This window comes from Pseudomonas sp. MIS38, from assembly GCF_019891575.1.
Lineage (GTDB): Bacteria > Pseudomonadota > Gammaproteobacteria > Pseudomonadales > Pseudomonadaceae > Aquipseudomonas > Aquipseudomonas putida_A.
The window spans coordinates 57,672-172,170 of record NZ_JAFLXF010000011.1 but is presented as its reverse complement, the minus strand read 5'-3'; the positions used below and the strand labels follow the sequence as shown (position 1 = coordinate 172,170).

General features: G+C 61.0%; 101 protein-coding genes and 1 pseudogene (2 of these 102 only partly in view). 46 read left to right on the top strand and 56 right to left on the bottom strand.

The annotated features are described in order from the left end of the window. Together J1G18_RS14885 and J1G18_RS14880 are read left to right on the top strand one after the other, a co-directional pair. A protein-coding gene (locus J1G18_RS14885) for a putative DNA modification/repair radical SAM protein (RefSeq protein WP_047601560.1) crosses the window boundary here: on the top strand, positions 1-1,218 show its 3' portion. 3 nt of this gene lie to the left of the window's left edge; the window shows 1,218 of its 1,221 coding nt (coding positions 4-1,221); its start codon lies off the left edge, out of view; the stop codon is at positions 1,216-1,218. Next, positions 1,215-2,033, top strand: a pseudogene (locus tag J1G18_RS14880) (TIGR03915 family putative DNA repair protein); the annotation flags it as partial. The gene J1G18_RS14885 and the pseudogene J1G18_RS14880, both read left to right, overlap by 4 nt. 23 nt (positions 2,034-2,056) lie before the next feature. Here the strand turns inward: J1G18_RS14880 and J1G18_RS14875 are convergent. Continuing rightward, a complete protein-coding gene (locus J1G18_RS14875) occupies positions 2,057-2,665 on the bottom strand; it encodes a LysE family translocator (protein ID WP_134786058.1) in 609 nt (202 codons plus the stop codon). 105 nt (positions 2,666-2,770) lie between these two features. On the opposite strand from J1G18_RS14875, the gene J1G18_RS14870 reads away from it, so the two are divergent. After that, positions 2,771-3,649 (top strand): LysR substrate-binding domain-containing protein, encoded by an 879-nt coding sequence (locus tag J1G18_RS14870; protein ID WP_223007982.1) that lies wholly within the window; start codon positions 2,771-2,773, stop codon positions 3,647-3,649. A 54-nt stretch (positions 3,650-3,703) separates the two neighbouring features. On the opposite strand, the gene J1G18_RS14865 is transcribed toward J1G18_RS14870, so the two are convergent. From J1G18_RS14865 to J1G18_RS14845, 5 genes are all read right to left on the bottom strand, one after another. Beyond that, on the bottom strand, positions 3,704-4,723 hold the full coding sequence (locus J1G18_RS14865) for a branched-chain amino acid aminotransferase (protein ID WP_027613221.1): 1,020 nt from the start codon (positions 4,721-4,723) through the stop codon (positions 3,704-3,706). Positions 4,724-4,958: 235 nt separating this feature from the next. Then, positions 4,959-6,332: a dihydrolipoyl dehydrogenase gene (gene lpdA, locus J1G18_RS14860; protein WP_223007981.1), complete on the bottom strand. Its 1,374-nt coding sequence runs from the start codon at positions 6,330-6,332 to the stop codon at positions 4,959-4,961. Between the two features lie 4 nt (positions 6,333-6,336). Further along, the gene (locus J1G18_RS14855) at positions 6,337-7,620 is read right to left on the bottom strand and encodes a dihydrolipoamide acetyltransferase family protein (RefSeq protein ID WP_223007980.1); all 1,284 of its coding nucleotides are present in this window, start codon (positions 7,618-7,620) and stop codon (positions 6,337-6,339) included. Then, positions 7,621-8,679 (bottom strand): alpha-ketoacid dehydrogenase subunit beta, encoded by a 1,059-nt coding sequence (locus tag J1G18_RS14850; protein ID WP_123462612.1) that lies wholly within the window; start codon positions 8,677-8,679, stop codon positions 7,621-7,623. A 1-nt stretch (position 8,680) separates the two neighbouring features. Continuing rightward, on the bottom strand, positions 8,681-9,916 hold the full coding sequence (locus tag J1G18_RS14845; protein WP_003224001.1) for a 3-methyl-2-oxobutanoate dehydrogenase (2-methylpropanoyl-transferring) subunit alpha: 1,236 nt from the start codon (positions 9,914-9,916) through the stop codon (positions 8,681-8,683). A 185-nt stretch (positions 9,917-10,101) separates the two neighbouring features. Here J1G18_RS14845 and bkdR point away from each other — a divergent pair, with 185 nt between their 5' ends. Beyond that, the gene (gene bkdR / locus J1G18_RS14840; RefSeq protein ID WP_027613216.1) at positions 10,102-10,590 is read left to right on the top strand and encodes a Bkd operon transcriptional regulator BkdR; all 489 of its coding nucleotides are present in this window, start codon (positions 10,102-10,104) and stop codon (positions 10,588-10,590) included. Positions 10,591-10,682: 92 nt separating this feature from the next. Here bkdR and J1G18_RS14835 read toward each other — a convergent pair whose 3' ends face one another. Next, positions 10,683-11,546 (bottom strand): MBL fold metallo-hydrolase, encoded by an 864-nt coding sequence (locus J1G18_RS14835; protein WP_223007979.1) that lies wholly within the window; start codon positions 11,544-11,546, stop codon positions 10,683-10,685. Between the two features lie 91 nt (positions 11,547-11,637). On the opposite strand from J1G18_RS14835, the gene J1G18_RS14830 reads away from it, so the two are divergent. The 3 genes from J1G18_RS14830 (at position 11,638) to J1G18_RS14820 (ending at position 14,200) form a co-directional block, all read left to right on the top strand. Continuing rightward, complete coding sequence (locus J1G18_RS14830; protein ID WP_007965280.1) at positions 11,638-11,979, top strand: ArsR/SmtB family transcription factor; 342 nt, start codon at positions 11,638-11,640, stop codon at positions 11,977-11,979. A 166-nt stretch (positions 11,980-12,145) separates the two neighbouring features. Next, positions 12,146-13,390, top strand: a complete 1,245-nt coding sequence (locus J1G18_RS14825) for an FAD/NAD(P)-binding oxidoreductase (RefSeq protein ID WP_223007978.1) — start codon at positions 12,146-12,148, stop codon at positions 13,388-13,390. A gap of 9 nt (positions 13,391-13,399) precedes the next feature. After that, positions 13,400-14,200, top strand: coding sequence for a sulfite exporter TauE/SafE family protein (locus tag J1G18_RS14820; RefSeq protein WP_098968223.1), 801 nt, complete (start codon positions 13,400-13,402; stop codon positions 14,198-14,200). A gap of 102 nt (positions 14,201-14,302) precedes the next feature. On the opposite strand, the gene J1G18_RS14815 is transcribed toward J1G18_RS14820, so the two are convergent. The 7 genes from J1G18_RS14815 to J1G18_RS14785 all read right to left on the bottom strand — a co-directional run bounded on the left by J1G18_RS14815 (position 14,303) and on the right by J1G18_RS14785 (position 21,665). Continuing rightward, positions 14,303-15,583: a TRAP transporter large permease gene (locus tag J1G18_RS14815; protein ID WP_202370769.1), complete on the bottom strand. Its 1,281-nt coding sequence runs from the start codon at positions 15,581-15,583 to the stop codon at positions 14,303-14,305. Then, the gene (locus J1G18_RS14810; RefSeq protein ID WP_098968224.1) at positions 15,583-16,110 is read right to left on the bottom strand and encodes a TRAP transporter small permease; all 528 of its coding nucleotides are present in this window, start codon (positions 16,108-16,110) and stop codon (positions 15,583-15,585) included. Before J1G18_RS14810 ends, J1G18_RS14815 begins: the two co-directional genes overlap by 1 nt. Positions 16,111-16,186: 76 nt before the next feature. Beyond that, positions 16,187-17,158 (bottom strand): TRAP transporter substrate-binding protein, encoded by a 972-nt coding sequence (locus J1G18_RS14805; RefSeq protein ID WP_098968225.1) that lies wholly within the window; start codon positions 17,156-17,158, stop codon positions 16,187-16,189. A gap of 64 nt (positions 17,159-17,222) precedes the next feature. Beyond that, positions 17,223-18,116, bottom strand: coding sequence for an SMP-30/gluconolactonase/LRE family protein (locus J1G18_RS14800; RefSeq protein ID WP_223007977.1), 894 nt, complete (start codon positions 18,114-18,116; stop codon positions 17,223-17,225). A 30-nt stretch (positions 18,117-18,146) separates the two neighbouring features. Next, on the bottom strand, positions 18,147-18,971 hold the full coding sequence (locus J1G18_RS14795) for an NAD-dependent epimerase/dehydratase family protein (RefSeq protein ID WP_223007976.1): 825 nt from the start codon (positions 18,969-18,971) through the stop codon (positions 18,147-18,149). A gap of 282 nt (positions 18,972-19,253) precedes the next feature. Continuing rightward, positions 19,254-20,549: an OprD family porin gene (locus J1G18_RS14790; protein WP_223007975.1), complete on the bottom strand. Its 1,296-nt coding sequence runs from the start codon at positions 20,547-20,549 to the stop codon at positions 19,254-19,256. 165 nt (positions 20,550-20,714) lie between these two features. Then, on the bottom strand, positions 20,715-21,665 hold the full coding sequence (locus J1G18_RS14785) for a polysaccharide deacetylase family protein (protein ID WP_223007974.1): 951 nt from the start codon (positions 21,663-21,665) through the stop codon (positions 20,715-20,717). Between the two features lie 266 nt (positions 21,666-21,931). Here J1G18_RS14785 and J1G18_RS14780 point away from each other — a divergent pair, with 266 nt between their 5' ends. Then, positions 21,932-23,587, top strand: a complete 1,656-nt coding sequence (locus J1G18_RS14780) for an MFS transporter (protein WP_223007973.1) — start codon at positions 21,932-21,934, stop codon at positions 23,585-23,587. After that, positions 23,584-24,726, top strand: a complete 1,143-nt coding sequence (locus J1G18_RS14775; RefSeq protein ID WP_027613204.1) for an HlyD family secretion protein — start codon at positions 23,584-23,586, stop codon at positions 24,724-24,726. Before J1G18_RS14780 ends, J1G18_RS14775 begins: the two co-directional genes overlap by 4 nt. Before the next feature lie 118 nt (positions 24,727-24,844). Here the strand turns inward: J1G18_RS14775 and copD are convergent, their stop codons facing one another. Both copD and copC read right to left on the bottom strand, forming a co-directional pair. After that, positions 24,845-25,702, bottom strand: a complete 858-nt coding sequence (gene copD, locus J1G18_RS14770; protein ID WP_223007972.1) for a copper homeostasis membrane protein CopD — start codon at positions 25,700-25,702, stop codon at positions 24,845-24,847. Between the two features lie 3 nt (positions 25,703-25,705). Further along, positions 25,706-26,068 (bottom strand): copper homeostasis periplasmic binding protein CopC, encoded by a 363-nt coding sequence (gene copC, locus J1G18_RS14765; protein WP_223007971.1) that lies wholly within the window; start codon positions 26,066-26,068, stop codon positions 25,706-25,708. A 138-nt stretch (positions 26,069-26,206) separates the two neighbouring features. On the opposite strand from copC, the gene J1G18_RS14760 reads away from it, so the two are divergent. Continuing rightward, complete coding sequence (locus J1G18_RS14760) at positions 26,207-26,827, top strand: TetR/AcrR family transcriptional regulator (RefSeq protein WP_096795914.1); 621 nt, start codon at positions 26,207-26,209, stop codon at positions 26,825-26,827. A gap of 290 nt (positions 26,828-27,117) precedes the next feature. Here the strand turns inward: J1G18_RS14760 and preA are convergent, their stop codons facing one another. The 3 genes from preA to hydA form a co-directional block, all read right to left on the bottom strand. Continuing rightward, the gene (gene preA / locus J1G18_RS14755) at positions 27,118-28,392 is read right to left on the bottom strand and encodes an NAD-dependent dihydropyrimidine dehydrogenase subunit PreA (RefSeq protein ID WP_007965265.1); all 1,275 of its coding nucleotides are present in this window, start codon (positions 28,390-28,392) and stop codon (positions 27,118-27,120) included. Then, positions 28,393-29,760: an NAD(P)-dependent oxidoreductase gene (locus J1G18_RS14750; RefSeq protein ID WP_223007970.1), complete on the bottom strand. Its 1,368-nt coding sequence runs from the start codon at positions 29,758-29,760 to the stop codon at positions 28,393-28,395. A gap of 159 nt (positions 29,761-29,919) precedes the next feature. Further along, the gene (gene hydA / locus J1G18_RS14745) at positions 29,920-31,359 is read right to left on the bottom strand and encodes a dihydropyrimidinase (RefSeq protein WP_223007969.1); all 1,440 of its coding nucleotides are present in this window, start codon (positions 31,357-31,359) and stop codon (positions 29,920-29,922) included. A 623-nt stretch (positions 31,360-31,982) separates the two neighbouring features. Here hydA and J1G18_RS14740 point away from each other — a divergent pair. Both J1G18_RS14740 and J1G18_RS14735 read left to right on the top strand, forming a co-directional pair. Then, complete coding sequence (locus J1G18_RS14740) at positions 31,983-33,467, top strand: NCS1 family nucleobase:cation symporter-1 (RefSeq protein ID WP_134786072.1); 1,485 nt, start codon at positions 31,983-31,985, stop codon at positions 33,465-33,467. A gap of 144 nt (positions 33,468-33,611) precedes the next feature. Continuing rightward, positions 33,612-34,895 (top strand): Zn-dependent hydrolase, encoded by a 1,284-nt coding sequence (locus J1G18_RS14735; RefSeq protein ID WP_223007968.1) that lies wholly within the window; start codon positions 33,612-33,614, stop codon positions 34,893-34,895. A gap of 130 nt (positions 34,896-35,025) precedes the next feature. Here J1G18_RS14735 and J1G18_RS14730 read toward each other — a convergent pair whose 3' ends face one another. The 9 genes from J1G18_RS14730 to J1G18_RS14690 all read right to left on the bottom strand — a co-directional run bounded on the left by J1G18_RS14730 (position 35,026) and on the right by J1G18_RS14690 (position 44,963). After that, on the bottom strand, positions 35,026-35,235 hold the full coding sequence (locus J1G18_RS14730) for a hypothetical protein (RefSeq protein ID WP_003224027.1): 210 nt from the start codon (positions 35,233-35,235) through the stop codon (positions 35,026-35,028). Positions 35,236-35,457: 222 nt separating this feature from the next. Continuing rightward, positions 35,458-36,846, bottom strand: coding sequence for an amidohydrolase family protein (locus tag J1G18_RS14725; RefSeq protein ID WP_223007967.1), 1,389 nt, complete (start codon positions 36,844-36,846; stop codon positions 35,458-35,460). Between the two features lie 13 nt (positions 36,847-36,859). Continuing rightward, positions 36,860-38,215, bottom strand: coding sequence for a nucleobase:cation symporter-2 family protein (locus tag J1G18_RS14720; RefSeq protein WP_223007966.1), 1,356 nt, complete (start codon positions 38,213-38,215; stop codon positions 36,860-36,862). Between the two features lie 244 nt (positions 38,216-38,459). After that, positions 38,460-39,500, bottom strand: coding sequence for a CobW family GTP-binding protein (locus tag J1G18_RS14715; RefSeq protein ID WP_223007965.1), 1,041 nt, complete (start codon positions 39,498-39,500; stop codon positions 38,460-38,462). Positions 39,501-39,566: 66 nt separating this feature from the next. Next, on the bottom strand, positions 39,567-40,196 hold the full coding sequence (locus J1G18_RS14710; protein WP_134786077.1) for a UbiX family flavin prenyltransferase: 630 nt from the start codon (positions 40,194-40,196) through the stop codon (positions 39,567-39,569). Beyond that, positions 40,193-41,578: a UbiD family decarboxylase gene (locus J1G18_RS14705; protein ID WP_223007964.1), complete on the bottom strand. Its 1,386-nt coding sequence runs from the start codon at positions 41,576-41,578 to the stop codon at positions 40,193-40,195. Before J1G18_RS14705 ends, J1G18_RS14710 begins: the two co-directional genes overlap by 4 nt. Before the next feature lie 242 nt (positions 41,579-41,820). Further along, on the bottom strand, positions 41,821-42,726 hold the full coding sequence (locus J1G18_RS14700) for an amidohydrolase family protein (RefSeq protein WP_003224037.1): 906 nt from the start codon (positions 42,724-42,726) through the stop codon (positions 41,821-41,823). A gap of 4 nt (positions 42,727-42,730) precedes the next feature. Further along, positions 42,731-43,660 carry an amidohydrolase family protein gene (locus tag J1G18_RS14695; protein WP_223007963.1) on the bottom strand — a complete coding sequence of 310 codons (930 nt, stop codon included), beginning with the start codon at positions 43,658-43,660 and terminating at the stop codon, positions 42,731-42,733. A gap of 379 nt (positions 43,661-44,039) precedes the next feature. Next, the gene (locus tag J1G18_RS14690) at positions 44,040-44,963 is read right to left on the bottom strand and encodes a LysR substrate-binding domain-containing protein (RefSeq protein WP_223007962.1); all 924 of its coding nucleotides are present in this window, start codon (positions 44,961-44,963) and stop codon (positions 44,040-44,042) included. Between the two features lie 118 nt (positions 44,964-45,081). Here J1G18_RS14690 and J1G18_RS14685 point away from each other — a divergent pair, with 118 nt between their 5' ends. From J1G18_RS14685 to J1G18_RS14660, 6 genes are all read left to right on the top strand, one after another. Beyond that, the gene (locus tag J1G18_RS14685) at positions 45,082-45,546 is read left to right on the top strand and encodes a (2Fe-2S)-binding protein (RefSeq protein WP_096795926.1); all 465 of its coding nucleotides are present in this window, start codon (positions 45,082-45,084) and stop codon (positions 45,544-45,546) included. After that, positions 45,546-47,759, top strand: a complete 2,214-nt coding sequence (locus J1G18_RS14680) for a xanthine dehydrogenase family protein molybdopterin-binding subunit (RefSeq protein ID WP_223007961.1) — start codon at positions 45,546-45,548, stop codon at positions 47,757-47,759. Before J1G18_RS14685 ends, J1G18_RS14680 begins: the two co-directional genes overlap by 1 nt. 5 nt (positions 47,760-47,764) lie before the next feature. Continuing rightward, positions 47,765-48,658 carry a LysR substrate-binding domain-containing protein gene (locus tag J1G18_RS14675; protein ID WP_223007960.1) on the top strand — a complete coding sequence of 298 codons (894 nt, stop codon included), beginning with the start codon at positions 47,765-47,767 and terminating at the stop codon, positions 48,656-48,658. A 181-nt stretch (positions 48,659-48,839) separates the two neighbouring features. Continuing rightward, on the top strand, positions 48,840-50,336 hold the full coding sequence (locus J1G18_RS14670; protein ID WP_223007959.1) for a helix-turn-helix transcriptional regulator: 1,497 nt from the start codon (positions 48,840-48,842) through the stop codon (positions 50,334-50,336). A gap of 135 nt (positions 50,337-50,471) precedes the next feature. After that, positions 50,472-50,729 (top strand): DUF1652 domain-containing protein, encoded by a 258-nt coding sequence (locus J1G18_RS14665; RefSeq protein WP_027613184.1) that lies wholly within the window; start codon positions 50,472-50,474, stop codon positions 50,727-50,729. 752 nt (positions 50,730-51,481) lie between these two features. Further along, a complete protein-coding gene (locus tag J1G18_RS14660; protein ID WP_045122399.1) occupies positions 51,482-51,703 on the top strand; it encodes a hypothetical protein in 222 nt (73 codons plus the stop codon). 174 nt (positions 51,704-51,877) lie between these two features. Here the strand turns inward: J1G18_RS14660 and J1G18_RS14655 are convergent, their stop codons facing one another. The 5 genes from J1G18_RS14655 to J1G18_RS14635 form a co-directional block, all read right to left on the bottom strand. Next, a complete protein-coding gene (locus J1G18_RS14655; protein ID WP_007965755.1) occupies positions 51,878-52,645 on the bottom strand; it encodes an SDR family oxidoreductase in 768 nt (255 codons plus the stop codon). 22 nt (positions 52,646-52,667) lie between these two features. Next, positions 52,668-53,735, bottom strand: coding sequence for a phosphotransferase family protein (locus tag J1G18_RS14650; protein WP_223007958.1), 1,068 nt, complete (start codon positions 53,733-53,735; stop codon positions 52,668-52,670). 156 nt (positions 53,736-53,891) lie between these two features. Continuing rightward, positions 53,892-54,860: a 2-hydroxyacid dehydrogenase gene (locus J1G18_RS14645; RefSeq protein ID WP_223007957.1), complete on the bottom strand. Its 969-nt coding sequence runs from the start codon at positions 54,858-54,860 to the stop codon at positions 53,892-53,894. A 139-nt stretch (positions 54,861-54,999) separates the two neighbouring features. Next, a complete protein-coding gene (locus J1G18_RS14640) occupies positions 55,000-55,524 on the bottom strand; it encodes a cysteine hydrolase family protein (protein WP_135295508.1) in 525 nt (174 codons plus the stop codon). Positions 55,525-55,731: 207 nt separating this feature from the next. Beyond that, on the bottom strand, positions 55,732-56,115 hold the full coding sequence (locus tag J1G18_RS14635; protein WP_103367856.1) for a tautomerase family protein: 384 nt from the start codon (positions 56,113-56,115) through the stop codon (positions 55,732-55,734). Between the two features lie 474 nt (positions 56,116-56,589). Here J1G18_RS14635 and J1G18_RS14630 point away from each other — a divergent pair, with 474 nt between their 5' ends. The 3 genes from J1G18_RS14630 (at position 56,590) to J1G18_RS14620 (ending at position 60,021) form a co-directional block, all read left to right on the top strand. Further along, positions 56,590-56,760 (top strand): hypothetical protein, encoded by a 171-nt coding sequence (locus tag J1G18_RS14630; protein ID WP_167734122.1) that lies wholly within the window; start codon positions 56,590-56,592, stop codon positions 56,758-56,760. A gap of 253 nt (positions 56,761-57,013) precedes the next feature. Then, on the top strand, positions 57,014-58,294 hold the full coding sequence (locus J1G18_RS14625) for an HAAAP family serine/threonine permease (RefSeq protein WP_027613177.1): 1,281 nt from the start codon (positions 57,014-57,016) through the stop codon (positions 58,292-58,294). Positions 58,295-58,374: 80 nt separating this feature from the next. Then, positions 58,375-60,021: a SulP family inorganic anion transporter gene (locus J1G18_RS14620; RefSeq protein ID WP_223007956.1), complete on the top strand. Its 1,647-nt coding sequence runs from the start codon at positions 58,375-58,377 to the stop codon at positions 60,019-60,021. A 169-nt stretch (positions 60,022-60,190) separates the two neighbouring features. Here J1G18_RS14620 and acnB read toward each other — a convergent pair whose 3' ends face one another. Further along, the gene (gene acnB, locus J1G18_RS14615) at positions 60,191-62,800 is read right to left on the bottom strand and encodes a bifunctional aconitate hydratase 2/2-methylisocitrate dehydratase (RefSeq protein WP_027613175.1); all 2,610 of its coding nucleotides are present in this window, start codon (positions 62,798-62,800) and stop codon (positions 60,191-60,193) included. 467 nt (positions 62,801-63,267) lie between these two features. On the opposite strand from acnB, the gene J1G18_RS14610 reads away from it, so the two are divergent. Further along, the gene (locus J1G18_RS14610) at positions 63,268-63,738 is read left to right on the top strand and encodes a DUF1289 domain-containing protein (RefSeq protein WP_223007955.1); all 471 of its coding nucleotides are present in this window, start codon (positions 63,268-63,270) and stop codon (positions 63,736-63,738) included. Positions 63,739-63,839: 101 nt separating this feature from the next. Here the strand turns inward: J1G18_RS14610 and J1G18_RS14605 are convergent, their stop codons facing one another. Continuing rightward, positions 63,840-64,703 (bottom strand): universal stress protein, encoded by an 864-nt coding sequence (locus tag J1G18_RS14605; RefSeq protein WP_098968255.1) that lies wholly within the window; start codon positions 64,701-64,703, stop codon positions 63,840-63,842. Between the two features lie 159 nt (positions 64,704-64,862). Between J1G18_RS14605 and J1G18_RS14600 the strand changes: the two genes are divergently transcribed. The 3 genes from J1G18_RS14600 (at position 64,863) to J1G18_RS14590 (ending at position 67,613) form a co-directional block, all read left to right on the top strand. Further along, entirely contained in the window at positions 64,863-65,471 is a 609-nt protein-coding gene (locus J1G18_RS14600; RefSeq protein WP_007965776.1) for a tRNA-(ms[2]io[6]A)-hydroxylase, read from the top strand. A gap of 147 nt (positions 65,472-65,618) precedes the next feature. After that, entirely contained in the window at positions 65,619-66,326 is a 708-nt protein-coding gene (locus tag J1G18_RS14595; RefSeq protein WP_027613172.1) for a response regulator, read from the top strand. Beyond that, a complete protein-coding gene (locus tag J1G18_RS14590) occupies positions 66,327-67,613 on the top strand; it encodes an ATP-binding protein (protein ID WP_223007954.1) in 1,287 nt (428 codons plus the stop codon). It abuts the gene before it with no gap. A gap of 118 nt (positions 67,614-67,731) precedes the next feature. Here the strand turns inward: J1G18_RS14590 and J1G18_RS14585 are convergent, their stop codons facing one another. Next, positions 67,732-68,220, bottom strand: a complete 489-nt coding sequence (locus J1G18_RS14585) for a GFA family protein (RefSeq protein ID WP_223007953.1) — start codon at positions 68,218-68,220, stop codon at positions 67,732-67,734. Between the two features lie 209 nt (positions 68,221-68,429). On the opposite strand from J1G18_RS14585, the gene J1G18_RS14580 reads away from it, so the two are divergent. From J1G18_RS14580 to J1G18_RS14570, 3 genes are all read left to right on the top strand, one after another. Next, positions 68,430-69,314: a LysR substrate-binding domain-containing protein gene (locus tag J1G18_RS14580; RefSeq protein ID WP_135295512.1), complete on the top strand. Its 885-nt coding sequence runs from the start codon at positions 68,430-68,432 to the stop codon at positions 69,312-69,314. A 99-nt stretch (positions 69,315-69,413) separates the two neighbouring features. Next, positions 69,414-70,535, top strand: coding sequence for an agmatine deiminase (aguA, locus tag J1G18_RS14575; protein ID WP_223007952.1), 1,122 nt, complete (start codon positions 69,414-69,416; stop codon positions 70,533-70,535). A gap of 2 nt (positions 70,536-70,537) precedes the next feature. After that, positions 70,538-71,635, top strand: a complete 1,098-nt coding sequence (locus tag J1G18_RS14570) for an extracellular solute-binding protein (protein ID WP_134786089.1) — start codon at positions 70,538-70,540, stop codon at positions 71,633-71,635. A gap of 268 nt (positions 71,636-71,903) precedes the next feature. On the opposite strand, the gene J1G18_RS14565 is transcribed toward J1G18_RS14570, so the two are convergent. The 3 genes from J1G18_RS14565 to J1G18_RS14555 are packed head-to-tail and all read right to left on the bottom strand — an operon-like array spanning position 71,904 to position 74,446. Beyond that, on the bottom strand, positions 71,904-72,533 hold the full coding sequence (locus tag J1G18_RS14565; protein ID WP_223007951.1) for a DNA-3-methyladenine glycosylase family protein: 630 nt from the start codon (positions 72,531-72,533) through the stop codon (positions 71,904-71,906). Position 72,534: 1 nt separating this feature from the next. Then, a complete protein-coding gene (locus tag J1G18_RS14560; RefSeq protein ID WP_098968263.1) occupies positions 72,535-73,332 on the bottom strand; it encodes an isocitrate lyase/phosphoenolpyruvate mutase family protein in 798 nt (265 codons plus the stop codon). Between the two features lie 31 nt (positions 73,333-73,363). Beyond that, positions 73,364-74,446: a bifunctional transcriptional activator/DNA repair enzyme AdaA gene (locus J1G18_RS14555; RefSeq protein ID WP_223007950.1), complete on the bottom strand. Its 1,083-nt coding sequence runs from the start codon at positions 74,444-74,446 to the stop codon at positions 73,364-73,366. Positions 74,447-74,553: 107 nt separating this feature from the next. Here J1G18_RS14555 and J1G18_RS14550 point away from each other — a divergent pair, with 107 nt between their 5' ends. After that, positions 74,554-74,967: a VOC family protein gene (locus J1G18_RS14550; RefSeq protein ID WP_223007949.1), complete on the top strand. Its 414-nt coding sequence runs from the start codon at positions 74,554-74,556 to the stop codon at positions 74,965-74,967. On the opposite strand, the gene J1G18_RS14545 is transcribed toward J1G18_RS14550, so the two are convergent. Next, entirely contained in the window at positions 74,964-75,584 is a 621-nt protein-coding gene (locus J1G18_RS14545; protein WP_223007948.1) for a LysE family translocator, read from the bottom strand. The genes J1G18_RS14550 and J1G18_RS14545 overlap by 4 nt on opposite strands. A gap of 273 nt (positions 75,585-75,857) precedes the next feature. On the opposite strand from J1G18_RS14545, the gene J1G18_RS14540 reads away from it, so the two are divergent. Then, positions 75,858-76,472: a biliverdin-producing heme oxygenase gene (locus J1G18_RS14540; protein ID WP_223007947.1), complete on the top strand. Its 615-nt coding sequence runs from the start codon at positions 75,858-75,860 to the stop codon at positions 76,470-76,472. Beyond that, positions 76,469-78,715 (top strand): ATP-binding protein, encoded by a 2,247-nt coding sequence (locus J1G18_RS14535; RefSeq protein ID WP_223007946.1) that lies wholly within the window; start codon positions 76,469-76,471, stop codon positions 78,713-78,715. The genes J1G18_RS14540 and J1G18_RS14535 overlap by 4 nt, the downstream gene beginning before the upstream one ends. Before the next feature lie 42 nt (positions 78,716-78,757). Here J1G18_RS14535 and J1G18_RS14530 read toward each other — a convergent pair whose 3' ends face one another. After that, positions 78,758-81,511 carry a hypothetical protein gene (locus J1G18_RS14530; protein ID WP_223007945.1) on the bottom strand — a complete coding sequence of 918 codons (2,754 nt, stop codon included), beginning with the start codon at positions 81,509-81,511 and terminating at the stop codon, positions 78,758-78,760. Positions 81,512-82,669: 1,158 nt separating this feature from the next. Here J1G18_RS14530 and J1G18_RS14525 point away from each other — a divergent pair. Beyond that, positions 82,670-83,257 (top strand): LysE family translocator, encoded by a 588-nt coding sequence (locus tag J1G18_RS14525; RefSeq protein WP_095139638.1) that lies wholly within the window; start codon positions 82,670-82,672, stop codon positions 83,255-83,257. Positions 83,258-83,271: 14 nt separating this feature from the next. Here J1G18_RS14525 and J1G18_RS14520 read toward each other — a convergent pair whose 3' ends face one another. From J1G18_RS14520 to J1G18_RS14510, 3 genes are all read right to left on the bottom strand, one after another. Then, the gene (locus J1G18_RS14520) at positions 83,272-84,105 is read right to left on the bottom strand and encodes an AraC family transcriptional regulator (protein ID WP_098968269.1); all 834 of its coding nucleotides are present in this window, start codon (positions 84,103-84,105) and stop codon (positions 83,272-83,274) included. 36 nt (positions 84,106-84,141) lie between these two features. Further along, positions 84,142-84,645: a VOC family protein gene (locus J1G18_RS14515; protein ID WP_096795948.1), complete on the bottom strand. Its 504-nt coding sequence runs from the start codon at positions 84,643-84,645 to the stop codon at positions 84,142-84,144. A gap of 216 nt (positions 84,646-84,861) precedes the next feature. After that, the gene (locus J1G18_RS14510; protein ID WP_223007944.1) at positions 84,862-85,530 is read right to left on the bottom strand and encodes a class I SAM-dependent methyltransferase; all 669 of its coding nucleotides are present in this window, start codon (positions 85,528-85,530) and stop codon (positions 84,862-84,864) included. A 92-nt stretch (positions 85,531-85,622) separates the two neighbouring features. Here J1G18_RS14510 and J1G18_RS14505 point away from each other — a divergent pair, with 92 nt between their 5' ends. Beyond that, positions 85,623-86,015, top strand: a complete 393-nt coding sequence (locus J1G18_RS14505; RefSeq protein WP_134786099.1) for a GFA family protein — start codon at positions 85,623-85,625, stop codon at positions 86,013-86,015. Between the two features lie 274 nt (positions 86,016-86,289). Here the strand turns inward: J1G18_RS14505 and J1G18_RS14500 are convergent, their stop codons facing one another. Further along, positions 86,290-87,120, bottom strand: a complete 831-nt coding sequence (locus J1G18_RS14500) for an alpha/beta fold hydrolase (protein WP_134786101.1) — start codon at positions 87,118-87,120, stop codon at positions 86,290-86,292. A 251-nt stretch (positions 87,121-87,371) separates the two neighbouring features. On the opposite strand from J1G18_RS14500, the gene J1G18_RS14495 reads away from it, so the two are divergent. The 4 genes from J1G18_RS14495 (at position 87,372) to J1G18_RS14480 (ending at position 91,611) form a co-directional block, all read left to right on the top strand. Continuing rightward, a complete protein-coding gene (locus J1G18_RS14495) occupies positions 87,372-87,827 on the top strand; it encodes a (2Fe-2S)-binding protein (RefSeq protein ID WP_223007943.1) in 456 nt (151 codons plus the stop codon). Positions 87,828-87,841: 14 nt separating this feature from the next. Continuing rightward, the gene (locus J1G18_RS14490) at positions 87,842-90,004 is read left to right on the top strand and encodes a xanthine dehydrogenase family protein molybdopterin-binding subunit (RefSeq protein WP_223007942.1); all 2,163 of its coding nucleotides are present in this window, start codon (positions 87,842-87,844) and stop codon (positions 90,002-90,004) included. A gap of 1 nt (position 90,005) precedes the next feature. After that, positions 90,006-90,584, top strand: coding sequence for a hypothetical protein (locus tag J1G18_RS14485; protein ID WP_134786104.1), 579 nt, complete (start codon positions 90,006-90,008; stop codon positions 90,582-90,584). 61 nt (positions 90,585-90,645) lie between these two features. After that, a complete protein-coding gene (locus tag J1G18_RS14480; RefSeq protein ID WP_098968276.1) occupies positions 90,646-91,611 on the top strand; it encodes a sensor domain-containing diguanylate cyclase in 966 nt (321 codons plus the stop codon). 946 nt (positions 91,612-92,557) lie between these two features. Here the strand turns inward: J1G18_RS14480 and fabI are convergent. The 8 genes from fabI to gloB all read right to left on the bottom strand — a co-directional run bounded on the left by fabI (position 92,558) and on the right by gloB (position 103,434). After that, entirely contained in the window at positions 92,558-93,352 is a 795-nt protein-coding gene (gene fabI / locus J1G18_RS14475; RefSeq protein ID WP_003202751.1) for an enoyl-ACP reductase FabI, read from the bottom strand. 19 nt (positions 93,353-93,371) lie between these two features. Beyond that, positions 93,372-94,982 (bottom strand): ABC transporter ATP-binding protein, encoded by a 1,611-nt coding sequence (locus J1G18_RS14470; protein ID WP_150369592.1) that lies wholly within the window; start codon positions 94,980-94,982, stop codon positions 93,372-93,374. A 1-nt stretch (position 94,983) separates the two neighbouring features. After that, positions 94,984-96,003 carry an ABC transporter permease gene (locus J1G18_RS14465; protein WP_003224146.1) on the bottom strand — a complete coding sequence of 340 codons (1,020 nt, stop codon included), beginning with the start codon at positions 96,001-96,003 and terminating at the stop codon, positions 94,984-94,986. A gap of 1 nt (position 96,004) precedes the next feature. Beyond that, positions 96,005-97,078: a microcin C ABC transporter permease YejB gene (locus J1G18_RS14460; RefSeq protein WP_003224148.1), complete on the bottom strand. Its 1,074-nt coding sequence runs from the start codon at positions 97,076-97,078 to the stop codon at positions 96,005-96,007. A gap of 4 nt (positions 97,079-97,082) precedes the next feature. Next, positions 97,083-98,924 (bottom strand): extracellular solute-binding protein, encoded by a 1,842-nt coding sequence (locus tag J1G18_RS14455; protein ID WP_098968278.1) that lies wholly within the window; start codon positions 98,922-98,924, stop codon positions 97,083-97,085. After that, the gene (locus tag J1G18_RS14450) at positions 98,921-100,753 is read right to left on the bottom strand and encodes an extracellular solute-binding protein (protein WP_223007941.1); all 1,833 of its coding nucleotides are present in this window, start codon (positions 100,751-100,753) and stop codon (positions 98,921-98,923) included. Before J1G18_RS14450 ends, J1G18_RS14455 begins: the two co-directional genes overlap by 4 nt. Positions 100,754-101,100: 347 nt before the next feature. Further along, positions 101,101-102,567, bottom strand: a complete 1,467-nt coding sequence (locus J1G18_RS14445) for a LysM peptidoglycan-binding domain-containing protein (protein WP_223007940.1) — start codon at positions 102,565-102,567, stop codon at positions 101,101-101,103. A gap of 99 nt (positions 102,568-102,666) precedes the next feature. Next, positions 102,667-103,434: a hydroxyacylglutathione hydrolase gene (gene gloB / locus J1G18_RS14440; RefSeq protein ID WP_098968281.1), complete on the bottom strand. Its 768-nt coding sequence runs from the start codon at positions 103,432-103,434 to the stop codon at positions 102,667-102,669. A gap of 66 nt (positions 103,435-103,500) precedes the next feature. On the opposite strand from gloB, the gene J1G18_RS14435 reads away from it, so the two are divergent. From J1G18_RS14435 to J1G18_RS14415, 5 genes are all read left to right on the top strand, one after another. Next, a complete protein-coding gene (locus J1G18_RS14435) occupies positions 103,501-104,259 on the top strand; it encodes a methyltransferase domain-containing protein (RefSeq protein WP_223007939.1) in 759 nt (252 codons plus the stop codon). 91 nt (positions 104,260-104,350) lie between these two features. Continuing rightward, positions 104,351-104,812, top strand: coding sequence for a ribonuclease HI (gene rnhA, locus J1G18_RS14430; RefSeq protein ID WP_003224162.1), 462 nt, complete (start codon positions 104,351-104,353; stop codon positions 104,810-104,812). A 210-nt stretch (positions 104,813-105,022) separates the two neighbouring features. Beyond that, positions 105,023-105,781 (top strand): DNA polymerase III subunit epsilon, encoded by a 759-nt coding sequence (dnaQ, locus tag J1G18_RS14425; RefSeq protein ID WP_027613146.1) that lies wholly within the window; start codon positions 105,023-105,025, stop codon positions 105,779-105,781. 244 nt (positions 105,782-106,025) lie between these two features. Beyond that, positions 106,026-108,281, top strand: a complete 2,256-nt coding sequence (locus J1G18_RS14420; RefSeq protein ID WP_223007938.1) for an Orn/Lys/Arg decarboxylase N-terminal domain-containing protein — start codon at positions 106,026-106,028, stop codon at positions 108,279-108,281. Positions 108,282-108,295: 14 nt separating this feature from the next. Further along, on the top strand, positions 108,296-108,910 hold the full coding sequence (locus J1G18_RS14415) for a GNAT family N-acetyltransferase (protein WP_041067268.1): 615 nt from the start codon (positions 108,296-108,298) through the stop codon (positions 108,908-108,910). On the opposite strand, the gene J1G18_RS14410 is transcribed toward J1G18_RS14415, so the two are convergent. Together J1G18_RS14410 and J1G18_RS14405 are read right to left on the bottom strand one after the other, a co-directional pair. Beyond that, the gene (locus J1G18_RS14410; protein ID WP_098968285.1) at positions 108,876-109,769 is read right to left on the bottom strand and encodes a LysR substrate-binding domain-containing protein; all 894 of its coding nucleotides are present in this window, start codon (positions 109,767-109,769) and stop codon (positions 108,876-108,878) included. The genes J1G18_RS14415 and J1G18_RS14410 overlap by 35 nt on opposite strands. Before the next feature lie 85 nt (positions 109,770-109,854). After that, the gene (locus J1G18_RS14405) at positions 109,855-110,085 is read right to left on the bottom strand and encodes a hypothetical protein (RefSeq protein WP_007965845.1); all 231 of its coding nucleotides are present in this window, start codon (positions 110,083-110,085) and stop codon (positions 109,855-109,857) included. 183 nt (positions 110,086-110,268) lie between these two features. Between J1G18_RS14405 and J1G18_RS14400 the strand changes: the two genes are divergently transcribed. Then, entirely contained in the window at positions 110,269-110,826 is a 558-nt protein-coding gene (locus tag J1G18_RS14400; RefSeq protein ID WP_135295534.1) for an NADPH-dependent FMN reductase, read from the top strand. Between the two features lie 160 nt (positions 110,827-110,986). Next, positions 110,987-112,270 carry an arsenic transporter gene (locus tag J1G18_RS14395; protein ID WP_223007937.1) on the top strand — a complete coding sequence of 428 codons (1,284 nt, stop codon included), beginning with the start codon at positions 110,987-110,989 and terminating at the stop codon, positions 112,268-112,270. Between the two features lie 132 nt (positions 112,271-112,402). On the opposite strand, the gene J1G18_RS14390 is transcribed toward J1G18_RS14395, so the two are convergent. Next, the gene (locus J1G18_RS14390) at positions 112,403-113,353 is read right to left on the bottom strand and encodes a DUF1853 family protein (protein ID WP_134786115.1); all 951 of its coding nucleotides are present in this window, start codon (positions 113,351-113,353) and stop codon (positions 112,403-112,405) included. 115 nt (positions 113,354-113,468) lie between these two features. On the opposite strand from J1G18_RS14390, the gene J1G18_RS14385 reads away from it, so the two are divergent. Together J1G18_RS14385 and J1G18_RS14380 are read left to right on the top strand one after the other, a co-directional pair. Beyond that, positions 113,469-114,359 carry an NAD(+) kinase gene (locus J1G18_RS14385; protein ID WP_003224174.1) on the top strand — a complete coding sequence of 297 codons (891 nt, stop codon included), beginning with the start codon at positions 113,469-113,471 and terminating at the stop codon, positions 114,357-114,359. Next, a protein-coding gene (locus J1G18_RS14380; RefSeq protein ID WP_372241222.1) for a metallophosphoesterase crosses the window boundary here: on the top strand, positions 114,356-114,499 show its start. It continues 831 nt past the right edge of the window; the window shows 144 of its 975 coding nt (coding positions 1-144); it begins with the start codon at positions 114,356-114,358; its stop codon lies beyond the right edge, outside the window. The genes J1G18_RS14385 and J1G18_RS14380 overlap by 4 nt, the downstream gene beginning before the upstream one ends.

The following is a 114,499-nucleotide window of genomic DNA, read 5'->3' as shown; positions in this document are numbered from 1 at the left end:
CAAATCATCGACAAGCTCAGCATTCTCGCCGACGCCGCCAAGTACGACGCCTCCTGCGCCAGCAGCGGTGCGCCCAAGCGCAGCTCCGAAGGCAAGAGCGGGTTGGGCTCGACCGATGGCATGGGCATCTGCCACAGCTACACGCCGGACGGCCGTTGCGTGTCGCTGCTGAAAATCCTCCTGACCAATTTCTGTCTCTACGACTGCCAGTATTGCGTCAACCGTCGCTCCAGCGATGTGCCGCGCGCACGCTTCACCCCCGAGGAAGTGGTCACGCTGACCCTGGATTTCTACCGGCGCAACTGCGTCAGCGGGCTGTTTCTCAGTTCGGGGATCATCCGTTCGGCGGACTACACCATGGAACAACTGGTGCGCGTGGCGAAGCTGTTGCGCGAGCAGCACGAGTTTCGCGGCTACATTCACCTCAAGACCATTCCCGAGGCCGATCCGGCATTGATCGAGGAGGCCGGGCGCTACGCCGATCGCCTCAGCGTCAATATCGAACTGCCCACCGACGCCAGCCTGCAAACCCTGGCGCCGGAGAAGCAGATCGGTTCGATCAAGCAGGCAATGAACACCATTTACACCGGCGTACAAACGGTGCTCAACGAACCGCGTTCGGCAAAATTCGCTCCCGCCGGGCAGAGCACGCAAATGATTGTCGGCGCCGATGACACCGACGACAGCACGATCCTGCACAGCGCCCAGTCGCTGTATGGCAACTACCGCTTGCGGCGCGTCTACTATTCGGCCTTCAGCCCGATTCCCGACAGCCCGAAAAGCGTGCCACTGGCCGCGCCACCGCTGATGCGCGAACACCGGTTGTATCAGGCCGATTTCCTCTTGCGCAGTTACGGCTACAGCGCCGATGAGCTGCTCAAGGGCCCGGGTAATCTAGCGCTGGACATCGATCCGAAACTGGCTTGGGCGCTGCAGAATCGCGAGGTGTTTCCGCTGGACCTGAACCGCGCCGAGCCGTCGCTGATCGCACGCATCCCGGGCATCGGTCTGCGCACCACCGAGCGTCTGGTGCAATTGCGCCAGCAACGGCGCATTCGCTACGAAGATGTGGCGCGCATGCGTTGTGTGCTGGCCAAAGCCAAGCCGTTCATCATCACCAGCGACTACCATCCGCAACAGGCCGAAGTCACCAGCCACATGCTTTACCAGCAATTGCGCGATCGGCCGCAGCCGCAGCAGATGGGGTTGTGGGGATGATCAATCTCGATTGCGACGACCTGTTCGACACCTGGCGCCAGCAGGCGCGCTGGCTGCTCAGTCATGAAGTCGACCCGAGTCTGGTGAGTTGGGCGTCGGAAGGGGTGAGCGATCTGTTTGCCAGTGACGTCTCGGTACCCGAAGGGCAGGGGCCGTTTCAGGCACGCATCCCCCGCGCACTGCTCGACACCCTGGAGCAAGCCGCACGCTACCGGGGCGACCAGCGCTGGAGTCTGTTGTATGAAGTGCTGTGGCGAGTCAGCCATGGCGATCGCACGGCGATGATGGCCGGCGACAAGCTTGGCAGCGAGTTGCAGCGGCGGATCAAGCAGGTGCAGCGCGAAGCCCACCATTTGCATGCGTTCGTGCGTTTCATCGAACGCCCGCAGGATCAGCCAGGCCCGCAATACTTCGCGTGGCACGAACCGGCCCACGACATCCTGCACAGTGCCAGCGAACATTTCATCGGACGCATGGGCCGGCATCGCTGGTTGATCGCCACGCCGCGTGACGGGGTTTATTACGATGGCGAACAGTTGATTCATCAGCGCCAGTGCCCGGTGGAATGGCAGCAGCTGGCGCAGAACGTCGATGACCCGCACGGCGAGTTATGGCTGACGTACTACAGCCACATCTTCAACCCGGCGCGATTGAACGAGAAGGTCATGCAAGGGCATTTGCCGATGCGGTTCTGGAAGAATCTGCCGGAAGGGGAGTTGATTCCCGGGCTGATTACCCAGGCGCGGATGGGCAAACAGCAAAATGGTCAGGCCAGCGGAATAGCCGCGCGAGCCGGCAAGCGGATTGCCTTGAAACAGAATGAGCCTGAGCAGGTCGATCAGCGGGTTGCCGACGCCATCAGCAGACCAAAACCGGCAAAGGTCACCCCCGAGACTTTTGCCGCCAGCCAGGATCCTTTCGGGCTCGACAGCCAGCCTTTGGCCGCATTGGCGAGCAGGGCGTAGCTGCCGTGCACCAGAATTACCAGCACCGCGTAAGAGGCCACCAGTTTGAAGAACTGCGGGTAAAAAACCTGTTCAGTGTCGATGAACTGCGGGAATACGGCCAGAAAGAAGAAGATCGCTTTCGGATTGAGAAACTGCAGGGACGCGGCTTCGAGAAAACGGTAGCCCGGACGAGAAGGGCGAACCTGCTGCAGGCTACGGAAACGATCTGAACGCCAGCTCTTGAAGCCCAAGTACAACAGGTATGCAGCTCCGGCGTATTTCAGCACGGTAAACGCCTCGGCCGAGGCGCTGAGGATCAAGCCGACGCTGGTGGCGCTGAGGGCAGCCACCACGAAAGCGCCCGAGGCGATGCCCAGAATGCCGGGTACTGCGCCGGTCCAGCCCAGGCGCACGGCGTTGGACAGGGTCAGCACCACGCCCGGGCCGGGGCTCAAAATGGTCAGGGCGGCGAACAATACAAAGAGTCCGTAGCTGTGCATGATGTTACTCCGTCGAATCGCGTATCTGCGTGCGGGCAGATTGGCGTGGCGGCAACGCGCTGACAAACGCTTTAAATGCAGTGCATATGTAACTAAATTAGACCCATGAAAAATTCACTTCCCCCGCTCAATGCGGTTCGCGCCTTCGCGGTGGCTGCTCGTCATCAGAGTTTCAGCCTGGCGGCCGACGAGCTGCATGTCAGCCATAGTGCGGTCAGCCGCCACGTCAAATTGCTTGAAGAACATCTGGGCGTTTTGTTGTTTGAACGGCGCATCAGGCAGTCGCTGCTGACGTCGGCGGGTGAGCTTTTTTATCAGCAAGTCAGCGCCGGTCTGGCGCAGATTGCCGACGCCGCTGCCGAGTTGAGGCGACAGGCAGCGCGGCCGACGATCACGATCAATGTCCGGCCGTCCTTCGCCCTGTTATGGCTGACGCCTCGTTTGGCGGACTTTTCGGTGCAGCATCCGCACATCGACACCCAGGTCGTCACGCAGACCCAGTCGCCGGATCCGGCCCGCGACGATTTCGACATTGTCATCCGCCGGGGCCGCGACGATTGGGCGCCGACGCTGGAGGCGCACGCGTTGTTCGAGGATGAATTGGTCATGGTCGCGGCGCCGGCATTGATTGAGCGACTGCCGCTGACAAATCTCGCCGGCCTCAGTGCGCATACCTTGCTGACCGTCAGGGCGCGGCGTGAAGACTGGCACCACTGGGCCATGCATTTTGGCCAGAGCCAGAGCAGTAGCCAGGTGATCCGCCAGTTTGATTACATGCACCGGGTGCTGGAAGCGGCCGTGGCGGGCGAGGGCATCGCGCTGTGTCCGACTACTTTGCTCGGCACACATTTGTCGAGTGGTCGCCTGATCTGTCCGTTGCCGGATCTGCGCATGCCGCTGCCACGCTATTACTACGGCGTTGCCCCGCAAGCGTCGGCGCACACCAAAGTGTTGATTGAGTGGCTACAGCAACAGCGCCCATGAAAAAGCCCCCATCGATCACTCGATGGGGGCTTTTGTGCATCAGCAGCCGTCAGATCAAACCTTGACGATCCAGCCCGCTGGCGCTTCGATGTCGCCGGTCTGCACGCCAGTCAGCTCTTTGTAGAGCTTCTGGGTGACCGGGCCGACTTCGGTTTCGCTGTGGAACACGTGCAGGTGGTCGTTGTAACTGATCCCGCCGATCGGGGTGATCACCGCCGCGGTACCGCAGGCGCCGGCTTCCTTGAAGTCCGACAGTTTGTCGATCAGCACGTCGCCTTCAATCACTTCCAGACCCAGACGGGTTTTCGCCAGTTCGATCAGCGACAGACGGGTGATGCCTGGCAGCACGGATGGCGAGTTCGGGGTGATGAACTTGTTGTCGTGGGTGATCCCGAAGAAGTTGGCCGAACCGACTTCCTCGATCTTCTTGTGGGTCAGCGGATCCAGGTAGATGGCGTCAGCGAAGTGCGCTTTCTTGGCCTGAGAGCCCGGCATCAGGCTGGCGGCGTAGTTGCCACCGACCTTGGCCGCACCGGTGCCTTGTGGGGCGGCGCGGTCGAAGCTGGAAATCTGGAAGTTGTGCGGCGTCAGGCCGCCCTTGAAGTAGGCGCCGACCGGGATCGCGAACACCGAGAAGATGAACTCCGGCGCGGTACGCACGCCGATGTTGTCACCCACACCGATCACGAACGGACGCAGGTACAGCGCGCCGCCGGTGCCGTATGGCGGGATGAAGCGCTCGTTGGCGCGAACCACTTCCTTGCACGCTTCGATGAACTGCTCGGTCGACACGTGCGGCATCAGCAGGCGAGCGCAGCTGCGTTGCATGCGAGCGGCGTTCTGGTCTGGACGGAACAGGTTGATCGAGCCGTCCTTGCAACGATAAGCCTTCAGACCTTCGAAGCACTGCTGGCCATAGTGAAGGGCAGTCGAGCCTTCGCTGATGTGCAGCACGTTGTCTTCGGTCAGGGTGCCTTTGTCCCATTCGCCATTGCGAAAGTACGACAGATAGCGTTTGTCGGTCTTGATGTAGTCAAAACCCAGCTTGTCCCAATTGATGCTTTCGTTACCCATGACACCCTCTATCACTGAACAACCGTCGAAACGGTTCAAGGCTTCTGACGTTTTTTTGGATGGGCACAACAATACTTCATTCTTGCGCGGTTTCGCAGCCCGGACTATCGGATGACAGGCAGATAAATCGTGTCGGCCTCAAGAATTCGCGAGCAAGCCCGCTCCCACATTTTGAAATGCATTCCCATTGTGGGAGCGGGCTTGCTCGCGAAGGGGCCATTACAGCCACCCACCATCACAGATGCAACGCATGCCCCAAAGCACGCAACGCCGCTTCCTGCACCGCTTCACCCAGGGTCGGATGCGCATGAATAGTGCCGCCAATGTCTTCGAGGCGCGCACCCATTTCCAGGCTTTGCGCGAACGCGGTCGACAACTCGGAAACGCCTGCCCCGACCGCTTGCCAGCCGACAATCACATGATTGTCGCGACGCGCGACCACCCGCACGAAGCCGCTTTTTGATTCCAGGGTCATCGCCCGGCCATTGGCAGCGAACGGGAAGCTGGAAACGATGCAGTCCAGCCCCGCAGCCTTGGCCTCGTCCGGGGTCTGGCCGACCACCACTAGTTCCGGGTCGGTAAAGCACACGGCGGCGATGGCGGTCGGGTTGAATTCGCGGGATTTGCCGCTGATCAGTTCGGCAACCATTTCGCCCTGAGCCATGGCGCGATGGGCGAGCATCGGCTCGCCGCTGAGGTCGCCGATGGCGTAGACGTTGCGCATGCTGGTCTGGCAGCGGCTGTCGATCTTGACCGCCGAGCCGTTCATGTCCAGGTTCAGCGCTTCGAGGTTCCAGCCTTGAGTACTTGGCTTGCGCCCGACTGCCACCAGCACCTGATCGGTTTCCAGATTGAGGGTGTCGCCGTTCGGGTCACGCACCTGCAAGGTGCCGTCGAAACCCAGCACGCTGTGCTTGAGATAGAGCTTCACGCCCAGTTGCTTCAGTGCTTCGTGGACCGGTTGGGTCAGCTCGGCATCGTAGGCCGGCAGGATACGATCCTGCGCCTCGACCACACTGACCTCGGCGCCGAGCTTGCGGTAAGCAATGCCCAGCTCCAGACCGATATAACCGCCGCCCACCACCACCAGACGTTTGGGTACGGACTTCGGTGCCAGCGCTTCGGTGGAGGAGATGATCGGCCCGCCGATTGGCAGGATCGGCAGGTTGACGCTGGTCGAACCGGTGGCCAGCACCAGATGTTCGCACTGGATCCGCGTATCGCCGACTTCCACGGTTTTGCCGTCGATGACTTTGGCCCAGCCATTGATGACCTGGACCTTGTTCTTTTTCAGCAGTGCGGCGACGCCGGTGGTCAGGCGATCGACGATGCCGTCCTTCCACTCGACGCTCTTGCTGATGTCGAGGGTTGGTGCCGAGACGCTGATGCCCAGCGCCGAATGCTCGCTGTGATGGCGGGTCTGGTGGAACTGCTCGGCCACGTGAATCAACGCTTTCGATGGAATGCAGCCGATGTTCAGGCAAGTGCCGCCCAGCGATTGGCCTTCGACCAGAATCGTCGAAATGCCCAGTTGCCCGGCGCGGATCGCCGTGACGTAACCGCCGGGGCCGCCGCCGATAATCAGCAGCGTGGTGTTCAAGGTTTGCATTGCATCACTCCACAAACAGGGTTGCGGGTTGTTCGATCAAGCCACGAATGGCCTGGATGAAGAGCGCCGCGTCCATGCCGTCGACCACGCGGTGATCGAAGGAGCTGGAGAGGTTCATCATCTTGCGGATCACCACTTGGCCTTTGACGACCATTGGCCGTTCGACGATTTTGTTCACGCCGACGATCGCCACTTCCGGCAGGTTCAGCACCGGGGTGCTGACGATGCCGCCCAACGCACCGAGGCTGGTGAGGGTGATGGTCGAGCCGGACAATTCGTCGCGGCTGGCCTTGCCATTGCGTGCGTCATTGGCCAGACGCGAGATTTCCGCGGCGCTGTCCCACAGGCTGCGCGCTTCGGCGTGACGCACCACCGGCACCATCAGGCCGACATCACTTTGCGTGGCGACACCGACATGCACTGCGCCGAGGCGGGTGATGACCTGGGCTTCGTCGTCGTAACGGGCGTTCATCTGCGGGAAGTCACGCAGGGCGATGACCAGTGCGCGGACCAGGAACGGCAGCAAGGTCAACTTGCCCCGGCTGGCACCGTGTTTTTCATTCAGATGCGCGCGCAGTTCTTCGATGGCGGTAACGTCGATTTCCTCGACGTAGCTGAAGTGTGCGGCACGCTGAGTGGCGTCCTGCATGCGCTGGGCGATCTTGCGGCGCATGCCGATAACCTGAATCTGTTCTTCATCGTGACGCTGGGCGTACGCGGCAGCTGCCGGCGCCGAAGCGTTCGACTGACCTTGCGCCAGATAGGCTTCGAGGTCTTCGTGCAGCACACGACCGGCCGGGCCGGTGCCGCGTACCAGACGCAGCTGAATGCCCAGATCCAGCGCATGTTTGCGCACGGCCGGCGAGGCCAGCGGACGTTCATCAGCCTCGCGGGCAACCATCGGGCCTTGGCAAACCGGTGCGGAACGCGGTGCAGCAGCAGCGGCGGCAGGTTTGCTCTCGACTGCGGCTTCAACTTTCGGCGCAGCAGGTGCCTCTTTCGTAGCAACCGGTGCTGGTGCGGCGGATTCCTTCAGGTTTCCGGCGCCTTCAACTTCGATGCTGATCAGCACACTGCCGACCGCCATCACTTCACCCGGCTGACCGCCGAGCGCAATCACCTTGCCGTGCACCGGCGATGGAATATCAACCATTGCCTTGTCGGTCATCACGTCCGCCAACACCTGGTCTTCAACCACCAGGTCGCCGACCTTGACGTGCCACTGCGACAGTTCTACTTCTGCGATGCCTTCGCCGATGTCCGGCATCTTGATAACGTGCGTGCCCATTCAGACCTCCATGACCCGTTTCAACGCCGCGCCCACTCGGGACGGCCCTGGGAAATACGCCCACTCTTGCGCGTGCGGGTAGGGGGTGTCCCAACCGGTGACGCGTTCGATCGGCGCTTCCAGGTGATGGAAGCAATGCTCTTGCACCAGCGCCACCAGTTCGGCGCCGAAACCGCAGGTACGGGTGGCTTCGTGCACCACCACGCAGCGGCCGGTTTTCTTCACCGACTTGACGATGGTTTCCAGGTCCAGCGGCCACAGGCTGCGCAGGTCGATGACTTCGGCGTCAACGCCGGATTCTTCGGCGGCCACTTGCGACACGTACACGGTGGTGCCGTAGGTCAGCACGGTCACGTCCTTGCCCGGACGGGTGATGGCGGCGACGTCCAGCGGCACGGTGTAGTAACCGTCCGGCACTTGGGCCTGCGGATGTTTCGACCACGGGGTTACGGGGCGGTCGTGGTGGCCGTCGAACGGGCCGTTGTACAGGCGTTTCGGCTCGAGGAAGATCACCGGGTCATCGTTTTCGATGGAGGCGATCAGCAGGCCCTTGGCGTCGTACGGGTTGGATGGCATCACGGTGCGCAGGCCGCAGACTTGAGTGAACATCGCCTCAATGCTCTGGCTGTGGGTCTGGCCGCCGTAGATCCCGCCGCCGCACGGCATGCGCAGGGTCATCGGCGCGGTGAACTCGCCGGCCGAGCGATAACGCAGGCGCGCCGCTTCGGAAATGATCTGGTCGGAAGCGGGGTAGACGTAGTCGGCGAACTGAATCTCGGCCACCGGGCGCAGGCCGTAAGCGCCCATGCCCACCGCAACACCGACAATGCCGCTTTCGGAGATCGGCGCGTCGAATACCCGCGAGGTGCCGTACTTGGTCTGCAGGCCTTCGGTGCAACGGAACACGCCGCCGAAGTAGCCGACGTCCTGCCCGAACACCACCACATTGTCGTCACGCTCAAGCATCACATCCATGGCCGAGCGCAGGGCCTGGATCATGGTCATGGTGGTCGTGGTCATGGCGGTTTCCAACTGAATATTGTTGTTGTGATCGTTCATGTCAGATCCCCAACTGCTGACGCTGGCGCTTCAAGTGCTCCGGCATCTCTTTGTAGACGTCTTCGAACATGGTCGCGGCGCTTGGAATCTGCCCGCCGGCGAGGGTGCCGTACTGTTCGGCCTGTTTCTGCGCGGCAATCACTTCGGCTTCGAGCTCGGCGCTGACGGCGGCGTGCTCTTCTTCCGACCAGTGGCCGACCTTGATCAGGTGCTGCTTCAGGCGGGCAATCGGGTCGCCCAGCGGGAAGTGGCTCCAGTCATCGGCAGGACGGTATTTCGACGGATCGTCGGAGGTCGAGTGCGGGCCGGCGCGGTAGGTGACCCATTCGATCATGGTCGGGCCGAGGTTGCGCCGGGCGCGTTCGGCAGCCCAGGCGGAAGCGGCGTAGACCGCGTAGAAGTCGTTGCCATCGACCCGCAGCGAGGCGATACCGCAACCGACGCCGCGTCCGGCGAAAGTGGTGGCTTCACCCCCGGCGATGGCCTGGAAGGTCGAGATCGCCCACTGGTTGTTGACCACGTTGAGGATTACCGGCGCGCGGTAAACGTGAGCGAAGGTGAGGGCGGTGTGGAAGTCCGATTCGGCGGTGGCGCCGTCACCGATCCACGCCGAGGCGATTTTCGTGTCGCCCTTGATCGCCGAGGCCATGCCCCAGCCGACGGCCTGAATGAACTGGGTGGCGAGGTTGCCGGAGATGGTGAAGAAACCGGCGTCCTTGACCGAGTACATGATCGGCAGCTGCCGGCCCTTGAGCGGATCGCGCTCGTTGGACAGCAACTGGCAGATCAGGTCGACCAGCGGCACTTCGCGGGCCATCAGGATGCTTTGCTGGCGGTAGGTCGGGAAGCACATGTCGTCGATGTTCAAGGCCAGGGCCTGGGCGCTGCCGATGGCTTCTTCGCCAAGGCTCTGCATGTAGAACGACATTTTTTTCTGGCGCTGGGCGACCACCATGCGGTTGTCGTAGATCCGCGTCTTGAGCATGGCGCGCATGCCCTTGCGCAGGATTTCGACCGGCACGTTTTCAGCCCAGGGGCCGAGGGCGTTGCCCTGATCGTCGAGCACCCGAATCAGCCCACGCGCCAGGTCGGCGGTGTCGGCGGGTTCGACGTCAATGGAAGGTTTGCGCACCGTGCCGGCATCGGTCAGATGCAGGTAGGAGAAGTCGGTTTTGCAGCCTGGGCGGCCCGAGGGTTCAGGGACGTGCAGACGCAGCGGTTCATACGCTTGGGTCATGGCTTCTACGCTCGATCTTGTGAATTTCTTGTAGTGAGCTGGCAATCATTCTTGGGTGAAAGAAATCTTGTCCTACAACAATCATAGGCCCGGGCCAGAAGAATATTTCTCTCTGTTTCGTTGCGCTGGAGACGATTTGCAGATAGAAATTCTGCATAAACATAAAAAACAGGTGGTTTTGTCTCATGCGCAAACTGGACCGTACCGACATCGGCATTCTCAACAGCCTTCAGGAGAATGCGCGCATCACTAACGCCGACCTCGCGCGCTCGGTGAATCTGTCGCCGACGCCGTGTTTCAACCGGGTCAAGGCGATGGAGGAGTTAGGGCTGATTCGCGAGCAGGTGACGCTGCTCGATGCCGATCTGCTGGGCCTGCATGTGAACGTGTTCATTCACGTCAGCCTGGAGAAACAGGTCGAGGAGGCGTTGCAGCATTTCGAAGAGGCGATCTCCGACCGCCCCGAGGTGATGGAGTGCTACCTGATGGCCGGCGACCCGGACTATCTGATCCGGGTGCTGGTGCCGACGATTCAGGCGCTGGAGCGGTTCATGATGGACTTTCTGACCAAGGTGCCGGGGGTGGCGAATATCCGCTCGAGTTTTGCCTTGAAGCAGGTGCGCTACAAGACGGCGTTGCCGTTGCCGGCGAATGGGTTGACCCTCGGGTCCTGAAGATCAAAAGATCGCAGCCTGCGGCAGCTCCTACAGGGACACCGTTTATGTGTGCCCTGTGTAGGAGCTGCCGCAGGCTGCGATCTTTTGCTTTAAAGCTTGTTGATCGGCACTTTCAGATAAACCACACCATTGTCTTCGGCCGCCGGAAAATTCCCCGCCCGCACATTCACCTGAATCGCCGGCAGCAACAGCGTCGGCATGCCCAACCCGGCGTCACGTTTGGTGCGCATCTCGACAAACGCCGCCTCGTCGATCCCGTCATGCACATGAATATTGCTCAGGCGCTGCTCACCGACGGTGGTCTGGCACTGTGACTCGCGGCCTTCCGGCGGGTAGTCGTGGCAGACGTAGAGTTTGACGCTGGCCGGGAAGGCCAGCAGTTTGTGGATCGAGTTGAACAGCTGATGCGCGTTGCCGCCGGGGAAGTCGCAGCGGGCGGTGCCGACATCGGGCATGAACAGCGTGTCGCCGACCAGAATCTGTTCGCCGTCGATCAGGTAAGCCATGTCCGCCGGGGTGTGGCCGGGGACGTGCAGGGCGGTGGCCTTGAGGTTGCCGATCATGAACGACTCGTTCGGCGCGAACAGGTGATCGAACTGCGAGCCGTCGACGCAGAATTCCTGTTCCAGATTGAATAGCGCCTTGAACACGTTCTGCACTTTGCTGATCGACTGGCCGATCGCGATCCTGCCGCCGAGTTCGCGGCGCAGGTACGGCGCGGCGGACAGGTGGTCGGCGTGGGCGTGGGTTTCCAGCAGCCATTGCACCTGCAAGTGGTGTTCTCGGACGAAGGTGATGATTTTGTCGGCCTGCGCGGTGCAGGTGCGACCGGCAGCGCCGTCGTAATCGAGTACCGGATCGACGATTGCACACTGTCCGCCATCGGCTTCATAGACCACGTAGCTGTAGGTCGAGGAGGCGGGGTCGAGGAAAGCTTCAATCTGCGCGGGCATGGACACCAACCTGAATCAGGGAAATGGGTTGCAACACTTTATCTAAAAACATAATGTTCGCAGCTTAAGTGACGTTGAAGGCATCGTGCAAATGCAATCCAGTCTGACCGAATGTGAAGTCGCCCAATTGCGGGCGTCCGCCTCCAAGGCCTGCGCGCTGCTCAAGGCGCTGGCCAATGAGGATCGCCTGTTGATCCTGTGCCAGCTGACCCAGGGCGAGCGCAATGTCGGCGAGCTGGAAAAAATGACCGGCGTGCGCCAGCCGACCCTGTCCCAGCAACTGGGCATCCTGCGCGATGAAGGCCTGGTGGCGACCCGTCGCGAAGGTAAATACATCTTTTACGGTCTGGCCAGTCCTGAAGTGATTCAGGTGATGAAGACCCTGTCCGGGTTGTATTGCGGAGCGGTGCTGAAAAGCCTGGGCCATCAATAAATGTCAGCCACCACACAATCTCTGTAGGAGTGAGCCTGCTCGCGATAGCGGTGTATCAGCCAACATCTTCATAGACTGACATACCGCTATCGCGAGCAGGCTCACTCCTACAATGGATTTGTGCGATGGCCAAGAAATCCTTGCATGCAGCAATAAGGAACAAGCAATGAACGATCAACACTGGGGCCCATCCATCAGTGCCGATATCGTGGTCATCGGCGGCGGCACCGCCGGCATCGGCTTCGTCGCCAGTCTGCTCAAGCGTGATCCCACTCTTAAAGTCACTGTGATCGAGCCAAGCGCCCAGCACTACTACCAACCGGCGTGGACGCTGGTCGGCGGTGGCGCCTACGACGTCAAGGACACCGTGCGGCCGATGAGCAAAGTGATGCCGCGTCAGGCCACCTGGATTCAGGCGGCGGTGACCGGTATCGATCCCGATCTGCGCCAGTTGACCCTCAACGATCAGCGCACCGTCACTTACCAGAACCTGATCGTCTGCCCCGGCCTGCGTCTGGCCTGGGAGAAGATCGAAGGCCTGCAGGAAAGCCTCGGCCAGCATGGCGTGACCTCCAACTACAGCTATCAGCACTCGCAGTACACCTGGGATCAGGTGCAGAAACTGCGCGGCGGCAAGGCGCTTTTCACGCAGCCGGCGATGCCGATCAAATGCGCCGGTGCGCCGCAAAAGGCTTTGTACCTGTCGTGCGATCACTGGCGCAAAACCGGCGTGCTGAACAACGTTAAGGTCGAGTTCAACCTGGCCGGCGCGGCGCTGTTTGGCGTCGCGACCTTCGTCCCACCGCTGATGAAGTACATCGAAAAGTACAACGCGCAACTGGCCTTCAACTCCAACCTGGTCAAGGTCGACGGCCCGGCGAAAACCGCGTGGTTCGAGATCAAGGACGCCGACGGCAACCTCACCACACAGGCGAAAACCTTCGATCTGCTGCACGTGGTGCCGCCGCAAGTCTCGCCGGATTTCATCGCCCAGAGCCCGCTGGCCGACGCTGCCGGCTGGTGCGAAGTCAATCCACACAGCCTGCAGCATCCGCGTTACCCCGAGGTGTTCGGCCTCGGTGATATCTGCGGCACCAGCAATGCGAAAACCGCTGCCGCCGTGCGCAAGCAGGTCGTCGTAGTCGCCGAAAACCTCTTGGCCCTGCGCAAACAACAACCGCTGCCACTGAAGTACGACGGCTACGGTTCGTGCCCGCTGACGGTGGAGAAGGGCAAGGTGATCCTCGCCGAATTCGGCTACGGCGGGAAGTTGCTGCCGACCTTCGCCCTCGATGCGACCGTGCCGCGCCGCTCGGCGTGGTTCCTCAAGGCGACGCTGCTGCCGTGGTTCTACTGGAACGGCATGCTCAAGGGCCGCGAGTGGCTGACCGGTTTGTCCAAAGTCGACTGAGAACTCCCTATGTTGCTGGCAAGTCTGTTTGGCGTGTTGATGGGGCTGATTCTCGGACTGACCGGGGCGGGCGGCGGGATTCTCGCGGTGCCGGCGTTGGTGCTCGGTTTGGGTTGGAGCATGACCCAGGCCGCGCCCGTGGCGTTGTTCGCCGTCGGCAGTGCGGCGGCAGTCGGCGCGATCGACGGTTTGCGTCATGGGCTGGTGCGCTACCGCGCGGCGCTGCTGATCGCCGCGCTCGGTGCGGTGTTTTCGCCGCTGGGCATCTATTTTGCGCACCAGTTGCCGGAGAAGATCCTGATGATCCTCTTCAGCCTGCTGATGGTCATGGTGGCCTGGCGCATGCTGCGCCGCGAGCGTGCGCAAACGGGGCCGAGCGACCACGGCCACGCCAGTTGGGGGCAGAAAAACTGCATGCTCAATGAGCAGACCGGGCGTTTCGACTGGACCGCCAAATGCACCGCGACCCTCGCGGCGCTGGGTGCGGTGACCGGCGTGGTCTCGGGCTTGCTCGGCGTCGGCGGTGGCTTCCTGATCGTGCCGGCGTTCAAGCAACTGACCGATGTGCAGATGCGCGGGATTGTCGCGACGTCGCTGATGGTGATCAGCCTGATTTCGGCGATTGGTGTGATCGGCTCGTTTCACGCGGGTGTGCGGATTGATGCTCAGGGCGCGGCGTTTATCGTGGCCAGCATCGTCGGCATGATCATCGGCCGCAAGCTTTGTGCGCGGGTGCCAGCGCGGACGTTGCAGGTGGGGTTTGCCAGCGTGTGTCTGGTGGTGGCGGGGTATATGTTGTTGCGTGCCTGAATGTTGGCAGATCAAAAGATCGCAGCCTTCGGCAGCTCCTACAGGAAGCGCATTCCCATGCAGGAGCTGTCGAGTGAAACGAGGCTGCGATCTTTCAGGCTGTTACAACACCAGATGCGGTAGCCACAGGGAAATGGCGGGGATGTAAGTGACCAGCATCAACACCAGAAACAGCACCGCATAAAACGGCAGCAGCGCCTTCACGGTGCTTTCGATACTGACCTTGCCCACCGCCGAACCGACAAACAGCACCGCGCCCACCGGCGGTGTTATCAGCCCGATCCCGAGGTTGACCAGCATGATCATGCCGAACTGCACTGGATCGACACCGATGCCGAGAATCACCGGCATCAGGATCGGCGTCAGAATCAGGATCAGCGGCGCCATGTCCATCACCGTGCCGAGCAACAGCAGCATGACGTTGATGCACATCAGGATCACGTAGCGGTTGTCCGACAGGGTCAGGAACAGCGTGGTGATCTTCGCCGGAATCTGCATCAGGGTCATGATGTAGCCGAAGCTCGCGGCGAAACCGATCAGGATCATCACGATGGAAATGGTGCGTACCGTGCGGTGCATCAGTTTTGGCAGTTCACGCCACTTGTAATCGCGGTAGATGAACATGGTCACGAAAAACGACCACAACACGGCGATGGCCGCCGATTCCGTGGCGGTGAAAATCCCCGAGAGGATGCCGCCGAGGATGATCACCATCGCCATCATGCCCCAGAGGGCTTCGCCGACGATTTTCAGCGCCTGGCGCATCGGGATCACTTCACCCTTGGGGTAGTTGCGCTTTTTCGCGAAGATCAGGCACAGCACCATCAGGCAGGCGCTCATCATCAAGCCCGGCACGATGCCGGCCATGAACAGCGAGGCAATCGAAACCGTACCACCGGCGGCCAGGGAGTAGAGCACCGAGTTATGGCTGGGTGGCGTGAGCAGGGCTTGCACCGAGCCGCTGACGGTCACCGCGGTGGAGAAATCCCGTGGATAGCCCTTGCGTTCCATTTCCGGAATCAGCACCGAGCCCACCGACGCGGTGTCGGCCACCGAGGAACCGGAGATCGCGCCGAAGAAGGTCGAGGCGACAATGTTGACCAGCGACAGGCCTCCGCGCACGAAACCCACCAGCACCCCGGCACACGCCACCAAGCGCCGGGACATGCCGCCCTCGGCCATGATCGCGCCGGCCAGGACGAAGAACGGAATGGCCAGCAGCGAGAACTTGTTCACCCCCGACGCGACCTGGATCATCACCGCCTGGAACGGGATGTCGATCCACCATGCACCGATCAGCGCGGCGGCGCCCAGCGCATAGGCGACCGGCATGCCGATCAGGATCAACAGGATAAAACTGCCCAGCAGAATCAGAGCGTCCATCAAGCGCCACCTTCACTTTCTTCAACCAGATCGAACTGCACGACCCGCCGTTTGCTCTGGTCACCGAGCAAGAGTTTTTCCAGGACGAAAACCAGCGTCAGCAAGCCGCCCACGGGAATCGGCAGATAGGTCACGCCAACCCGCAGATCGGGCAGGGCTGCCATGAACTGATTCCAGGTGGACAGGCACAACTTTGCGCCCCAGATGGTCATGAAAATGCAGATCGACGCCATGAGCAGTTGCGAGAATATCGCCGCCGCAGATCTCAGCCGGGGTGGCATGCGGTCGGTGAGCATGGCCACGGCCATGTGCGCACCGGCGCGGTAACTGGCGGCGGCACCGATGAAGGTGAACACCATCATCAGCAGGATCGCCGTAGGCTCTGGCCAGCTCGAACCGGTGCCCAGCACGTAGCGGGCGAACACGCCCCAGGGAATCATCAGGGAAATCGCCAGAACGGAAAGGCCGGCGACCCAAATGCACGTCATGTAGATCTTGTCGTTGATACGCAGCAGTAGATTCTTCATCGGGTTCCACCGTAACCGGGCGCGCCTGAGTGATCAGGTGCGCCGGGCCTGGTTAATGAGGACGGAGCGGGAGGCGTTACTGCACGGCTTCGATTTTCTTGATCAGGTCGGCGTACTTCGCACCGTACTTTTCCCGCACCGGTGCGGTGGCGTCGTAGAAGGGTTTCTTGTCGACCTCGATGAACTCGACGCCAGCGGCCTTGAGTTTTTCTTCGCTGGCAGCGGACTTCTTGTCCCACAGCACGCGCTCTTCAGCCTGGGCAGCCTTGGCGGCGGTCTTGACCAGTGCCTGTTGATCCGGGGTGAGTTTTTCCCAGGTGATTTTCGACATCACAATCGGCTCTGGCAGGATCAAGTGACCGGTCAGGCTGTAGAACTTGGCGTTCTGGAAGTGGTTGTGTTCGAGCAGGGTCGGCGGGTTGTTTTCCGCGCCGTCGATCACGCCGGTCTGCAAGGCGCTGAAGATTTCCCCGGTGTCCATGGCGATACCGTTACCGCCCATGGCGTTCATCATGTCGATGAACATCGGGTTGCCTTGCACGCGAATTTTCATGCCCTTGAGGTCTTCGAGCTTGCGCACCGGTTTCTTGGTGTAGACGTTGCGCGTGCCGCCGTCCATCCAGGCCAGCGCCACGAGGCCGAATTCGGAGTTGGTGATTTTGTCGAGGATCTCATCGCCTACCGGGCCATCGATGACGTTACGCATGTGTTGATGGTCGCGGAAGATGAACGGCATGTTGAACACGTTCACATCCGGCACTACGGGGCCGACGATACCCAGGCTGACGCGAGACAGCTGTACCGCGCCGACTTGCATCTGCTCGATGACTTCCTTTTCTGAGCCCAGCACGCCGCCGGGAAAGTATTGGAAGGTCAGCTCGCCGTTGGTCTCCCGGGTCAGGGTCTTGCCCATGTTTTCTTCGGCTACCACGGTGGGATAACCGGCGGGATGGATGTCAGCGAATTTGAGTTGCAGGGCCTGGGCGGCGCCAGTGAAGGTGAACATCAGCGGGAGTGCAGCGGCCAGCAAGGTGCGTTTGAAGTTCATGGGGGGGAGTCTCCAGTCTTGTTATTGTTGTGTTCAAGGCGCAGCGGTGCAGCAGAGGCGGGTGTTACAGGGAATCGTCGAACAGCGGTTCTTCCAGGCCTTTGACCCCGGGGTTGAGGGCGAACACGCCGCCGGACAGGGATTGCGGATCGCGGTCGTCGCCGGGGCGAATCGAGGTCACGAAGAGGGTGTCCATGCGGCTGCCGCCGAAGGCACACATCGTCGGTTTCTTCACCGGCACTTGCAGCGAGAAATCGAGGCGCCCGTCCGGGGCAAAACGGTGAATCAGTCCGGCGTCGTTGGCGCAGATCCAGTAGCAGCCTTCGGCATCCACGGCAGCGCCATCCGGTCGGCCGGGGAAGTGGTTCATGTCAACAAAGATCCGCCGATTCGATGGTGTGCCGGTCTCGGTGTCGTAATCGAAGGCCCAGATCAATTGCACGTGCGGATGTGAATCGGACAGGTACATCGTCTTGCCGTCAGGGCTGAAGCCGAGGCCGTTGGGCACGATGAACCCGTCGAGTTGCGCTTCGATCACACCAGACTGCCCGGCGCCGTAGCGGTAGAGGCGGCCTTCGGATGCGTTCAGGCCCATGTTCAGCACCATGCTGCCAGCCCAGAAACGGCCCTGGTGGTCGCAGCGACCGTCGTTGAGGCGCATGTCTGCTCGGCTGTGCTCGACGGTGGCGAGCCATTCGCTGTCGAGGCTGCCGTCGCTGTGCGGGTGCAGATGAAAAAAGCCGCTCTCCATGCCGGCAACCCAGCCGCCACTGCTATGACGGGCAATGCAGGCGAGCATTTGCGGGGTTTTCCAGGCATGCACATGGCCGGTGTCAGCGTTCCAGCGTTGCAGTCCGCCGTTGGCAATATCGACCCAATACAGCGCGTTTTCCTGCGGCACCCAGACCGGGCTTTCGCCCACGGCGTTGCGCGCATCGACGATCAATTCGGCTTGCATACTCATTCCTTTGCGTCGTTGGCAGAGTGTTCAGTCGCCGAAGGGGCCGGCCGCGACGAACGCGCCGCCCTGATAGACCCGCGCCGGGTCATCGGCGGCGGGCATAGGCTGCGCTTCGACTTTTTCGCGGAACACTTCGGAGCTGTCCCTGGCCTCAAAACCGAGGTGACTGGCGAAGCGGTTGTCCCACCAGACGTCCTTGTTGGCGGACATGCCGTAGACCACGGTGTGGCCCACGTTTGGCGTGTACAGCGCGCGCTCGAGCAATTGCGTGAGGTCGTCGAAACTCAGCCAGGTGTGCATCATTCGGCGGTTCTGCGGCTCGGGAAATGAGGAGCCGATGCGGATGCTGACCGTCTCGATGCCGTAGCGATCGAAGTAGAAACTGGCCATGTCTTCGCCGTAGGACTTGGACAATCCGTAGTAGCCGTCGGGGCGGCGGGCGCAGCTGGCGTCGAGCGGCTCGTCCTGTTTGTAGAAGCCGATGACGTGGTTGGAGCTGGCGAAGATCACGCGCTTCACCCCATGGCGGCGTGCAGCTTCGTAGATGTGAAATACGCCGCAAATGTTGGCGCCGAGGATTTCTTCGAAGGGCCGCTCCACGGAGACACCGCCGAAATGCAGGATTGCGTCGACGCCTTCGACCAGTTGGTGCACGGCGTGTTTGTCGGCAAGGTCGCAGGGGACGATTTCTTCGCGATCATCAATGGCTGGGGCGAGGGCGGCGATGTCCGACAGGCGCAGGACACGGGCATAAGGGCGCATACGTTCGCGCAGGACTTTGCCCAGGCCACCGGCAGCGCCAGTCAGCAGCAGACGGTTGAACGGGGCGCGGGGAGTAGAGGTAGACGTCATGGCAATCCCTTACACGTTGTTATTAGGTTTGTTGTAGGTTGTCGTATGACTGCGCTGAAGTATCGGTAGGGTTTCCGGAACTTGTCAACGCGACTTTTGGGGTAAATGACGGAAGGGGCTCATTCACTTTTCAATCACCGCGACGCCTTCGTTGCAATGCAATCCCCTTGTGGGAGCGGGCTTGCTCGCGAAAGCGGTGTGTCATTGAAAGATGAATTGACTGACCCGCCGCCTTCGCGAGCAAGCTCGCTCCCACAGGGAAACCCGGTGTGAGGACTGGCTTTACAACAACGAAATCGGATAGCTGATAAAGACCCGGTTCTCGTCGAACTCATTGGTGCTGAAGTCCCGGCGGATCGTCGCGTTGCGCCATCTCACGTTGAGGTTTTTCAGCGGCCCGCTCTGCACGGTGTATCCCAGTTCCGACTCGCGCCCCCATTCCTTGCCGTCGGTGATCGTCCCGGTGTGCACGTTATCGCCGCTGATGTAGCGGTTCATCAGGGTCAGGCCGGGAATGCCGAGGGCGACGAAGTTGTAGTCATGACGCAACTGCCAGGAACGCTCTTTGGCGTTGTCATAACTGGCGTTGTAGCTGTCGTTGGCCAGCGTGCCGCCGCTGGTGCCGTTGACCCGCATCCACGCGTCATCGCCGCTGAGTTTTTGCAGGCCGACATAGAAGGTGTTGCCGCCGTAGCGGGCCGACAGCATGGCAAATGCAGTCTTGTTATCGAGGTCGCCGGCTTGGGCGCTGCCGTCTTCCTTGCCGGTGAAGAAACCGAGGTTGGCGCCCAGCGTCCAGTCACCCAGCGGCTGGCTGTGGCTGAGGTTGAAATACTGCTGCTGGTAGATGTCGCTGAGTTCGGCGTACCACACGCCGACCAGGGTGCGCTTGTCGTTGAAGGTGTACTCGCCACCGCCGAAGTTGAAACGGTCGGAGGTGAAGGCGCCGCGGCCGTTCATCGACATGTCTTCCATGCTGGCGTCGTTACGCGTGCTGTTGCCACGGAACTGCCCACCGTAGAGGGTCAGGCCGTTGATTTCGGTGGAGGTGATCTGGCCACCGCGAAAGGTCTGCGGCAACGAGCGGCCATCGTCCGAGCGCAGGATCGGCAGCACCGGCATCCATTCGCCGACTTTCAATTCGGTCTTCGACACCTTGGCCTTCAACGCCACGCCGAGGCGACCGAAGTTGTCCGCCGGGCGCCCGTCATCGTGGATCGGCAACAGTTGCGTACCGCCGGTGCCCTTGCCGCCATCGAGTTTTTGCGAATACATCCCCAGCACATCGAGACCGAAGCCGACGGTGCCTTGGGTGAAGCCGGATTTGGCATCAAGGATGAAGTTTTGCGTCCACTCTTGCGCCTTGCCCTGCGGGTAGTTCGGGTTGACGAAGTTGCGATTGAAGTAGGCGTTGCGCAGGTTCAGCGTGGCTTTGCTGTCTTCGAGGAAGCCTTCGGCGTCGGCGCTCATGGGCAAAACCAGGGCGAGGCTGCTGCAGCCGATCAAACTCAGGGTGGAACACGGGCGGGGGAAGGAAATACGGGACGTGCGAACGGAATTGCAGACGAGTGTGCTCACTGTGACGCTCCCTGTTGTTGTTTTTATTATTTGTCATACGTCGTCGTACAACATAGTTGCGGATAGTTGCGAGGTTTTCCGTAAAAGTCAACAGGGCTTTTTACGATTATTTTGCGCGAGGTGGCAGCCCTCCAAATGCTGCGAAGAGGGCTGTTTTCGGCGGGTTTACCGGTTATAGAGCGCCTCTGTGTTGTCGATCAGCGGGTTTTTCTCGGTCAGGACGATCCGGGCGATCTGGTCCTTGCGCATGAATGTCACTTTCGGATGGGACTGCGCATAGCGGATAAAACGTTCCATCGCCTCGACCATCGCCGGGGTGCCGCCGATGCGATCGTGCAGACTCACTGACATCATCCGCCGCTTGCTCGCGCCTTCGGCGTACAGGCGATCAAATTCCAGCACCAATTGCTGATAGAACTGCTCGGCGGAGAAATGCCGACCCTCGATCAACACGATGTCGTTGTTGCGCAAGGTATACGGCACCACGGCGAATTTGCGCCCACGGACCATGGTCACGAACGGTTCGTCGCGGCTGACATCATCGATGTGGTAGCTGAAGTTGAGGTCTTGCAGGACCTTCAGCGTGTTGGGGCTGCGCCGCAGCCAGTTGGCGTTGTAGCCCACCGAGCGCTGGCCGGTAAGTCTCTCGACCGCGTTGACACCGTCGCCGATGAACTGTTTTTCCTGGTCGTAACTCATGTTGTAGGAATCGGCCCAGCGCATGCCGTGGGCTGCCAGTTCGTGGCCGCGCTCGGCAATCGCTTTCGCCAGTTCCGGGTGCTTGAGCGCCGCTTCGCCGACCACATGCGAGGTGACCTTGATCCCGGTGCGATCCCACAGGTCGAGCATCCGCCACAAGCCTTCCTTGTAGCCATAATCAAACCAGGTCTGCGCCGGCAGATCAGGGTAACCCTTGGGCAATGGGCTGCCGGAAAACGGACTTTCCGCACCTTCGGGCTGGCCGCCGGTTTCGAACTGCATCGACACCGAGATCACCAGTTGCGAGCCGTCCGGCCACGGGCGTTCCTGGGCGAAGGCGAGGGCGGGCAGCAACAGGGCGGCAGCCAAAAGGTTTTTCAGCAGGCGTGGGGAGCGTTGCCAGTGGGGCGTGGTCATAACGGGCACCTTGCAGGTTGAGAAGGGCTGCAAGGGTGGCAGTTGCCCGGCGCGGGAAAAATCCGTTGCGGGCGAGAGGACCTTTAAACAGAATTTACGAATCCACCGCAAACCCGTGGGAGCGGGCGTGCCCGCGATAACGGTCTGCCAGTCACCCTGTTGCCGAGCCGACTGCCGTCATCGCCGGCAAGCCAGCTCCCACAGGATTGTGGGTTTGCCGCAGGATTTGCGGCAAACTCCCGGCAACACAAGCACAAGGCCTTTCAATGGATCGATATGCCCCGCGCGACTGGCAGCCTCACGAGAAGCCCAGTCTGCCCGGTTCCCCCTCGACGCCGCTGCACTCCAACCCCAAGCGCCTGGCCTATGCGCTGGTCGGGCTGCTGGTGGCGGTGACCGGTGGTTTGGGTAACTCGCTGGTGGTCGCCAACCTGCCTTACCTGCAAGGCGCGCTGGGCGCGACCACGGCGGAGATGGCCTGGCTGCCAGCTGCTTACGTGATGACCAACGTGTCGATGAACCTGCTGCTGGTGAAGTTTCGCCAGCAGTTTGGCCTGCGTGCATTCACCGAAGTGTTTCTGGTGCTGTATGCGCTGGTGACCTTCGGCCACCTGTTCGTCAACGACCTGAGCTCGGCCATCGCGGTGCGGGCGGCGCACGGCATGGTCGGTGCGGCACTGAGTTCGCTGGGTCTGTATTACATGGTTCAGGCGTTTCCGGCCAAGTGGCGGTTGAAGGCGCTGGTGCTGGGCCTCGGCGCCTCGCAACTGGCGCTGCCGCTGGCGCGTCTGTTCTCCGAAGACTTGCTGCAGATTGCCGAATGGCGCGGCCTGTACCTGTTCGAATTGGGCATGGCCTTGCTGTCGCTGGGCTGCGTGCTGCTGCTCAAGTTGCCGCCCGGTGATCGCTTCAAAACCTTCGAGCCGCTGGACTTTCTGACCTTCGCCATTCTCGCCAGCGGCGTGGCGCTGCTCTGCGCGGTGTTGTCGCTGGGGCGGATCGACTGGTGGCTGGAAGCCAACTGGATCGGCTACGCGCTGGCGGCCTCGATTGCCCTGATCCTCGCGGGCCTGGCGATTGAACACAATCGCAGCAACCCGATGCTGATGACCCGCTGGCTCGGCAGCGGCACGATGATCCGCCTGGCGCTGGCGGTGACCCTGATCCGCATGGTCACCTCGGAACAGTCCACCGGCGCCGTCGGTTTCATGCAGAACCTCAACATGGGTTATGAGCAGTTGCACAGCCTGTATGTGGTGATGCTGATCGGCAGCGTCGCCGGGCTGGCGACCAGCGCACTGACCATCGATCCCAAGCACCTGCTGATGCCGCTGATCATCTCGCTGGCGCTGATGGCGACCGGTTCGGTGATGGACAGTTTTTCCAACAACCTGACCCGCCCGCAAAACCTGTATTTCAGCCAGTTTCTGCTGGCCTTCGGCAGCACGTTTTTTCTGGGACCGACCATGGTGTTCGGCACCCGCAACGTGCTGACCAATCCGCGCAATCTGGTGAGTTTTTCGGTGTTGTTCGGGATCTGCAACAACCTTGGCGGCCTGCTTGGCGCGGCGTTGTTGGGCACGTTCCAGATCGTGCGCGAGAAATTCCATTCCAGTCATCTGGTCGAGCACCTGACGCTGTCCGATCCGCTGGTGGCCGCCCGTGTGCAGAGCGGCGGGTCGGCTTACGGTTCCTTGCTGGCCGACCCGAGCCTGCGCAATCTGGCCGGGATTCGCAGCCTGTCCAATGCGGCCACTCGCGAAGCCAACGTGCTGGCCTATAACGATGTATTCATGCTGATCGCCGTGATTGCGGTGCTGACCATGATCTGGCTGTCCATTCGTGCGCTGTGGCTGATGAGCACCACCAAAGCCGTCGCCCCCGCGCCTTGCGTACCTCCTGACGGTGCTTCCAATTCATGACCGAACCGACCACCACAACCACCAATGCCATCGCCGCCACCCCGGAAGGCGTGGCACCGCCGTCCTCGCCGAACACCGAGCCGCGCTCGTTGCGGGTGCGGATCATCTCGTCACTGGGCTTTGCCGCGATTGCCATCGTCGGTGTGCTGATCGTGCTCTACGCCTGGCAGTTGCCGCCATTCAGCAGTGCGGTCGAAACCACTGAAAACGCCCTGGTGCGTGGCCAGGTGACGATCATCGGCCCGCAGCTCAGCGGTTACGTGTTCGAGGTGCCGGTGCAGGACTTCCAGTACGTGAAGGCCGGCGACCTGCTGGTGCGCCTGGACGACCGGATTTATCAGCAGCGCCTCGACCAGTCGCTGGCGCAACTGGCGGTGCAGAAAGCCGCGCTGGCCAACGTGGTGCAGCAACGCAACAGCGCCGAAGCGACGATCAAACTGCGTCAGGCGGTGGTGGCCGACAGCGAAGCGCAGTTGCGCAAAAGCGAGGCGGATCTGCGGCGTAACAAGGAGCTGGTGAGTGACGGCTCGGTGTCGAAACGCGAGATGGACGTGACGCTCGCGGCCAATGCGCAGAGCATTGCGGCGGTGGCGCAGGCCAAGGCCAATCTGGAAATCGCCCGGCAGGATCTGCAGACGGTGATCGTCAATCGCGGTTCGCTGGAAGCCTCGGTGGCCAGCGCTGAAGCAGCGGTGCAACTGGCGCGGATCGACTTGTCGAACACCCGCATCGTCGCCCCGCGTGACGGCCAGCTCGGACAGATTGGCGTGCGCCTGGGCGCTTACGTCAACTCCGGGGCGCAACTGATGGCGTTGGTGCCGAACCAGAAATGGGTGATCGCCAACATGAAGGAAACCCAGATGAACAATGTGCGCGTCGGGCAGCCTGTGCGCTTCACCGTTGATGCGCTGAACCACCGCAAGTTCACCGGCCATGTGCAGCACATTTCGCCCGGCACCGGTTCGGAATTTGCCCTGTTGCAGGCTGATAACGCCACTGGCAACTTTGTGAAAATCGCTCAGCGCGTGCCGGTGCGGATCACCATTGATGAGGGGCAGCAGGAAGAGGAACGCTTGCGCCCGGGGATGTCGGTGGTGGTCAGCATCGACACCGCAGCGGGCGACACACAACCGCATTGACCTGCGCAGATCAAAAATGTGGGAGCGGGCTTGCTCGCGAAAGCGGTGTGTCAGGCGATATTTTCGTATCTGATACACAGCCTTCGCGAGCAAGCCCGCTCCCACAGTCTGATTGGGTTTATCCAGCAATCATCGGCGGCAAGGTACCGAGCAGGGAGACGGCCGCCACCGCACCCATCCCCAACAACCACTCCAGCAGCACACTGCGCTTGAGCGCGCCCATCCGCTGTTCGCAATCATCAATGCGCAAGCGATTGAACAGCGCCAGCGCGAGCATGCCCAGCACCAGCAAGGCCTTGATCAGCAGAATCAAGGCAAACCCTGCAAAGAGCGGCGTCGGCCACCATTGCCCGGTCAGCACGCGCACGTTGATCAACCCGGTGATCAGAAGGCCGCCAACGATCGCATAACCGACACCGCTGAAGCGTTGCAGGATCCGCCCCATCGCTGTGCTCGGCTGACGCAGGATCAACACCAACAGCAACAAGCCGCCCAGCCATGCAGCGACGCAAGTCAGATGAACGATCTGGTTGAGGATCAGCAGTTGCCCGCTGAGGCCGTCGAGCATCGCGCCGTGACCGACCGGCGCCAGGGTCGCCAAGAGCAGCGCGCTCAAGCCCAGGCGCAGCAGCACATTCGAACGCCACGGCGTGAACAGCAGTGCCAGCAACAGCGCGTTGATCAGCAGATGCCAGCGCCAGACCTGGCCGAAAAAGGTGTTGCCGAGCACCACGCCAACAGTGTCCGGATCGAACGCTGCCGCCGCCGAACCGGCCATGCTCGCGGTGATCAACAGTGCCCAAGTCACGCCGCTGACCAAGGCAATCGCCGTCAGCCAGCGCGCCAGTCGCGCCAGATGCCGATCCAGTGTCGGCACTGGTGCCTTGAGCAGCAACGGCCGGAACAACCAGGCGCCGAACAGCATCAACACCGCGCTGAAATGCACAAAGCGGCACAGCACCAGCGCTTCACTCATGAATTACTGGCCAACCTTGAACTGGTAGGCGCCTTCGCTCTTGTGTGTGTCGACCGACACCGCGTGCCATTCGACTTTGTATTCACCGGCGCCGAGCGGTGCGGCGGGGGTGACGATCAGGGTTTTCTTGTCGCCTTCGGTGGTCAGCGGTTTGATTGCGACCGGGGCGTCGTCGTGGGTCAGGCTGACTTTGGTGAAACTGGCTTCGACGCCTTCAGAAAAGGTCAGGCGCAGATCGGCCGGCGTGGCGACGGTGCTGTCGGCGGCCGGGGTGGCACTTTTCAGGTGGGCGTGGGCGAAAACCGAAGATGCGGCGAACAGCGAAGCGAGCAGGGCAGTGGTGGTCAGGACGTTCTTGAACAGCATCGCGGATACCTCTGAGGCAGGACAAAGAAGCGCCAGTTTAGCCATGCGCCGGCCTTCATACGAAGTTTTGTTTGCAGCGGTCGCCCCGAGGCCAGAGCGGATGCTAGTCTTCAACAACGTCGTTGTCAGGGAGCCCTCATGGGCAATCACAAGATCGAGATCCGTCGCAGTAACGTCGAGAAAATCCTGCTCGCGGCGGAAAAAGTCTTCGCCGAAAAAGGTTTCGGCGGCACCGCCATGGCCGACATCGCCGCCGAGGTGCAATTACCGCGCTCCAACCTGCATTACTACTTTTCCACCAAGAGCGAACTGTACAGCGCGGTGCTGTTCGACCTGCTGGAAGTGTGGAAGCAGGATGCGCTGTGCTTCGAGATGTTCGATGATCCACGGGTGGTGCTCAGCAGCTACATCCGCGCCAAGATGAACCATTCGCGCAGCCGGCCGCACGGCTCGAAAGTCTGGGCCAACGAGATCATCCACGGCGCCCCGACCTTGGGTGAAGCGCTGGATCTGAGCCTGTATGACTGGGCGAAAATGAAGGAAGCGAAGATCCGCCAATGGGTTGAGGACAAGCGGATTCTGCCGGTGGAGCCGTCGAGCCTGCTGTACATGATCTGGGCTTCGACCCAGCATTACGCCGACTTCGATCATCAGGTGAATATTCTCAACGAGCATCAGCCGCTGTCGGACATGCAGTTCGAACGGGCGGTGCAGACGGTGACCAGTGTGATCTTGCGCGGGATCGGGTTGGAGCCCTGAAGCAAAAGCTGACCCTCACCCCAACCCTCTCCCGGAGGGAGAGGGGGCCGACCGAGGTGTCTTGCGAGTTACATCGACCTGAAAAATCCAGTCGAATATGGACTCAAAAAGCCGACCGAGCATGTGCATGCATCGATTTTGGATTCAAAGCCGTCCGTGCCTGTGCATGTATCGATTATGGATTCAAAGTAAATCGCTCAAGTCGGTGGATTTCTGAAATATCCCCCAATCAGTCCCCTCTCCCTTTGGGAGAGGGTTAGGGTGAGGGGGCTGTTGGATCAGCCGGCGATCTAGACGGCAACGTGGTAAGGATTCCTCGGATCATGATTCCAGTCCAGAAACGGCTTGCCGGTTTCCATCGGCACCATCTCGATACAGTCCGCCACCGGACAAGTGATCTGGCACAAGTTACAACCCACACACTCCTCATCGATCACTTCATATTTATGCGTGCCGTCAGCCTGTTTCAAGCTGCTGATCGCCTGGTGTGAAGTGTCTTCGCAAGCAATGTGGCAACGCCCGCAACCGATGCACGCGTCCTGGTCGATCTTGGCGATCACCTGGTAGTTGATGTCGAGGTACTTCCAGTCGGTGGTATTGCCCACTGCGCGCCCGGAGAACTCGGCGATGTTGGCGTAGCCTTGGCTGTCCATCCAGCGCGACAGACCGTCCTTCATCTCCTCGACAATCCGGAAACCGTGGAGCATCGCCGCCGTGCACACCTGCACCGCGCCGCTGCCCAACGCCATGAACTCCGCCGCGTCACGCCAACTGCCGATGCCACCAATGCCGCAGATCGGCAGGCCCTGGGTCTGTGGATCACGGGCGATTTCGGCGACCATGTTCAGCGCGATCGGTTTGACGGCCGAGCCGCAGTAACCGCCGTGGGTGCTCTTGCTGCCGACGGTGGGCAGGGCGACCATGTGTTCCAGGTCGACGCTGGTGATCGAGTTGATGGTGTTGATCAGCGACACCGCATCGGCGCCCCCGCGATGCGCAGCGCGGGCGGCGACACGGATGTCGGTGATGTTCGGTGTCAGTTTGACGATCACCGGTAGCGAGCAATAGGTCTTGCACCAGCGCGTCACCTGCTCGACGTACTCTGGCACCTGACCCACCGCTGCGCCCATGCCGCGCTCGGGCATGCCGTGCGGGCAACCGAAATTCAGCTCGATGCCGTCAGCACCGGTGGCTTCCACCAGCGGCAGGATGTGTTTCCACGATTCCTCGACGCACGGCACCATCAGCGAGACGATCAGCGCACGGTCCGGCCAGTCCTTCTTGACCTGTGTGATCTCGCGCAGGTTGATTTCCAGCGAGCGGTCGGTGATCAGTTCGATGTTGTTGATGCCCAGCACCTCGCGGTTGTTGCCGTAGTGCGCCGAGTAGCGCGACGAGACGTTGACCGCTGCCGGGTCCTCGCCGAGGGTTTTCCAGACCACGCCACCCCAGCCGGCCTCGAAGGCGCGGACCACGTTGTAGGCCTTGTCGGTCGGTGGCGCGGAGGCCAGCCAGAACGGATTGGGCGCTTTGATGCCGGCGAAGACTATCGAGAGATCGGCCATTTATGCAGCCTCCACGTTGAGCATCAGTTGCGCATTGATCGCCTCGGCGGCGAGTTTGCCGTGTTGCACCGCTTGCACGGTGAGGTCCTGATCGAGGCTGGTGCAGTCGCCGCCGGCATACACGCCGGGAATGCTGGTGCGCAGGTTGTCATCGACCTGAATCCGTTCGCCCTGACGCTTGAGTTCACGGGCCAGCGGGTCGGCGAGGGCGCTGCTGTCGAAGGCCTGGCCGATGGCTTTGAAGATCGCGTCGGCGGCCAGCTCGAAAGTTTCGCCAGTGGTTTGCAGGCGACCGTCGACCAGTTGTGTACGGGCGAAACGCATGCCGCGCACCTTGCCTTGCGCGTCGAGCAGCACTTCCTCCGGTTGTGCCCAGGTCAGCAGGCGCACCTGATTGGCTTTGGCGATGTCTTGTTCGTGACCGGTGGCGCCCATGTCCGCCGCGCCCCGGCGATATACCAGATTCACGTCACGCGCTCCGAGGCGGGACATTTGCACGGCCATGTCGATCGCGGTGTTGCCGGCGCCGAGGACGATGCAGCGTTCGGCCAGTGGCAGTTGCGTCAGGTCATCGGCCTGGCGCAGTTCACGGATGTAATCGGTGGCGGCGAGCAGGCCGGGTGCGTCTTCGTGGGCCAGACCGAGCTGTTTGCTGGCGTTGAGGCCGAGGCCGAGGAACACCGCGTCGAACTGCTGATGCAGCTCGCTGAGGGTCAGGTTGTCGCCGAGTTTCTGCCCGTGACGGATTTCGATGCCGCCGATCTGCAGGAGAAAATCCAGCTCTTTCTGCGCATAGTCATCGACCAGTTTGTACTTGGCGATCCCGTATTCATTGAGGCCGCCAGCCTTCTCCCGTGCTTCGAAAATCACCACGTCATGCCCGTGCATCGCACTGCGGTGGGCGCAGGACAAACCCGCTGGCCCGGCGCCGACCACGGCGATGCGCTTGCCGGTGCTCGCCGCACGCTGGAACGGGTGCTCGGTGAAGTGCGCGTTGTCCACGGCGTAGCGTTGCAACAGGCCGATCAGCACTGGCGCGCATTCCTGGGCGTTGTTGCGCACGCAGGCTTGCTGGCAAAGGATTTCCGTCGGGCAGACCCGGGCGCAACTGCCGCCGAGGATGTTCGCCGAGAGAATTTTCTGCGCCGCACCGGGCACGTTGTCCTGATGGATATTGCGGATGAAGGACGGAATGTCGATCTCGCTCGGGCACGCGTTGACGCATGGCGCGTCGTAGCAATACAGGCAGCGCGAGGCTTCCAGATGCGCCTGCCGGGCGTTGAGCGGTGGCGCCAGATCGGTGAAATGGCCGGCGAGGGCGGCCGCGCTTTCGTGCGGATGCGGGAGATGGTTCAGGGTCTCGATCACGGTTTTTTGCCTCACGGTTATTGAGGTTCTCTGCCTCTGATGGGCAGTGGTTTTTTTGTTGTCTGGACGGGCCCCTTCGCGAGCAAGCCCGCTCCCACATTTTGGAATGCGTACACCCTGTGGGAGCGAGCTTGCTCGCGAAGGCCGAAGGCCTGGATTTCAGCGTTTCACCGCAGTCGGCTTGTGTAATTCAGCCCGCTTGCTCAGCAAATCAAACACCGCCGGATACGCCGGCCGTTCGATGTACCGCCCGGCCCCGCGCTCGGCGCGCAGGTCGCCGTCGGCCCAGACCACTTTGCCCTGGCTGACGGTATGGCTCGGTACGCCGCGCACGGTCTTGCCTTCGAAGATGTTGAAGTCCACCTGCTGATGGTGGGTCTTGGCGGAGATGGTGCGGGTGCCTTGCGGATCCCACAGCACCAGGTCGGCATCGGCGCCGACGCGGATCGCGCCTTTGCGCGGGTAGAGGTTGAAGATTTTCGCGGTGTTGGTGGAGGTGAGGGCGACGAAGTCCTGCATCGACAAACGTCCGCTGTTGACCCCTTCATCCCACAGCACCGCCATGCGGTCTTCAATGCCGGCGGTGCCGTTGGGGATCTTGCTGAAGTCGTCGCGACCGGCGGCTTTCTGCTCGGCGCAGAAGCAGCAGTGGTCAGTGGCGGTGGTGTGCAGATTGCCGCTTTGCAGACCGTGCCACAGCGCTTCCTGATGCCCGCGCGGGCGGAACGGCGGGCTCATCACGTAACCGGCGGCGGTCTGCCAGTCCGGGTGCTGGTAGACGCTGTCGTCGAGCAGCAGATGCCCGGCCAGCACCTCGCCGTACACCGGTTGGCCCTTGCTGCGCGCGTAAGTGATTTCGTCCAGCGCTTCCTTGGTGGAAACGTGCACCAGATACAACGGCGTGCCGATGGTCTCGGCAATACGAATCGCCCGGCTCGCCGCTTCGCCTTCCACCTGCGATGGCCGCGACAGTGGATGCGCTTCCGGCCCGGTAATGCCTTGGGCCATCAACTTGCGTTGCAGGTGATAGACCAGCTCACCGTTTTCCGCGTGCACGGTCGGCACGGCGCCGAGTTCCAGGCAGCGTTCAAAACTTGCCACCAGCGTGTCGTCGGCGGCCATGATCGCGTTCTTGTAGGCCATGAAATGCTTGAAGCTGTTGATCCCGTGATGGCTGACCAGCTCGGCCATTTCCTCACGCACTTGCTCGCTCCACCAGGTGATCGCGACGTGGAAGCCATAGTCCGATGCCGACTTCTCGGCCCAGCCGCGCCACTGATGAAACGCTTCCATCAACGACTGCTGTGGATTGGGAATCACGAAGTCGATGATCGAGGTAGTGCCGCCGGCCAGACCTGCAGCGGTGCCGCTGTAGAAGTCTTCGCTGGCCACGGTGCCCATGAAAGGCAGTTGCATGTGAGTGTGTGGGTCGATGCCGCCGGGCATCAGGTATTGGCCGCTGCCGTCGAGCACTTCGGCGCCGGCGAGAACATCCAGGTTCTGACCAATGGCTTTGATCACGCCGTCGGCGCAATAGACGTCGGCGCGATAACTTTCATCATGGGTAACAACGGTGGCGCCACGGATCAACAGAGACATTCCGAGTTCCTCGCAGGCATGACCGACTTGTGCCGGTTCTAAATGTTTTATTGATGTACAACGCTGATCGGCGTATTCCTGTCAGCGCTGTCAGGAATAGAAGCTAGTCGCAGTTTTGCAATTGATCAAGATTATTTTTTATAAGCTTATTGCTGTTTTAAGTGTATGAAACATAACGATAAAAAACGCAAATCACCAAAATGGTGAGGCTGTTCACCATTTTGACGCACTTGACAGGATGGAAATATGAGCAAGATTTCCTATGTGAAATCAGCCGCTTGAAGTTGAGCTGCGGTTGAGCGCCCGTGATGAAAAAAAGTGCAGTGCACCAGATTGAGTCCTGACAGTTCGAACAACTTGGCAAACGTTTGGCCTGAGCGTGCAGACAAGTTTTCGCGGACTCTTTCGGTGAATAATTAAAACCGAGCAATATCAGAAAGTTGCAATGTGTTTGAACCACCGCCTAGGCGTCAGATGGGGCACCCGGCACGTTTATTGATGCCGCCGCTGACACCATGGCCGGTACACGAAAGTTGTCAGTTCCTCCGGCCATCGTCCGGCTCGCACCCCGTGTGCAGCCGCCTGATGAGCAAAAAAATAATCAGAAGAACAGTGGAGCGGCCATGCAACAGAACAGATCGCAAGTGACCGAGCGCGACGGCTTGTTCGAACTCGAAGCCGGCAGTGACGTCCTCGACAGTCCCCGTTACAACCACGACATGGCACCGACCAAGGTGCGCGAACGAACCTGGAATAAATGGCACATCACCGCGCTGTGGGTCGGCATGTCGGTGTGCGTGCCGACTTACACCCTCGGCGGCGTACTTACCGCGTATTTCGGCCTGACCGTCGGCGAAGCGCTGATGGCGATTCTGCTGGCCAACGTCATCGTGCTGATCCCGTTGACCCTCAATGCTTTCCCCGGCACCAAGTACGGCATTCCATTCCCGGTGCTGCTGCGCTCGTCGTTCGGCGTGCTCGGTTCCAACGTGCCGTGCCTGATTCGTGCACTGGTGGCGTGTGGCTGGTTCGGTATTCAAACGATGTTTGGCGGATTGGCGATTCACCTGTTTCTCGGCTCGATCTTCGACGGCTGGAAATCCCTCGGCGGAACCGGCGAGGTGATCGGCTTCATGATCTTCTGGTCGCTGAATCTGTGGGTGGTGATCCGCGGGGCCGAGTCGATCAAGTGGCTTGAAACCCTGTCCGCGCCGTTGCTGGTGGCGGTCGGCATCGGCCTGCTGATGTGGGCGATGCCCAATGTGTCGATGACCGAGCTGCTGGCGATTCCACCCAAGCGTCCTGAGGGCGCGAGCGTGGTCAGTTACTTCGCCGCCGGGCTGACGGCGATGGTCGGCTTCTGGGCCACGCTGTCGCTGAACATTCCTGACTTCAGCCGTTACGCCAAGAGCCAGAAGGACCAGATCCTCGGGCAGATTTTCGGTCTGCCGCTGACCATGTTCCTGTTCGCTTCGCTGGGTGTGGTGATGACTGCCGCGTCGGTGAAACTGGTCGGCGTGACGGTGTCCGACCCGGTGAGCCTGATCGGCCATATCCAGAGCCCGCTGTGGGTGGCGGTGGCCATGGCACTGATCATCATCGCCACGCTGTCGACCAATACCGCAGCGAACATTGTCTCGCCGACCAACGACTTCCAGAACATCGCGCCCAAGGTGATCAACCGCACCAAAGCCGTGTTGCTCACCGGCTTCGTCGGGCTGGCGCTGATGGCCCACGAGCTGCTGAAAAAGCTCGGGCTGATCGTTTCCGATGTCAGCCTGGAAACCGTGTATTCCAACTGGCTGCTGGGCTATTCGAGCCTGCTCGGGCCGATCGCCGGGATCATGGTGGTGGACTATTTCCTGATCAAGAAACAGCAGCTGGACCTGGCCGGGCTTTATCGCGACGACGTCTATCCGGCGTGGAACTGGGCCGGGTTTACCGCGTTTGGCGTGCCGGTGGTGCTGACCTTGCTGTCGCTGGGCAGCGATGCGTTCAGCTGGTTTTACAGCTATGGCTGGTTTACCGGTTCGGCGCTGGGTGGGGTGATTTATTACGGGTTGTGTTCGATGCGAAGCAGCCCCTCTGTTGTGAAATCTTCGGTGTGAGGAATGGCCCCTTCGCGAGCAAGCCCGCTCCCACAGGGTGAACGCATTCCAAATGTGGGAGCGGGCTTGCTCGCGAAGACGGTCTCAAATACACACAAGAACTGCCTGAAGAAACTCGTAAAAAAACTGCCTGAGGAGATCAACATGAACGCAGTCGTAGACGTTCTGCAATCCACCCATCAGCACATCAACCGCGACCGCCTCTGGGCCTCGCTCATGGAACTGGCCAAGCTCGGTGCCACGGTCAAGGGCGGGGTCTGTCGCCTGGCCCTGACCGACCTCGACCGTCAGGCCCGTGACCTGTTCGTGCAGTGGTGCAAGGACGCCGGGTGCAGCGTCACGGTGGATGAAGTCGGCAACATCTTCGCCCGCCGTCCCGGGCGCAATCCGAACCTGCCGCCGGTGATGACCGGCAGCCACATCGACACCCAGCCCACCGGCGGCAAGTTCGACGGCTGTTTCGGCGTGCTCGCCGGCGTCGAAGTGCTGCGCACCCTCAATGACCTCGGTGTGGAAACCGAAGCGCCGCTGGAAGTGGTGGTCTGGACCAACGAAGAAGGCTCGCGCTTCGCCCCGTGCATGATGGGCTCCGGGGTGTTCGCCGAGAAATTCACCCTCGAAGAAACCCTGGCCAAGGTCGATGCCGACGGCGTCACCGTCGGCGAAGCCCTGAATGCCATTGGTTACGCCGGGTCACGCAAAGTCAGCGGGCATAAGGTCGGCGCCTATTTTGAAGCGCACATCGAACAAGGCCCGATCCTCGAAGACGAACAGAAAACCATCGGCGTGGTACTCGGCGCTCTCGGGCAGAAGTGGTTCGACCTGAAACTGCGCGGCGTCGAAGCCCACGCCGGGCCCACGCCGATGCACCTGCGCAAGGACGCGCTGGTCGGCGCCTCGATCATCGTTGGTGCGGTCAACCGCGCCGCCCTCGGCCATCAACCCCACGCCTGCGGCACGGTCGGTTGCCTGCAAGCCTACCCCGGCTCGCGCAACGTCATCCCCGGCGAGGTGCGCATGACCCTCGACTTCCGCCATCTGCAACCGGAGCGGCTGGATTCGATGATCAGCGAGGTGAAACAAGTCATTGAGGCGACCTGCGAAGAACACGGCCTGACCTATGAACTGACCCCGACGGCCGACTTTCCGCCGCTGTACTTCGAGAAGGGTTGCGTCGAAGCCGTGCGCGGCGCGGCAAAAGGCCTTGGCCTGTCGCACATGGACATCGTCAGCGGCGCCGGGCATGACGCGATCTTCCTCGCCGAACTCGGTCCTGCGGGGATGATTTTCGTACCGTGCGAAGGCGGGATCAGCCACAACGAAATCGAGAATGCCGCGCCGGAAGATCTGGCGGCCGGGTGTGCGGTGTTGTTGCGGGCGATGCTGGCGGCTTCGGCGATGGTGGCGGAGGGGCAGCGCGCGGCCTGAAAACGCGGCGTGACCTGTGGGAGCTGGCTCGCCAGCGATGGCGGTGGACCAGTCGACACTGGATTAACTGAAAGTCCGTCATCGCTGGCAAGCCAGCTCCCACAGGTTTTTGTTCAGTTGAGTAAAGTGATCAGCCGGGCCGGTCATTCTTGCCCGCTGTGCCCTGGCGTCGGTCGGGGCCGTTGGGGTTGCCGACATCCAGCAACCGTCGTTCGACCAAAACATTCTCCAGCGCCTGACGCTCGACCGGCGCCATTTGGTGTTCGCGCTTTTTCAGCTCCAGCAGAATCGGGCTGGACCAGGTGCGATAAGTCTGTTCGATGTTGCGACGCGACGTCATCAGTCTCTCCTTGATCAAGAGCCCGGTGGATCTGGCAGGGGCTCAATCCGATGAGGGGGTAACCTTAGTCGAGAATCCCCGGGTCCGCGAATGTGGCGTTGTTCCCTGTAGGAGTGAGCCTGCTCGCGATAGCGGTGTGTCAGTAGCGCAAATGTCAGCTGACACACCGCTATCGCGAGCAGGCTCACTCCTACAGGTTTTGCATTGCATGCGGATCCGCGGTCAATCGTCGATATTCATCATCGCCTGCACACCTTCCCATGCCTCGGCGCGCATCCGTTCGATATCCAGCCCCGGAATCACGCCGTTATCGACCACGATCCGGCCGCCCACCAGGCTGTACTTCACCGTGATCGGTTCTCCCGCGACCACCGGTGCAACCGCGCAATCGTGGAAGCCGAAGAACCGTGGATGATCTAGGCTGTAGATCACCAGATCCGCCGCTTGTCCGATTTCCAGCGTACCGACCGCGCCCAGTCCCAATACCTGCGCACCGCCTGCCGTGCCCCAGTGGATCACGTCTTCGGCAGTGGTCGCCGAGGCGCCTTGTTCGGCGCGGTGGATCAGCCACGCGGTGTTGGCTTCGCCGACCATGCTTCCGGATTCGTTGGACGCGACGCCGTCGACGCCGAGGGAGATCGGTACGCCGGCCTCATACATTTGCGGCACCGGCGCGACGCCGCTGCCCAGGCGCGCGTTGCTCACCGGGCAATGCGAGATGCCGCTGCCGGTCTGGGCGAGCATGCGGATTTCGTCGGGTTGCAGGTGCACGGCGTGGGCGAACCAGACGTCGGGGCCGAGCCATTCGTGTTCGGCGACGAACTCCACCGGCAGGCAGTTGTATTTCTCGCGGCAGAAATTCACGTAGTTCTGCGTTTCCGACAGGTGCGTGTGCAGACGCAAACCGAGGCCGCGCGCGGTGTGCGCCAGTTCGCGCAGCAGGGTCGGCGGCAGCGAAAAGGTCGGTGTGGTTGGCGCGACGACCACCCGGCGCAGGGCATCCGGGGTGTCCTGGTGATACAGCGATTTCAGTCGCTCGATATCGCCGACCATTTGTTCGAGGCTTTCCGGTTGCAGCGCGGTTTTCGAGAAACCCGGGTGCGCGCTGGCGGATTCCAGCGCGCCACCGCGACACAGCACAAAGCGCAGGCCGAATTCGTCCGCCAGATCGAACAGCAAATCCCCGGTCTCGGTGCTGCCGTGGGCGTGGTAGAGATAATGATGATCGGCGCAGGTCGTCACCCCGGACAACAGCAACTCGACCATGCCCAGACGGGCGGCGATCCTTGCCAATTGCGGGGTAAAGCGGTTCAACCTTGGGTAGGGCACGCTCGCCAGCCAGCCTTGCAGATCCTGATTCAAACCTTCGGGCACGGCTTTGAGCAGGTTCTGGAACAGGTGATGGTGGGTGTTGATCCAGCCCGGATAGACCACGCAGTTGCGTGCTTCGATCACGCGCTCGCCGGGTTGCGCTTGAAGGTCGGCGGCCATTTCGGCGATGCGGCCGTTGACCACGCGAATGTCCACCGCCCCGGCCCGGGCACGCGGGCCGCGCAGGCCGGTCATCACCGCTACGGGGTTTTTGATCAGGATGTTTTGAAGTCGAGTCATGGGCAGGCTCCAGTCAGAGAATGTGCGAGGCGGATTTGCCGGGTGTGGTTTCTGGCACGCTGACGCCGTTGAGCGCCGCGTTGAGCAGCACCGACACCAGGCAGGCGATGACCACGCTGCTGTGCAGGAACGGCTGTGACCACTCGGGCATTTGTTTGAACAGGGTCGGGGCGAGCACCGGTACCAGCGCGGCGGCGATGGTGAAACCGACGATCAATACGTTGTAGCGATTGCGCTCGTAATCGACCTTGGCCAGGGTCTGAATCCCCGCCGCCGCGACCACGCCGAACATCGCAATGCCGGCACCGCCCAGCGCTGCGGTCGGCATCGACGCGATGATCGCCCCAGCCTTGGGCACTAGCGCAATCGAACACATCAACAGGCCACTGACGGCGACCACCCAGCGGCTGCGCACGCCGGTCAGGATCACCAGACCGACGTTTTCCATGAAGGCAATGAACGGAAACGCGGCGAACATCCCGGCGATGGTGCTGGCCAGGCCATTGGCGCGCAGGCCATTGACCACTTGCTGGTCTTCCACCGGTTTGTCGACGATGTCGCCGATGGCCACGAACAGCCCCATCGACTCGACCATCTGCACGATCATCACCACCACCATGGTCGCGATGGGGATCAGGCTGAAAGTCGGCAAGCCGAAGTAGAACGGGTAGGGCACGGTCAGCCACGGCGCCTCTTCGACACTGTGGAAATTGCCCATGCCCAGACCGTAAGCCAGACCGGCGCCGACCAGCATGCCCACCAGCACCGCCATGTTGCGCAGCAGCGGACTGCCATAGCGATTGACCAGCAGGATGGTCAGCAGCACCACCACCGCCACCGCGAGAAATGCCGGGGCGCCGAAGTTGCTCGCGTTGCGTCCGCCACCGACCCATTCATAGGCGATCGGGAACAGCTGCAGACCGATCACCGTGACGATGCAACCGGTGACTACCGGCGGGAAAAACCGCCGTAATCGGCCCACGAACGGCGCCATCAGCAGGGTGAAAATTCCGGCGCCGATCACCGCGCCGCAGACTCCCGCAAACCCCACGTCGGGGTTGCTGCCGATGGCAATCACCGGACCGACGCTGCTGAACGCCACGCCTTGCAGGATCGGCAGGCGTACGCCGAACTTCCAGAAGCCGACGGTTTGCAAAAGGGTGGCGATGCCGGAGCAGAACAGCGTGGTGCTGATCAGCACCACGGTATCGGCGTGGGACATCTTCAGGGCACTGGCGACGATCAACGGCACGGCGATGGCGCCGATGTACGAGACGGCCATGTGTTGCAGGCCGAGGGTGAGCATCTGTCGCACCGGCAGGACGCGGTCGACGGGGTGCACGGTGGAGGAAGGAGTGGCTGACGACATGGGGAATCACCTCTAGCTGTTGTTATTCGGTACAGAGGGGTATTCGTCTGATGCTGTCTTAGAGGCACCGCAATCCTTGTGGGAGCGGGCTTGCTCGCGAAAGCGGTGTGTCAGTTGACATCATTGTTCAATGACCCACCGCTTTCGCGAGCAAGCCCGCTCCCACAGGTTTTGTGTTGTGCAAAAAATCTGGCATCAGTCATTCGTGCTGCGAAGCCGCCATCCACCGGCTCCGATGCCTTGTTCAGCCTGCCAGGCAGGCGGCAAAGCCCTGGTTTAGCGCCGCACGGTCCAGGTCGCGGCCGATGAACACGATCTTGCTCGAACGGGGCTCCGTGCCCCAGGCGGTCGAGGCGCGAAACTCCACCAGACTGTGCACGCCTTGCAGCACGTAGCGCTGGTCTTCGTTGGCCACGGCGAGCACGCCTTTCATGCGATAGAGGTTGTCGGCCTGGGACGAGCGCAGCTCGCTGATCCAGCGGTGGAACGCCATCAGATTGACCGCGCCGTCGACGGCGATGCCCACCGATGACACGCTCGGATCGTGTTCGTGGTCTTCTGATTCATGGTGGTGGTCATGGTCGTGATGCTCAGGTTCCGCGCCGATTTCCATAAGCTTCTGCGTGCACTCGAACGCACCGATGCCGAGAATTTTCGTCAGGTCGATCTGCGCATGGGTGGAGGTCACCAGATCTGCGGTGGCGTTCAAACCACGGATCTTGCCGCGCAGAATGTCCACCTCTTCAGGGCTGACCAGATCGACCTTGTTGATGACGATGCGGTCGGCGCAGACGATCTGATCCACCGCCTGATTGTCGACGCCATCCAGTTGCAGATCCTCCAGGTGTTGGGCGATGTGCTTGGCGTCGACCATGGTCACGATCGCATCGAGTTCGACTTCTTCGGCAATCGGGTCATTGATGAAAAAGCTCTGCGCCACCGGGTACGGATCGGCCAGCCCGCTGGTCTCGATCAGGATGTGATCGAGGCGCACCGGGCGCGCCACCAGCTCGCGGACGATGCGCACCAGGTCCTCACGAACCTCGGCGGTACAACACACGCAGCCGTTGACCATTTCGTAGATCTCTTCGGTCTCGGAGCTGAGCACCAGATCGCCGTCGATGCCGACCTCGCCGAACTCGTTTTCGATCACGGCAATCTTGCGCCCGTGGTTTTCCTTGAGGATGTAGTTGAGCAGGGTGGTTTTGCCGGCGCCGAGGAAGCCGGTGAGGATGGTCACGGGGATTTTGGTGTTGGGGGTTGGGGCGTTGAAGGGGGTGTTCATATGCAGCTCCTTGATGGACGCGGATTTGCTTTGGGTGGGAGCGGGCTTGCTCGCGAATGCGGCGGTTCAGCCACCATCATTGTTGAATGACCCACCGCATTCGCGAGCAAGCCCGCTCCCACAGGGTTCTCGGTGTTCTTTCCAGCGGGTGGCAACGCCGGCATCGAGGCCGAACAGATCGAGCACTCTGCCGAGGCTGTGATCGACCATCTGCGCCAGGCTTTCGGGCCGGGCATAAAACGCTGGAACTGGGGGCGCGATGATTCCGCCCATCTCGGTCACGGCGGTCATGTTGCGCAGGTGGGCGAGGGTCAGCGGGGTTTCGCGGGCCATCAGCACCAAGGTGCGGCGTTCCTTGAGGGTGACGTCGGCGGCGCGGCCGATCAGCCCGGAGGAGGTGCCGGTGGCGATCTCCGCCAGGGTGCGCATCGAACACGGCGCGACCACCATGCCCAGGCAGCGAAACGAACCGCTGGCGATCCCGGCCGCGACGTCATCGGCGCGGTGGTAGTGGCTGGCAAGCGCAGTGACATCGGCCAGTTTGTAATCGGTCTCGTGGGCCATGGTCAGCAGCGCGGCGCGGCTGATGATCAGGTGGCTTTCGATATCCAGTTCGGCGAGCAATTGCAGCAGGCGCACGCCGTAGATGAAGCCGGACGCGCCGCTGATGCCAACCACCAGCCGCTGGCGGTTCACGATGCCAGCCCTTTGAGCAGTTGCCGGGCACGTTCGAGCACGTCCTGATCGAGCTGCGCCTTGATCCCGTCGAAGCCCGAGCCACGGGTGGCGTCCAGGCCCATGCGCGAAGTGGTGCCGTTGACCGAGGACGACGGATCCAGCGGGCTGCCGGGCAAGCCGTCGATCATGAACAGATCCAGATGCGGCTGGAAATGCGTGGCCAGCGCCCACAACACTTGGCTGTCGTCAGTAATGTCGATATCGCTGTCCACCGCGATCACGCTTTTCAGATAAGGATCCCAGCCGAGCAGGGCCAGCATGATTTGCCGCGCCTCACCGTCGCGGCTCTGATCCAGTGCCACGTAGCAATGAAAATGCGTGCCGGAGTTCGGGTAATGCACGGCGGTGACGGCGGGGAAACGCGCCTTTAGCTTTTCGCTCATTTCCGCTTCGCGCGGCAGCCGGGCGAGGGTCAGATGCTCGGCGTAGCGGCCGCCCATCACGTCCACCAGCCAGGCGTCCTTGCGCCGCAACAGGGTGTCGACGCGCAGCACGTTGTTGGTCGAGCGATCCGAGGAATAACCGCTGAACTCGCCGAACGGGCCTTCCTCGGCGTAGGCCGTCGGGTCGATGGCGCCTTCGAGGACGAACTCGGCGTATGCCGGGACGCCGATGCCATAGCGCGGGGTCTTGACCAGTTCCAGCGGTGCGCCGAACAAGCCGCCGGCGACGGCGCGTTCATCGCTGCCGTAGGGTAAACGCGCTGCCGCCGCGAGCATGAACAACGGATGTGCACCGACCACCATCGCCACGCGCAATTCTTCGCCGCGCTCACGGGCGGTCTGCAGCATCCGCCACAGGTGTCCGCGCGAGTGCAGGCTGGTCGCCAGGGACTGGCGGGCGTGGCGCATCGAGCGGTGATAGCTCATGTTGGCAATGCCGGTCTGCGGGTCCTCGGCGATGATGAGCGCGTTGGTGATGTACGGCCCGCGATCGCTGTCGAAGTGCTTGAGCATCGGCAGCAGCGCCAGATCCACGGCTTCGCCTTCGAACACTTCATCGAGCACCGGGCCGCTTTCCACGTAGCGCGGGGCGATGGGCTGGTTGGCGCGACGCTGGAAGGTTTCGTGCAGTTGTGCCGGGGTGACATCGAACAACCGGGCAATGCGGGTGCGGGAGGCGAACAGATTGGTCGCCACCGGCACCTTGAGGCCGCCGACGTTTTCGCAGATCAGCAGCGGATCGCGACCCTGTGCGGCGAGGGCATCGACCAGGGCGGTGATGTCCTGATCGGCAGAAACGGGTTGGGTGATGGTCAGCACATCGTCCGGGTACTCACGGCGATAGGCGTCGATGAACACGTGAAAATCCTGAGAATCGCCGAGCGTCGAACGGGTCATGGTTTCACCTCGTAAAAAGCAGGCACGCAGGGGTGAGAGTGCGTTCGATCGAGCAGCCGTTGGCCTGCCGGTCGAGGGAACGCCGGGTCATCTTCGTGCCTGTAAAGTCGCTGTGTAACTGTCGTAACACGGCCCCAATGTGGGAGCGGGCTTGCTCGCGAATGCGGTGGATCAGCCACCTTCATTGTTGAATGACGCACCGCTTTCGCGAGCAAGCCCGCTCCCACATGGATTGTGTGTGGCTACAAGTACGTGGTGGTCAGGCGTATATCCGCCTCAACCAGATCCTTCGGCGGTGGCGTCGGCTCGATCCCGCACAACCGGGCGATGTTGTTGCCCAGGTAGTCCTCCAGATGATCCTCATCGATGCCCAGACCTTGCGGCGCCGGTGAGCACAACACCTCCAGTTCGCGCAGCCACATGCCCGGTTCGTTCGGCGGCGAGTCGGTGCCGAACACGATCTTGTTGCGCGGCAGTTCCTTGGCGAACTCGACGATCCGCGACTGGAAGCACCAACCCGATTCGCAGTACACGTTCGGCGTGTCCATCGCCATCCAGAACGCCTCGAACGAGTAGTTGCCGCCGGTCTGGATGCCGAAGTGGCCGATGATGAAATTGACCATCGGGAACTCACGGATGATCGGGTAGAACATCGTCGGAATGGTGTACGGGCCGTCGCCGGTATGGATCAGCACCACGATGTTGTACTTGGCGCAGACTTTCATTGCCGGGCGCAACCAGTCCAGCGCCCGATCCGGGCGATAGCCGTGCATGTTGGCGTGCAGCTTGAGCATCTTGAAGCCGTATTCCTTGATGTGGAATTCCAGCTCCGCCGCACCGTTTTCCGGTCCCCAGCGCGGGTTGAAGTTGAAGTTGCCGATGAAGCGATCCGGGTACTTCACACAGAGTTCGGCGACGTACGACATGTAGTCACGCACGCCCTCGCGGCCCCGGCGGTTACCGTCGCGATAACCGGTGTTACCCGGTGGCGGCTGGATGAAACCCATGTCGATGCGGCGCGGCTTGCCGTTGATCATGTACGGGCCGTCCATCAGTTTGAGCATGCGCTCGCCGGTGAACGGTTCGCCGGTGTGGCGCCAGGCTTCGTCGACCAGATTGGTGGGGTGCAGATGGGTGTCGATGATCATCGGTTCAGCTCCTGGCCAGTTGCGTGGTGACGGGGCGCTTGAGTTGCGCCTCTGCTTCGGAAACGGAACGCGGCGGCGGGGTCGGTTCGAGGCCGATCATCCGCGCGGTGTTGTTGCCCAGGTATTCCTCGAGGGTGTCTTCGTCGAGGTTCATGCCTTGCGGCGGCTCGTGGCACAACACTTCGAGCAGGCGCAGCCACATGCCCGGTTCGTTCGGCGGGGTGTCGGTGCCGAACAGGATCTTGTGCGTTGGCAAGACCTTGGCGAACTCGACGATCCGCGATTGCAGGCACCAGCCCGATTCGCAGTAGACATTGGGCAGCTCCATCGCCCATTGCATGGGTTCGAACACGTAGACCCCGCCGGTCTGCACGCCGAAGTGGGCCATGATGAAATTCACGTTGGGGAATTCCTTGATCATCGGCACCCATTCCGACGGGATGCTGTACGGCCCGTCACCGGTGTGCAGCTTGACCGGGATGCCCAGTTCGGCGCATTTCTCGAAGCACGGGCGCACCCAGTCCAGTGCACGATCAGGCCGGTAGGCGTGCATATTGGCCTGCATCTGCACCATCTTGAAACCGTGCTCCTTGACGTAGCGCTCGATCGCCTCGACGCCGTTTTCCACGCCGCAGCGCGGGTTGTAGACGAAGCAGCCGATGAAACGATCGGGGTAGGTCTGCACCATTTTCAGGGTGTAGGCCATGTAGGCGTCGATGGATTCGCGGCCCGAGAGTTCGCCGTCGGTCCAGGTGTAAATGGTGTTGCCCTGCGGCGGCTGGATGAAGGCTTTGTCGATCCGGCGAGGTTTGCCGTTGACCATGTACGGGCCATCCATCATCTCCAGCAAACGCTCGCCGGTGAACGGGTCACCGTCATGCCTCCAGGCGAGGTCCACGAGATCCGTGGGATAGCAGCTGATATCGATGATCATTGAAGTCGATCTCCTGATAGCGGGGAAGGGAGCCTTGCGGCTCTCGGCATCCACGCCCCGGGCTATCGGCCATTTCTATGCGCAGCACTCGCGCATTCCCTCGCCTGTTCGCATCCGGCCCGGGTGGGTGGTTGCTGAGGGCGAGTATTGGAAGGCGGGGGAGGGTTCGTACAATATTAATTGGGTGGGGTGGTGATACTTCTGGGATATGGGCCTTGGATCAAGAGCCTTGCCCTCACCCTAGCCCTCTCCCGGAGGGAGAGGGAACCTACGGAGGTGTCTTTCGGTTTACATCGACCTGAAAGATCCAGTCGATTATGGATTCACAGCTGAGCTTTCACGTCGGCGTAATTCGTCAATATTCCCCAATCGGTCCCCTCTACCTCTGGGAGAGGGCTAGGGTGAGGGCAGCGTTCTCAAGCGTACACAGAGCCAACTGTTTGATGACCTCAACCACCGGCGCCACACGCTCGGCCTGCCCATGCGGCCAAACCGCATACAGGTTGTAATGCGCAGCAATCTGCGCCTCGTTCAACGCCACCAGCCGCCCACTGCGCAACGCATCGGCGGCGAGTAAACCGCGTACCAGCCCGGCACCAACCCCGGCCTCGGCAGCCGCAATCAGGTTCGCCGCATTATCGAAAATCACCCGCGCCGCTGGCTCTACCGGGGGCATTCCGGCCGCATCCAGCCACGGTATCCACGAGCGCCGCGTATAGCCCAACAGCGGCAATTCAAGAATCTGCGCCGGGCTCAGCGGCAACTGCAAACCATAGCGCTCAAGCAGCGCCGGTGAAGCCACCGCCAGCACCCGGTCGCCGCAGATCTGCGTCATCTCGCAGTCATCCCAATCGCCATAACCGTAACGCAACGCCAGATCCACCCGCTCGAAGCTGCTGCGATCACTGCGTGGCATCGACAGCAGCGTCACCTCGTAATCCGGAAGTCCGTCGAGCAACTCCGGCAGGCGCGGATTGAGCCAGCTCTGCGCCAGTTCACTGTCGACGTCCAGGGTCAGGCGCTGCGCCACGCTGCGGTTTTTCACCGAGGACAGGGCCCGGTCGATCTGCGCCAGCCCGTCCGCTAGCACGCTGGCAAACAACTGCCCGGCATCGGTGAGGTTGCTGCCGCCGCCCTCACGTACGAACAACGGCTGACCGATGAAATCTTCCAGTGCGCGAATCTGCTGGCTGATCGCGCTGTGCGTCAGGTCGAGCTTGCGCGCCGCGCTGGAGAAACTGCCGCTGCGCGCCGCTTGGATGAACGCGCTCATGGACTGCACCGACGGGTATCGCTTGTACATGTTGTTAGTCCTGCTTACACCGGTTGGCAGAAATCGTCGCTGGCCGCGTGTTGCGTGGGCTTCCAATAATCGGTCACCAGGCCCGCACAAAGACGGGCCGCTCTTTTGGAGCCTGACAATGATCGCATTCACGGTTAACGGCGAACGACGCGAGCTGGATGAGGCGTCCCCCTCCATGCCCTTGTTATGGGTACTGCGTGATCAACTGAAACTCACCGGCACCAAATTCGGCTGCGGCATGGGCCTGTGCGGTGCCTGCACCGTGCATCTGGACGGCGTCGCGGTGCGTTCCTGCCAGTTGCCGCTGGCCGCCGTCGCGGGTCACAGCATCACCACCATCGAAGGCTTGTCGCCGAACGAAAGCCATCCGCTGCAACTGGCCTGGGTCGCCGAAGATGTGCCGCAATGCGGCTACTGTCAATCCGGGCAGATCATGTCCGCCGCCGCGCTGCTCAACACCGGCGCGGCGGTGACTGACGATTCGATCCGCAATGCGATGACCGGCAATATCTGCCGTTGCGGCACTTACGGGCGGATCAACAAAGCGATCAAACGTGCGGCGAATGCGCCGAAGGAGGCGTGATGAGCCTGCGCGACGACACCTTGATCGAACCGTCACGCCGGGTGTTTCTCAAGCAGGCAGCGACGGTCGCTTCGGGCCTGGCGATTGCCTTGTACCTGCCATCCGGCAGCGCCGCCAGCGACCCGAAAGCTCCGGCGCCGGCCACCGAATTCGAGCCCAACGCCTGGGTGCGGATCTTCCCCGACGGCACAGTGAAACTGGTGGTGCACAAACACGATTCCGGCACCGGCACGCAAACGGCGTTGGCCGCGTGTGTGGCCGAAGAGCTGGATGTGAACCCGATGACCGTGCAGGTCATCACCCCGGAAGATCCGTTCTTCGACACCTACATTCACCCGGTCTGGAAAGTCTTTTCCACCGGCGGCAGCACCAGTGTGTCGCTGGAATACGAGCGCCTGCGTATGGCCGGGGCCACAGCGCGGGCGTTGTTGATCGCCGCTGCGGCGAAGCAATGGAAAGTCAGCCCCGACAGCTGCAGCACCGAAGAAGGTCGGGTGGTTCATCTGCCCAGCAAACGCAGCCTCGGCTATGGCGAACTGGTCGGCGTGGCGGCGCATTTGCCGGCGCCGGCCAGTGTCACGCTGAAGGATCCGACGCAGTTCAAATACATCGGCAAACTGCGGCACAAGCGCGATGCCGCGGCCAAGGTTTGCGGACGGTTCAAGTACAGCATCGACGTGCAGTTGCCGGGGATGCTGGTGGCGGTGATTCAGCGGGCGCCGGTGGTCGGGGCGAAAGTCGTCAGCGTGGATTCGGCGGCGGCATTGCAGGTGCCGGGCGTGCGCCAGGTGCTTGCAGTCCCCGGGCGCCCGGACGTGCTCGGCGGCAATCTGGAAGGCGTCGCGGTGCTGGCCGAGACGTTCTGGGCGGCGCAGCAGGGGCGCAAGCTGTTGGAGATCAAATGGAGCGATTCGCCGCTGGCCGGGTTCGACAGCGCGGAACTGGCCAAGGCCCAGGCTGCCGCTATTTCCGACCCGAACAGCCAAACCATCAAAGCCATGACGCATGGCGATGTCGGCGCGCAATGGCCGCACGCGGCGCAACTGATCGAAGCCGATTACCGCATGCCGTACAAGGCGCAGAACCCGCTCGAGCCAATCTGCATCACCGCGCACGTGCAGGACAGCGCGATCACCTATTGGGGCGGCGTGCAGGTGCCATCGTCAGCTCTGGAAGCCGCGCAAACCGTGTGTGGCATCGCCAAGGACAAAGTCACCATCAACGAACTGGTATCCGGCGGCAGCTTCGGCGCGCGGGAGGCCAAATACTGGTTGTTCGAGGTGGCGTATCTGGCGCAACAGATCGGCGTGCCGGTGAAGTTACTCAACAGCCGCGAAGACGAAATGCACGCACTGTTCAATCACCCGGCGACGCTGCACCGGGTCAGAGGCGCGCTGGATGCCCAAGGCAAACTCAACGCACTGCAACTGCACGCGGTGTCACCGGCCTCGCCGGAGCAGTGGGAGCCGGGCTATTTCGAACGCCCGGATCACATGGATTACAGCACTACCGAAGCGATCACCGCGTGGGACTTCGCCTACCGTCCGCCGCACCTGGAGTTGAACTGGGTCAAGCACGAAAGCCATGTGCCCAGCGGCTGGTATCGCTCGGTGAGCTTTATTCCAAACGTGTTTGCCGTCGAGAGCTTCATGGACGAACTGGCCCATGCGGCAGGCGCGGATCCGCTGGCGTTCCGTCTGGCCAACATGCAGGAGCGGCCACGGCATGTGGCGGTGCTGAAACAGGCTGCCGAACGCGCCGGATGGGGCCAGCCGTTACCGCCCGGCACTGCGTTGGGCATTGCGACCAATCAGGGTTACAGCAGTTTTATTGCGGTGGTGGCGCGGGTCGCGATGGTCGATGGCAAGCCGAAAGTGGAGAAGCTGACCTGCGTGGTCGATTGCGGTCTGGCGGTGTCGCCGGGCGGGGTCGAGGAGCAGATCTACGGCGGCCTGATGTGGGGTCTTGGTCATGCGTTGTTTGATCGCCTCGACATTCAACAGGGCAGGGTGGTGCAGAGCAATTTCCACGATTATCGCGTGACCCGGATGTCGGACATGCCGGCCACCGACATCGTGGTGCTGGATGGCGAGCCGGGCAAGCCCGGTGGCGTAGGCGAGTTGGGCAGTCCGTCGGTGGCGCCGGCGATTGCCAACGCCTTGTTTGCGCTGACCGGCGTGCGCCAGCGCTCAACGCCGCTGAGTCTGGGGTAAGCGCCATGGACCTGCGTCTGCTGCGGTACTTCATGGCCCTGGCCGATGAGCTGCATTTCGGTCGGGCGGCGGAGCGTTTGCACATCTGCCAGCCACCGCTGAGCCAGCAGATTCGCCTGCTGGAGGAGGAGCTGGGCACGCCGTTGTTCGAGCGCAGTCACCACCGGGTCGAACTGACAGCGGCGGGGCAGATGCTCAAGGAGCAGGCGCCGCTGGTGTTCGAACAACTGGAACGGGCGCTGGACCTGACGCGCCAGACCGGGCGCGGGCAGCTTGGCGAGCTGGAAATCGGCATGATCAGCTCGGTGATGGTCGGCGTGCTGCCCAGAGCCCTGCACCTGTTTCGCGAGCGCTATCCGCAGGTGAACTGGCGCCTGCATGAAATGACCCCGGCGGCGCAGGTCAAGGCGTTGAAGGAAAAACGTATCGACGCCTGCGTGTTTCGCGTGGGTTATGACGATCCGTTGCTGCGCAACGAGTTGTTGATCTACGAGCCGATTCATGTGGTGATGCCGGCCGATCATCCGCTGGCCAGCCGCGAGCTTCTGGCCCCGGCGGATCTGGCACAGGAACCGTTTGTCGCGCTGGAACTGAAGCAGTCGCGGTTCGCCAACTTCCTTTATCAGTGCTGCATCCAGGCCGGTTTCACCCCGCAGATCCGTCAGCAGGTGATCGAGGTGCAGACCTTGCTCAGTCTGGTGCGCGCCGGTTTCGGGGTGGCGCTGCTGCCTGCTTCTATCGAGCAGTTGGCCCCGGCTGGGTTGCTGTTTCGCAAGCTGACACCGGCGCTGCCGGAGGTGCCGTTGTATGCGACTTACCGGGCGGATGATGCCTCGCCGGTGCTCAAGCTGTTTCTCGATACGTTGCGGGAGTTGGTGGAAACTTCAGATCACCATTGATCCCCTGTAGGAGTGAGCCTGCTCGCGATAGCAGTGTGTCAGTCAGAGTTGATGTGGCTGACAGACCGCTATCGCGAGCAGGCTCACTCCTACAGGGATTTGTGGTGTTGTTGAAGAGTTCGGCACGATCGCGAACGCCTGCGGTCGTAATCTTCACACGCGAATTCCCTGTGGAGATCCAATGAGCCAGGAAGTCCTGACCACTGAAACCAACCGTCGCCAGTTGCAGCAGATCATCGCCGGGCTGTCCGACGGGGTGATTCTGCTGGAGCTCGATCAGAGCATCCTCTGGGCCAATGAGGCGGCGCTGGCGATGCACGGTGTCAGCCGGATCGGTGAGCTGGGCACTAATGCCGATGAGTATGCCAAGCGCTTCAGCCTGCGCTATCGCAACAATCATACGGTGCCCCCGGAACACTACCCGATCAGCCGCGCGGCACGCTGCGAAGCCTTCAACGACGTGCTGATCGAAGTGTCAGCCGTGAATGATCCCGAGCACGTCTGGGTGCACAGCGTGCGCAGCATGATCCTGACTGATCGCGAAGGGCAGCCGGAGTCACTGGTGCTGATCATGAGCGACGTCACCGATTGGGCGAACGCCGAGCAGCGCTTCGAAAAGACCTTCAATGCCAACCCGGCGCCGGCGGTGATCTGCCGCCTCAGCGATTTGCGCTACATCAAGGTCAATCCGGGGTTTCTGGAGATGACCGGTTACACCCGCGAGCAGGTGATCGGCACCTCGGCCTATGAAATCGACATCTTCGAGCAGGCCGAGCAAAAGGATCTGGCGATCCAGCGCCTGCGCGATGTGGCGACCATTCCGCAGATGCAGGCTCAACTGCGCCTGCCCGATGGCGGCAGCAAGCAAGTGATCGTCGCCGGGCAGCCTCTGGTGCTCAATGATGAGGATTGCATGCTGTTTTCCTTCGTCGACATGGAGCTGCGCCACAAGGCCGAAGTTGCGCTGCGTCAGAGTGAAGAGCGCTTTGCCAAGGCGTTCCGCCTGACTCCGGTGCCGATTCTGATCTGCACCGCCGACGAACAGCAGGTGATCGATGTCAATCAGGCGTTCCTCGACACCCTGGCGTACGAGAATGACGACGTCGTCGGCAAAACCGTGACGCAGCTGAATTTCATTGACGACGATGGTGCGCGGGCCCGACTGCTGACCGCCTTGGCGAAAAGCGGACGAGTGGATCGGGTCGATGTGCGGGTGCGCAAGAAGGACGCGGATCTGCTGGAGTGCGCGGTGTCTGCGGACACCGTGAATATTCAGGACACGCCGTGCTATCTGCTGGTGCTGATGGACATCACCGAGCGCAAGCGCACCGAGCTGGAGCTGGTGGCGGCGATTGAAGAGGTGATGAAAGACGCTTCGTGGTTCAGCCGGACGCTGATCGAAAAACTGGCCAATGTGAAGAAGGTCAACTCGCCGCAACTGCCGAGCGTATCGTTCACTGACCTGACGGCGCGTGAGCGCGACGTGCTGGGGCTGATCTGCGAAGGCCTGGCTGACAAGGAGATCGCCGCCCGCCTGAAACTCGCGCCGAACACCGTGCGCAATCATGTGGCGACGGTGTATTCCAAGCTTGATGTACACAGTCGCAGCGAGGCGATTGTCTGGGCGCGGGAGCGTGGTCTGTTTTCTGGCGAGCGCGGCGCGAAGGGTCAGCGGTAGGTGCAAATGCACTAGCTGATGCGGTGCAAATGCAGGTTCTGGTGAGATAGGGCAGTTCTTAGTCTGTTGGGGTGCGATACGAGCCTGTTTGGCTTGGGATCGTCTCCCTTCGAAACAGCTAAAGGAACAGGCTCCATGATGAATCTTGCGCAGTTGCGCGCCAGCCTCGAACAGAGTTTTTCGCCATTGGCGTGCGAGTGTTCAGTGGATGGGGATCATTCGCTGACGGTGAAGTTGTATCACCCGGATTCGGGGCAGGTGGATCTGGTGATCAGTGGGTTGAAGCTCAATGCGTTGCGTACGCCGGAGGCTGTGGCGGCGTTGGTTGATGAGTTGCGGTATGAGTTGGAGAGCAATTCTTTGCGGGCTGCTCGGGATCCGGATATGGCCTAGGGTTTTGGTGTTGGTTTGTTTTGGGTGTATATCCGTTGCTGCGGTAACGGCCACTTAGGGTTCCGCCCTTACGGCGGGTCACTTTTTCCAGACGCCGAAAAAGTAACCAAAAAGGCTTTACCCTGACGTTCGGCCCTCGCTTAGGCTCGGGTTCCTTCGCTGCGGGATTCATCCGGGGGGCAGCGCCTACGGTTTGCTTCGCTGCACCTCCTCTCGCTGTGTTTGGCTGCGCCAAACGGTCGCTGCGCTCCCACCCCCGGACAAATCCCTCCACTCAGCCTGCCGACGGGCCCTCAGATCAAAAGCGGTACTCGAGCTAACGCTCATTGTGTTGAGTGGGGCGGCTTCGCCGCATGGGGGGCTCGCTCTCTGAATTGCAGGAGTCAGCCTGCTGGCGATGGCGGCCTGACAGCCGACCAATTTTTTGCTGATGCACCCGGCCCAACTGTGGGAGCGGGCTTGCTCGCGAAGGCGGCCTGACAGCTGACCCATTTCAGTCAGGAATACTCAACCCCTGTGGGAGCTGGCTTGCCAGCGATGGCGGTCTTCCAGTCAAAAAAATTCTTGTTGATGTACCCCTCCCACACAGATTTACTCCCCGCAAAATCGACAGCCAATTCTCTTATCCCCCTCCATTTCACTGGCGCTTACAGGGTGGTCGGCTATAAAGAATGAGTGGTCAGGTCTTCCGTCATCCGCGGTATTCGTGCGCGATTGCGGAAGTGGCTCTTCCATTCATCGCGGGTCGTCCTATGAATAATCCTGGGAAACGCGTGTATCTGCCGTTGTCGCTGGCTTTCTCTGTCGCGCTATTGAGCGGCTGCGCCAGTCCTCCGCCACCGCCTCCTGCTGCACCGCCACCACCGCCGGTGCGTACCTGTCAGACCCTGGAAAACACTCAGGTGTCGGGCGATATGTATGTTGACGAGCAGGTCACCCGGCATATCACCACCACCCGGTGTGTCACGCAGTAGTGCTGTGGGGGTGCTTGCCGGTGCACTTTGTCAGGCCATTACCCAAAGTCACTGTCTTACGGATAACCCCTGTGGGAGCGGGCTTGCTCGCGAATGCGGTGTGTCATTCAAGGCAATGCTGCCTGACACTCCGACTTCGCGAGCAAGCCCGCTCCCACAGGGTTGTCAGAGAGATCAGGACAGGAACCCACCGTCCACATTCAGCGAAACCCCGGTGGTGTAGCTCGATGCATCACTTGCCAGATACAGCACCGCCCCGGCCATTTCACTCGGATCGGCCACGCGCTTGAGCGGGATCTGCGTCAGTGCCTGCTTGAGGATCGCGTCATTCTTCACCAAGGCCGAAGCGAATTTGGTGTCGGTCAGGCCCGGCAGCAAGGCGTTGCAGCGGATGCCGAATTGCGCGCATTCCTTGGCGAAGACTTTGGTCATGTTGATCACGGCGGCCTTGGTCACCGAGTAGATGCCCTGGAACACGCCCGGTGAAATCCCGTTGATCGAGGCGACGTTGATGATGCTGCCGCCACCGTTTTCGCGCATCAGCTTGCCGGCTTCCACCGACATGAAGAAGTAGCCACGGATGTTCACGTCGACAGTCTTCTGGAACGCACCCAGATCGGTGTCCAGCACGTTGCAGAACTGCGGGTTGGTCGCCGCGTTGTTCACCAGAATATCGAGGCGACCGAACTGTTCCTTGATCCCGGCGAAGACCTGGCTGATCTGTTCCATTTCACCAATGTGGCAGGCCACGGCGGTGGCCTTGCCGCCGGCGGCAATGATCGCGTCGGCGACGTGCTGGCAGCCTTCGAGCTTGCGGCTCGAGACGATCACGTGGGCGCCTTGCTGGGCCAGCAGTTTGGCGATGGCTTCACCGATGCCACGGCTGGCGCCGGAGACGAATGCGATTTTGCCGTCGAGGTCGAACAACTGAGTCTTGGACATAAAGGTTCCTTGGTGTGGGCCGTCAGAGGCTCGATTTCGCAATGACCTGCAGGCTCATGTGCTCCAGCAGTTTGTTCATGTGAATGAACTGCGCGAAGCGTTTGTCCTGGGTCTGGCCGTGGTAGAAGCGGTAGTAGATCTGCTGCACGATGCCGGCCAGACGGAACAGGCCGTAGGTGTAGTAGAAGTCGAAATTGTCGATCTGGATGCCCGAGCGTTCGGCGTAGTAATCGACGAATTCGCGTCGAGTCAGCATGCCCGGGGCGTGGCTCGGCTGGCGGCGCATCAGTTGCACCGGTGCCGGATCATCGGCCTGAATCCAGTAGGCGAGGGTGTTGCCCAGATCCATCAGCGGATCGCCGAGGGTGGTCAGTTCCCAGTCAAGCACGCCGATGATCTGCATCGGGTTGTTCGGGTCGAGGATCACGTTGTCGAAGCGATAGTCGTTGTGGACGATGCTTGAGGTCGGATGGTCGGCCGGCATGTTGTCGTTGAGCCAGGCTTTGACTTTCTCCCAATGCGGCGCGTCCGGGGTCAGGGCTTTTTCGTAACGTTCGCTCCAGCCTTTGATCTGGCGGGCGACATAGCCTTCAGGTTTGCCCAGATCGCCGAGGCCGCAGGCGTTGTAGTCAACCCGGTGCAGTTCGACGAAACCGTCGATGAAGCTCTTGCACAGTGCTTCAGTCTTGGCCGCATCAAGGCCCAGTTCTGGCGGCAGGTCGGAGCGCAGGATGATGCCCTTGACCCGTTCCATCACATAGAACTCGGCGCCGATCACTGACTCGTCGGTGCAGTGCACGTAGGCTTTCGGGCAGTAGGGGAAACCATCTCGCAGTTGATTGAGGATGCGGAATTCGCGGCCCATGTCGTGGGCGGATTTGGCCTTGTGGCCGAACGGCGGCCGGCGCAGCACGAACTCCTGCTGCGGGTACTCCAGAAGGTAAGTCAGGTTCGACGCACCGCCGGGGAACTGGCTGATCTGCGGCGTGCCGGTCAGCCCCGGAATGTGCCTCTTCAAGTACGGATCGATCAGGCTGGCATCGAGTTCTTCGCCAGAGCGGATCCGGGTGGACTGGTCAGTAAGCGCCATGCTTATCCCTTCTGCTTATTTTGGAGGCCAGACATCATTGGCTAATCTAATGGCGCACTCGGGCGGCCACAAGCGCGCAGCGGTCTTATAGGTTAGCGTGTTGCAGGATAATCAGCGTTTCGAATAGGTACGGCAGCAGGGCGCTGCCGGCTCTTTTCAATGCACGCGCTGGTTGTTGAGCCTGGGGGGCAGGGCGATGGGCGTCAGCACCGGTTGCCCTGAGAAGAACGCCACGAGGTTTTTTCCCACCAGTTCCACCGTGCCTTGGGTGGCCTCGGGTGACAGGCCGGCCACGTGCGGCGTGAGAATCACATTGCTCAGGGTTTTCAGCGCATCCGGCACCTGCGGTTCGTGATCGAACACGTCCAGTGCGGCGCCCGCAATTCGCCGTTGCTCAAGGGCGCTGATCAGCTCAGTGGTGGCGATCACACTGGCCCGCGCGATGTTGACGATGAAACCGTTCGGGCCAAGGGCGTCGAGCACCGGGCGAGTCACCAGATGCTGGGTGCCAATCCCGCCCGGCGTGGCGACGATCAGAAAGTCCGAGGCCCGCGCCAGTTCGGTCGGCGTCGAGCAGAACGTAAAGGGCACATCACTGCGCAACTGACGGTTGTGGTAACTGATCTGCATGTCGAAACCGAGGTGAGCACGTTTGGCAATCGCCATGCCCACCGCGCCCAGGCCGAGAATGCCCAGGCGTTTATTGGCCAGCGACGGGCGCATGATCTTCGGCCATTCACCCCGGCGCACCGCCGCGTCGCAGCGCGGAATGTCGCGCACCAGCGCCAACAGCATCGCCATCGCATGATCGGCCACCGACGAGGCGTTGACCCCGGCACCATTGGTCACGGTGATCCCGCGATCGCTGGCAGCCTGCAGGTCAACGTGTTCATAACCGGCGCCGATCACGGTGATGATTTTCAGCGCCGGCAGGGCGGCGATTTCCTCAGCGGTCAGTCCCAGCGGGCCACGGGTCAGCACCGCGTCGATCCGTGCGCCGTGGCTGGCGATGGCTTGCGCACGTTCGGCAGGGGTTGGTGCGAGGATCAGATGAAAGCCCTGATGCTCGAGAATCGGCAAATAGTCATTGATGGTTTCAACCAGTACCAGAACGGTGGCGGGCATTGCGCGGCTCCTGTGATCTATGACGGTGTGGTCGCGAAAGTCGTGTCAGAGTGCTGATTCCAGAGCGGTTTGGCAATGGTGGCCGCAGCCCCGCTTCAGCCAGTGTAGGAGCTGAAACGGGGAGCGCGCGGGCGCTTCGTCAGAAGCTCACGTCGGCGCTGTTGATCAGCCGCGTAAATGCCCCGCCGAGGGTGGCGTTATGGTGCTCGATAATGATGTGGGCGGGTAATGCGGGGGTGTCCATGCAAGTGTGGGCGTCGGCCACCAGCAACGGTTTGAAGCCCAGATCAGCAGCGGCGCGGCAGGTGGCGTCGACGCAGAACTGGGTTTTCATGCCGACCAGGTACAGGTCGTCAATCTGATTAGTGTTGAGTTGCTGCGCCAGATCGGTGCCATGGAAGGCGTTGGGTCGGGACTTGTCGAACACGTGGTCGGACTCGGCATTCAGGTCAAGTTCCGGCAGCAATTGCCAGAAGGGGCTGCCGGCGGCAATCGGCGAACCTGTCGGGCCGGTGTGGCGTACGGCGTAGATCGGCACGTGTTGCAGGCGTGCCTGGTGGATCAGCTGCTGGATGTTGGCGAGCACACGTTCGCCGTCGTGGGGTTTTTCCGGGCCATGGAACAGACCGACCTGCATATCGATGATCAACAATGCTGCGGACATGATGTTTCTCCTTGAGGGCTGCAAGTGCCGCACGGACGGGAGAAACAGCAAGGCCCCGTCCATTGCTGGCGGGGCCTTGGGTTCACTGCGCTGGATTCACCTCAGGCAGCAACACCACGACCCGCCGGTGGCGGTCGTGGTGGTACGGGTGAGGTGCAGCGGGCGAAGGTTCATGCCGCCGATCATGCTGGCGGCGGCGAAGGGCTGTCAACTGGCGTATTGAGCGATGCCGTTGCCGAACGACCAATTCTCCTTTTTGACTTCCACCAGATTGATGAACACGTCTTCCATGCGAATGCCCAGTTGGGTGTTCAGGCTGTGCGCGATGGTCTGGTACAGGGCTTTTTTCTGCTCCAGCGTCCGGCCTTCATTGAGGGTGATCTGGATGATCACCAACCGATCGCTGCGCTGTATGCCCAGGTACTGCGGGTCGAAGATGAAATGCTCGCCGTCGTGCTCGTTGAGGATCTGGAAATTATCGTGTTCCGGCACATTGATGGTGCTGCGCATGGCGGCGTAGATCTGCTCGCCGATGCGTTTGGCGAAGGTGGGGTCAGAGTGTTTTTTGATTTCGACGCGGACGAGGGGCATGGGCAGAGACTCCGTGAGGCAGGGGACTGATCTCACGCTAGAACATGTCGGCCAGATTGAAAGTGTAGGGTGATGAACTCGCTGCTGTTTTTGTACGAGGCTACCTACGTTTTTCGCGGATTTTGCCTACGAATTTGGCGGATGCGTCTGCTACCGGAATGGTGATGAACGCGAAATCATGGAGGCACAAAGTAGCTTGGGCAGTGACTACCAACAGCCAAGGAAGGCAAATGCTTCAAAACAATCGAGAACACCTGGAACTCGAAAGGATAATGAGTGAAATACGGAAACTGGCGGCCGAGAGAAAAAAGCTTATAGCGGAAGAAAAGAAGTTGAGGTGGGATACGTATTTTTATCCGTTTGCGGTAGTCACTGGGGTGTTGACCGCAACAGCAGCCGTAGTAGGACTTTCACTCAAGTTTTAAGTGTTCGCGTTTGTACCATTCAGACCCCTCTCTAAAAAAGGAAATCACCATGAGTACATTTGACCGTCAGGCCATGATTGAACGGGCAGATCGAGAATACGATGAGGACGTTGAAAAAATGCGCATTAAAAACAAGGGCGATATGTACCCAATCTGGGGAATGCTGGTGTTCGGCCTGTTTTGCATGTCACTCGGATTCATGCTGGCTCGATCCATCTGATCAAGTCTTGCCGGTGGAATTGTCGCTGAAACTTGCCGGAAAACGACATCTCACGTATCCGGAGCCGACAGCTATTTTCCCGAAAACGACAACCCGCTGATCTGCTCCGTACAACCATTCCTCAGCTAAGTCTTTGCTTCTGCTCATTTATCGCGGAGAATCGCGCCCCTGTTTCGGCCGGAGCATGTCTGTCGGTTTTTTCCGACGCGTCCTGACCGAGTGGCAAGTGACCGGAATGCGGAGATCCGACCGGATGAATGATCAGGCCAATAGCGTCGACGCACGCTATGAAGCGGCAGCACCAGCTGAACTGTCGAGCTGGAATCGCCATGACACCACGTGGATGTTGGGACTGTTCGGGACGGCCATTGGCGCCGGTACCCTGTTTTTGCCGATCAACGCGGGTCTGGGTGGCTTCTGGCCGCTGGTGATCCTCGCGCTGCTGGCCTTCCCGATGACATTCTTCGCTCACCGCGGCCTGACCCGCTTCGTGCTCTCCGGTCGCGAAGGCGCCGACATCACCGAGGTGGTCGAGCAGCATTTCGGCATCAAGGCCGGCGCGCTGATCACCCTGCTGTACTTCTTCGCCATCTTCCCGATCCTGCTGATCTACAGCGTCGGCCTGACCAACACGGTCGCCAGCTTCCTCGAACACCAACTGCACATCACGCCGCCGCCGCGCGCGCTGCTGTCGTTCGTGCTGATCCTCGGCCTGCTGGCCGTGGTGCGTTGCGGCGAGCAGGCGATCGTCAAGGCGATGAGCCTGATGGTGTATCCGTTCATCGTCGCGTTGCTGTTCCTCGCGGTGTACCTGATTCCGCACTGGAATGGCGGCATTCTCACCACCGCTTCGCAAGTGCCGGCACCGTCGGCACTGCTGCACACACTGTGGCTGGCGATTCCGGTGATGGTGTTCTCGTTCAACCACTCGCCGATCATCTCGGCCTTCGCGGTGGATCAGAAGCGTCGTTACGGTGCCAATGCGGAGCAGCGCAGCTCGCAGATCCTCTGCCGCGCCCACCTGCTGATGGTGGTGATGGTGCTGTTCTTCGTCTTCAGTTGCGTGCTGACCCTGTCGCCGGAACAACTGGCCGAAGCCAAGGCGCAGAATCTGTCGATCCTGTCGTACCTGGCCAACCACTTCAGCAACCCGGCCATCGCCTTTGCGGCGCCGTTAATTGCCTTTGTGGCGATTTCCAAGTCGTTCCTCGGCCACTACATCGGTGCCAGCGAAGGCCTCAAGGGCCTGATCGTCAAGAGCGGCAAGCGTCCGGGCGCCAAAGCGCTGGATCGTATCGTGGCGGCGTTCATGCTGGTGGTGTGCTGGATCGTTGCAACCCTGAACCCGAGCATTCTCGGGATGATCGAGGCCGTTGGCGGTCCGGTGATTGCGGCGATCCTGTTCCTGATGCCGATGTACGCGATTCGTAAAGTACCGGCGATGGCGCGCTATCGCGGTCAGGCGTCGAACGTATTCGTTACCCTGGTCGGTCTGGTGGCCATTTCGGCGGTGATTTATTCGCTGACGGCGTAAGCCAAAGCGCCAGAGACTCAGCTACAGTGGCCGCTGTGCGTGATACGCACAGCGGCTTTTTTTCGTCTGGAGACAGTGGATTGTCGAGCGCGCCCCAATCTGTAGAGCCACCCAATCGCTGGCAGGATATCCTCGCCGGTCTGTCGATTGCCGGTCTGCTATTACCCGAAGCGGTCGCCTATTCGACCATCGCCGCGCTGGCGCCCCAGGCCGGGGTGATTGCGCTGTTTGCCGGGTTGCTGTGCTATGGGTTGTTTGGCACCAGCCGCTTTGCCATTGTCTCGGCCACGTCTTCGTCAGCAGCGGTGCTGGCGGCGGCCACCGCGACCATGGCCAATGGCGACCCGCAGTTACGCGCGACGCTGGCGGTCGGGTTGGTGCTGGTCACCGGTGGGCTGTTCTTGCTGGCGGGGATCTTTCGTTTCGGCAGCGTCACTGCGTTTATCGCCAAACCGGTACTGCGCGGCTTCGCTTTCGGCCTCGCGCTGACCATCATCCTCAAGCAGGTCGCCAGTGTGGTCGGTGTGCATCTGACCGATGCCAATCTGGTGCGCTTCGCCCCGCAACTGCTCGAACAACTGCCGCAATGGAACTGGCCGGCGGCGGCTGTCGCAGCGGTGGCGCTGGTGCTGTTGGGACTGTTCTCGCGTTTTCCACGGGTGCCTGGCGGTTTGCTGGTGGTGGTGATCGGCATTGTGGCCGGGCAATGGCTGAACCTTCCGGCGTATGGCGTGAACATGATCGGTTTGATCGACCTGAGCCTGGAGGTACCGAGCCTGCCGGTGCTGCCGTTTGCCGACTGGCTGCGGCTTGGGGAGGTGGGTTTTGCGCTGGTGATGATTCTGTACGCCGAGTCGTACGGCTCGATCAGTTCGTTCGCCCTCAAGCACGGTGATCGTGTGACCTCCAACCGCGATCTGCTGGCGCTCGGCGCAGCGAACTTGTTGTCCGGATTGTTCCATGGCATGCCGGCGGGGGCCGGGTATTCGGCAACGTCGGCGAACGAGGCCGCTGGCGCGACTTCTCGCTGGGCCGGTGGGGTGGCGGCGCTGGTGGTGCTGGTGATCGTGCTGACGGTGCTGCCGTGGATCGCCCTGACACCGGAGCCGATTCTGGCGGCCATCGTGGTTCATGCGCTGGCGCGGGGCTTGAGTCTGCAGCCGCTGGGGCGCTATTTCGTCTGGCGCCGGGATCGGGTGCTGGTGTTGTGCGCGGTGGGGGCGGTGTTGGTGCTGGGCATTCTCGACGGCTTGCTGGTGTCGGTGGCCATCAGCGTGTTGCTGATGCTCAAACAGATGTCGGCGGCGGACATTCAGGTGCTCGGTCGGATCGACGGCGGCCATGATTTTGTCGATCTGCAGCGTCACCCAACGGCGGTGACTGAGCCGGGAGTGCTGATTGTGCGGCCCAGTGAGGCGTTGTTCTTTGCCAACGTCGAGCGAGTTCTTGGTGCAGCTTTGCACTTGATTCGTCATTCGGACGTGCCGCTGCACACGGTGATTCTCAGTCTGGAGGAAACCCCGGATCTGGACGGCACCAGCATTGAGGCGATCCAGGAGTTCTTCCTGCGGGTGCATCAGGATGGCAAGCGCCTGATTCTGGCGCGACTCAAGCATGAGGCACTGGCGGTGCTGGAGGTGTTGCCTGAAGTGCAAGCAAATGGCGTGACGCTTAGCGGGCTGAGCGTTGATGGCGCGGTCCGGCAAGCCCTCAAACTCAACACTTAACCCCCCTGTAGGAGTGAGCCTGCTCGCGATAGCGGTGTGTCAGTCGATACAAATGTATCTGACACACCGCTATCGCGAGCAGGCTCACTCCTACAGGGGACGGTATTCCAAGGCATAAAAAAACGCCGCGCATCTCACGATGGGCGGCGTTTTCTATTGCTTTGTAATGTTAGGCTTGAACGACTGGAATCTTGGCGTTCGCAGCAGCTTCACGGAACTCGGCGATCTGGTCGAAGGACAGGTAGCGGTAGACATCGGCCGCCATGCTGTCGATCTTGCCAGCGTATTCCATGTACTCCTCGACGGTCGGCAGGCGACCCAGGATCGAAGCCACGGACGCCAGCTCGGCCGAAGCCAGGTAGACGTTCGCGCCGTCGCCCAGACGGTTCGGGAAGTTACGGGTCGACGTCGAGACCACGGTGCTGTTCGGCTCAACGCGTGCCTGGTTACCCATGCACAGCGAGCAGCCTGGCATTTCCATGCGTGCGCCGGCCTTGCCGTAGATGCCGTAGTAGCCTTCTTCGGTCAGTTGGTGAGCGTCCATCTTGGTCGGCGGCGACAGCCACAGACGGGTAGGCAGCTGACCCTTGACCTGATCCAGCAGTTTACCGGCAGCGCGGAAGTGACCGATGTTGGTCATGCACGAACCGATGAACACTTCGTCGATCTTCTCGCCAGCCACGCTGGACAGCAGACGGGCGTCGTCCGGATCGTTCGGCGCGCACAGTACCGGCTCGTTGATGTCGGCCAGATCGATTTCGATGACTTCGGCGTATTCGGCGTCGGCATCGGCTTCCATCAGCTCAGGGTTGGCGATCCAGGCTTCCATCGCTTGCGCGCGACGTTCCAGGGTACGCGCATCGCCGTAGCCTTCGCCGATCATCCAGCGCAGCAGGGTGATGTTGGACTGCAGGTACTCGGTGATCGACTCTTTCGACAGCTTGATGGTGCAACCGGCAGCCGAACGTTCGGCCGAGGCGTCGGACAGTTCGAACGCCTGTTCCAGGGTCAGACCTTCCAGGCCTTCGATCTCCAGGATGCGGCCGGAGAAGGCGTTTTTCTTGCCTTTCTTCTCGACGGTCAGCAGACCGTTCTGGATGGCGAAGTAAGGAATGGCATGAACCAGGTCACGCAGGGTGATGCCAGGTTTCATTTTGCCTTTGAAGCGCACCAGGATCGATTCCGGCATGTCCAGCGGCATGACGCCGGTGGCAGCGGCGAACGCGACCAGACCGGAACCGGCCGGGAACGAGATGCCCATCGGGAAGCGGGTGTGCGAGTCACCACCGGTACCTACGGTGTCCGGCAGCAGCATGCGGTTCAGCCACGAGTGGATGATGCCATCGCCCGGACGCAGGGAAACGCCGCCGCGGGTCATGATGAAGTCAGGCAGGGTGTGGTGGGTGGTCACGTCGATCGGCTTCGGATACGCCGCGGTGTGGCAGAAGGACTGCATCACCAGGTCAGCGGAGAAGCCCAGGCACGCCAGGTCTTTCAGTTCGTCACGGGTCATCGGACCGGTGGTGTCCTGAGAGCCGACGGTGGTCATTTTCGGTTCGCAGTAGGTGCCAGGACGAACGCCTTTGCCTTCTGCCAGACCGCACGCCTTGCCGACCATTTTCTGCGCCAGGGTGAAGCCCTTGGTGCTTTCAGCCGGTGCTTCCGGCTTCTTGAACAGATCGAATGCCGGCAGACCCAGTTCGGCACGAGCCTTCTCGGTCAGGCCACGGCCGATGATCAGCGGAATACGACCGCCGGCACGGACTTCGTCCAGCAGCACAGGGGTCTTCATTTCGAAGGTGGTGATGACTTCGTCGGTACCGTGCTTGCAGACTTTGCCAGCGTGCGGGTACAGGTCGATCACGTCGCCCATGTTCATGTTCGACACGTCGAACTCGATTGGCAGTGCGCCGGCATCTTCCATGGTGTTGTAGAAGATCGGAGCGATTTTGCTGCCGAAGCAGAAACCGCCAGCGCGCTTGTTCGGCACGTAAGGGATGTCGTCGCCGAAGAACCACAGCACCGAGTTGGTTGCCGATTTACGCGAGGAACCGGTACCGACCACGTCACCGACGTAGGCGATCGGGAAGCCTTGACCGCGCATCTCTTCGATCTGCTTCATCGGGCCGGTCTTGCCTTGCTCGTCCGGAACGATGCCGTCACGGGCCATTTTCAACATGGCCAGGGCGTGCAGCGGGATGTCAGGACGCGACCAGGCGTCTGGTGCAGGCGACAGGTCGTCGGTGTTGGTTTCGCCGGTGACCTTGAATACGCGCAGGCTGATCTTGTCGGCCAGGACAGGACGCTTCTTGAACCACTCGCCGTCAGCCCAGGATTGCAGCACGGCTTTGGCGTGAACGTTGCCGTTCTTGGCTTTTTCAGCCACGTCGTGGAAGGCATCGAACATCAGCAGGGTGTGCTTGAGTTCTTCGGCAGCCACTGGCGCCAGCTCGGCGTTGTCCAGCAGTTCAACCAGAGTCACGATGTTGTAGCCGCCCTGCATGGTGCCGAGCAGTTCTACAGCGCGCTTCTTGTCCAGCAGAGGGGAGGTGACTTCGCCTTTGGCCAGGGCCGACAGGAAACCGGCTTTGACGTAAGCGGCTTCGTCCACTCCTGGTGGTACGCGATTGGTGATCAGGTCAACGAGGAAAGCTTCTTCGCCAGCCGGAGGATTCTTCAGCAGCTCGACCAGGCCTGCAGTTTGTTCGGCGTTAAGCGGCTGGGGAACGATACCCAGGGCTGCACGCTCTTCGATATGTTTGCGGTAGGCTTCAAGCACAGTTATTACCCTCATCAGTGGTCCCAAATGGGTGTCCGGGACGCTCATCCCGAAATTGCCGTACTCATGCACCGCACGACGTTGTGGGTCGTTTGGCCAGAATTACCGGCAATTCCTTACAGAAGCTGCTTTCAAAGTTTTACGCCTGCAGAACGGGGAGCTGATGAGGGTTGGCGTTGGGCTTTTCCCCGCTGGAAAAACCCTTCGCCAACACCGCTCTGAAGGAACGACTGTGCTCGTGACGCTTTGAAAACAGCTTCTAACGGACATTGGCGCCTTAAAAGGCTGGCTGATTCTACGGCAAAAAAAATTTAAAGGTAAGTCGCGCTCTATTGGACTTTGGTGGCGTTGTGCGCGGGCGAGGCAAACCGCGAGCCAGCGCTTGCCCCTGACGTTTGAGGGGTGATCAATGCCCGACAAAGGGCTAACATGCCGGCCTGTTCCGCGTTTCAGTGTTTTGCCAATTTATGTCCAATCAGACCATCAAGACCCCCTGCGTCGGCCTCTGCTCCACTGTTTACGGAGATCTGGTGTGCCGTGGCTGCAAGCGTTTCCACCACGAAGTGATCCACTGGAATGGTTACGGCGAGGAGGAAAAGCGTGCGGTGTGGTTGCGTCTGGAGCAATTGCTGTCACAAGTGATGGCGAGCAAGGTCGAGATCTTCGATTCGGCGCGGCTGCGCCAACAGCTGGAGCAGCGCAAGATCCGCTTCGTGCCGCATCAGTCGGAATATTGCTGGGCCTATCAGCTGATTGCGCGCGGGGCGCGGGTGATCATTAATCTGGAAGCCTACGGGATGGTGTTGCTGCCGGAGTTCCGCGACTGGAACCTGCCGGCGTTGCGCGATGCCATTGATCGGGAATTTTTCCTGCTGTCGGAAGCGCATTATCAGCGCTACATCGCCCCCGGCTTCCTCAAGGACGTCTTTGGCGCCTGAAGATCAAAAGCTTCGCGAGCAAGCCCGCTCCCACAGGAGATTGCATTCCAAATGTGGGAGCGGGCTTGCTCGCGAAGACTGACTTTCAAACGCCGCAGTCCTTAATGCTTCACTGCCAACTCCACCAGATGATCCTCAACCTCCTGCGGCTTGAGCACCAGCACGTCGCTTTCCAGCGCATCCAGCACCACTTCGGCGGTATTGCCGATCAGTGCGCCCGACAACCCGGTGCGCGCCACGGTGCCGATCACGGTCACTGCCGCTTGCAGTTTGTGCGCCATGAACGGGATCAGCACATCCGCCGGGCCTTCCTCGATGTGCAGGTGTTCGTCGTCCACATCGAACTCGGCCTGAAACGCCTTGCACTGTTCGCGGTATTTCGCCTCGATGGTTTCCTTGAGTTGAAAGGTCGGATCCGCTGCCGAGAGCATGGGTGACGGATGCGCCGTGATCACATGCAGATGCGCCTTGGCGAGGCTGGCAATGTCGTAGCCGTGATCAATGATCGTGGTGTGCAAATGCCGGTGTTCGCCATCGGCATTGCCCACGTCCACAGCCGCAAGAATCACCCGGTCTTTCCAGGAAGTGGATGTTTTTACCAATAGCACCGGGGTCGGGCAGTGCCGCAGCAGTTTCCAGTCGGCCGGCGTCAGCAGGGCCTTTTTCAGCGCACTGTCGGGATAGTGCTGCTTGACCACCAGCCCGCAGCCTTCGGCCTGCTGCACATCGATGATGGTTTCATGCAGGCTCTCGTTCCACGCCTGTTCGGTGGTCGCGCTGTAGCCATCCGCCAGCAGCGCGGCTTTGAGCACGCCGAGCATGCCGGCGTGGTCGTGCTTGCGGTCGCACACCAGCAGGTGCAGATGGGCCTGGGTCACGCCGGCGATCAACTTGGCGCGCTTGAGCGCCAGGCTTTCCGAATGTTCGGGTTCGATGACCACCAGAATGCTGCGAATGGCTTGCATGAGCGGAGTCTCCAGCAAAGAAAAGGCACGGCGTTGCACAACTATAGTTGCTGCTCATGCGCCTGCGACTTGATACATATCAACGCCTGGGACTGGTGGTCTGCGGGCAGGCCGGTATAATCGGCGGCCTTTGCTCGTACACCTTTTACCGTGAGCCCCATGATCCTTCCCGAAATCCACGAATTCCTTGGCTGCCGCACGCCCGACGCCTGGGTCCAGGCGGCACTGGCCGATCAGGAAACCCTGCTGATCGACCACAAGAACTGCGAGTTCAAGGCCGCCAGTACCGCGCTGAGCCTGATTGCCAAGTACCATTCCCACGTCGACCTGATCAACATGATGTCGCGTCTGGCCCGGGAAGAGCTGGTGCACCACGAACAAGTCATGCGCATCATGAAACGCCGCAAGATCGAGCTGCGCCAGTTGCACGCCGGGCGCTACGCATCGGGCCTGCGCAAAGTGGTGCGCAGCCATGAGCCGGTGAAACTGGTGGATACCCTGGTGGTCGGCGCATTTATCGAAGCGCGCAGTTGCGAGCGTTTCGAAGCGCTGGTGCCGCATCTGGACGAAGAACTCGGCAAGTTCTATTTCGGCCTGCTGAAAAGCGAGGCGCGGCACTTTCAGGGTTATCTGAAACTGGCTTACCAGTACGGCGACGCGAAGGACATCGCTCAGGTGATCGACAAGGTGCGTGCGGCCGAGCAGGAGCTGATCGAGTCGCCGGACGAAGAGTTCCGCTTCCACAGTGGTGTGCCGGCCGCGGCCTGAAACACAAACTGTTAAAAACTCTTAAGAGTATGAAATATCACCGAAAACCGGCCCCTGCGGCCGGTTTTTGCTGCCCGAAACAACGCCTCGCCGACGAATCCCGCCATACTGTCGCCCACTTCACACATGGGTTGGCAGACGGTCGTTATGGATAACCTGGGTTTTGGCAAAGTCCTGCTGGTCGAAGACGATGAGCGTCTGGCCACGTTGATTGCGCACTTTCTCGAACAACATGGCTACGAGGTGCGCGCGGTGCATCGCGGTGATCTGGCAGTGGCCGCGTTTCTCGAGTTCCAGCCCAAAGTGGTGGTGCTCGACCTGATGCTGCCGGGGCAGAGCGGCCTGCACGTGTGCCGGGAAATCCGCAGCGTGTCGGACACGCCAATTGTCATCCTTACCGCCAAGGAAGACGACCTCGACCATATTCTCGGCCTGGAATCCGGCGCCGACGACTACGTGATCAAACCGATCAAACCGCCGGTACTGCTTGCTCGGCTGCGCGCCTTGCAGCGGCGGCAGATGCCGGAAGCTGGCGTGGTCAGTGCGCTGGAGTTCGGGCGCTTGAGCATCGATCGCAGCTGTCGCGAAGTGCGTCTGGCCGGTGAGATCATCGAAATGACCACCATGGAATTCGAGCTGCTGTGGTTGCTGGCCAGCGCTGCCGGCAAGACCCTGTCGCGCGATGACATTCTCAACCGCATGCGCGGCATCGCCTTCGATGGGCTCAATCGCAGCGTCGACGTCTACATCAGCAAGTTGCGCAACAAACTCAAGGACAATCCCCGCGAGCCGGTGTGCATCAAGACCGTGTGGGGCAAGGGTTATCTGTTCAATCCGTTCGCGTGGGAGCTGTAGATGCTGCGGTTATTCCTCGGGCTGTTTCTGGTGATGACGGTGGGCCTGGTTCTGGCGTTGCAGACTGTCGAGCGTACGTTCGATGCCTTGCTCGACTATCAGATGCAGGACTACAACCGCGAGGCGGTGCGTGGTCAGGCCTGGACGCTGGGGGAGTTGCTGCGCAACCTCGACGGCCCGGCCCGTGAAAAACAACTGCAGGCCCTGCGCCCGCACTATGGCTTGGGGTTGACCTTGGTCGAAGCCGATCAACTGGCGCTCAGCGCCGAGGAAAAAGCCGAGCTTGCTCAAGGCTTGCTGGTGATCCGCGACAAATACACCCAATACATTTCAGCCATCGACGGCGGCTCGCAACTGCTCAGCATTCGCTTGCCCGCCGAACCCAGCCTGATGCCGTTCTACATTGCCGGTGCCTACTTGATGATCGCCGTGCTGATCGGCTGTGTGTTGTTTTTCTGGGTGCGTCCGCACTGGCGCGATCTGGAAAAACTGCGTCTGGCCGCCGAGCGCTTTGGCGACAACGACCTGTCGGTGCGCATTCAACTGTCCAAGCGCTCGAACATTCGCGATCTGGCTGAACACTTCAACCTGATGGCGGCGCGCATCGAGAGTTTGATCGCCAATCAGCGTGAGCTGACCAACGCGGTGTCCCACGAACTGCGCACGCCGATTGCGCGATTGTCGTTCGAACTCGACCAGCTCAAGCAGCAACCGGACGCCAGCCAGAACCGCGAACTGATCGCCGACATGTACGCCGACCTTGGCGAACTGGAAGAAATGGTCTCCGAGCTGCTGACCTACGCCAGCCTCGAACGTGGCGCGACGGTGATCAAGTGCGAAAACATTCAAGCGGCCAACTGGCTCGACAGCGTGGTCGGCAGTGTGGCGCTGGAGGCGGAAGCGGCGGGGGTGCAGTTGCTGATTGGTGACTGCCTGCTCGACACCGTACGCATCGAGCCGCGCTTCATGGCGCGCGCAGTGATCAATCTGCTGCGCAACGCCATTCGTTATGCCGAGCGCCGTGTCGAGGTGACGCTGGTGCGCAGCGGCGATTACTACGAAGTGCGGGTCAACGACGACGGCCCGGGGGTGCCGGTGGAAGGTCGGGAGAAAATCTTCGAGCCGTTCTCGCGGCTGGATGCCAGTCGCGACCGTCGTACCGGCGGTTTCGGCCTGGGTCTGGCGCTGGTGCGGCGGGTGTCGCAGTCCCATGGCGGGCAGGTCGAGGTCGGGGAATCGGTGTGGGGTGGGGCGTCGTTCCGGATGACCTGGGCGCATCTGGACTGATTTGTGTAGACAGGTTGGGCCCTATCGCGAGCAGGCTCACTCCTACATTTGGAATGCATTCCCTTGTAGGAGTGAGCCTGCTCGCGATAGGGCCATCAATCACAACACAACCCCCTGCTCATTTGACCAATCCCAACCGCTCATGCCACTGCGCAATCGACTCCTCGGGATACACCGCAAACTGCTTGTCCTCAGGCTTTGCATCCACCTCGACCCAAGGCGCCTTCGACCCCAGCATCAAATGCGTGTGCTGCGGCGGCACCGGCAGTGGCGTATCGATGGCCGAGGCAAATGGATGAATCAACTCCGGCCATTCCGGGCTGAACAGCCACAAGCCGCTGCCGCACTGTGAGCAGAAATGCCGCTCGGCGGTGCTGCGATGGGCACGTTTTTCACCTGCTTCCTTCATCTTCGCGTGGTAGATGCTGATGTGCTTGCGCCCCTGAACCTTGAGGCTGGCCGCATCGCCACCGAGGTTGATCGCATAGCCGCCACCGCCTTGAGTCTTGCGGCAGATCGAGCAGTAGCAGCGTTGATAGGGGTAGGGATGGGCGCTGGTCAGGCTGAAAGTGACGGCGCCGCAATGGCAGGAGCCTTCGAGGTGCATGTTGGGCCTCCGGTTGGCTGAAGTGGGTGCGGTTGAGCCTAGAAGATTTGTGGTGATCATGTTGACGCCTTCGCGAGCAAGCCCGCTCCCACAGGGGAACGCATTTCAAAATGTGGGAGCGGGCTTGCTCGCGAAGAACGATAACGCGGTGCCACTGGACGCCTGCTCAAGGCCCGGTCAGCATGTCCCCAAAAAAGGCACTCCAACCCATGCGAAGACTCCCCTCACTGGCCGCCCTGCGAACCTTCGAATGCGCCGCCCGCCACGCGCATTTCGGCCGGGCTGCCGCCGAGTTGTGCGTCACCGACAGCGCGGTCAGCCACCAGATCCGTCAGCTCGAAGAGCAGCTCGGCGTCTCGCTGTTTATCCGCGAAGGCCGGCAGATCCGTCCGACTATCGCCGCCGGACGCCTGATGCAGAGTCTTCAACAGGCTTTCGAACTGATCGGCGAGGCCTGCGATGAACTGCGCGATCCTTCCTCGCTGGCGGTGTTGCGCCTGGCGGTCACCGCCGAGCTGGCGCAAAAGTGGCTGATGAACCGCCTCACCGATTTCTACGCACGCTATCCGCACATCACCCTGCATCTCTACGAACAGCCGATCGACGCCAGCGCACCGGGCGAAGACATCGATCTGGCGATCACCTACGGCACCGGCCCGGTGGACAGCAGCGCCTACTTCGTACGGCCGTTGCCTGCGCTGCAATTCTTCCCGGTATGCAGCCCGGGGCTGTTCAATCAGGGCACTCTGAAAACCCCGAAAGACCTGGCGCGCCACTGCCTGCTGCATGACGATCAGGACGGCAAGACCTGGACCGCCTGGCTCACCAGTCACGCCGGCGATCTGCGCCCGCAGCGCCAGTTGTATTTCGCCCATGCCGGTCTGGCGCTGGAAGCGGCGGCACAGGGGCAGGGTGTGGCGATGGGCGACAACCTCACCGCGCAGGAGGACTTGCTCAGCGGGCGGCTGGTGCGGCCATTCACCTCGAGCATGACCGCGCTGGGCCAATACGCGCTGGTCTGCGAGCGGCTGCGCCTGGAGCGGCCGGCGGTGGCGCAGATGCTTGAATGGTTCAACGATCAACTGGCCGATTGATGAGTTGAATTCAACTGTTCCGCAATATTCATCGTTGGCGGGCCAGCCGTCCGCGACCGTAGCCTGTGGTCATTCCCAACCCCAAGACGAGGTTTGACCATGGCACGTTTGCTCGACTCCACCCCCAAGCGCGACGGCTTCCGTCTGCCCGGCGAATTCGAAGCCAAGTCCGGCTGCTGGCTCGGCTGGCCGGAGCGCACCGACGTGTGGCGCAACGGCGCAAAACCGGCGCAGAAAGTCTGGGTGCAGATCGTCACCGCCATCGCGCAGAGCGAACCGGTCACCGTCTGCGCCTCCGCCGCACAATTCGCCACCGCACGCCGGCAGTTGCCGCCGCAGGTGCGCGTGGTCGAGATGACCTGCAACGACACCTGGTTCCGCGACAGCGGCCCGTGCTTCGTGGTCAACGACCAGAGCGGCGAAGTGCGTGGCGTCGACTTCGAGTTCAACGCCTACGGCGGCCTCGACGGCGGGCTGTATTACCCGTGGGACAAGGACGACCAGATCGCCAGCAAGATCCTCGAAATCGAACGCTTCGACCGTTACCGCGCACCGCTGATTGCCGAACTCGGCGGCATCCAGAGCGATGGCCAGGGCAGCATCCTCACCACCGAACAGTGCCTGCTCAACCGCAATCGCAACCAGCATCTGGGCAAGGATGAAGTTACCCGGCGCCTGACCGATTACCTCGGCGCCGAACAGGTGATCTGGCTGCCACGCGGCTGCAAGTTCGACGAGACCGATGGCCATGTCGATGACCTCGCCTGCTTCGTGCGCCCCGGCGAAGTGGTGCTGCAATGGACCGACAACCGCGATGATCCGCAGTGGGAAATCTATCAGGAGGCCTACGACATCCTGCGCAGCACCCGCGACAGCCGTGGTCGCGAGTTGATCGTGCATAAACTGCCGCAACCGGACGTGCTGGAGTGGACTGCCGAAGAAGCCGAAGGCCTCGATCAGCAGGACAGCACGCACACCCGTCAGGCCGGCACCCAAATCTGTGCGTCGTATATCAACTACTACGCCGGCAACAGCTCGATCGTGGTGCCGCTGTTCGGTGATCGCAACGATCAGGTGGCGCTGGCGACCCTCGCCGAACTGTTCCCGCAGCACAAGATCGTCGGCATCGAAAACTCCCGGGAAATCCTCCTCGGTGGCGGCAACGTCGCGTGCATCACCATGCCGCAATACGCCGGCACGTCTAATCGCAAGGGGGTGTGATGATGGGCCTGCACAAACTGACTCAAGCGTTATTGCTGGTGCTTGCACCCCTGTGTGTGCAGGCCGCCGACCCCGCCAGACCGGTGGTTAATCTGTATATCTGGGGCGAGTACCTGGCCCCGGATACGCTGAAGAACTTCGAGGCGCAGACCGGTATTCAGGTGGTCGCCGATCACTTCGATTCGCTGGAAACCGTGGAGACCAAACTGCTCACCGGACGCAGCGGTTATGACCTGGTACTGACCGCCGGGCAACACCTGTCGCGAGCCATCGAGAGCGGTGCGATCCAGCCGCTGGACAAGGCGCGGGTGCCGCATTTTGCCGGAGTCGGTGACGAGTTCCGCCAGCACATGGCGGTGTTCGATCCGGGCAACCGTTATGCCGGTATTTATGCTTGGGGAACCACCGGTGTGGGTTATCAGGAGCAGGCAATCAAGCAGCGTCTGCCGAACGCGCCGACCGACAGCTGGGCGATGCTGTTCGACCCGGCGGTGGTGGCGAAATTTGCCGATTGCGGGGTGAGTCTGCTCAACGACCCGAACGAAGTGTTCGCGGCGGTCATGAAGTACCTGGGCCTGGACATCAACCGGCAGAACCTTGATGACTTGAAACTCGCCGAGCAGCAACTGGCGAAGATCCGCCCGTACATTCGCTACTTCGACAACGACCTGAACATCAGCGACCTGGCCAACGGCAACACCTGCGTGGCGATGTCGTGGAACGGCAACGTGGCGATTGCAGCCGGGCAGGCGCAAGCGGCGAACAAGCCGTTCCAGCTCAGTTACCGCATCCCCAAAGAGGGCACGTTGATCTGGTTCGACGCCATGGTCATTCCCAAGGATGCGCCGCATCCGCAGGCGGGGCTGGCGTTGATGGATTACCTGATGACCCCTGAGGTGATCGCGCCGATCACCGACACCATCCACTACGCCAATGCGATCACGGCGGCGGATGGTCTGGTGGATGCATCGATCCGTAATGATCCGGGGACGTATCCGTCGGAGGCGGTGCGGGCTTCGCTGTACAGCAAGAATGACAATGGCAAGGCGTTCAATCGGGCTTTGATTCGGGCGTTCAGCAAGTTGAAATCCGGCCTCTGAAAAGCCAACCCTCACCCCAGCCCTCTCCCGGAGGGAGAGGGAGCCGACCGAGGAGTCTTGCGTAATACATTGACCTGAAAATCCTGGGCGACTATGGATTCGCAGCAGCTATTACAGGTCGGCAAACATCTCCAGTCTCCCCCAGTCAGTTCCCTCTCCTGGAAGGACAGGGAGCCAACCGGGGCGACTATGGATTCACAGCCGCTATTTCAGGTCGGCGGATATCTCCAATCTCCCCCAGTCAGTTCCCTCTCCCTCCGGGAGAGGGCTAGGGTGAGGGCAGCGGTTTTGGTACGCGCCACAGGTACCACGCCGCCACCGTCCGATACGGACTCCACGCCAAGCCGATCTCGATCATCTGCCTGCGCGTCGGCTGTACCTCCAGCGCCTTCAATCGGCGATAGCCCTCGCGCACGCCAAAATCATCCGCCGGCAGAATATCCATGCGCTCCAGGCTGTAAATCAGCAGCATCTCCACGGTCCAGCGGCCAACCCCGCGCAGGCTGACCAGGCGTTCGATCAGCGCTTCATCGTCCATCGCCAGCGCGGTGGGATAATCCGGCACCATACCGTCCAGCGTTGCCCGGGCGATGCCCTGAATGGTCGCAATCTTGCCCGCCGAAAAACCGCAACCGCGCAGTTGATCGAAGTCACTCGCGAGAATCTGTTCCGGCCGGGGAAACGTCTGCCCCGGAAACAGCGCCACCAGACGACCGACAATTGCGTCCCCAGCCTTGGCGTGCAGTTGCTGATAGGCAATCGCCCGCACCAGCGATTCGTAAGGATCACGCGCCGGGTGCGGTTGATGCAGGCACTGGCCGACGGCTGCAACGTGGCGCTGCCAGTCCTCGTCGAGCGCGGCCAGAAATTCGCTGGCCGCCTGATAACGATCCGGCATGCTATTTCAGCAGTCCGTTGACTTCGCCGTAGGTCAGCGCCTTCAGGTCGTGGGTGTCGAGCTTGCCGCTGGCGAGGAAGCTTTTCACCAGCGAACCCATCGCGCCGTAGAGGAACTCGGCGATCCCGGACCCGGCGCTCAAGCGCCGCACGCCCAGAGCTTGCAGCTCGGTCGGCGAGGGCAGGCAGGCGAAGCCGAGCACGTTCACCGGCAGTGACGTGCCCTTGCAGATTGCCTCGATTTCATAAGCGGCGGTCACGCCAGCGGCAAACAAGCCATCGGCCCCGGCGGCCTGGTACAACGCTGAACGGTGCAGGGTTTCGGCGACGCGATCCTCGGCCGGTACCAGGCCCTTGAGGTAGACGTCAGTGCGCGCGTTGATGAACAGCTTCACACCACGCTTCTGAGCGACTTGCCGCGCCACTTCAATCTTGCGCGCCAACAGCTCCGGGGCGCCGCTGCCGTCCTCGATATTGATCCCGACCGCACCGGCGGCGAGCACCGCGTCGACCACTTCGGCCACACGGCCAAGGTCATCCGAATAACCCGCCTCGATGTCCACGCTCAGCGGCACCTGGATCACCCGCGCGATGGATTCCACGGTTGAAATCAGCCGTTCGAGGGGCAAGGTGTTGCCGTCTGGATAGCCATGCGCCCAAGCGACTGCCGCGCTGCTGGTGGCGACCGCTTGCCCACCCGCGTGCTCGACCAGCCGCGCGCCGGTGGCGTCGGCGACGTTGGTCAGGATCAGCAGACCTTCCTGGTGTAACTGGTGAAACCGAGTGTCGAGCGCGTTCATCGAAATCCCTTTTTGTGAGTGGTGCAAAGCGTCAGAAAGCCAGTGGTTGCGTGAGCTGCACCGCAGCGTTTTCCAGCCTCAGCAAAAACGCCTTGCGCGGCTGTCCACCACCATAGCCGGTCAGCGAACCGTCCGCACCGATCACCCGATGGCACGGGACCACGATCGACAGCCGATTGTGTCCATTGGCCAAGCCTACCGCGCGACTGGCGCCGGGTTTGCCCAGGCGTGAGGCGATGGCGCCGTAGGTGCTGGTCTGGCCATAAGGAATTTGCAGCAGTTGCTCCCAGACTTGCTGGTCGAACGCGCTGCCGGGCAGATGCAGCGGGACGCTGAATGCACTGCGCGTCCCGGCAAAATATTCGTTGAGTTGCTCTTCGATCTGCCGCAAAGGCGCGTTGTGTCCCGGGGCGACCACGTAGCCATGACGGCTTTGCAGCTCTTCGACTTCGCGGGTCAGAGCCGGGCGATCGAGAAACTCCAGCAACACCAGTCCGCGACGTTCGGCCATGGCGATCATCGGCCCCAGCGGCGTGGTCAGGCGGGTGAACAACAGTGGTTCACTGTTGGCCGCGCGGCCCGGGGTGATGTGGAACGACTTCTGGAACGCATCGCGAAAACCGCTGAGCGATTCATAGCCTGAGTCGAACGCCGCATGGTCAATCGAGGTGCCTTGGCGAATCCCGCCCAGCGCCATACCGAGCCGGCGCGTGCGCAGCCACGAATGAAAGGTCATGCCGAAATGCTGCTTGAACCAGCGCCGCAGCTTCAGCGGTTCGATGCCTTCGGCCAGCAGTTGCGCATCGCTCCAGCGCATTTCCGGGTCGGCATCGACGGCGGTGAGCAGGCGCTGCACCCAGTCGGGGGCGATGGCTGCGGCGTCCAGCGGCTTGCAGCGCAGGCAGGCGCGATAACCGGCGCTCAAGCACTCATCGGCATGGGCGAAGAATTCGACGTTCTCCGGTTTCGGCTTGCGCGCCGTGCAGCTGGGGCGGCAGAAGATCCCGGTGGTTTTCACGGCCGTGAAGAACACCCCTTCGTAGGCGGTGTCGCGTTCGAGCATGGCGCGAACCATCTCGGCGTGGGGCGGCAGGAGTGCGGTTTGTATGTTCATGGGCAGAGCTTAAATCCAGGATTTCGATGGCTCCACCGAAAAATCGACAGTGAATTTTTTCGATTCTGCACCACAATCAGCGGATCGCCGATTCGCTGGAGCCAACCATGCCACCGTTCATCATTCAACACATCGATCACATCGTCCTGCGTGTCGCCGATCTGCAACGCAGTATCGAGTTCTACCGCCAGGTCTTCGGCGCCGAGGTGGTCAGGCACAACGAACCATTGGGTCTGGTGCACCTGCGCGCCGGCACCTCGATGATGGACCTCGTCGACTTGCAAGGCGAACTTGGCAAAAGGGGCGGCGGGGCGGCCGGTGCCGAGCGGCGCAACGTCGATCACTTCTGCCTGCGCATCGAGCCGTTCGATGAGCCGGCGCTGATCGAACACTTGCAGTCCTGCGGCCTGAGCGTCGAAAAAGCTGCCAGACGCTTCGGCGCCGAGGGCTACGGCCTGTCGTTGTATTGCTTCGACCCGGACGGCAATCAGGTCGAACTCAAAGGGCCGTCCGAAACTTAAGCCCGTTTCGCCAGCAACAACACCGAAGCCGCCGCCGACAACAGCCCTGCGCAGCAACGGTTGAAGATCCGTTTGCCGCGCGGCTCGGCGAACCAGCGGCGCATGTGCAGGCCCATCCACGCGTAGGCGCCGATGGCAATCCATTCCAGCAGCAGAAACAGCGCGCCGAGCACGGCGAATTGCGCCGGCACCGGGCGGCTCGGATCAACGAATTGCGGCAGAAACGCGGTGAACAACAGGATCGCCTTCGGATTGCCCGCCGCCACCAGAAACTCCTGACGTGCCAGCCGCCAGAACCCCACCGACGCTCCGTCCATCTGCTGCTCAGCCTCGGGGTTGGCCCGCCACAGTTGCCAGGCCAGGTACAGCAAGTACGCCGCGCCAATGATCTTGATCGCATGGAACAGCCATTCCGAGGTCTGCAGCACCACCGACAGCCCCGCGCCGGCGAGGGCGTTCATTGCGGCGAATGCAACGATTCGCCCGATACCGGCGGCGCAGGCCCGACGATAACCGTAGCGGGTGGCATTGCTCACCGACAGCAGGTTGTTCGGGCCGGGGGCCATGTTCAGGGCGAAACAGGCCGGGAGAAACAGCGAGAGCGTGGCGAGATCCATGGGCTTGGGCTCCGGAAACGATGGTGCTTTTTTAGCACAGGCTGCGGGCGCCTTGACCCGTACAGTCACGCGGTGCTGTCGCGGTACAGCATCAGCAGCCCGACCATCGAGTCGAACTTTTCCGGTTGGCCGAAACTCTCAAAGGTCTGAAGGCGCTGGTTTCGTCAGAAAAATCTGTGCGCCAAGTCAGAAAAAGGCGTTTGCCGTGTAATATCCGTCCAAAGCTGCAAACACCCTGCCGGCCCCGAAGCGGCCCCACCAAGAGCGATCTACATGCAAGCAAAGGCCCGTGAAGTTTATGTGCCACCGGTGCTGCAAGATCTGCGAGCCGGCACTGCCGAACTGCACATCGCACTGGAAAAACGTCTTCCTTTTTTCTCCGATACCCTCGATTCCAACGCTTTTTTGCGGCTGATGCAGGCCTACTACGGCTTTTATCGGCCGATGGAAAGCGCATTGCTCGACAGTGGCGTGATCCCGGTCGATTTCGATCTTGCGCCACGTCTCAAGGCGCCGACCCTGTTCAATGATCTGAGGGCCCAGGGTCTGTCGGTCGAGGCTATCGCCCGTTTGCCGCTGTGTCAGGCGCTGCCCGCGATCGACTCCAGCGCTGCCTGTCTGGGAGTGACGTACGTGCTGGAAGGGGCAACCCTCGGCGGGCAGATCCTGCGCCGCGAAATCGCCTCGAGGTTGAGCCTGAACGCCGACAATGGCGCGGCGTTCCTCGACATTTATGGCGCCGCCACCGGCCGCCGCTGGCGCGCTTTCATTGAATACCTGGGCAGTCGATCGCTGGATGCGAGCGAACGTGAAGCCGTGGTTGCGGCGGCCCGAACCACATTCAGTTGTTTCGAGCGCTGGCTCGAAAGCCGGGAGGTACTGGCATGAACCCGCGAGACCAAGAAGCCTTTGAAGAATTGCTGGCCAACTGTGCCGACGAACCGATCCGCTTTCCCGGGGCAATCCAGCCCCATGGCCTGTTGCTGACCCTGAGTGAGCCGGCGCTGGAGATCATTCAGATCAGCGCCAATGTCGAGACCCTGCTGGCACGCCCGGCGCAGGAACTGATCGGCCAGCCGCTGCACGAATTGCTGGGTGAGACGCACGCGGCGGCCGTGCGCGAGGCGTTGCAACAACCGGTATTTGCCGATGCCGCACCGCTGCACTTTCGCCTCAACGGCACCGCGTTCGAAGGTCTGCTGCACCGGCATCAAGGCGTGTTGATTCTGGAACTGGAAATCCACGTTGAAAACTTCCAGCCGCGTAACGTCGCCGGCAACCAGACCCATCTGGGGCGCATGCTCCAGCGCTTGCAAGCGGCCACTTCGCTGCAGGCCCTGTACGACATTAGCGTCAAGGAAATCCAGGCGATGACCGGTTACGACCGGGTGCTGATCTACCGCTTCGAGGAGGAGGGCCACGGTCAGGTGATCGCCGAGGCGTCCGATCCGTCGATGGAAGTGTTCAACGGCCTGTTTTTCCCGGCCTCGGACATCCCCGAGCAGGCGCGCGAGCTGTACCGCACCAACTGGCTGCGGATCATCCCGAATGCCGATTACCAGCCGGTGCCGCTGGTGCCCAAGTTGCGCCCGGACACCCAGACCCCGCTGGACCTGAGTTTTGCCACTCTGCGTAGCGTCTCGCCGATTCATTGCCAGTACATGAAGAACATGGGCGTGCTGTCGTCGATGAGCATCTCGCTGCTCAAGGGCGACAAACTCTGGGGCCTGATCAGCTGCGGCAACCGCCAGCCGTTGCATGTTCCGCACGAACTGCGCAGCGCGTGCCAGACCATCGGTCAGGTGCTGTCGCTGCAGATCAGCGCGATGGAGGCGCTGGAGATCAGCCGCCAGCGCGAAGAGAAAGTCGAGGCGCTGGCGCTGCTCAATCAAGCCATGATCGACTCGCCGGAAAACGTCTTCGATGGTCTGGCGCAGCAACCGCAAGTGCTGATGGCGCTGGCCGGGGCCGGGGGCATTGCGATCATCGAAGACAAGCAGTTGCACCGTTATGGCAACTGCCCGGAGCCGGAAGACATTCGCGCCTTGCACAAGTGGTTGCAGGAAACCGGTGAGCCGGTGTTCGCCAGCCATCATCTGGCGAGCGTCTATCCGCCGGCTGCGCAGTTTCAGCAAGTGGCCAGCGGCGTGCTTGCCATGAGCCTGCCCAAGCCGGTGGACAACGGGGTGATGTGGTTCCGTCCCGAGGTCAAGGAAAACATCAACTGGAGCGGCGACCCGCGCAAACCGCTGGATCTGGAAAATTCCGACGCCGGCCTGCGTCTGCGTCCGCGTACTTCGTTCGAAATCTGGAAAGTCGAGATGGCTGGAATCTCCACCAAATGGAGTCACGGTGATCTGTTTGCGGCCAATGACCTGCGCCGTTCGGCACTGGAAAACGACCTCGCCCGTCAGGTGCGCCGTGAGCAGGAGGCGGTGCGCGCCCGTGATGAACTGGTAGCGGTGGTGTCCCACGACTTGCGCAACCCGATGACCGTGATTTCCATGCTCTGCGGCATGATGCAGAAGACCTTCAGTTCCGACGGCCCGCACACCTCGCGGCGCATCTCCACGGCTATCGACACCATGCAGCAGGCAGCTGGGCGGATGAACACGCTACTGGAAGATCTGCTCGACACCTCGAAGATCGACGCCGGGCGCTACACCATCGCCCCGCAGACCCTGGATGTCGGGCAGATGTTCGAGGAAACCCAGTCGCTGCTCGGGCCACTGGCGATGGACAAGGACATCAATATCTCGTTCGAGGCCGATCCCGACCTGAAAATCCACGCCGACCCGGAGCGCCTGTTTCAGGTGCTGTCGAACCTGATCGGCAACGCGATCAAGTTCACCCCGCGCAAAGGTTCGGTGGGCGTGTTGGCCAAGTCTGACGGCAAAGAGATCGTGTTTACCGTGCGCGATACCGGCGAAGGCATTCCCAAGGAAAACCTGGCGCGGGTGTTCGACCGTTACTGGACGGTGAAGGAGGGCAACCCGACCGGAACCGGACTGGGCTTGTACATCACGCAGGGGATTGTTGAAGCCCATGGCGGGCGCATCGAGGCCAGCAGTGAGCCGGGTGAGGGCACGGAGTTTCGGTTTACCGTGCCGGCGATGCTCTCCGGGGAATGAAGAAATCCGTGCCACGTTAAGCGGGGCACGGATTTTGGGTGGTTAGCCCAGATCGCTCAACGACATGAACACGTGTTTCGGCATCGGTACAAATCGATTGTTGCGCAGTTGGCTGATCGCATACACCGCGCTGGCGGTACGACCATTGCCGTCGCCGAAGCCTTGAAAACCGGCGATGGCCGCCAGCAAGTGTTTGTCGACGTGCTCATGGGCGGCATCGAGCTTTTTCAGATGTTGTTCCAGCGCAGCAAAACCGCTGATGCTGCCGCCATATCTTGTTGGCTGTCCTGCCCCGCGCACAGAATCCGCCAGTTGAGGAACCAGTCGTGCGTGGATCTCTTTGACCACGGTCGCATCGGTGAGCGATTTATTGTTGCTCGTATACTCGCGCAGGATCGCGACAATGTGCTCCAGTTCGTTGTCGGAGGACGAACCCTTGACCATCCAGGCTCCGGCTCTCTGAGCATTGTTGGTGAAACCCTGCGGGTTGAACGCCGATTCCGGCATCACATCGTTGTAGGGTGGCTTGCCCAGATCCAGCTTCAAGACATTTTGCTGATGATTCTTCAGATAGAGGACTTTCTTTGCTTCAAGCTCGGCGGTGGATCCAAGTATTTCCGAAAAGTCACCAGCGTTTGTAGTGAACTTCGTGCCGTTGAACCGGGGGCCTCTGCTTTTGGTGAAGCTAATCAGTACGTCGTTCGCAGCGGCATGACCTATTAACGATTCCAGTTGCTGGAATCCTTTTGAGGATTGAGTCGCTTCCCTCGTTGCAGCGTTGAACAGATGCTGCAGTTCTGTCGCATTGCCGCCCTTGGGTATGGAAACAACGTCCTGGCTCAGGCGTGTGACGAGCTGTTCGACTGTTTCGAGTGCATCATCCTTGAACAATGCCCGTGCATGCGCCAGCGTCGGCAACGTCATGCGAATCTCCGCTGCAACTCCGGTCTTGCTCAGGGCCTTGACCAGGTCGTACGAGCCGCTGCTGGTACTGCTCAGCGCTCGGAGTTGTCCGGCTCCGGCCCGGATGACGGTATGGCCGAAATGGCTGAGTTTCATCACGCCTTTGCCGACCAGTCTGGCGCCACCGTAAACCAGCTTCGGAACGCCATCGAGCGGATTGAACACCGACAGCGCTACGCTTGCGCCGACCTTGCTCAGGCTTAACAGTCTTGTACTGCTGCCCAGCGCCTTGCCGAACGGCCCCAGGGCTCCGGCAAAGACGAAGAGGATCGCGGTCAGGTCCATCACACAACTGAATATGGCGCCGCTGCGAAGATCCGGGTCACTGGAGGACAGGCCCCTGATGCATTGGCGGAACGGGATGACGACGTCGAGAATGGTTTCGGTGATGTTGTCCCAGTCATCAAGATTCTTCTCCAGGGCGGTTTTGTCGTAACTGATTGCATAAAACTGATCGTAATGGGTCGGCGGATTATGTTCGGCAATGATTTCGCCGATCTTGTTGAAACGTTCCGAGTTGAAACTGTGCATAGGGCTACGCGTAAAGGGTAGCGAGTCGTCAGGCTCATCGAATTCGGCAAAGCGTTCGAGAATGATGCCCGGCCTGTCTCGCAGCTCCTCGCCCAAGGGGGCCTGGCCTTCGAAGTAGGCGGTTTTTTCGATTCGCGTATGAAGATACGTCAGCGACTTGAAGTCGTTGTCGCCGTTCGGCCCTTCGGTAAACCATCCGATCTCATCGAGTGTCTGGCCGCGGACGTAGGCCTCAGCAAGAGCCGGATTATTGCGGCAAATGCCTTGCAGGGGGAATATCTCAAAACAGTAAAACTGCAATCCATACTTGCAAAACAGCAGGGTGCCGAAGCGCGCTGTTTTACGTGGATCAAAAGGCACAAAGCTGCTGTTTATCGGGGTTTGTATGGAGAATTCGCGAACGATGAATATGGCTGCCTTGCCAAATTCAAGTGCCATCCGTTCTTCCTGTGGCAGTCGTGAAAGTGTCAGGCGCATAGTGGTGTTGATGGCCGCTTTGTATTGCTTGAAGTATTCTTTTACTTTTGCCTTGTAAAGGTCATTGATTGGTTCGAGTCTCAGCAGATCCGGATGTGCCTTGTAGATACTTGTGCCGGATTGCCTGTCATAGTCCTTTTTGAACAACAGGTTGCGCGTCATATAAACATCAAGTACGGAATGATAGTTGCGTTTGAATCCGTATTCGACCGGCAACGATATTTCTGTCGTCGGATCGCAATCAATGTCGTACAGCTCGGCTTTCGCCAGCTTGCGCCGACTGACCGGTGGGGTGGCGAGCGTTGTCAGTGCGGCGCTGATCGCGTCGAGGTGGGCGTTGTATTGGCTGGCTGCCTGCTTGAACAGTTCCTGGGTTGGCAGTTCATTGGCATTTTCCGGTTCCAGGCCATTCAGCATCGACCAGTCCATGATGCCTTGCAGGTTCGCCCAGTCATGCAGGGTCTGCTGTTGCGCACTGGTGGGCAAAATCGCGCCCAATTCAAGCAACTTGTCATAGGACATCTGACTGGACAGGCCCGGCGCGACGCTCTCGGCCAGACTTACCGATTTGCGCAGAATTACCCAACCAGGCGTGCCGATCTGCAGAGTTGCGGGTGTCCTGACCAGGAACTCAGGTGCAAGTCCGGCGAGGATCAGTTCCAGCGTCATGGGAACTGCATATTCCTTGATACGTCGGCGTCCGAGTGCCTGTTCCAGTGCCAGGTTGACCTCATGGGAGGTAGCCTGCACGTAACCTGGGTTATAGATATTCTGCTCGATGAAGTTCTGGTTCTTGTCTTCGCGACCCAACGACAAATCCAGCATGACCGCTGCGACCAGCAGGCGACTGCGCTGCGCTGCGCTGTGCTCAGCACAGTCGCATTGGCCATGGACGGTCCATTCAACGCTTCAAGGCAGGACTGGACGAAAGCTTTGGCTTCTTCGGTCTCGATCAGCAGTGCCCAGGCGCGACGCGGGTATTCACGCAGGGCTGTCGGCGTCTCTTTCTTGAGCAGTGCGCCCGCCAGATAATTGATCAGCGGTTCCGCGCGCGGCTCGCCCTTGTCCATCAACTTATGGATGACCTGGTAGATAGCCGATTGCTGATCTTCGTCGATGCACAGCTCTGTTGCGCCGGTTTCGTTCGATATCCCCCAGTAGTTGCCATGCGTGGGCGGCAGCGGCAACGTCAGTTCGAGCCAGGCAATCAGGTTTTGCAACTGGTCTGCGGTCTCGGGCAGGCTCAGTTGCTGGAACTGCAGCCAGTTGAGCAAGGGCAGACGGTCGCTTGAAGACACGATGCCGCCTGTCATGACTGCACTGCTGGCCAGCAGTTGCAGGTCGGCTTTCAACGAATCAATGTCGTTGATCTGCTGGGTGATATCAATGCGCTCGATAAACGTCCCGACAGTTGTTTCGATTTCATGGACTTGAAAGATTTCGCCCTTTTTATTGACCAGTGTCCAGTTGTCATCATTGATTTCTAACGTATCGACGATTGCAACGAATTGTGGCTGACGTACCAGTTGGCGCAGGACGATGTGTGCCGAAAAATGCGCTTGATTGAATAGACTTCCCTCAAGAGTCGATATGCACAGTTGTTTGTTATTAACACGGTTGGTGGGGTAGGTATAGTTGTCGCTGGCCTTGGCCTTTTCCCACTTTTCGAGCATGGCTCTCATTGTCTGCGCAATATCACGTCGCTCAAGTTGCTCACTTGATAGAGGTGCTGGGGTAAAAAGATTGGTTGAAGTCGTCATTGGGTGTCAGTCCATCCATGGCTATATAGGTGGGTCAATAAACGGGTAACGCGAAGATTTGTTTTCGCGTGGCGACTATATCGGCGCAACCAGGGTTTGTTTTGCAGTATTGGTTTCAACGTATGTTTCGTGTCGGTCGATACGAGGGCAATTTTGTTCAATACAGCAGGCCGTGCCTTAGTTAGCCTGAGTCTCTTTCTCCCCACTCTGCAGCAGGTGCGTAATGAGTCTGATTGTGTCGATGGCGGCGTTTGCGCTGGTGGCGTCCATAACCCCGGGGCCGGTGAATATAGTGGCGCTGAGTTCCGGTGCGCAGTTCGGCTTTCGGGCCAGTCAGCGGCACGTGGCAGGAGCGACGCTGGGTTTTGTGCTGTTGCTGGTGCTGATGGGCCTGGGGCTGCATGAGGTCCTGAAACTGTGGCCATTTCTGACCCGGGTGGTGCAATTGGCCGGGGTGGCGTTTCTGTTGTTCATGGCCTGGAAACTGGCTGCCGATGACGGCCAGTTGCATGCCGGCGAGGCGGGTCGGGCGCCGTCGATGTTGTACGGCGCGGTGATGCAATGGCTCAACCCGAAAGCCTGGCTGGCGTGTGTGGCAGGGATGGGCGCGTTTGTCGCCGATGGCGAGGCACGGCTGGTCTGGCAGTTCGCCGCGGTGTATCTGGTGATCTGTTATCTGTCGGTCGGTTGCTGGGTCTATGCCGGGACGTTTCTGCGTGGGTATCTGGGCAATCCGAAGGGGATGCGCCTGTTCAATCGGTTGATGGCCTTGTTGCTGGCGGCGAGCGCGGGTTATCTGCTGTTGCCGTGAGCCCGGCGCCAGGATCAGCCGCGATATTGGCCGGGTGTCGCCGCCAGATGCTGTTTGAATGCGCGCTGAAAATGCGCCTGATCGGCAAACCCTGCTTCCAGCGCGACATCGGCAATCAACTGGCCGCTGCGCAGGCGTTCGCGGGCGAACTGGATGCGCTGGTTGACCACAAAGGCATGCGGAGTCATGCCGTAATGCTGCTTGAACGCACGGATCAGATACGACGGTGACAACTGCGCCGCCGTGCAGATGTCCTCCAGGCTGAGCAGGTCAGTGCAGTGTTCGCGGATGAAGTCGGCGGCGCGTTCGAGCTTGAAATTCGGCTCGCGTAACGGTGGTTCAGCCGGGTTCAGGCGTAGTTGCAGATCGCTGAAAAACTCCACCGCTGCGCTGTGTTTGCGCAGTACGTCCTGCTGCTCGTCGACCAGTGTGGCGTAAAGCCCTTGCAGGTCACGAAACAGTCGCGGGTCATCCAGATGAGTAGTGGAAAACCGCCGAAACTCAAGCTCGGCACTGAACCCCAGTTGATGCTGCAGATCTGTCAGCCACGGCGTCTCGACATACAGCATCAGGTACGACCACGGCTGATCATCGAGCGGGTTGCAGGCATGCACGTCGCCGGGATTCATCAGCACCACGGTGCCGGCGGCGACTTCGAACGTCGATTGCTCATGCACATAAATGCTCCGCCCGGCGGTGATCGCACCAATCGAAAAATGCGCATGGGAATGGCGTGAGTAGCAGACCTCACGGCCATCGGCGATGGCCCGCGCTTCGATGAAGGGCAAGGCATCGTCGCGCCAGAAGCGAGGGGCTTTTTCAGGATTTTTGGCGGCAGCGTGTTTCATCGTTATGGTTCCCGGCGGGCCAGACACCGGAGTGTATTAGCTCTGGCCGGCGAAGGCCCGCTCCAGTTCGGCGATGTCGAGTTTTTTCATCTTGAACATGGCCTGCATTGCCCGTTGCGACTTGCTGGTGTCGGGGTCCAGCATCATGTGCATGAACGCCACCGGCACGATCTGCCACGACACCCCGAACTTGTCCTTGAGCCAGCCGCATTGCTGGGCCTCGACCGGGCCGCCTGCCGACAGGTTGCCCCAGAAGTGGTCGACCTCTTCCTGATTCTGGCAATTGACCTGAAACGAAATGGCCTCACTGAACTTGAACATCGGCCCGCCGTTGAGGCCGGTGAAGGTCTGGCCGTCGAGTTCGAAACTGACGGTCATCACCGCGCCTTCCGGCTTGCCGTGAAATTCCTGGCCGACCTTGCTGTAGTGGGTCAGGCCGGTGATTTTCGAATGATCGAAGATCGAGCAATAGAACTTCGCGGCGGCTTCGGCCTGATCATCGAACCACAGGCACGGTGTGAGTTTTTGAAAGCGTTGCATGGCAGTCATCCTCGGCAGGTTAGACACGCAGGATTTACAGCGTAGTCAGTCCTTGGTCGAATGGCGCTGCCGTAGATCGACAAGTGCGGCGCTTGCTGACAAACCCTGTAGGAGTGAGCCTGCTCGCGAAAGCGTCGGCACATGCGGCAACGAGCCTGTCAGACACTCCGCATTCGCGAGCAAGCTCGCTCCCACAAGGGGTTCGAGTTGCCCCGGTCAGCGCCGTTCGGCGATCAGCAACAGCGACTGTGGCACCGGGCTTTGCGGATGCTGCGGCTCTTGCAGGCTGACCAGTCGAAACCCGGCCATGTCCAGCGCGTTGCACCAGCTCGACAGCGTGCGGAAATACCATGGCATCGGCTGCCACTGGCCCTTGAACCCGGCGAAGGACTCTTCACGCCAGCCATCCTGATAATCGCCCGCCGCCACGGCCCACGGATGCAGGGTCTGAATGATCATGGCGCCGCCCGGAACCAGCAACGCATGCATTGCGGCGAGCAATGGAATGATGTCCTGATGCAGCAGCGAGAAGTTGGCGCAGATCAAATCGTAGTCACGGCCAATATCAATTTCGGTGTCGACCAATGCCGCATAACTGGCCACATGTACCTTGGCCGAACCGGCCTCGCGTGCAGCCTCGATCAATGTCGCATCGCCATCGACGCCCGCCGCATCGGTACCGCGATCCGCCAGCGCCCGCAACATCCAGCCTTCGCCGCAACCCAGATCCAGCACGCGTCCCGGTTGGCGGCCCATGATCGCCAGCAGGATCGCCTGATCGGTGACCTGCTGACGGCTTTCGATGGCACCGCTGCGGATCGCGTCGATCCAGGCATCAGCGTTGGTGTGCCAGCTTTGCAACAAGATGGATTCGTGGGAGGGCATGGAGCGGTCTCCGGTAAAGGCCGATAGTGGGCGTTCACTTGTACGGCTGCTATGTTCAATGGCTTAACAGAGTCTGGCAGAGGATAGACACCATGAACCCATTAACTGGCGGTTGCCTGTGCGGCGATGTGCGTTTCGAAGCATCGGGCCAACCTTACCGCGTCGGCATCTGCCACTGCCTCGATTGCCGCAAACACCACGGCGCGTTGTTTCATGCCTCGGCGATATTTCCCGAGAATGCGGTGACCGTCAGCGGCAAGACCGGCGAGTATCAAGGGCGAGTGTTCTGTCCGCGCTGTGGTTCGCCGGTACTGGCGCGTTCGGGGGATGAAATTGAAGTGAATGTCGGCTCGCTGGACGCGCCGAACCAGCTCAAGCCGACTTATGAGCTGTGGACTGTGCGGCGCGAGTCATGGTTGCCGGCGCTGCCACTGGCGCACCACTACGAACGTGATCGCGAACGCACGGGGCGCACCGAGGAATAGCAAAAAGTCCGGGCAAGCCCGAGTCCCCTGGTGGGAGCGGGCTTGCTCGCGAAAGCGGTGGTTCAGCCAACTCGATATCGACAGACCGATTGCCTTCGCGAGCAACCCGCTCCCACAGGATTTGTGTTGGATAGATAGAATTGTTTGCACCACCGACCTTGGTGGGAGCGAGCTTGCTCGCGAAAGCGGTGGTTCAGTCAACCTGATATCGACAGACAGATAGCCTTCGCGAGCAAGCCCGTTCCTTCAGTGGAGTCAGCTGACTTCGGTTATCTCAGCCGCGAATAAATGCCAGCAAATCGGCATTGATCGTCGCCGCCTCAGTCGTCGGCATCCCGTGCGGAAACCCCGGATATGACTTCAGCGTGCCATTTGGCAGCAGTTTCGCCGACAAAGGCCCCGAGTTCGCATACGGTACGATCTGATCGTCCTCGCCATGCATCACCAGCACCGGCACGGTGACTTTCTTCAGGTCTTCAGTGAAATCGGTCTGCGAGAACGCAACGATCCCGTCGTAATGCGCCTTGGCGCCGCCGATCATGCCCTGACGCCACCAGTTGCCGATGATCCCCTCAGACGGCTTGGCCCCGGGGCGGTTATAGCCATAAAACGGCCCGCTGGGGATATCGCGGTAGAACTGCGCACGATTGTCCGCCAGTTGCGCCTGAAAATCGTCGAACACCGATTTCGGCAAGCCACCCGGATTGCTTTCGGTCTGCACCATCAACGGTGGCACCGCGCTGATCAACACGCCTTTGGCGACGTTGTCCTGACCATGACGGGCGATGTAGTGGATGACCTCGCCGCCGCCGGTGGAGTGGCCGACATGCACCACGTTCTTCACCCCCAGGTGCTGAACCACCGCCAGCGCATCGTCGGCGTAATGGTCCATGTCATGGCCGTCCCAGACCTGACTCGACCTTCCGTGCCCCCGGCGGTCATGGGCGATCACTCGAAAACCCTGGCCCAGGAAGAACAGCATCTGCGCATCCCAGTCATCCGAGCTGAGCGGCCAGCCGTGGTGGAAGTGGATCACCGGGGCGTCCTTCGGGCCCCAGTCCTTGTAGAAAATATCGACGCCGTCTTTGGTGGTGACAAATCCCATGTTCGCGACTCCTGAGCATTGTGATGGGTTACCGCGCTCGTCGCAGACCGGTCGTGAGGGTTCGGATAAGCGCCGTTATCAGCCAGAGGATTAAAGTCGACATTTTTGCGATAGGGCATGACCGGTGGTCGCCACGTCTGGCTTCACGCGCAAATTAGGCTTTGCTGAAAGGGATAAGCCGAGGCGCGCACAGGCTTCGATGGCCGTAACGACGCCCCTTCAGAACACCGTGAGTCTGAGGAAAATCCCCGATGCTGACCTTGAATATCAATGGCAAGGATCAGGAGCTCGATGTGCCGGCCGACATGCCGTTGCTCTGGGTCCTGCGTGACGTTGCGCACCTGACCGGTACCAAATTCGGCTGTGGCATGGCCCAGTGCGGCGCCTGCACCGTACACGTCGATGGCGCACCATTGCGTGCCTGTATCACGCCCGCCACCGCGGTGGCCAACGGGCAGAAAATTCTCACCATCGAAGGCCTTTCGACCGATGGCTCGCACCCGGTGCAGCAGGCCTGGGCCGAACTTGATGTGGTGCAGTGCGGCTACTGCCAGTCGGGGCAGATCATGTCTGCCGCCGCGCTGCTGGCGAAAATCCCCAAGCCCACCGACAGCGATATCGATCAGACGCTCTCCGGCAATATTTGCCGCTGCGGTACCTATCCGCGAATCCGCGCGGCTGTGAAACGTGCGGCCGAGATCGGCTGATTGGGAGACAGACGATGAACAGTCCTGTATCGCGTCGCGGATTTCTCAAGGGCAGTGCCGTGCTGGGGGGCGGTCTGGTGGTGGCGTTCGTCGTGCCTGGTGCCCATCGTTTTGCTCTGGCGGCGGAGAATGAAGGCAAGGTCTTCGCGCCGAATGCGTTTTTGCGCATTGCCGCCGACAACAGCGTGACGGTGTTGCTCGGGCACTCGGAAATGGGTCAGGGCATCTGGACCGGTCTGACCATGCTGATCGCCGAAGAACTGGACGCCGACTGGTCGACGATCCGCGTCGAACACTCGCCGGCCTCGGCGGCCAATTACGGCATGCCCGCGTTTGGCGGGATGCAGATTACTGGGGGCTCGACCTCGACCTGGATGGAGTTCGACCGTTACCGGCTGGCCGGGGCCACGGCGCGGCAGATGCTGGTGGAAGCGGCGGCCAAGCGCTTCAACGTCGCTGCGTCGACGATTCGCACCGAGTCCGGCGTAGTGATCGCCGGCGATAAACGCGCGACGTACGGCGAACTGGCGGACGCCGCCGGGCAACTGCCAGTGCCGGATCCAAAGTCGATCACCTTCAAGGAGGCCAAAGACTGGAAGGTCATCGGCAAGCCGACCAAGCGTCTCGACACCCCGGAGAAAATCACCGGCCGCGCCAAGTTCGGCATGGACGTGCAGTTCGACGGTTTGATGACGGCGATGGTCGCCCGTGCGCCAGTGTTCGGTGCCACGGTCAAATCCTTCGAGGGCGCCGAGGCGCTGGCGGTGCCCGGCGTGCACAAAGTGGTGCAGGTGCCGACCGGCGTGGCGGTGATTGCCGATCATTACTGGGCGGCGAAACTCGGTCGTGATGCATTGAAAGTCGATTGGGATCTGGGGCCGCATACGGATCTGAGCAGCCAGGGCCTGCTCGACAGCTTCCGCAAGCTGGCGGCGACACCAGGCACTTCCGCCAGTCAGGCTGGGGATCCGAAGGGCAACTTTGACAAGGCGGCGAAGAAAATCGATGTCGAATACAGCGTGCCGTATCTGGCGCATGCACCGATGGAACCGCTGAACTGTACGGTGAAGATCAGCGCCGAGAAATGCGAGATCTGGACCGGCACACAATTCCAGACCCTCGACCAGATGGTCGCCGGCAAGATCACCGGGCTTAAACCGGAACAGGTGGAAATTCATACCGAGTTTCTTGGCGGCGGTTTCGGGCGTCGGGCCAATCCGACCTCGGACTTCGTCGCCGAAGCGGTGCAAGTGGCGAAAGCCGCCGGGCTGCCGGTGAAAACCGTGTGGTCGCGCGAGGATGACATTCGCGGCGGTTATTACCGCTCGATGTTCCTGCATCAGGCACGCATAGGCCTGGACGGGCAGGGCATGCCGCTGAGCTGGCAGCATGTGCTGGTCGGCCAGTCGATCATGGCCGGCACCATGCTCGAACAGACCATGGTCAAGAACGGCATCGACGCGACTTCGGTCGAAGGTGTGGCCGACAGCCCGTATATCAAGGGCCTGGCCCATCAACAGGTCGAGCTGCATTCGCCGCAGACCGGAATCAATGTGCTGTGGCTGCGTTCGGTGGGGCACAGCCACACCGCGTTCGTCATGGAGTCGCTGATCGATGAGATGGCCACGGCGGCGGGCAAGGACCCGATCGAATATCGACGCACCTTGCTCAAGGACCATGCGCGGCATCTCGGGGTGCTGAATCTGGCGGTGGAGAAGGCCAACTGGACAGCGCCGTTGCCTGACGGGCATGCATTGGGCGTGGCGGTACACGAGTCGTTCGGCAGTTATGTGGCGCAGGTGGCCGAGGTCTCGCAGGACAATCTGGCGATTCGCGTGCACCGCGTGGTGTGTGCGGTGGATTGCGGGATAGCGGTCAACCCGCAGAGCATCGCGGCGCAGATGGAATCGTGCATCACCTTTGGCCTGGGCATGGCGCTGCACAGCAAACTGACGCTCAAGGATGGCGCGGTGGTGCAGTCCAATTATCACGACTATCAAGTGCTGCGGCTCAACGAGATGCCGCTGGTCGAGGTGCATATCGTGCCCAGCAGCGACAAACCCGGCGGCATCGGCGAGGCCGGTGTTCCGCCCACCGCGCCGGCGGTGGCCAACGCGGTGTATGCGCTGACCGGGCAACGCCTGCGTGAACTGCCGCTGCAACTGTCGGGGGTGTGAGATGAAACGACATCTGCTGTTGGGCACGGTGATACTGCTGGGGCTGGGCGGCTACGCCTCGGACCTGTTCGCCGATGATCAGGAAGCGCTCAAGGCGTTCGGCACGGTGCAGAAGGTGTTCCAGAGCCCGCGCTGCCAGAACTGCCACATCCCCGGCGACTCGCCGCTGCAGTTCGATGCGGGCAAACCACACGCGATGAATGTGGTGCGTGGCATGGACGGCAAGGGCGCCGCCGGTTTGCCCTGCGCCACCTGCCACGCCGAGAGCAATCCGCCGGCCAGTTATGGCCCGCATGCACCTCCGGGAGCGCCGCACTGGAGCTTGCCTCCGGCGGCGCACAAGATGGCGTGGATCGGCCTGCCGCCGGACAAGTTGTGCGCAATGATCAAGGATCGTTCGAGCAATGGCGACCGTGATTTCGCCGCGCTGATCAAACATGTCAGCGACGACAAACTGGTGTTGTGGGGATGGAATCCCGGGGCAGGGCGCACGCCGGTACCGGTACCGCATGACATTTTTGTGGCCCAGTTCAAGCTTTGGGCCGATGCTGGCGGGCCATGTCCGGTGGCGGGCGGTTGAGTGTGTGAGTCGCTGGCGAATCAAGCTACTCTAACGGTCATTGACCCTGATGGAGTGCGTGATGCTGGCCCCGATCAAACCCGCCAATGAAGCCACCCGAATTCAAGCGCTGCACGGCTTGAAGGTTCTTGATTCGGCGCCGGAGGAGCGTTTTGACCGGCTCACGCGGCTGGCCAAACGCCTGTTCAACGTGCCGATTGCGCTGGTGACGCTGGTGGACAAGGATCGGCAGTGGTTCAAGTCGTGCGTCGGCCTCGAGGTCAACGAAACCCCGCGTGATGTGTCGTTCTGTGGGCACGCGATTCTTCAGGACGAATTGCTGCTGGTGCCTGATGCCAAGCAGGACAAGCGCTTTCATGACAATCCGCTGGTCACCGGCGAGCCGAAGATTCGTTTCTACGCGGGCTACCCGCTGACCGTGCCCAACGGCAACAAAATGGGCACGTTGTGCCTGATCGACACCCAGCCGCGTGAACTCGACGACGAGGAGCGTGCCCTGTTGCGCGATCTCGCCGGCATGGCCGAGCAAGAGTTGATGGCGGTGCAGATGGCAAGCATGGACGAGCTGACGCTGCTGTCCAACCGCCGCGGCTTCAAGACCCTGGCCCAGCATGCGCTGGACGCCTGCAAACACCGGGACAAACCGGCGACGCTGCTGTTTTTCGATCTCAATGACTTCAAACAGATCAACGATCGTTACGGCCATGCTGAGGGCGACAGTGCGCTGAAGACCTTTGCCGATGTGCTGCGCATCGCTTTTCGCGAGAGCGATGTGGTCGGGCGCCTGGGCGGTGACGAGTTCGTGGCGCTGCTGACCGGCTCCAGTCACGTCGAAACCACAGCGATCATGGCCCGGCTCAAGGAAATCCTCGACGAACGCAATGCGATGTTGCAGCGCGGCTACGAGATTCGCTTCAGCGTCGGCCAGATCGAATACGATCCGCAACGCCATGAAACGGTGGATCGACTGCTGGCCGATGCCGACGAGGCGATGTATGCGCACAAGCAGGCGTTGAAACGGCGCTGATTCAGGCCTCATCGCTGGCAAGCCAGCTCCCACAGTTTTATCGGGTGCCCACAAAATCCAGATACACCGCAGAACCCTGTGGGAGCGGGCTTGCTCGCGAAAGCGTCCGCTCAGGCGATATCCATGTTGAATGTGCCAGCCTCTTCGTGAGCAAGCCCACTCCCACAGGTTTGTCGGCTGCCCACAAAATCCAGATACACCGCAGAACCCTGTGGGAGCGGGCTTGCTCGCGAAAGCGTCCGCTCAGGCGATATCCATGTCGAATGTGCCGGCCTCTTCGTGAGCAAGCCCACTCCCACAGGTTTATCCGCTGCCCACAAAGTTCAGGCGCATCGCAAAACAGTGTGGGAGCGAGCTTGCTCGCGAAAGCGTCCGGTCAGGCGATATCCATGTCGAATATGCCGGCCTCTTCGTGAGCAAGCCCACTCCCACAGGTTTATCGGGTGCTCACAAAATCCAGATACACCGCAGAACCCTGTGGGAGCGAGCTTGCTCGCGAAAACGTCCGGTCAGGCGATATCCATGTTGAATGTGCCAGCCTCTTCGTGAGCAAGCCCACTCCCACAGGTTTATCGGCTGCCCACAAAATCCAGATACACCGCAGAACCCTGTGGGAGCGGGCTTGCTCGCGAAAGCGTCCGCTCAGGCGATATCCATGTTGAGCCAGCCTCTTCGTGAGCAAGCTCACTCCCACAGGTTTGTCGGCTGCCCACAAAATCCAGATACACCGCAGAACCCTGTGGGAGCGGGCTTGCTCGCGAAAGCGTCCGGTCAGGCGATATCCATGTTGAATCTGCCGGCCTCTTCGTGAGCAAGCCCACTCCCACAGGTTTATCCGCTGTTCACGAAATTCAGGCTCACTCCTACAGGGGATTTGGGTTGTTGAAGACATTGCAGGCACAAAAAAACCCGCCGATTGGCGGGTTTTTTATCGGCAGAACGAAGATTACTCTTCGATGTTGCCCATGGCGGTGGTGTTGAAGCCGCCGTCCACGTACATGATTTCACCGCTGATGCCCGACGCCAGGTCGGAGCACAGGAAGGCGCCGGCGTTGCCGACTTCTTCGATGGTGACGTTGCGGCGCAGTGGGGTTTGCGCTTCGTTGGCGGCCAGCATCTTGCGGAAGTTCTTGATGCCCGAGGCTGCCAGGGTACGGATCGGGCCGGCCGATACGCAGTTGACGCGGGTGCCGTCCGGGCCCAGGGAGCCGGCCAGGTAACGCACGCCAGCTTCCAGCGAAGCCTTGGCCATGCCCATCACGTTGTAGTTCGGCATGGTGCGCTCGGCGCCCAGATACGACAGGGTCAGCAGGCTGCCGTTGCGGCCTTTCATCATTTCGCGGCCAGCCTTGGCCAGGGCCACGAAGCTGTAGGCGCTGATGTCGTGAGCGATGCGGAAACCTTCACGGGTGGTGGCTTCGGTGAAGTCGCCGTCCAGTTGGTCGCCCGGGGCGAAGCCGACGGAGTGCACGATGCAGTCCAGGCCGTCCCACTTCTTGCTCAGTTCTTCGAAGACCTTGGCGATTTCTTCATCGCTGGCCACGTCGCACGGGAAGCACAGCTCAGGGCTCGAACCCCAGCCTTGAGCGAATTCCTCAACACGACCTTTCAGTTTGTCGTTCTGATAAGTGAAGGCAAGCTCAGCGCCCTCGCGATGCATGGCGGCAGCGATGCCGGATGCGATGGACAGCTTGCTGGCGACACCGACGATCAGTACGCGCTTACCGGCGAGAAAACCCATGTGTTGCTCCTCTTTCAGGTTATTGCGCAGTGGCTGGTGCCAAAAAAGCGGCTTCCAGCAACTGCTGTGTATACGGATGTTTGGGGGCGGCAAAAATATCTTGCGCGTCTCCCTGTTCGACCACTTGGCCATGCTTGACCACCATCAGCTGGTGGCTCAGCGCTTTGACGACAGCCAGGTCATGGCTGATGAACAAATACGTCAGGTTGTACTTGGCTTGCAGTGAACGCAACAGCTCCACCACTTGCCGCTGCACCGTGCGGTCGAGCGCGGAAGTCGGCTCGTCCAGCAGGATCAGCGCCGGTTTCAGCACCAAAGCCCGGGCAATGGCGATACGTTGCCGTTGCCCACCGGAAAATTCGTGAGGGTAGCGGTGCCGGGTTTCCGGATCCAGACCTACCTCCTTCAATGCCGCAATAATCGCCGCTTCCTGCTCGGCGGCGGTGCCCATCTTGTGAATCCGCAGGCCTTCGCCAACGATGTCGCTGACGCACATCCGCGGGCTCAGGCTGCCGAACGGATCCTGAAACACCACCTGCATCTCCCGACGTAACGGGCGAACCTCGTTCTGCGTCAGGCAGTCTAGCTGTTTGCCCTCAAAGCGAATCGCGCCTTTGCTGCCGATCAGCCGCAAAATTGCCAGACCGAGGGTGGATTTGCCGGAACCGCTTTCCCCCACGATCCCCAGCGTCTGTCCCTGAGGCAGGCTGAAATTGATGCCGTCCACTGCCTTGACGTAATCCACCGTGCGCTTGAGCAGGCCTTTCTTGATCGGGAACCAGACTTTGAGGTTCTCGACTTCGAGCAGTGGCGCCCCGATTTTATTGGTCGCCGGGCCTCCGCTGGGCTCCGCGCCGAGCAATTCCCGAGTGTACGGATGCTGCGGCGAACGGAACAGCTCTGCGCACGATGCCTGTTCGACGATGCAACCGCGCTGCATGACACATACGCGATGCGCAATTCTTCGCACCAGGTTCAAATCGTGACTGATCAGTAGCAGCGACATGCCCAATCGAGCCTGAAGTTCCTTGAGCAAATCGAGGATTTTCAGCTGAACGGTCACGTCCAGTGCGGTGGTCGGTTCGTCGGCGATCAGCAGTTCCGGCTCGTTGGCCAACGCCATGGCGATCATCACCCGCTGGCGCTGGCCGCCGGACAATTCGTGGGGCAGGGCCTTGAGGCGTTTGTGCGGCTCGGGAATGCCGACCATCTCCAGCAGCTCCAAAGTGCGCTTGGTCGCGACTTTGCCGCTCAGACCCTTGTGGATGCCGAGGATCTCGTTGATCTGCTTCTCGATCGAGTGCAGCGGGTTGAGCGAGGTCATCGGCTCCTGAAAGATCATCGCGATGCGGTTGCCACGAATATGCCGGATGGTCTTTTCGCTCAGCCCCAGCAGATTCTGCCCGGCATAGTTGATGCTGCCGGCTGGATGGCGGGCCAGCGGGTAGGGCAGCAGGCGCAGGATTGAATGCGCCGTCACCGATTTGCCCGAGCCGGACTCGCCGACCAGGGCCAGGGTTTCGCCGCGTTTGATGTCGAAGCTCACGCCCTCGACCACCCGGTGCAGCCGCTCGTTGAAGCCGAACTCGACGGCGAGGTCGCGCACTTCGATCAGATTGTCCTGATTCATTTCACTTCCTCGGGTCGAAGGCATCGCGAGCGGACTCGCCGATAAACACCAGCAAACTCAACATCAGCGCCAGCACGGCAAACGCGCTAATGCCCAGCCACGGTGCCTGGAGGTTGGATTTGCCCTGGGCCACCAGTTCACCCAGCGACGGACTGCCGGCCGGCAAGCCGAAGCCTAGGAAGTCCAGCGCAGTCAGGGTGCCGATGGCGCCGGTAAGGATGAACGGCATGAAGGTCATGGTCGAGACCATCGCGTTGGGCAGGATGTGGCGGAACATGATTGCGCCGTTCTGCATGCCCAGCGCCCGTGCCGCACGCACGTATTCAAGGTTGCGGCCACGGAGGAACTCGGCGCGCACCACGTCGACCAGGCTCATCCACGAGAACAACAGCATGATCCCCAGCAGCCACCAAAAATTCGGCTGGACGAAACTGGCGAGGATGATCAGCAGGTACAGCACTGGCAAGCCCGACCAGATCTCCAGAAAGCGTTGCCCGGCCAGATCGACCCAGCCGCCATAGAAACCCTGCAGCGCGCCGGCGATCACGCCGATGATCGAGCTGAGCACGGTCAGCGTCAGGGCAAACAGTACGGAAATGCGGAAGCCGTAGATCACCCGTGCCAGCACATCGCGGCCCTGATCGTCGGTACCCAGCAGGTTGTCCGCCGAGGGCGGGGCTGGGGCCGGGACTTTCAGGTCGTAGTTGATGCTCTGGTAGCTGTAGGGGATCGGCGCCCACAACACCCACGCATCCTTGGCCTTGAGCAGTTCGCGGATGTACGGGCTCTTGTAGTTGGCTTCCAGCGGGAATTCGCCGCCGAAGGTGGTTTCCGGGTAGCGCTTGATCGCCGGGAAGTACCAGTGGTTGTCGTAATGCACCACCAGCGGCTTGTCGTTGGCGATCAGCTCGGCACCGAGGCTCAGGCCGAACAGAATCAGAAACAGCCACAGCGACCACCAGCCACGCTTGTTGGCCTTGAACAGTTCGAAGCGGCGGCGATTGAGAGGGGACAGGTTCATCTCAATGCTCCCGGCTGGCGAAGTCGATGCGCGGATCGACCAGAGTGTAGGTGAGGTCGCCGATCAGTTTCACCACCAGGCCGAGCAGGGTGAAGATGAACAGGGTGCCGAACACCACCGGGTAATCGCGGTTGATCGCCGCTTCGAAACTCATCAGGCCGAGGCCGTCGAGGGAGAAAATCACTTCCACCAGCAACGAGCCAGTGAAGAAGATGCCGATGAACGCCGACGGAAACCCGGCAATCACCAGCAGCATGGCGTTGCGGAACACGTGGCCGTAGAGCACGCGATTGCGCGTCAGGCCCTTGGCCTTGGCGGTGACCACGTACTGCTTGTTGATCTCGTCGAGGAAGCTGTTTTTGGTCAGCAGGGTCATGGTCGCGAAGTTGCCGATCACCAGCGCGGTCACCGGCAGCGCGAGGTGCCAGAAGTAGTCGAGGATCTTGCCGCCGAGGCTCAGCTCATCGAAGTTGTTCGAGGTCAGCCCGCGTAGCGGGAACCAGTCCAGATAGCTGCCGCCGGCAAACACCACGATCAGCAGAATCGCAAACAGGAACGCCGGAATCGCATAGCCGATGATGATCGCCGAACTGGTCCACACGTCGAAGTGGCTGCCGTGCCGCGTGGCCTTGGCGATCCCCAGCGGGATCGACACCAGGTACATGATCAGCGTGCTCCACAGCCCGAGCGAGATCGATACCGGCATCTTTTCCTTGATCAGGTCGATGACCTTGGCGTCGCGGAAAAAACTGTCGCCGAAATCCAGCTTCGCGTAGTTCTTGACCATGATCCACAGACGTTCCGGGGCCGATTTGTCGAACCCGTACATGTGCTCGATTTCCTTGATCAGTGCCGGGTCCAGACCTTGCGCGCCACGATAGGCGGAGCCGGCCACCGAGACCTCGGCACCGCCACCGGCGATGCGGCTGGTGGCGCCTTCGAAGCCTTCGAGCTTGGCGATCATCTGCTCCACCGGGCCGCCGGGCGCGGCCTGGATGATCACAAAGTTGATCAGCAGGATGCCGAACAGGGTCGGGATGATCAGCAGCAGTCGCCGAAAGATATACGCCAGCATCTGATTACTCCGTGCCCACAGGGTCGGCTTGCAGTTTGGTTTCGACTTCTATGGCGGGTTTCGCGTCAGGCTTGACCCACCAGGTGTTAATCCCGATGTCGTATTTGGGCGAGACTTTCGGGTGACCGATGTGGTTCCAGTACGCCACGCGCCAGGTCTTGATGTGCCAGTTGGGGACCACGTAGTAACCCCATTGCAGCACTCGATCCAGCGCCCGGGCATGCGCCACCAGACTGCTGCGCGAATCGGCGTTGATCAGGTTTTCCACCAGTTGATCGACGATCGGATCCTTCAGGCCCATGGTGTTGCGGCTGCTCGGTTTGTCGGCGGCGGCGCTCATCCAGAATTCGCGCTGCTCGTTGCCCGGCGAGTTGGATTGCGGAAAGCTGCCGACCATCATGTCGAAGTCCCGCGAACGCACGCGGTTGATGTATTGCGAAACGTCGACACGGCGGATCACCAGATCGATGCCGAGGTCGGCCAGATTGCGTTTGAACGGCAGCAGCACGCGTTCGAATTCGGTCTGCGCCAGCAGGAATTCGATGACCACCGGTTTGCCGTTGGCGTCGACCATTTTGTCGTCGACGATCTTCCAGCCAGCCTCCTGCAACAGCTGATAGGCCTCGCGCTGCTGGGCGCGGATCATGCCGCTGGCGTCGGTCTTCGGGTTCTCGAAGGCCTCGCTGAATACCTGCGCCGGCAGTTTGCTGCGAAACGGTTCGAGGATCGCCCGTTGCTCGGCGTCGGGCAGGCCGGTGGCGGCCATTTCCGAGTTCTCGAAATAGCTGCGGGTGCGGAAGTAGGCACCGTTGAACAGCTGCTTGTTGGTCCACTCGAAATCGAACAGCAGGCCGAGCGCCTGACGCACCCGCACATCCTGAAACACCGGGCGGCGCAGGTTGAAAACGAAGCCCTGCATGCCGGTCGGGTTGCTGTTGGCGATCTGTTCCTTGATCAGCCGACCTTCGGTCACGGCCGGAATGTTGTAGGCGTTGGCCCAGTTCTTTGCGGTCATTTCCAGCCAGTAATCGAACTGGCCGGCCTTCAGCGCTTCGACGGCGACGGTGTTGTCGCGGTAGTAATCGGTGGTCATCACATCGAAGTTGTAGAACCCGCGATTGACCGGCAGATCCTTGCCCCAGTAGTCCTTGACCCGTTCATAGCGCACCGAGCGCCCGGCTTTCACTTCGGCGACCTTGTACGGGCCGCTGCCCAGCGGGATCTCCAGATTGCCCTTGGAAAAATCACGGCTGGCCCACCAGTGTTTCGGCAGCACCGGGAGCTGACCGAGGATCAGCGGCAACTCGCGATTGTTGGTGTGCTTGAACTTGAACAACACCTTGAGCGGGTCTTCGGCGATGGCCTCTTCGACATCGCTGTAATAGCCGCGAAACAGCGGCGAGCCGTCCTTGGTCAGGGTCTGGAAGCTGAACACCACGTCTTCGGCGCGCACCGGATGGCCATCGTGAAAACGCGCTTCCGGGCGCAGGTAGAAACGTACCCAGCTGTTGTCCGGGGCTTTCTCGATCTTCGCGGCGATCAGGCCGTACTCGGTGAACGGCTCGTCGAGGCTGTGCTTGGTCAGGGTGTCGTAGATCTGCCCGATATCATCGGCCGGCACGCCTTTGCTGATGAACGGGTTGAGGCTGTCGAAGCCGCCGAACCCGGCCTGACGGAAGATCCCGCCCTTGGGCGCGTCGGGGTTCACGTAATCGAACTGCTTGAAGTCCGCCGGATATTTCGGCGGCTCGTTGTACAGGGTCACAGCGTGTTGCGGGGCGGCAATCACCAGCCCGGCGAACAGCAGACCGCTGGCCTGCACGAGCAGGGCGCGGATGGGCGTCATTTATTGTTCTCCGAAGATTTCAGCCACCACGCGCTCAGGCCCAGGGTGTAGGGCGGCGTGGTGACGAAGGCCAACCGGTTGCGGTAGGCCAGTCGGTGATAATTGAGGTACCAGTTGGGAATGCTGTAGTGCTGCCAGAGCAGCACGCGGTCCAGCGCCTTGCCGGCGGCGACCTGTTCGTCGCGGGTTTGCGCGGCGAGCAATTGTTCGAGCAGGTGATCGACCACCGGGTTGGCAATACCGGCGTAATTCTTGCTGCCCTTGACCCCGACCTGACTGGAATGGAAGTACTGCCATTGCTCCAGACCCGGGCTGAGGGTCTGGTTGAGGGTCATCAGGATCATGTCGAAATCGAACTGGTCCAGACGCTGTTTGTACTGGGCGCGATCCACCGTGCGCAGGCGCGCATCGATGCCGATGCTGTTGAGGTTTTCGATATAGGGCTGGAGGATCCGCTCAAGGTTCGGATTGACCAGCAGCAGTTCGAAGCTCAGCGGTTGCCCTGCGGTGTTTTGCAGACGCTGGCCGTTGAGTTTCCAGCCGGCCTCGGCGAGCAGCGCCAGGGCCTTGCGCATGGTCTCTCGCGGGATGCCACGGCCATCGGTTTGCGGCAGGGTGAACGGCTCGGTGAACAGCTTGGCCGGTAGTTGCTCCTTGTACGGCTTGAGCATCAGCCATTCATGCCCGACCGGCAGCCCCGTCGCGGAAAACTCGCTGTTGGGGTAGTAGCTGGTGGTGCGTTTGTAGGCATTGCTGAACAGTGCGCGGTTGGTCCATTCGAAGTCGAACATCAGGCCCAGCGCTTCGCGCACCTTGACGTCGCTGAAGGTTACACGCCGGGTGTTCATGAACAGGCCTTGGCTCTGCGTCGGGATCTGGTGCGGAATCTGCGCCTTGATCACTTCGCCACGGCGCACGGCCGGAAAGTTGTAGCCGTTGGCCCAGTTCTTCGCCTGATGCTCGATGTAGATGTCGAATTCGCCGGCCTTGAACGCTTCGAAGGCCACGTCGCTGTCGCGGTAGAACTCGACTTCCATGCGATCGAAGTTGTACTTGCCGCGATTGACCGGCAGGTCCTTGCCCCAGTAATCCTTGACCCGCTCGAAAATCAGCTGCCGCCCCGGCGTCACCGAGGTGATGCGGTACGGGCCACTGCCCAGCGGTGGCTCGAAGGTGGTGGCCTTGAAGTCGCGATCCTTCCAGTAATGCTGCGGCAGCACCGGCAACTCGCCGAGGCGCAGAATCAGCAGCGGATTGCCCGAGCGTTTCATCACGAAACGAATGCGCTGCGGGTTGAGGATGTCGACCCGCGAGACTTCCTGCAGGGCGGTGCGGTACAGCGGGTGGCCGTCCTTGAGCAGTGTTCGGTAGGAGAAGGCCACGTCGTAGGCGGTGATCTGGGTGCCGTCGTGAAAGCGCGCTTCCGGGCGCAGATTGAACACCACCCAGCTGCGATCTTCGCTGTACTCCACCGATTGCGCGATCAGGCCATAGCTCGATGCTGGCTCGTCGCCGGACGGCGAATACTGGCCGGTGCCGACCATCAGCGGTTCGTTCAGCTCATTGATGCCGTACTGCAGGAAATTCGGTGTGGTAACCGGGCTGGTGCCCTTGAACGTGTATGGGTTGACCGTATCGAAGGTGCCGAACGCCATCACCCGCAACGTACCGCCCTTGGGCGCTTGCGGGTTGACCCAGTCGAAGTGGGTAAATCTGGCCGGGTACTTGAGCGTGCCGAACTGCGCATAACCGTGACTTTCGGTAATCGTCGCGCTTGCGGGTGAGCTCAAGGCCAGGCTGATCAGGAGCAGGAGGAGGGGACGCTTCAAGTCAGATCCGATCCAGGCGGCTTGGGCTTAGTGGGCCGTACAGTAACAGCTTGTCTGGACAGGAAAAAGACAGAGGTTAATGTGGGGTTAATCGGCAAGGCCAAGAGCCCCTCACCCTAACCCTCTCCCGGAGGGAGAGGGGACTGACCGAGGTGTTTATGAGAAGTACGCCGACCTGAAATATCGAGTTGAACCCAGGTTTGAAAAACCCCCCAATCTGCTCCCTTTCCCCCTCGCCCCCTTGGGGGAGAGGGTTGGGGTGAGGGGGGGGGAATTTTGAGGGCGCAAACAAAATCAAGCCAGGCGCCAGGCGAAAAAAAGCCCCTGAAAGTTCAGGGGCTCTTCTGTCAGTGCGGCTGGTAAACCGTGAGCATCTGCCCGGGCTTGAGGGCCTTGCCGGCACCCGGGTTCCAGCGCTTGAGATGCTGCATCTCGACGTTGAAACGCTTGGCCACCACGTACAGGGTGTCGCCACGTTTGACCTTGTACTGGGTCTGCTGCTGGTTGTCTGCCTTGCCTTTGCTCTTGCTGTTGGCGGCGATCACCGTGTTGACCCGGCCACCGCTGCGCGCCGGGGTGCGCTTGGTGTTGTCCTGCATCACCAGAGTCTGGCCGACCTTGAGGTTCTTACCGGTCAGCTTGTTCCAGCGCTGCAGGTCCTTGACTTCGACCTTGTTGGCCTTGGCAATGGAACCGAGGTTGTCACCGCGCTTGACCCGATAGGCGCGCTTCAGCTTCGCCACTTCACTTGGGTCGGCCCCGTCGAACACCGGCTTCAGCGAGCGCGGGCTGATCAGCTCTTCAGGCCGCATGGTCTGCAGGCTGGCGGTCAGCAATTGCGCCTTCGACGTCGGCACCAGCAGATGCTGAGGGCCGTCGATGGTGGTGCGCTGCTTGAAGGCCGGGTTGAGCTGGAACAGCTCGTCTTCGTCGATGTTGGCCACCGCTGCGACCTTGGACAGGTCCATGCGCTGGTTGATTTCGACGACCTGGAAATACGGTTCGTTGGCGATCGGGTTGAGGTTCACCCCGTAGGCTTCCGGGGCCAGTACCACTTGCGACAGGGCCAGCAGCTTCGGTACGTAGGCCTGGGTTTCCGCCGGCAACGACGACAGGTTCCAATAATCGGTCGGCAGGCCAAGCTTCTCATTACGCTCGATGGCGCGGCTGACCGTGCCTTCACCGGCGTTATAGGCCGCCAGGGCCAGCAGCCAGTCACCGTTGAACATGTCGTGCAGACGAGTCAGGTAGTCCATCGCGGCGGTGGTCGAGGCGGTGATATCGCGACGGCCATCATAGAAGCGGGTCTGGCGCAGGTTGTAGTAACGACCGGTGGACGGAATGAATTGCCACAGGCCCGAAGCGTCGGCCCGGGAATAGGCCATCGGGTTGTAGGCGCTCTCGATCACTGGCAGCAGGGCCAGCTCCAGCGGCATGTTGCGCTCTTCGAGACGCTCGACGATGTAATGAATGTAGAGACTGCCGCGTTCGCCGGCGTTCTCCAGAAAGGACGGGTTGCTGGCAAACCACAGCCGCTGCTGCTCGATGCGCGGGTTGACGCCCAGGCCGTCCTGCAGCTGGAAACCACCGCGCATGCGCTCCCAAATGTCCTGAGGCACCTGCGGGCTGGGCTTTTCGCTGAGCCAGATCGGTTTCTGCTTGGCTCGCGCAGCAATGTTCGGCGTATGGCTCGCTTCAGGCTGCGGAGCATGGCTGGAACAGCCCGCCAACGTGGCGGACACAGCCACCGCGATGGCTTGAGCCAGGCGGGTCAGCGTGTCTGAATTGACGGACTTACGTATGGATGACGACATTGGCTGGAAGTAAGTTCCGGGCAAAAATGTCGGGCGATTCTAGAAAGCGCACCCCCTGCGGTCAACCATTCAGAATTTTTGTACCAGATGGTGAGTCACTTAGAAATTATCTTTCCATGCCCGCAGAGCCGCAAAAACCTCACTCGGCGCCCGGTTTTGAGCGCCTGCCCGTTCGTCCACTTTTTGTGTAACTAATGTTTCAGCGGTACGCAAAAACGGATTTGTGAGCTTTTCCAGGGCCAGGGTCGAGGGCAGGGTCATCACGCCTTTTTCCCGTTGTTGGGTGACTTTTTCCAGACGGGCGGCAATGTCCGGGTTGCTCGGTTCGACGGCCGCAGCAAACTTCAGATTGCTCAGGGTGTATTCATGGGTGCAATACACCAGCGTATCCTCGGGCAAAGCGGCGAGACGGCCGAGCGAGTGGTGCATCTGCTCCGGCGTGCCTTCGAACAGGCGTCCGCACCCGGCGGCGAACAGGGTGTCGCCGCAAAACAGCAGTCCGTGGTGGTAATAGGCGATGTGGCCGAGGGTGTGACCGGGCACCGCATAGACATCGAAATCCCAGCCGAGCACGCTGACCTTGTCGTTGTCCTTGAGCGCCACGTCGCGCCCCGGGATGTTTTCGCTGGCCGGGCCGTAGACCTTGGCGCCGCTTGCCGCTTTCAGGCGTTCGACGCCGCCGACGTGATCGTGATGGTGATGGGTGATCAGAATGTCGCTCAACACCCAGCCCGGGTGCGCGGCCAGCCAGGCCTGCACCGGCGCGGCATCGCCCGGGTCGACCACGGCGCAGCGCTGGGTGCGGTGATCCTGTAACAACCAGATGTAGTTGTCGGTGAACGCGGGCAGGGCACTGATCTGTATCATCGTCGGAATTCGCCAAGCGGAAAACATTGGCGCATCTTAGAGCTTCTAGCGGCGTTGGAGAATGACATGACCGATAAAGCGTTCGCTCAGGCCGATCCCGACTGGCTGGCGTTGATCGGCGCGGCCCGTGAATGGCTGGCCGGCCCGCTCGGGCAATTTTTGCTGGATGAAGAACGGTGCATGCTCGAAGACGAGTTGGGGCGGTTCTTCGGCGGCTACCTGGTGCATTACGGGCCGTCGGCCCAGACCCCGCCGTCGGCGCCGCAGGTGCAGCGCAACGTGCGGCTCGGCGCGCCGTTGCCAGGTGTCGAGATCGTCTGCGAGGAACAGGCCTGGCCGTTGAGCGAGCACGCCGCCGACGTCGTGGTGTTGCAGCACGGTCTGGATTTCTGTCTGTCGCCCCACGGTTTGCTGCGCGAAGCGGCAAGCAGCGTGCGCCCCGGCGGGCATCTGCTGATCATTGGCATCAACCCCTGGAGCAGCTGGGGCTTGCGCCATGTATTCGCCCACGACGCCTTGCGTCAGGCACGCTGCATCTCGCCGTCGCGGGTCGCCGACTGGCTCAATCTGCTGGGCTTTGCGCTGGAGAAACGCCGCTTCGGGTGCTATCGTCCGCCGCTCGCGTCGCCCAAGTGGCAGGCCCGACTGGCCGGCTGGGAACGCAAGGCCGGCGACTGGCAACTGTCGGGCGGTGGCTTCTATTTATTGGTCGCGCGCAAGATCGTGGTCGGCCTGCGTCCGGTGCGTCAGGAGCGTCGCGAGCCGATGGGCAAGCTGATTCCGCTGCCGATGGCCAAGGTCAACCGCCGTCGTATCGAACCGTAAACCTTCTTTTTATAGTGGCCGGACTTGTTCCGGCCGCGGCCATCGTCGATCCGCGATTGACGGGGCCAGGCATTTTTCTGGATAGAGTGGCATGAGCGAAAGCGTCGATAGCGTAGAACTGTTCACCGACGGTGCCTGCAAGGGCAACCCCGGCCCGGGCGGCTGGGGCGCCTTGCTGGTGTGCAAGGGCGTCGAAAAGGAACTGTGGGGCGGCGAAGCCAACACCACCAACAACCGCATGGAACTGCTCGGCGCCATCCGTGGCCTCGAAGCCTTGAAGCGGCCGTGCGAAGTGCTGCTGGTGACCGACTCGCAATACGTGATGAAGGGCATCAACGAGTGGATGGCCAACTGGAAAAAGCGCGGCTGGAAGACGGCGGCGAAAGAGCCGGTGAAAAACGCTGATCTGTGGAAAGAGCTGGACGAGCAGGTCAACCGGCACAAGGTCACCTGGAAGTGGGTGCGCGGGCACATTGGTCACCACGGTAACGAACGGGCTGACCAGTTGGCCAACCGTGGGGTGGATGAGGTTCGCGGGTACAAGCAGAGCTGATTCCCTCCGTTGCACCGAGTCGTGGCCTTCGCGAGCAAGCCCGCTCCCACACTGGATCTCCTGCGTACATCAGCACTGTGTCCACCGCAGATCAATTGTGGGAGCGGGCTTGCTTGCGAATGGAGCGACTCGGTCTACCTGAAACACCCCCACCGAGCGTGTTAACATCGCCGCTTTTGCACGATTGACCCCGTTGAGAATTGAACACTGATGGCCACCAGATCCGTTGTACTCGATACCGAAACCACCGGCATGCCGGTGACCGATGGTCACCGGATCATTGAAATCGGCTGTGTCGAACTGATCGGTCGGCGCCTGACGGGCCGGCACTTTCACGTTTACCTGCAACCGGATCGCGAGAGTGACGAGGGCGCGATCGGCGTTCACGGCATCACCAACGAATTCCTCGTCGGCAAACCGCGTTTCGCCGAAGTGGCCGACGAGTTCTTCGAGTTCATCAACGGCGCGCAACTGATCATCCATAACGCGGCGTTCGACGTTGGCTTCATCAACAACGAATTTGCCTTGATGGGTCAGCACGATCGCGCTGACATCACGCAGCACTGCACCATCCTCGACACCCTGATGATGGCCCGGGAACGTCACCCGGGGCAGCGCAATAGCCTCGACGCCTTGTGCAAACGTTATGGCGTCGACAACTCCGGCCGTGAACTGCACGGCGCCTTGCTCGACTCGGAGATTCTCGCCGACGTCTACCTGACCATGACCGGTGGCCAGACCAGCCTGTCGCTGGCCGGCAACGCCTCCGACGGCAATGGCACGGGTGAGGGCGCAGACAACTCCGCCACCGAAATCCGTCGTCTGCCGGCGAGTCGTCAGCCTGCGCGGATCATTCGGGCGACGGAAGAAGAGCTGGCGGCGCATATGGCGCGGCTGGAAATCATCGCCAAGTCGGCGGGCGGGCCGGCGCTGTGGACGCAGATTGCCGAGGCTGATGCTCAAGCTTGACCCCCTCTGTGGCGAGGGAGCTTGCTCCCGCTTGGCTGCGAAGCAGTCATAAAACCTGAATGCACTATTGATGCTGAACGAATACTGGGGGCCACTTCGCGCCCCAGCGGGAGCAAGCTCCCTCGCCACAAAAGCCGAGTCAGGCTGAATGAAGCCAACTGGCCACCCTCGCCACTTTCGCTGCAACCCTCTACCCTGAGTGCATTGGCAGACTTTGATCCGCCGCCTCGGGACACTGAGCCTCATGTACAAAGATTTGAAGTTTCCGGTGTTGATCGTCCACCGCGACATCAAGGCCGACACGGTCGCCGGTGACCGTATCCGTGGCATCGCCCGGGAGTTGGAGCAGGAAGGTTTCAATATCGTTTCGGCCATCGACTACACCGAAGGGCGGTTGGTGGCGTCGACCCATCATGGTCTGGCATGCATGCTGATCGCTGCCGAAGACGCCAGCACCCACTCGCATCTGCTGCAGAACATGGCCGAACTGATCGGTCTGGCGCGGGTTCGGGCTCCGGATCTGCCGATCTTCGCGCTGGGCGAACAGGTCACTCTGGAAAACGCCCCCGCCGATGCCATGGCCGAGCTCAATCAACTGCGCGGCATTCTCTACCTGTTCGAAGACACTGTGCCGTTTCTGGCGCGGCAAGTGGCGCGGGCCGCGCGCAAGTATCTGGACGGTCTGCTGCCGCCGTTTTTCAAAGCGCTGGTGCAGCATACCGCCGACTCCAATTATTCCTGGCACACCCCCGGACATGGCGGCGGCGTGGCTTATCACAAGAGTCCGGTGGGGCAGGCGTTTCACCAGTTCTTTGGCGAAAACACCCTGCGTTCGGATTTGTCGGTATCGGTGCCGGAACTCGGTTCGCTGCTCGATCACACCGGCCCGCTCGCTGAAGCGGAAGAGCGTGCGGCACGCAATTTCGGCGCCGATCACACCTTTTTTGTGATCAATGGCACCTCGACTGCCAACAAGATCGTCTGGCACTCGATGGTCGGTCGTGATGATCTGGTGCTGGTTGATCGCAACTGTCACAAGTCGGTGCTGCACGCGATCATCATGACCGGCGCGATCCCGCTGTACCTGTGCCCGGAGCGCAATGAGCTGGGGATCATCGGCCCGATTCCGCTGAGCGAATTCAGCCGCGAGTCGATCCAGGCCAAGATCGACGCCAGCCCGTTGACCAAAGGCCGTGCGCCGAAAGTCAAACTGGCGGTGGTCACCAATTCGACCTACGACGGCCTGTGCTACAACGCCGAGCTGATCAAACAGAGCCTGGGCAATAGCGTGGAAGTCCTGCATTTCGATGAGGCGTGGTACGCCTACGCGGCGTTTCACGAGTTTTTCGCCGGGCGTTATGGCATGGCCACCTCGCGCACCGAGGACAGCCCGCTGGTGTTCACCACTCACTCCACGCACAAGCTGCTCGCCGCGTTCAGCCAGGCCTCGATGATTCATGTGCAGGACGGCGGTGCGCGGCAACTGGACCGTGACCGTTTCAACGAAGCGTTCATGATGCACATCTCGACTTCGCCGCAGTACAGCATCATCGCTTCGCTGGATGTGGCCTCGGCCATGATGGAAGGCCCGGCCGGGCGTTCGCTGTTGCAGGAAACCTTCGATGAGGCGCTGAGTTTTCGCCGGGCGCTGGCCAATCTGCGCCAGCACATTGCGGCGGACGACTGGTGGTTCTCGATCTGGCAGCCGCCCGGCGTCGAAGGCATCGACCGGGTGCGGACTGAAGACTGGCTGCTGCAGCCGGACGCCGACTGGCACGGCTTCGGCGAAGTCAGTGACAACTATGTGCTGCTCGACCCGATCAAAGTGACCCTGGTCATGCCCGGGTTGAATGCCGGTGGCGCGCTGAGCGAGAAGGGCATCCCGGCGGCGGTGGTCAGCAAGTTCCTCTGGGAGCGCGGGCTGGTGGTGGAGAAGACCGGGCTGTATTCGTTCCTGGTGCTGTTCTCGATGGGCATCACCAAGGGCAAGTGGAGCACGCTGCTCACCGAATTGCTGGAATTCAAGCGCAGTTACGACGCCAACATCAGTCTCGCGACCTGCCTGCCTTGCGTGGCGCAGCAAGACACCGCGCGCTATCGCGGCATGGGCCTGCGCGATCTGTGCGATCAACTGCACGCCTGTTACCGCAGCAATGCCACCGCCAAACATCTGAAACGCATGTACACGGTGCTGCCGGAAATCGCCATGAAGCCGGCCCATGCCTATGATCATCTGGTGCGCGGCGAAGTCGAGGCGGTGCCGATCGATGAGCTGGAAGGAAGGATCGCGGCGGTGATGCTGGTGCCGTATCCACCGGGAATTCCATTGATCATGCCCGGCGAGCGCTTTACCGAGGCAACCCGCTCGATCATTGACTACCTGAAGTTTGCCCGCACGTTCGATAGCAGCTTCCCCGGTTTTGTCGCTGATGTGCATGGACTGCAACATGAAGACGAGGGCAATGGACGGCAGTACACCGTCGATTGCGTCAAGGAATGAGGACTTTTCCGAGTATGCAACCGGTCATGAATCCGAAATACCCAGGGCTGTCGGTGCGCGTCGCCGACGATGGTTTCGCGGCGTACATCTGGGGCAGCGACTTCAGTTTCGAGGTCGCCGCGTACGGTGCCGCCGTCATTGGCCAACCGGTCGAGCGCTGGGCGGTGACGCCGATCGTGCCGTATCGCAAGTGCTACGGCATTGATCCTGAAGAGTTCAGCAGCTATCGCGATGCCGCCGACAGCGCGATTTTCATGGCGTATCTCGATGATGAGCCGGTCGGTCATCTGGTGATCAGCACCAACTGGAATGGCTTCGCCCATATCGATGAGCTGGCGGTACACGCACCGGCGCGCCGGCATGGTGTGGCCAAGGCGCTGCTGGATGTCGCGCAGTTCTGGAGTCGCAAGAAAAAACTGCCGGGGATCATGCTCGAAACCCAGAACAACAACCTCGGCGCCTGTCGTTTGTATGAGCGCTGCGGTTACGAAATTGGTGGTATCGACCATTTGCGTTATCGCGGGATTGATCCGAACACTGCGGAAATTGCGCTGTTCTGGTACCGGCTGTTCGATAACCCGCTGGAAAACCCGCTCAGCTCGCCAGCATCGCCTCGGCTTGTTCCGTGATGATCGTCAGCAGGGTCTGAATCGCTGTCGGCGTGGCGCTGTGTCGGTAGGTCAGGGCATACAGGCTGATCGGCACCGCCGGTGACAACGGGCAGACATCCAGTCCGCTCGTCCGCGCGCCGAGGGCGGTGAATGGGTCGACGATGGCCAGTCCTTCGCCGGCCTCGACCATGCTGCGCATCATCTGATGGGTTTGTACTCGGGTCTGGATGCTCGGCGCCGGGCGCAGGGCCTGGAGTTTGTTCTCCAGCGCCGGGCTCAATGGGTCGTGGCCTTCGAGGCCAACCATTGCCTGGCCAGCCAGATCCTGCAGGGAAATGTATTTCTGCTTCGGTTGCAGCCAGCCGTGGGGCGCGAGCAGTTGCAGCTTGCCGTGGGCCAATGGCTGGCAGTGGATGTCGGGGTGTTCCGGATCGTGCAGGCTCAGGCCCAGATCGCTTTCGCGCAGCAGCAGGCTGCGGACGATGTCGCAGGTCGGAGAGCTGAGCAAGCGGCAAGGAGCGTCGGGCAAGCGTCGGCGCAGCAGCGCGATACTTTGCGGCAACAGCTGTTGCGCCAGCGGCGGGGTGCCGATGATGCGCAGGGGCGGGGCGAGGTATTGCTTGAGGCTGCTGGCCAGACGCTGCACCGGCTCCAGCGCCTGATAGACATGAGCGATTTCCACCTGCAACGCCCGCGCTTCAGGCGTCGATTGCAGCCGGCCGCGTACGCTGGCGAACAGCATGAACCCCAGCTCGCTCTCGGCTTCGCGCAAACGCTCTTCGACCTCGGTCACCGGGAGCTGCAGCCATTCGGCGGCGGTGCCCAGGTGACCGGTCTGCAAGAGCGCCTGAATCACTTCGATATGACGTAAACGCATGCGTGAAGTCCATGTTCAGCAGGTGGGGTCAGTGGCTGAATCCTACCCCAAGTCTGCGCATATGACTTCTGCTCATAACGGCCAGTTATGACGCGACGGTTGTCTCAGGCTCACGGGTCAGGGTAATACCTGACTGAACCAGGAGAAACTCGGTGTCACTGACTTTGTTGACGCGATCGCCAATGGCCAGTTTGTAAATCGGCTCCGAGCCAGTGGAACCGTCTGCCGACGGGGTGGATTCCTGGAACTCATGCACGGAATAAACGCGGCCTTCCGCATCTCTTGCATGGAACTGACCGACGAGTACTGCTGCCATCTGCTTAGAACCTCTGGAGATAAAACGCTTGATTTGCGGCTTGGTAGACCGTCATCAAGCCCTGTAAGTTTTCCTACAGGAAAAAAATAATCAGCGCGCATGAATTTCCCTTGCTCGCTGGTGAAACTGTCATCGAATCATCTATAACTACTGGCTCTTCCCACCGACAGTCGAGAGTCTTCCATGAGCAATGTCTACAACGTCGCTGTAGTCGTCGGCAGCCTGCGCAAAGCATCGATCAACCGCAAAGTCGCGCTGGCGCTGGCCCAACTGGCACCGGCGAACCTCAAACTGAAGATTGTCGAGATTGGCGACCTGCCACTCTATAACGAAGACATCGACGGCGATTCACCGCCGGCAGCCTACAGCACTTTCCGCCAGGAAGTCGGTTCTTCCGACGCGGTGCTGTTCGTCACCCCGGAATATAACCGCTCGGTGCCGGCGCCTTTGAAGAATGCGATTGACGTGGGTTCACGGCCGTATGGCAAAGCCGTCTGGAGCGGCAAACCGGGTGCGGTGATCAGCGTGTCGCCGGGGGCGATTGGCGGTTTTGGCGCCAACCAGCATTTGCGCCAGTCCTTCGTGTTTCTCGATGTGCCGTGCATGCAGCAGCCGGAAGCGTATCTGGGTGGCGCGGGTTCGGCGTTTGACGAGGCGGGCAAGTTGAGCGAGTCGGTGAAACCGTTCCTGCAGAATTTCATCAATGCGTATGGGAAATTTGTGGAACAACATAAAAAATAATCTGGTCAGAGCTGCGATAAAACAGAGATCCTGTGGGAGCGGGCTTGCTCGCGAAAGCGGTGTGTCAGACACAAAGTTGTCATCTGACACACCGCTTTCGCGAGCAAGCCCGTTCCCACGTTTGGATCTCCACTCATTGAATAATTGAAGGCTGTCGCGAATGCTCGCTGCGTCACTGATCTTCCTGCTGACCATCACCCTTGTCATCTGGCAACCCAAAGGCCTCGGGGTCGGCTGGAGCGCGACGCTCGGTGCCGTGCTTGCGCTGATCTTCGGCGTCGTGCACCTGAGCGATATTCCGCTGGTGTGGCAGATCATCTGGAACGCCACCGGCACCTTCGTTGCGCTGATCATCATCAGCCTGTTGCTCGACGAAGCGGGGTTCTTCGCCTGGGCTGCGCTGCATGTAGCACGCTGGGGGCGGGGCAGTGGGCGCAAGCTGTTTGCCTTCATGGTGCTGCTCGGCGCGCTGGTATCGGCGTTGTTCGCCAATGACGGCGCGGCGCTGATCCTCACGCCGATCGTGATTTCGATGCTGCTGGCGCTGCGCTTTTCCCCGGCGGCGACCTTGGCGTTCGTCATGGGCGCCGGCTTCATCGCCGACACCGCGAGCCTGCCGCTGGTGGTGTCGAACCTGGTCAACATCGTTTCGGCGGACTTCTTTCACATCGGCTTCAACCGCTATGCGGCGGTGATGGTGCCGGTCAACTTCGTCAGTGTGGCCGCGACGCTGGGCGTGCTGCTGTGGTTTTTCCGTCGCGACATCCCTAAGGCTTACGATCCCGAACAGCTCGAACAGCCGCACACGGCGATCCACGATAAGGCCACGTTCTATGCCGGTTGGGTAGTGCTGGTGATTCTGCTGATCGGCTGCTTTTTCCTCGAACAGCTGGGCATCCCGATCAGCGCGATTTCGGCGGTCTGTGCGGCCCTGCTGCTGGGGATCGCCGCCCGTGGCCACAAGATTTCCACGCGCAAGGTGCTGAAAGAAGCGCCGTGGCAGATCGTGATTTTCTCGCTGGGCATGTATCTGGTGGTGTATGGCCTGCGCAATGCCGGGCTGACCGGGTATCTCGCTGGCTGGCTGGATGTGTTCGCCGGGTACGGCGTATGGGGCGCGGCGCTGGGCACCGGGGTGCTGACGGCGTTGTTGTCATCGATCATGAACAACTTGCCGACAGTGCTGATCGGCTTGTTGTCGATCGATGCCAGTCAGGCCAGCGGTGTGATCAAGGAAGCGATGATCTACGCCAACGTGATCGGCAGCGACTTGGGGCCGAAAATCACCCCGATCGGCAGCCTGGCGACCTTGCTCTGGCTGCATGTGCTGGCGCGCAAGGATATCCGGATTGGTTGGGGCTATTACTTCAAGGTCGGGATTGTGCTGACGGTGCCGGTGTTGTTGATTACCTTGGCGGCTTTGGCGTTGCGGTTATCCATCTAGAACGCGTTGGCCCCTTCGCGAGCAAGCCCGCTCCCACATTTTGAGCAGCATTCCAAATGTAGAAATTGGAATGCCATCCCCTTGTGGGAGCGGGCTTGCTCGCGAAAGGGCCGGTCCAGGCACTGCAGAAACTCAGGCCTGCCCCGGCACATTCGGCCAAAGATCCGCCACCAGAAACAACCGCTCCGCCTCTTCCCATTCGCCCTGCGCATTCTCGGTCAGGCGTACCAGCAGTTGCGCCGGGGCCATCGGTTCCAGGTCGTCCAGCCACATCTGCAGATGTTCAGCGCTCCAGGTCTGATCCGCCGGGTAGTGTGCCGGCGCGAGCCACGCATGGCGGGGCAGGGGTTGCCAGCGCCCGGCCGGACGTTGAGCGACGAACGCCGGCCAATCCTTCTGATGCAGCCAACTGCCACGCAGGTGCTGCGGATGCGCGCCTTTCGGTGGTTCGGCCTGACCGGGCCACGGGTACAGCAGATAACCGCCCAGCCACAACTGCGCACTGAACACCTCGATATCCAGCTTCGCCAGCACCTCACGGCTTTCCGGGCGCGCCGAGATCGGCAGTTGGTGTTCGGCCAGATGCGCCAGTTTGCGGTCCAGTCGATCATGACAACCCGGCCCCAGCCACTGCGCCGGGTCGTGGCCGTCGCCTTCCTGTGGGCCGAGGTAGAGCTTGATCGCCAGTTCCAGGTGATGCACGCCGTCGCGGTCGCGCAGCAGCATGTCGAGTTCACCGAGGGTGTGGCCTTCGCGGCGGATCGGCAGGTTGGCGGCAATCAGTTCGATGCCCGGCGCATGCTCCACGGCAAACTGCCACAACCGTTCGTAATAAAGGCCCAGCCGCCGGGTACGCGCCTGCGACAGCCAGTGCAGCAAACCATAACTGTCACGATCAAGTTGCCGCAGCCAGTGCTCCAGGCGCTGCGGATCACTGACCCAGTCGCTGCCGGCCAGCGGATGGCGCTGCGGCCACGGCGTTGCGGCCAACATCGGCGGCGCGAGAATCACCCACGCCAGATCACGCACTTCGGGATGGCGTAATTGGTGTGGCAACTGAAGCAGGTCGGGAAACAGGATCATCTTGCGAGCATAGCCTTAAACACGCGCGCACCCTTGAGGCTGAAAGGATTTTGTCTATCGCGGGCTTTCGCCCATAATCGTGTTTTTCGCGTTTTCGATTGTCCGCAGAGGTCCCATGGAGCAATTTCGTAATATCGGCATCATCGGTCGCCTGGGCAGTTCCCAGGTGCTGGATACCGTCCGCCGACTGAAACGCTTTCTGCTCGATCGTCACCTGCACGTGATTCTCGAAGACACCATCGCCGAAGTCCTGCCGGGCCACGGCCTGCAGACCTCGTCACGCAAGATGCTCGGCGAAGTCTGCGACATGGTCATCGTCGTCGGCGGTGACGGCAGCCTGCTCGGCGCCGCGCGGGCGCTGGCCAAGCACAATATTCCGGTACTCGGGATCAACCGTGGCAGCCTCGGTTTTCTCACCGACATTCGCCCCGATGAGCTGGAAGTCGAAGTGGCCAAGGTGCTCGACGGCCATTATCTGGTGGAAAACCGCTTCCTGCTGCAAGCCGAAGTGCGCCGGCATGCCGAGGCCATTGGCCAGGGCGATGCACTGAACGACGTGGTGCTGCACCCGGGCAAATCGACGCGGATGATCGAGTTCGAGCTGTACATCGACGGCCAGTTCGTCTGCAGCCAGAAGGCCGACGGCCTGATCGTCGCCACGCCGACCGGTTCCACCGCGTACGCGTTGTCCGCTGGCGGGCCGATCATGCATCCCAAGCTCGATGCCATTGTGATCGTGCCGATGTACCCCCATATGTTGTCGAGCCGGCCAATTGTGGTCGATGGCAACAGTGAGCTGAAAATCGTCGTGTCGAAAAACATGCAGATTTACCCGCAAGTCTCCTGCGACGGTCAGAACCACTTCACCTGCGCGCCGGGCGACACCATCACCGTGAGCAAGAAAGCCCAGAAGCTGCGGCTGATTCACCCGCTCGACCACAACTACTACGAAGTCTGCCGGACCAAGCTCGGCTGGGGCAGCAAGTTGGGTGGTGGAGGCGACTGATGCTCGATCCCGCGCGCAGTTATGACTTGATTGGTGACGTGCACGGATGCGCCCTGACCCTCGAACACTTGCTTGACCGTCTCGGTTATCACAAGCAGGGCGGGGTCTGGCGGCATCCATCGCGCATGGCCGTGTTCGTC

Bases quoted from the DNA above. Each gene is read 5' to 3' on its own strand.
- J1G18_RS14875 (WP_134786058.1), bottom strand. From the start codon at position 2,665: ATGCACAGCTACGGACTCTTTGTATTGTTCGCCGCCCTGACCATTTTG.
- J1G18_RS14870 (WP_223007982.1), top strand. From the start codon at position 2,771: ATGAAAAATTCACTTCCCCCGCTCAATGCGGTTCGCGCCTTCGCGGTG.
- J1G18_RS14865 (WP_027613221.1), bottom strand. From the start codon at position 4,723: ATGGGTAACGAAAGCATCAATTGGGACAAGCTGGGTTTTGACTACATC.
- lpdA (WP_223007981.1), bottom strand. From the start codon at position 6,332: ATGCAAACCTTGAACACCACGCTGCTGATTATCGGCGGCGGCCCCGGC.
- J1G18_RS14855 (WP_223007980.1), bottom strand. From the start codon at position 7,620: ATGGGCACGCACGTTATCAAGATGCCGGACATCGGCGAAGGCATCGCA.
- J1G18_RS14850 (WP_123462612.1), bottom strand. From the start codon at position 8,679: ATGAACGATCACAACAACAATATTCAGTTGGAAACCGCCATGACCACG.
- J1G18_RS14845 (WP_003224001.1), bottom strand. From the start codon at position 9,916: ATGACCCAAGCGTATGAACCGCTGCGTCTGCACGTCCCTGAACCCTCG.
- bkdR (WP_027613216.1), top strand. From the start codon at position 10,102: ATGCGCAAACTGGACCGTACCGACATCGGCATTCTCAACAGCCTTCAG.
- J1G18_RS14835 (WP_223007979.1), bottom strand. From the start codon at position 11,546: ATGCCCGCGCAGATTGAAGCTTTCCTCGACCCCGCCTCCTCGACCTAC.
- J1G18_RS14830 (WP_007965280.1), top strand. From the start codon at position 11,638: ATGCAATCCAGTCTGACCGAATGTGAAGTCGCCCAATTGCGGGCGTCC.
- J1G18_RS14825 (WP_223007978.1), top strand. From the start codon at position 12,146: ATGAACGATCAACACTGGGGCCCATCCATCAGTGCCGATATCGTGGTC.
- J1G18_RS14820 (WP_098968223.1), top strand. From the start codon at position 13,400: ATGTTGCTGGCAAGTCTGTTTGGCGTGTTGATGGGGCTGATTCTCGGA.
- J1G18_RS14815 (WP_202370769.1), bottom strand. From the start codon at position 15,583: ATGGACGCTCTGATTCTGCTGGGCAGTTTTATCCTGTTGATCCTGATC.
- J1G18_RS14810 (WP_098968224.1), bottom strand. From the start codon at position 16,110: ATGAAGAATCTACTGCTGCGTATCAACGACAAGATCTACATGACGTGC.
- J1G18_RS14805 (WP_098968225.1), bottom strand. From the start codon at position 17,158: ATGAACTTCAAACGCACCTTGCTGGCCGCTGCACTCCCGCTGATGTTC.
- J1G18_RS14800 (WP_223007977.1), bottom strand. From the start codon at position 18,116: ATGCAAGCCGAATTGATCGTCGATGCGCGCAACGCCGTGGGCGAAAGC.
- J1G18_RS14795 (WP_223007976.1), bottom strand. From the start codon at position 18,971: ATGACGTCTACCTCTACTCCCCGCGCCCCGTTCAACCGTCTGCTGCTG.
- J1G18_RS14785 (WP_223007974.1), bottom strand. From the start codon at position 21,665: ATGACCACGCCCCACTGGCAACGCTCCCCACGCCTGCTGAAAAACCTT.
- J1G18_RS14780 (WP_223007973.1), top strand. From the start codon at position 21,932: ATGGATCGATATGCCCCGCGCGACTGGCAGCCTCACGAGAAGCCCAGT.
- J1G18_RS14775 (WP_027613204.1), top strand. From the start codon at position 23,584: ATGACCGAACCGACCACCACAACCACCAATGCCATCGCCGCCACCCCG.
- copD (WP_223007972.1), bottom strand. From the start codon at position 25,702: ATGAGTGAAGCGCTGGTGCTGTGCCGCTTTGTGCATTTCAGCGCGGTG.
- copC (WP_223007971.1), bottom strand. From the start codon at position 26,068: ATGCTGTTCAAGAACGTCCTGACCACCACTGCCCTGCTCGCTTCGCTG.
- J1G18_RS14760 (WP_096795914.1), top strand. From the start codon at position 26,207: ATGGGCAATCACAAGATCGAGATCCGTCGCAGTAACGTCGAGAAAATC.
- preA (WP_007965265.1), bottom strand. From the start codon at position 28,392: ATGGCCGATCTCTCGATAGTCTTCGCCGGCATCAAAGCGCCCAATCCG.
- hydA (WP_223007969.1), bottom strand. From the start codon at position 31,359: ATGTCTCTGTTGATCCGTGGCGCCACCGTTGTTACCCATGATGAAAGT.
- J1G18_RS14740 (WP_134786072.1), top strand. From the start codon at position 31,983: ATGCAACAGAACAGATCGCAAGTGACCGAGCGCGACGGCTTGTTCGAA.
- J1G18_RS14735 (WP_223007968.1), top strand. From the start codon at position 33,612: ATGAACGCAGTCGTAGACGTTCTGCAATCCACCCATCAGCACATCAAC.
- J1G18_RS14730 (WP_003224027.1), bottom strand. From the start codon at position 35,235: ATGACGTCGCGTCGCAACATCGAACAGACTTATCGCACCTGGTCCAGC.
- J1G18_RS14725 (WP_223007967.1), bottom strand. From the start codon at position 36,846: ATGACTCGACTTCAAAACATCCTGATCAAAAACCCCGTAGCGGTGATG.
- J1G18_RS14720 (WP_223007966.1), bottom strand. From the start codon at position 38,215: ATGTCGTCAGCCACTCCTTCCTCCACCGTGCACCCCGTCGACCGCGTC.
- J1G18_RS14715 (WP_223007965.1), bottom strand. From the start codon at position 39,500: ATGAACACCCCCTTCAACGCCCCAACCCCCAACACCAAAATCCCCGTG.
- J1G18_RS14705 (WP_223007964.1), bottom strand. From the start codon at position 41,578: ATGACCCGTTCGACGCTCGGCGATTCTCAGGATTTTCACGTGTTCATC.
- J1G18_RS14700 (WP_003224037.1), bottom strand. From the start codon at position 42,726: ATGATCATCGACACCCATCTGCACCCCACCAATCTGGTCGACGAAGCC.
- J1G18_RS14695 (WP_223007963.1), bottom strand. From the start codon at position 43,660: ATGATCATCGATATCAGCTGCTATCCCACGGATCTCGTGGACCTCGCC.
- J1G18_RS14690 (WP_223007962.1), bottom strand. From the start codon at position 44,963: ATGTACAAGCGATACCCGTCGGTGCAGTCCATGAGCGCGTTCATCCAA.
- J1G18_RS14685 (WP_096795926.1), top strand. From the start codon at position 45,082: ATGATCGCATTCACGGTTAACGGCGAACGACGCGAGCTGGATGAGGCG.
- J1G18_RS14680 (WP_223007961.1), top strand. From the start codon at position 45,546: ATGAGCCTGCGCGACGACACCTTGATCGAACCGTCACGCCGGGTGTTT.
- J1G18_RS14675 (WP_223007960.1), top strand. From the start codon at position 47,765: ATGGACCTGCGTCTGCTGCGGTACTTCATGGCCCTGGCCGATGAGCTG.
- J1G18_RS14670 (WP_223007959.1), top strand. From the start codon at position 48,840: ATGAGCCAGGAAGTCCTGACCACTGAAACCAACCGTCGCCAGTTGCAG.
- J1G18_RS14665 (WP_027613184.1), top strand. From the start codon at position 50,472: ATGATGAATCTTGCGCAGTTGCGCGCCAGCCTCGAACAGAGTTTTTCG.
- J1G18_RS14660 (WP_045122399.1), top strand. From the start codon at position 51,482: ATGAATAATCCTGGGAAACGCGTGTATCTGCCGTTGTCGCTGGCTTTC.
- J1G18_RS14655 (WP_007965755.1), bottom strand. From the start codon at position 52,645: ATGTCCAAGACTCAGTTGTTCGACCTCGACGGCAAAATCGCATTCGTC.
- J1G18_RS14650 (WP_223007958.1), bottom strand. From the start codon at position 53,735: ATGGCGCTTACTGACCAGTCCACCCGGATCCGCTCTGGCGAAGAACTC.
- J1G18_RS14645 (WP_223007957.1), bottom strand. From the start codon at position 54,860: ATGCCCGCCACCGTTCTGGTACTGGTTGAAACCATCAATGACTATTTG.
- J1G18_RS14640 (WP_135295508.1), bottom strand. From the start codon at position 55,524: ATGTCCGCAGCATTGTTGATCATCGATATGCAGGTCGGTCTGTTCCAT.
- J1G18_RS14635 (WP_103367856.1), bottom strand. From the start codon at position 56,115: ATGCCCCTCGTCCGCGTCGAAATCAAAAAACACTCTGACCCCACCTTC.
- J1G18_RS14630 (WP_167734122.1), top strand. From the start codon at position 56,590: ATGAGTACATTTGACCGTCAGGCCATGATTGAACGGGCAGATCGAGAA.
- J1G18_RS14625 (WP_027613177.1), top strand. From the start codon at position 57,014: ATGAATGATCAGGCCAATAGCGTCGACGCACGCTATGAAGCGGCAGCA.
- J1G18_RS14610 (WP_223007955.1), top strand. From the start codon at position 63,268: ATGTCCAATCAGACCATCAAGACCCCCTGCGTCGGCCTCTGCTCCACT.
- J1G18_RS14605 (WP_098968255.1), bottom strand. From the start codon at position 64,703: ATGCAAGCCATTCGCAGCATTCTGGTGGTCATCGAACCCGAACATTCG.
- J1G18_RS14600 (WP_007965776.1), top strand. From the start codon at position 64,863: ATGATCCTTCCCGAAATCCACGAATTCCTTGGCTGCCGCACGCCCGAC.
- J1G18_RS14595 (WP_027613172.1), top strand. From the start codon at position 65,619: ATGGATAACCTGGGTTTTGGCAAAGTCCTGCTGGTCGAAGACGATGAG.
- J1G18_RS14590 (WP_223007954.1), top strand. From the start codon at position 66,327: ATGCTGCGGTTATTCCTCGGGCTGTTTCTGGTGATGACGGTGGGCCTG.
- J1G18_RS14585 (WP_223007953.1), bottom strand. From the start codon at position 68,220: ATGCACCTCGAAGGCTCCTGCCATTGCGGCGCCGTCACTTTCAGCCTG.
- J1G18_RS14580 (WP_135295512.1), top strand. From the start codon at position 68,430: ATGCGAAGACTCCCCTCACTGGCCGCCCTGCGAACCTTCGAATGCGCC.
- aguA (WP_223007952.1), top strand. From the start codon at position 69,414: ATGGCACGTTTGCTCGACTCCACCCCCAAGCGCGACGGCTTCCGTCTG.
- J1G18_RS14570 (WP_134786089.1), top strand. From the start codon at position 70,538: ATGGGCCTGCACAAACTGACTCAAGCGTTATTGCTGGTGCTTGCACCC.
- J1G18_RS14565 (WP_223007951.1), bottom strand. From the start codon at position 72,533: ATGCCGGATCGTTATCAGGCGGCCAGCGAATTTCTGGCCGCGCTCGAC.
- J1G18_RS14560 (WP_098968263.1), bottom strand. From the start codon at position 73,332: ATGAACGCGCTCGACACTCGGTTTCACCAGTTACACCAGGAAGGTCTG.
- J1G18_RS14555 (WP_223007950.1), bottom strand. From the start codon at position 74,446: ATGAACATACAAACCGCACTCCTGCCGCCCCACGCCGAGATGGTTCGC.
- J1G18_RS14550 (WP_223007949.1), top strand. From the start codon at position 74,554: ATGCCACCGTTCATCATTCAACACATCGATCACATCGTCCTGCGTGTC.
- J1G18_RS14545 (WP_223007948.1), bottom strand. From the start codon at position 75,584: ATGGATCTCGCCACGCTCTCGCTGTTTCTCCCGGCCTGTTTCGCCCTG.
- J1G18_RS14540 (WP_223007947.1), top strand. From the start codon at position 75,858: ATGCAAGCAAAGGCCCGTGAAGTTTATGTGCCACCGGTGCTGCAAGAT.
- J1G18_RS14535 (WP_223007946.1), top strand. From the start codon at position 76,469: ATGAACCCGCGAGACCAAGAAGCCTTTGAAGAATTGCTGGCCAACTGT.
- J1G18_RS14530 (WP_223007945.1), bottom strand. From the start codon at position 81,511: ATGCTGGATTTGTCGTTGGGTCGCGAAGACAAGAACCAGAACTTCATC.
- J1G18_RS14525 (WP_095139638.1), top strand. From the start codon at position 82,670: ATGAGTCTGATTGTGTCGATGGCGGCGTTTGCGCTGGTGGCGTCCATA.
- J1G18_RS14520 (WP_098968269.1), bottom strand. From the start codon at position 84,105: ATGAAACACGCTGCCGCCAAAAATCCTGAAAAAGCCCCTCGCTTCTGG.
- J1G18_RS14515 (WP_096795948.1), bottom strand. From the start codon at position 84,645: ATGCAACGCTTTCAAAAACTCACACCGTGCCTGTGGTTCGATGATCAG.
- J1G18_RS14510 (WP_223007944.1), bottom strand. From the start codon at position 85,530: ATGCCCTCCCACGAATCCATCTTGTTGCAAAGCTGGCACACCAACGCT.
- J1G18_RS14505 (WP_134786099.1), top strand. From the start codon at position 85,623: ATGAACCCATTAACTGGCGGTTGCCTGTGCGGCGATGTGCGTTTCGAA.
- J1G18_RS14500 (WP_134786101.1), bottom strand. From the start codon at position 87,120: ATGGGATTTGTCACCACCAAAGACGGCGTCGATATTTTCTACAAGGAC.
- J1G18_RS14495 (WP_223007943.1), top strand. From the start codon at position 87,372: ATGCTGACCTTGAATATCAATGGCAAGGATCAGGAGCTCGATGTGCCG.
- J1G18_RS14490 (WP_223007942.1), top strand. From the start codon at position 87,842: ATGAACAGTCCTGTATCGCGTCGCGGATTTCTCAAGGGCAGTGCCGTG.
- J1G18_RS14485 (WP_134786104.1), top strand. From the start codon at position 90,006: ATGAAACGACATCTGCTGTTGGGCACGGTGATACTGCTGGGGCTGGGC.
- J1G18_RS14480 (WP_098968276.1), top strand. From the start codon at position 90,646: ATGCTGGCCCCGATCAAACCCGCCAATGAAGCCACCCGAATTCAAGCG.
- fabI (WP_003202751.1), bottom strand. From the start codon at position 93,352: ATGGGTTTTCTCGCCGGTAAGCGCGTACTGATCGTCGGTGTCGCCAGC.
- J1G18_RS14470 (WP_150369592.1), bottom strand. From the start codon at position 94,982: ATGAATCAGGACAATCTGATCGAAGTGCGCGACCTCGCCGTCGAGTTC.
- J1G18_RS14465 (WP_003224146.1), bottom strand. From the start codon at position 96,003: ATGAACCTGTCCCCTCTCAATCGCCGCCGCTTCGAACTGTTCAAGGCC.
- J1G18_RS14460 (WP_003224148.1), bottom strand. From the start codon at position 97,078: ATGCTGGCGTATATCTTTCGGCGACTGCTGCTGATCATCCCGACCCTG.
- J1G18_RS14455 (WP_098968278.1), bottom strand. From the start codon at position 98,924: ATGACGCCCATCCGCGCCCTGCTCGTGCAGGCCAGCGGTCTGCTGTTC.
- J1G18_RS14445 (WP_223007940.1), bottom strand. From the start codon at position 102,567: ATGTCGTCATCCATACGTAAGTCCGTCAATTCAGACACGCTGACCCGC.
- gloB (WP_098968281.1), bottom strand. From the start codon at position 103,434: ATGATACAGATCAGTGCCCTGCCCGCGTTCACCGACAACTACATCTGG.
- J1G18_RS14435 (WP_223007939.1), top strand. From the start codon at position 103,501: ATGACCGATAAAGCGTTCGCTCAGGCCGATCCCGACTGGCTGGCGTTG.
- rnhA (WP_003224162.1), top strand. From the start codon at position 104,351: ATGAGCGAAAGCGTCGATAGCGTAGAACTGTTCACCGACGGTGCCTGC.
- dnaQ (WP_027613146.1), top strand. From the start codon at position 105,023: ATGGCCACCAGATCCGTTGTACTCGATACCGAAACCACCGGCATGCCG.
- J1G18_RS14420 (WP_223007938.1), top strand. From the start codon at position 106,026: ATGTACAAAGATTTGAAGTTTCCGGTGTTGATCGTCCACCGCGACATC.
- J1G18_RS14415 (WP_041067268.1), top strand. From the start codon at position 108,296: ATGCAACCGGTCATGAATCCGAAATACCCAGGGCTGTCGGTGCGCGTC.
- J1G18_RS14410 (WP_098968285.1), bottom strand. From the start codon at position 109,769: ATGCGTTTACGTCATATCGAAGTGATTCAGGCGCTCTTGCAGACCGGT.
- J1G18_RS14405 (WP_007965845.1), bottom strand. From the start codon at position 110,085: ATGGCAGCAGTACTCGTCGGTCAGTTCCATGCAAGAGATGCGGAAGGC.
- J1G18_RS14400 (WP_135295534.1), top strand. From the start codon at position 110,269: ATGAGCAATGTCTACAACGTCGCTGTAGTCGTCGGCAGCCTGCGCAAA.
- J1G18_RS14395 (WP_223007937.1), top strand. From the start codon at position 110,987: ATGCTCGCTGCGTCACTGATCTTCCTGCTGACCATCACCCTTGTCATC.
- J1G18_RS14390 (WP_134786115.1), bottom strand. From the start codon at position 113,353: ATGATCCTGTTTCCCGACCTGCTTCAGTTGCCACACCAATTACGCCAT.
- J1G18_RS14385 (WP_003224174.1), top strand. From the start codon at position 113,469: ATGGAGCAATTTCGTAATATCGGCATCATCGGTCGCCTGGGCAGTTCC.